Source organism: Kitasatospora sp. MAA19 (assembly GCF_029894125.1).
GTDB lineage: Bacteria > Actinomycetota > Actinomycetes > Streptomycetales > Streptomycetaceae > Kitasatospora.
The window spans coordinates 115343-226222 of sequence record NZ_JARXYZ010000007.1 but is presented as its reverse complement, the minus strand read 5'-3'; the positions used below and the strand labels follow the sequence as shown (position 1 = coordinate 226222).

General features: G+C 72.6%; 114 protein-coding genes, 1 pseudogene and 1 riboswitch (2 of these 116 only partly in view). Of the genes and pseudogenes, 60 read left to right on the top strand and 55 right to left on the bottom strand.

What is annotated here, in order from left to right; translation table 11 throughout:
* From P3T27_RS14395 to P3T27_RS14385, 3 genes are all read left to right on the top strand, one after another.
* Positions 1-51: the end of an acyl-CoA dehydrogenase family protein gene (locus P3T27_RS14395; protein ID WP_280678201.1), read on the top strand. Its footprint begins 1152 nt before the window's first position; the window shows 51 of its 1203 coding nt (coding positions 1153-1203); its start codon lies beyond the left edge, outside the window; it ends in the stop codon at positions 49-51.
* 533 nt (positions 52-584) lie between these two features.
* Entirely contained in the window at positions 585-1277 is a 693-nt protein-coding gene (locus tag P3T27_RS14390) for a phosphatidylserine decarboxylase (protein ID WP_280678199.1), read from the top strand.
* A gap of 40 nt (positions 1278-1317) precedes the next feature.
* Entirely contained in the window at positions 1318-2142 is an 825-nt protein-coding gene (locus P3T27_RS14385; protein WP_280678338.1) for a CDP-alcohol phosphatidyltransferase family protein, read from the top strand.
* A 96-nt stretch (positions 2143-2238) separates the two neighbouring features.
* Here P3T27_RS14385 and P3T27_RS14380 read toward each other — a convergent pair whose 3' ends face one another.
* Together P3T27_RS14380 and P3T27_RS14375 are read right to left on the bottom strand one after the other, a co-directional pair.
* A complete protein-coding gene (locus tag P3T27_RS14380) occupies positions 2239-3561 on the bottom strand; it encodes a hypothetical protein (protein ID WP_280678197.1) in 1323 nt (440 codons plus the stop codon).
* 443 nt (positions 3562-4004) lie between these two features.
* On the bottom strand, positions 4005-5117 hold the full coding sequence (locus tag P3T27_RS14375; protein ID WP_280678195.1) for an alpha/beta fold hydrolase: 1113 nt from the start codon (positions 5115-5117) through the stop codon (positions 4005-4007).
* A 391-nt stretch (positions 5118-5508) separates the two neighbouring features.
* Positions 5509-5641: riboswitch (cobalamin riboswitch) on the top strand.
* Positions 5642-5809: 168 nt separating this feature from the next.
* On the opposite strand from P3T27_RS14375, the gene P3T27_RS14370 reads away from it, so the two are divergent.
* From P3T27_RS14370 to P3T27_RS14350, 5 genes are read left to right on the top strand one after another with little or no spacing between them, the layout of a single operon-like run.
* Positions 5810-6766 (top strand): cobalamin biosynthesis protein, encoded by a 957-nt coding sequence (locus tag P3T27_RS14370; RefSeq protein WP_280678337.1) that lies wholly within the window; start codon positions 5810-5812, stop codon positions 6764-6766.
* Positions 6763-8277 carry a cobyric acid synthase gene (locus P3T27_RS14365; protein WP_280678193.1) on the top strand — a complete coding sequence of 505 codons (1515 nt, stop codon included), beginning with the start codon at positions 6763-6765 and terminating at the stop codon, positions 8275-8277. The genes P3T27_RS14370 and P3T27_RS14365 overlap by 4 nt, the downstream gene beginning before the upstream one ends.
* Positions 8274-10364 (top strand): putative cobaltochelatase, encoded by a 2091-nt coding sequence (locus P3T27_RS14360; RefSeq protein ID WP_280678191.1) that lies wholly within the window; start codon positions 8274-8276, stop codon positions 10362-10364. The genes P3T27_RS14365 and P3T27_RS14360 overlap by 4 nt, the downstream gene beginning before the upstream one ends.
* Positions 10365-10369: 5 nt before the next feature.
* Positions 10370-10966 (top strand): cob(I)yrinic acid a,c-diamide adenosyltransferase, encoded by a 597-nt coding sequence (gene cobO, locus P3T27_RS14355; RefSeq protein ID WP_280678189.1) that lies wholly within the window; start codon positions 10370-10372, stop codon positions 10964-10966.
* A gap of 4 nt (positions 10967-10970) precedes the next feature.
* Positions 10971-12383 (top strand): cobyrinate a,c-diamide synthase, encoded by a 1413-nt coding sequence (locus P3T27_RS14350; RefSeq protein WP_280678187.1) that lies wholly within the window; start codon positions 10971-10973, stop codon positions 12381-12383.
* Positions 12384-12482: 99 nt separating this feature from the next.
* Here P3T27_RS14350 and P3T27_RS14345 read toward each other — a convergent pair whose 3' ends face one another.
* The 5 genes from P3T27_RS14345 to P3T27_RS14325 form a co-directional block, all read right to left on the bottom strand.
* Entirely contained in the window at positions 12483-12839 is a 357-nt protein-coding gene (locus P3T27_RS14345; RefSeq protein WP_280678185.1) for a hypothetical protein, read from the bottom strand.
* Positions 12836-13297, bottom strand: coding sequence for a prevent-host-death family protein (locus P3T27_RS14340; RefSeq protein WP_280678182.1), 462 nt, complete (start codon positions 13295-13297; stop codon positions 12836-12838). The genes P3T27_RS14345 and P3T27_RS14340 overlap by 4 nt, the downstream gene beginning before the upstream one ends.
* A 69-nt stretch (positions 13298-13366) precedes the next feature.
* Positions 13367-13720 (bottom strand): hypothetical protein, encoded by a 354-nt coding sequence (locus P3T27_RS14335; RefSeq protein WP_280678180.1) that lies wholly within the window; start codon positions 13718-13720, stop codon positions 13367-13369.
* A 178-nt stretch (positions 13721-13898) separates the two neighbouring features.
* A complete protein-coding gene (locus tag P3T27_RS14330; protein WP_280678178.1) occupies positions 13899-14336 on the bottom strand; it encodes an NUDIX domain-containing protein in 438 nt (145 codons plus the stop codon).
* Positions 14337-14352: 16 nt separating this feature from the next.
* Positions 14353-14595, bottom strand: coding sequence for a hypothetical protein (locus P3T27_RS14325; protein ID WP_280678176.1), 243 nt, complete (start codon positions 14593-14595; stop codon positions 14353-14355).
* Positions 14596-14720: 125 nt separating this feature from the next.
* On the opposite strand from P3T27_RS14325, the gene P3T27_RS14320 reads away from it, so the two are divergent.
* The 3 genes from P3T27_RS14320 to P3T27_RS14310 are packed head-to-tail and all read left to right on the top strand — an operon-like array spanning position 14721 to position 16401.
* Entirely contained in the window at positions 14721-15548 is an 828-nt protein-coding gene (locus P3T27_RS14320) for a helix-turn-helix transcriptional regulator (protein ID WP_280678174.1), read from the top strand.
* Positions 15545-15754, top strand: coding sequence for a DUF397 domain-containing protein (locus P3T27_RS14315; protein ID WP_280678172.1), 210 nt, complete (start codon positions 15545-15547; stop codon positions 15752-15754). Before P3T27_RS14320 ends, P3T27_RS14315 begins: the two co-directional genes overlap by 4 nt.
* A 2-nt stretch (positions 15755-15756) precedes the next feature.
* Entirely contained in the window at positions 15757-16401 is a 645-nt protein-coding gene (locus P3T27_RS14310; protein ID WP_280678170.1) for a class I SAM-dependent methyltransferase, read from the top strand.
* A 17-nt stretch (positions 16402-16418) separates the two neighbouring features.
* Here the strand turns inward: P3T27_RS14310 and P3T27_RS14305 are convergent, their stop codons facing one another.
* The gene (locus P3T27_RS14305; protein WP_280678168.1) at positions 16419-16931 is read right to left on the bottom strand and encodes a MarR family transcriptional regulator; all 513 of its coding nucleotides are present in this window, start codon (positions 16929-16931) and stop codon (positions 16419-16421) included.
* Between the two features lie 138 nt (positions 16932-17069).
* Between P3T27_RS14305 and P3T27_RS14300 the strand changes: the two genes are divergently transcribed.
* Together P3T27_RS14300 and P3T27_RS14295 are read left to right on the top strand one after the other, a co-directional pair.
* Positions 17070-17987, top strand: coding sequence for an EamA family transporter (locus P3T27_RS14300; protein WP_280678166.1), 918 nt, complete (start codon positions 17070-17072; stop codon positions 17985-17987).
* A 20-nt stretch (positions 17988-18007) separates the two neighbouring features.
* The gene (locus tag P3T27_RS14295) at positions 18008-18304 is read left to right on the top strand and encodes a DUF1330 domain-containing protein (protein WP_280678164.1); all 297 of its coding nucleotides are present in this window, start codon (positions 18008-18010) and stop codon (positions 18302-18304) included.
* A 165-nt stretch (positions 18305-18469) separates the two neighbouring features.
* Here P3T27_RS14295 and P3T27_RS14290 read toward each other — a convergent pair whose 3' ends face one another.
* The 4 genes from P3T27_RS14290 to P3T27_RS14275 form a co-directional block, all read right to left on the bottom strand.
* A complete protein-coding gene (locus P3T27_RS14290) occupies positions 18470-19222 on the bottom strand; it encodes a hypothetical protein (RefSeq protein WP_280678162.1) in 753 nt (250 codons plus the stop codon).
* 66 nt (positions 19223-19288) lie between these two features.
* Complete coding sequence (locus P3T27_RS14285) at positions 19289-20323, bottom strand: TolB-like translocation protein (RefSeq protein WP_280678161.1); 1035 nt, start codon at positions 20321-20323, stop codon at positions 19289-19291.
* Positions 20320-21717: an MFS transporter gene (locus P3T27_RS14280; protein WP_280678159.1), complete on the bottom strand. Its 1398-nt coding sequence runs from the start codon at positions 21715-21717 to the stop codon at positions 20320-20322. Before P3T27_RS14280 ends, P3T27_RS14285 begins: the two co-directional genes overlap by 4 nt.
* Before the next feature lie 5 nt (positions 21718-21722).
* On the bottom strand, positions 21723-22643 hold the full coding sequence (locus tag P3T27_RS14275) for an alkaline phosphatase family protein (RefSeq protein WP_280678157.1): 921 nt from the start codon (positions 22641-22643) through the stop codon (positions 21723-21725).
* A gap of 225 nt (positions 22644-22868) precedes the next feature.
* On the opposite strand from P3T27_RS14275, the gene P3T27_RS14270 reads away from it, so the two are divergent.
* Together P3T27_RS14270 and cobC are read left to right on the top strand one after the other, a co-directional pair.
* The gene (locus P3T27_RS14270; RefSeq protein ID WP_280678155.1) at positions 22869-24239 is read left to right on the top strand and encodes a cobalamin biosynthesis protein; all 1371 of its coding nucleotides are present in this window, start codon (positions 22869-22871) and stop codon (positions 24237-24239) included.
* A complete protein-coding gene (gene cobC / locus P3T27_RS14265; RefSeq protein ID WP_280678153.1) occupies positions 24236-25282 on the top strand; it encodes an Rv2231c family pyridoxal phosphate-dependent protein CobC in 1047 nt (348 codons plus the stop codon). Before P3T27_RS14270 ends, cobC begins: the two co-directional genes overlap by 4 nt.
* Before the next feature lie 24 nt (positions 25283-25306).
* On the opposite strand, the gene P3T27_RS14260 is transcribed toward cobC, so the two are convergent.
* The 6 genes from P3T27_RS14260 to P3T27_RS14235 form a co-directional block, all read right to left on the bottom strand.
* Positions 25307-26113, bottom strand: a complete 807-nt coding sequence (locus P3T27_RS14260) for an MOSC N-terminal beta barrel domain-containing protein (RefSeq protein WP_280678151.1) — start codon at positions 26111-26113, stop codon at positions 25307-25309.
* Positions 26110-26640, bottom strand: coding sequence for a hypothetical protein (locus P3T27_RS14255; RefSeq protein WP_280678149.1), 531 nt, complete (start codon positions 26638-26640; stop codon positions 26110-26112). The genes P3T27_RS14260 and P3T27_RS14255 overlap by 4 nt, the downstream gene beginning before the upstream one ends.
* A gap of 225 nt (positions 26641-26865) precedes the next feature.
* Positions 26866-27888, bottom strand: coding sequence for a glutamine synthetase (glnII, locus tag P3T27_RS14250; RefSeq protein WP_280678147.1), 1023 nt, complete (start codon positions 27886-27888; stop codon positions 26866-26868).
* 169 nt (positions 27889-28057) lie between these two features.
* On the bottom strand, positions 28058-29119 hold the full coding sequence (locus tag P3T27_RS14245; protein WP_280678145.1) for an SCO1860 family LAETG-anchored protein: 1062 nt from the start codon (positions 29117-29119) through the stop codon (positions 28058-28060).
* Between the two features lie 205 nt (positions 29120-29324).
* Positions 29325-30002: a uracil-DNA glycosylase gene (locus tag P3T27_RS14240; RefSeq protein WP_280678143.1), complete on the bottom strand. Its 678-nt coding sequence runs from the start codon at positions 30000-30002 to the stop codon at positions 29325-29327.
* 219 nt (positions 30003-30221) lie between these two features.
* Complete coding sequence (locus P3T27_RS14235; protein WP_280678141.1) at positions 30222-31313, bottom strand: amidohydrolase family protein; 1092 nt, start codon at positions 31311-31313, stop codon at positions 30222-30224.
* Between the two features lie 99 nt (positions 31314-31412).
* On the opposite strand from P3T27_RS14235, the gene P3T27_RS14230 reads away from it, so the two are divergent.
* Complete coding sequence (locus P3T27_RS14230) at positions 31413-32507, top strand: aminotransferase class V-fold PLP-dependent enzyme (RefSeq protein ID WP_280678139.1); 1095 nt, start codon at positions 31413-31415, stop codon at positions 32505-32507.
* Between the two features lie 41 nt (positions 32508-32548).
* Here the strand turns inward: P3T27_RS14230 and P3T27_RS14225 are convergent, their stop codons facing one another.
* Positions 32549-32869 carry a DUF6087 family protein gene (locus P3T27_RS14225; RefSeq protein WP_280678137.1) on the bottom strand — a complete coding sequence of 107 codons (321 nt, stop codon included), beginning with the start codon at positions 32867-32869 and terminating at the stop codon, positions 32549-32551.
* A gap of 405 nt (positions 32870-33274) precedes the next feature.
* Here P3T27_RS14225 and P3T27_RS14220 point away from each other — a divergent pair, with 405 nt between their 5' ends.
* Complete coding sequence (locus P3T27_RS14220; RefSeq protein WP_280678135.1) at positions 33275-34855, top strand: phosphonate degradation HD-domain oxygenase; 1581 nt, start codon at positions 33275-33277, stop codon at positions 34853-34855.
* Positions 34856-34938: 83 nt separating this feature from the next.
* Here P3T27_RS14220 and P3T27_RS14215 read toward each other — a convergent pair whose 3' ends face one another.
* On the bottom strand, positions 34939-35799 hold the full coding sequence (locus P3T27_RS14215) for a GntR family transcriptional regulator (protein WP_348534099.1): 861 nt from the start codon (positions 35797-35799) through the stop codon (positions 34939-34941).
* Between the two features lie 367 nt (positions 35800-36166).
* On the opposite strand from P3T27_RS14215, the gene P3T27_RS14210 reads away from it, so the two are divergent.
* From P3T27_RS14210 to P3T27_RS14130, 17 genes are all read left to right on the top strand, one after another.
* Positions 36167-37333 carry an extracellular solute-binding protein gene (locus P3T27_RS14210; RefSeq protein WP_280678133.1) on the top strand — a complete coding sequence of 389 codons (1167 nt, stop codon included), beginning with the start codon at positions 36167-36169 and terminating at the stop codon, positions 37331-37333.
* A 7-nt stretch (positions 37334-37340) separates the two neighbouring features.
* Positions 37341-38393 carry an ABC transporter permease subunit gene (locus tag P3T27_RS14205; protein WP_280678131.1) on the top strand — a complete coding sequence of 351 codons (1053 nt, stop codon included), beginning with the start codon at positions 37341-37343 and terminating at the stop codon, positions 38391-38393.
* Entirely contained in the window at positions 38393-39202 is an 810-nt protein-coding gene (locus P3T27_RS14200) for an ABC transporter permease subunit (RefSeq protein ID WP_280678333.1), read from the top strand. The genes P3T27_RS14205 and P3T27_RS14200 overlap by 1 nt, the downstream gene beginning before the upstream one ends.
* Before the next feature lie 31 nt (positions 39203-39233).
* Complete coding sequence (locus P3T27_RS14195) at positions 39234-40316, top strand: ABC transporter ATP-binding protein (protein WP_280678129.1); 1083 nt, start codon at positions 39234-39236, stop codon at positions 40314-40316.
* 163 nt (positions 40317-40479) lie between these two features.
* On the top strand, positions 40480-41154 hold the full coding sequence (locus P3T27_RS14190; RefSeq protein ID WP_280678127.1) for an HAD family phosphatase: 675 nt from the start codon (positions 40480-40482) through the stop codon (positions 41152-41154).
* A 7-nt stretch (positions 41155-41161) separates the two neighbouring features.
* Complete coding sequence (locus P3T27_RS14185; protein ID WP_280678125.1) at positions 41162-41482, top strand: multidrug efflux SMR transporter; 321 nt, start codon at positions 41162-41164, stop codon at positions 41480-41482.
* Positions 41483-41588: 106 nt separating this feature from the next.
* Positions 41589-42077 (top strand): hypothetical protein, encoded by a 489-nt coding sequence (locus P3T27_RS14180; RefSeq protein ID WP_280678124.1) that lies wholly within the window; start codon positions 41589-41591, stop codon positions 42075-42077.
* A gap of 147 nt (positions 42078-42224) precedes the next feature.
* Positions 42225-42521 carry a hypothetical protein gene (locus P3T27_RS14175; RefSeq protein WP_280678122.1) on the top strand — a complete coding sequence of 99 codons (297 nt, stop codon included), beginning with the start codon at positions 42225-42227 and terminating at the stop codon, positions 42519-42521.
* A complete protein-coding gene (locus tag P3T27_RS14170) occupies positions 42518-43837 on the top strand; it encodes a putative T7SS-secreted protein (RefSeq protein WP_280678120.1) in 1320 nt (439 codons plus the stop codon). Before P3T27_RS14175 ends, P3T27_RS14170 begins: the two co-directional genes overlap by 4 nt.
* Positions 43827-44507 (top strand): hypothetical protein, encoded by a 681-nt coding sequence (locus P3T27_RS14165; RefSeq protein WP_280678119.1) that lies wholly within the window; start codon positions 43827-43829, stop codon positions 44505-44507. Before P3T27_RS14170 ends, P3T27_RS14165 begins: the two co-directional genes overlap by 11 nt.
* Positions 44504-45403 (top strand): hypothetical protein, encoded by a 900-nt coding sequence (locus P3T27_RS14160; RefSeq protein ID WP_280678117.1) that lies wholly within the window; start codon positions 44504-44506, stop codon positions 45401-45403. Before P3T27_RS14165 ends, P3T27_RS14160 begins: the two co-directional genes overlap by 4 nt.
* Positions 45404-45510: 107 nt before the next feature.
* Positions 45511-45843 (top strand): WXG100 family type VII secretion target, encoded by a 333-nt coding sequence (locus P3T27_RS14155; RefSeq protein WP_280678115.1) that lies wholly within the window; start codon positions 45511-45513, stop codon positions 45841-45843.
* 30 nt (positions 45844-45873) lie between these two features.
* Positions 45874-47325, top strand: a complete 1452-nt coding sequence (locus P3T27_RS14150; RefSeq protein ID WP_280678113.1) for a hypothetical protein — start codon at positions 45874-45876, stop codon at positions 47323-47325.
* Positions 47326-47332: 7 nt separating this feature from the next.
* On the top strand, positions 47333-47614 hold the full coding sequence (locus P3T27_RS14145; RefSeq protein ID WP_280678111.1) for a hypothetical protein: 282 nt from the start codon (positions 47333-47335) through the stop codon (positions 47612-47614).
* Complete coding sequence (locus P3T27_RS14140) at positions 47580-48200, top strand: hypothetical protein (protein ID WP_280678109.1); 621 nt, start codon at positions 47580-47582, stop codon at positions 48198-48200. Before P3T27_RS14145 ends, P3T27_RS14140 begins: the two co-directional genes overlap by 35 nt.
* Positions 48201-48207: 7 nt before the next feature.
* Entirely contained in the window at positions 48208-48495 is a 288-nt protein-coding gene (locus P3T27_RS14135; RefSeq protein ID WP_280678107.1) for a hypothetical protein, read from the top strand.
* 221 nt (positions 48496-48716) lie between these two features.
* Complete coding sequence (locus P3T27_RS14130; RefSeq protein WP_280678106.1) at positions 48717-49370, top strand: hypothetical protein; 654 nt, start codon at positions 48717-48719, stop codon at positions 49368-49370.
* Between the two features lie 19 nt (positions 49371-49389).
* Here P3T27_RS14130 and P3T27_RS14125 read toward each other — a convergent pair whose 3' ends face one another.
* The 5 genes from P3T27_RS14125 to P3T27_RS14105 all read right to left on the bottom strand — a co-directional run bounded on the left by P3T27_RS14125 (position 49390) and on the right by P3T27_RS14105 (position 53378).
* Positions 49390-50064, bottom strand: a complete 675-nt coding sequence (locus P3T27_RS14125; protein WP_280678104.1) for a phosphonatase-like hydrolase — start codon at positions 50062-50064, stop codon at positions 49390-49392.
* Between the two features lie 11 nt (positions 50065-50075).
* Positions 50076-51197, bottom strand: coding sequence for a TIGR03364 family FAD-dependent oxidoreductase (locus P3T27_RS14120; protein ID WP_280678102.1), 1122 nt, complete (start codon positions 51195-51197; stop codon positions 50076-50078).
* A 177-nt stretch (positions 51198-51374) separates the two neighbouring features.
* Complete coding sequence (locus P3T27_RS14115; protein WP_280678100.1) at positions 51375-51887, bottom strand: pyridoxamine 5'-phosphate oxidase family protein; 513 nt, start codon at positions 51885-51887, stop codon at positions 51375-51377.
* Between the two features lie 154 nt (positions 51888-52041).
* A complete protein-coding gene (locus tag P3T27_RS14110) occupies positions 52042-52710 on the bottom strand; it encodes a phosphatase PAP2 family protein (RefSeq protein ID WP_280678098.1) in 669 nt (222 codons plus the stop codon).
* A complete protein-coding gene (locus P3T27_RS14105) occupies positions 52710-53378 on the bottom strand; it encodes a DedA family protein (RefSeq protein ID WP_280678096.1) in 669 nt (222 codons plus the stop codon). Before P3T27_RS14105 ends, P3T27_RS14110 begins: the two co-directional genes overlap by 1 nt.
* 115 nt (positions 53379-53493) lie before the next feature.
* On the opposite strand from P3T27_RS14105, the pseudogene P3T27_RS14100 reads away from it, so the two are divergent.
* The 3 genes and pseudogenes from P3T27_RS14100 to P3T27_RS14090 form a co-directional block, all read left to right on the top strand.
* Positions 53494-53850 (top strand): annotated as a pseudogene (locus P3T27_RS14100) (BlaI/MecI/CopY family transcriptional regulator); the annotation flags it as partial.
* 185 nt (positions 53851-54035) lie between these two features.
* Positions 54036-55109, top strand: coding sequence for a M56 family metallopeptidase (locus P3T27_RS14095; RefSeq protein WP_280678331.1), 1074 nt, complete (start codon positions 54036-54038; stop codon positions 55107-55109).
* A gap of 230 nt (positions 55110-55339) precedes the next feature.
* Positions 55340-56854: a helix-turn-helix domain-containing protein gene (locus tag P3T27_RS14090; RefSeq protein ID WP_280678094.1), complete on the top strand. Its 1515-nt coding sequence runs from the start codon at positions 55340-55342 to the stop codon at positions 56852-56854.
* Here P3T27_RS14090 and P3T27_RS14085 read toward each other — a convergent pair.
* Positions 56773-57273, bottom strand: coding sequence for an SsgA family sporulation/cell division regulator (locus P3T27_RS14085; RefSeq protein ID WP_280678092.1), 501 nt, complete (start codon positions 57271-57273; stop codon positions 56773-56775). The two genes, P3T27_RS14090 and P3T27_RS14085, sit on opposite strands and share 82 nt — an antisense overlap.
* Before the next feature lie 337 nt (positions 57274-57610).
* Between P3T27_RS14085 and P3T27_RS14080 the strand changes: the two genes are divergently transcribed.
* The 4 genes from P3T27_RS14080 to P3T27_RS14065 all read left to right on the top strand — a co-directional run bounded on the left by P3T27_RS14080 (position 57611) and on the right by P3T27_RS14065 (position 62062).
* Positions 57611-58942: a hypothetical protein gene (locus P3T27_RS14080; protein ID WP_280678091.1), complete on the top strand. Its 1332-nt coding sequence runs from the start codon at positions 57611-57613 to the stop codon at positions 58940-58942.
* 158 nt (positions 58943-59100) lie between these two features.
* Positions 59101-60369, top strand: coding sequence for a TerD family protein (locus tag P3T27_RS14075; RefSeq protein WP_280678329.1), 1269 nt, complete (start codon positions 59101-59103; stop codon positions 60367-60369).
* A 141-nt stretch (positions 60370-60510) separates the two neighbouring features.
* Positions 60511-61473 carry an SGNH/GDSL hydrolase family protein gene (locus tag P3T27_RS14070; RefSeq protein WP_280678089.1) on the top strand — a complete coding sequence of 321 codons (963 nt, stop codon included), beginning with the start codon at positions 60511-60513 and terminating at the stop codon, positions 61471-61473.
* A 97-nt stretch (positions 61474-61570) separates the two neighbouring features.
* Positions 61571-62062, top strand: a complete 492-nt coding sequence (locus P3T27_RS14065) for an N-acetyltransferase (protein ID WP_280678087.1) — start codon at positions 61571-61573, stop codon at positions 62060-62062.
* Positions 62063-62071: 9 nt separating this feature from the next.
* On the opposite strand, the gene P3T27_RS14060 is transcribed toward P3T27_RS14065, so the two are convergent.
* Complete coding sequence (locus P3T27_RS14060; RefSeq protein ID WP_280678085.1) at positions 62072-62452, bottom strand: hypothetical protein; 381 nt, start codon at positions 62450-62452, stop codon at positions 62072-62074.
* Between the two features lie 148 nt (positions 62453-62600).
* On the opposite strand from P3T27_RS14060, the gene P3T27_RS14055 reads away from it, so the two are divergent.
* Positions 62601-63194: a Uma2 family endonuclease gene (locus P3T27_RS14055; RefSeq protein ID WP_280678083.1), complete on the top strand. Its 594-nt coding sequence runs from the start codon at positions 62601-62603 to the stop codon at positions 63192-63194.
* 60 nt (positions 63195-63254) lie between these two features.
* Here the strand turns inward: P3T27_RS14055 and P3T27_RS14050 are convergent, their stop codons facing one another.
* The 4 genes from P3T27_RS14050 to P3T27_RS14035 all read right to left on the bottom strand — a co-directional run bounded on the left by P3T27_RS14050 (position 63255) and on the right by P3T27_RS14035 (position 67959).
* A complete protein-coding gene (locus P3T27_RS14050) occupies positions 63255-64184 on the bottom strand; it encodes a proline dehydrogenase family protein (protein WP_280678081.1) in 930 nt (309 codons plus the stop codon).
* A gap of 140 nt (positions 64185-64324) precedes the next feature.
* Positions 64325-65953, bottom strand: coding sequence for an L-glutamate gamma-semialdehyde dehydrogenase (gene pruA / locus P3T27_RS14045; protein WP_280678079.1), 1629 nt, complete (start codon positions 65951-65953; stop codon positions 64325-64327).
* A 150-nt stretch (positions 65954-66103) separates the two neighbouring features.
* Positions 66104-67366 (bottom strand): FAD-dependent monooxygenase, encoded by a 1263-nt coding sequence (locus P3T27_RS14040; RefSeq protein WP_280678077.1) that lies wholly within the window; start codon positions 67364-67366, stop codon positions 66104-66106.
* The gene (locus P3T27_RS14035; RefSeq protein ID WP_280678075.1) at positions 67363-67959 is read right to left on the bottom strand and encodes a PadR family transcriptional regulator; all 597 of its coding nucleotides are present in this window, start codon (positions 67957-67959) and stop codon (positions 67363-67365) included. Before P3T27_RS14035 ends, P3T27_RS14040 begins: the two co-directional genes overlap by 4 nt.
* A gap of 142 nt (positions 67960-68101) precedes the next feature.
* Here P3T27_RS14035 and P3T27_RS14030 point away from each other — a divergent pair, with 142 nt between their 5' ends.
* The gene (locus P3T27_RS14030) at positions 68102-69703 is read left to right on the top strand and encodes a helix-turn-helix domain-containing protein (protein ID WP_280678073.1); all 1602 of its coding nucleotides are present in this window, start codon (positions 68102-68104) and stop codon (positions 69701-69703) included.
* 39 nt (positions 69704-69742) lie between these two features.
* Here the strand turns inward: P3T27_RS14030 and P3T27_RS14025 are convergent, their stop codons facing one another.
* Both P3T27_RS14025 and P3T27_RS14020 read right to left on the bottom strand, forming a co-directional pair.
* Positions 69743-71233 (bottom strand): alkaline phosphatase PhoX, encoded by a 1491-nt coding sequence (locus tag P3T27_RS14025; protein ID WP_280678071.1) that lies wholly within the window; start codon positions 71231-71233, stop codon positions 69743-69745.
* Positions 71234-71482: 249 nt separating this feature from the next.
* Positions 71483-72601 carry a hypothetical protein gene (locus P3T27_RS14020; RefSeq protein WP_280678069.1) on the bottom strand — a complete coding sequence of 373 codons (1119 nt, stop codon included), beginning with the start codon at positions 72599-72601 and terminating at the stop codon, positions 71483-71485.
* A 212-nt stretch (positions 72602-72813) separates the two neighbouring features.
* Here P3T27_RS14020 and P3T27_RS14015 point away from each other — a divergent pair, with 212 nt between their 5' ends.
* Positions 72814-73257, top strand: coding sequence for a VOC family protein (locus P3T27_RS14015; protein ID WP_280678067.1), 444 nt, complete (start codon positions 72814-72816; stop codon positions 73255-73257).
* 63 nt (positions 73258-73320) lie between these two features.
* Here P3T27_RS14015 and P3T27_RS14010 read toward each other — a convergent pair whose 3' ends face one another.
* Positions 73321-74985: a hypothetical protein gene (locus P3T27_RS14010; RefSeq protein ID WP_280678065.1), complete on the bottom strand. Its 1665-nt coding sequence runs from the start codon at positions 74983-74985 to the stop codon at positions 73321-73323.
* A 347-nt stretch (positions 74986-75332) separates the two neighbouring features.
* Between P3T27_RS14010 and P3T27_RS14005 the strand changes: the two genes are divergently transcribed.
* Positions 75333-76664: an MFS transporter gene (locus P3T27_RS14005; protein WP_280678063.1), complete on the top strand. Its 1332-nt coding sequence runs from the start codon at positions 75333-75335 to the stop codon at positions 76662-76664.
* A 66-nt stretch (positions 76665-76730) separates the two neighbouring features.
* Here the strand turns inward: P3T27_RS14005 and P3T27_RS14000 are convergent, their stop codons facing one another.
* Complete coding sequence (locus P3T27_RS14000; protein ID WP_280678061.1) at positions 76731-77390, bottom strand: Uma2 family endonuclease; 660 nt, start codon at positions 77388-77390, stop codon at positions 76731-76733.
* A gap of 197 nt (positions 77391-77587) precedes the next feature.
* On the opposite strand from P3T27_RS14000, the gene P3T27_RS13995 reads away from it, so the two are divergent.
* The 3 genes from P3T27_RS13995 to P3T27_RS13985 are packed head-to-tail and all read left to right on the top strand — an operon-like array spanning position 77588 to position 79585.
* Positions 77588-77986 (top strand): helix-turn-helix transcriptional regulator, encoded by a 399-nt coding sequence (locus P3T27_RS13995; protein WP_280678059.1) that lies wholly within the window; start codon positions 77588-77590, stop codon positions 77984-77986.
* A complete protein-coding gene (locus tag P3T27_RS13990) occupies positions 77983-78642 on the top strand; it encodes an NUDIX domain-containing protein (RefSeq protein WP_280678057.1) in 660 nt (219 codons plus the stop codon). Before P3T27_RS13995 ends, P3T27_RS13990 begins: the two co-directional genes overlap by 4 nt.
* Positions 78626-79585, top strand: a complete 960-nt coding sequence (locus P3T27_RS13985) for a hypothetical protein (RefSeq protein WP_280678055.1) — start codon at positions 78626-78628, stop codon at positions 79583-79585. Before P3T27_RS13990 ends, P3T27_RS13985 begins: the two co-directional genes overlap by 17 nt.
* 90 nt (positions 79586-79675) lie before the next feature.
* Here P3T27_RS13985 and P3T27_RS13980 read toward each other — a convergent pair whose 3' ends face one another.
* From P3T27_RS13980 to P3T27_RS13945, 8 genes are read right to left on the bottom strand one after another with little or no spacing between them, the layout of a single operon-like run.
* Positions 79676-80065, bottom strand: coding sequence for a metal-sulfur cluster assembly factor (locus P3T27_RS13980; RefSeq protein ID WP_280678054.1), 390 nt, complete (start codon positions 80063-80065; stop codon positions 79676-79678).
* 21 nt (positions 80066-80086) lie between these two features.
* A complete protein-coding gene (sufU, locus tag P3T27_RS13975) occupies positions 80087-80539 on the bottom strand; it encodes a Fe-S cluster assembly sulfur transfer protein SufU (protein WP_280678052.1) in 453 nt (150 codons plus the stop codon).
* A gap of 16 nt (positions 80540-80555) precedes the next feature.
* On the bottom strand, positions 80556-81830 hold the full coding sequence (locus P3T27_RS13970; protein ID WP_280678050.1) for a cysteine desulfurase: 1275 nt from the start codon (positions 81828-81830) through the stop codon (positions 80556-80558).
* On the bottom strand, positions 81827-82591 hold the full coding sequence (sufC, locus tag P3T27_RS13965) for a Fe-S cluster assembly ATPase SufC (protein ID WP_280678048.1): 765 nt from the start codon (positions 82589-82591) through the stop codon (positions 81827-81829). Before sufC ends, P3T27_RS13970 begins: the two co-directional genes overlap by 4 nt.
* Positions 82592-82597: 6 nt before the next feature.
* Positions 82598-82915, bottom strand: a complete 318-nt coding sequence (locus tag P3T27_RS13960; RefSeq protein ID WP_280678046.1) for a bifunctional 3-phenylpropionate/cinnamic acid dioxygenase ferredoxin subunit — start codon at positions 82913-82915, stop codon at positions 82598-82600.
* Positions 82916-82920: 5 nt separating this feature from the next.
* Positions 82921-84153: a Fe-S cluster assembly protein SufD gene (gene sufD, locus P3T27_RS13955; protein WP_280678044.1), complete on the bottom strand. Its 1233-nt coding sequence runs from the start codon at positions 84151-84153 to the stop codon at positions 82921-82923.
* 57 nt (positions 84154-84210) lie between these two features.
* The gene (gene sufB / locus P3T27_RS13950; RefSeq protein ID WP_280678042.1) at positions 84211-85626 is read right to left on the bottom strand and encodes a Fe-S cluster assembly protein SufB; all 1416 of its coding nucleotides are present in this window, start codon (positions 85624-85626) and stop codon (positions 84211-84213) included.
* Between the two features lie 9 nt (positions 85627-85635).
* Positions 85636-86478, bottom strand: coding sequence for a helix-turn-helix domain-containing protein (locus tag P3T27_RS13945; protein WP_280678327.1), 843 nt, complete (start codon positions 86476-86478; stop codon positions 85636-85638).
* 164 nt (positions 86479-86642) lie between these two features.
* On the opposite strand from P3T27_RS13945, the gene P3T27_RS13940 reads away from it, so the two are divergent.
* Both P3T27_RS13940 and P3T27_RS13935 read left to right on the top strand, forming a co-directional pair.
* Complete coding sequence (locus P3T27_RS13940) at positions 86643-87569, top strand: ABC transporter ATP-binding protein (RefSeq protein WP_280678040.1); 927 nt, start codon at positions 86643-86645, stop codon at positions 87567-87569.
* Between the two features lie 74 nt (positions 87570-87643).
* Positions 87644-88363, top strand: a complete 720-nt coding sequence (locus P3T27_RS13935; RefSeq protein ID WP_280678325.1) for an ABC transporter permease — start codon at positions 87644-87646, stop codon at positions 88361-88363.
* Positions 88364-88435: 72 nt separating this feature from the next.
* On the opposite strand, the gene P3T27_RS13930 is transcribed toward P3T27_RS13935, so the two are convergent.
* Both P3T27_RS13930 and P3T27_RS13925 read right to left on the bottom strand, forming a co-directional pair.
* Positions 88436-89143, bottom strand: a complete 708-nt coding sequence (locus tag P3T27_RS13930) for an LAETG motif-containing sortase-dependent surface protein (RefSeq protein WP_280678038.1) — start codon at positions 89141-89143, stop codon at positions 88436-88438.
* Positions 89144-89443: 300 nt separating this feature from the next.
* Positions 89444-90802, bottom strand: a complete 1359-nt coding sequence (locus tag P3T27_RS13925) for a choice-of-anchor A family protein (protein ID WP_280678036.1) — start codon at positions 90800-90802, stop codon at positions 89444-89446.
* A gap of 188 nt (positions 90803-90990) precedes the next feature.
* Between P3T27_RS13925 and P3T27_RS13920 the strand changes: the two genes are divergently transcribed.
* Positions 90991-91971: a COX15/CtaA family protein gene (locus P3T27_RS13920; RefSeq protein ID WP_280678034.1), complete on the top strand. Its 981-nt coding sequence runs from the start codon at positions 90991-90993 to the stop codon at positions 91969-91971.
* A gap of 223 nt (positions 91972-92194) precedes the next feature.
* Here P3T27_RS13920 and P3T27_RS13915 read toward each other — a convergent pair whose 3' ends face one another.
* Positions 92195-92656 (bottom strand): NUDIX domain-containing protein, encoded by a 462-nt coding sequence (locus P3T27_RS13915; protein ID WP_280678323.1) that lies wholly within the window; start codon positions 92654-92656, stop codon positions 92195-92197.
* Between the two features lie 17 nt (positions 92657-92673).
* On the opposite strand from P3T27_RS13915, the gene P3T27_RS13910 reads away from it, so the two are divergent.
* From P3T27_RS13910 to P3T27_RS13900, 3 genes are all read left to right on the top strand, one after another.
* Complete coding sequence (locus P3T27_RS13910; RefSeq protein WP_280678032.1) at positions 92674-93453, top strand: GntR family transcriptional regulator; 780 nt, start codon at positions 92674-92676, stop codon at positions 93451-93453.
* A gap of 135 nt (positions 93454-93588) precedes the next feature.
* Complete coding sequence (locus P3T27_RS13905) at positions 93589-94071, top strand: ATP-binding protein (protein ID WP_280678030.1); 483 nt, start codon at positions 93589-93591, stop codon at positions 94069-94071.
* 646 nt (positions 94072-94717) lie between these two features.
* A complete protein-coding gene (locus P3T27_RS13900) occupies positions 94718-95104 on the top strand; it encodes a hypothetical protein (protein ID WP_280678028.1) in 387 nt (128 codons plus the stop codon).
* Here the strand turns inward: P3T27_RS13900 and P3T27_RS13895 are convergent.
* Together P3T27_RS13895 and P3T27_RS13890 are read right to left on the bottom strand one after the other, a co-directional pair.
* Positions 95101-96291, bottom strand: coding sequence for a UDP-N-acetylglucosamine--N-acetylmuramyl-(pentapeptide) pyrophosphoryl-undecaprenol N-acetylglucosamine transferase (locus P3T27_RS13895; RefSeq protein ID WP_280678026.1), 1191 nt, complete (start codon positions 96289-96291; stop codon positions 95101-95103). The genes P3T27_RS13900 and P3T27_RS13895 overlap by 4 nt on opposite strands.
* A gap of 104 nt (positions 96292-96395) precedes the next feature.
* Positions 96396-96734 carry a hypothetical protein gene (locus P3T27_RS13890; protein WP_063349518.1) on the bottom strand — a complete coding sequence of 113 codons (339 nt, stop codon included), beginning with the start codon at positions 96732-96734 and terminating at the stop codon, positions 96396-96398.
* A gap of 72 nt (positions 96735-96806) precedes the next feature.
* Between P3T27_RS13890 and P3T27_RS13885 the strand changes: the two genes are divergently transcribed.
* On the top strand, positions 96807-97448 hold the full coding sequence (locus P3T27_RS13885) for a DUF2461 domain-containing protein (RefSeq protein ID WP_280678022.1): 642 nt from the start codon (positions 96807-96809) through the stop codon (positions 97446-97448).
* Between the two features lie 64 nt (positions 97449-97512).
* On the opposite strand, the gene P3T27_RS13880 is transcribed toward P3T27_RS13885, so the two are convergent.
* Positions 97513-98460 carry a heme o synthase gene (locus P3T27_RS13880; RefSeq protein ID WP_280678020.1) on the bottom strand — a complete coding sequence of 316 codons (948 nt, stop codon included), beginning with the start codon at positions 98458-98460 and terminating at the stop codon, positions 97513-97515.
* 464 nt (positions 98461-98924) lie between these two features.
* Here P3T27_RS13880 and tkt point away from each other — a divergent pair, with 464 nt between their 5' ends.
* The 5 genes from tkt (at position 98925) to pgl (ending at position 105766) form a co-directional block, all read left to right on the top strand.
* Positions 98925-101024, top strand: a complete 2100-nt coding sequence (gene tkt, locus P3T27_RS13875; RefSeq protein ID WP_280678018.1) for a transketolase — start codon at positions 98925-98927, stop codon at positions 101022-101024.
* A gap of 90 nt (positions 101025-101114) precedes the next feature.
* Complete coding sequence (gene tal, locus P3T27_RS13870) at positions 101115-102254, top strand: transaldolase (RefSeq protein WP_280678016.1); 1140 nt, start codon at positions 101115-101117, stop codon at positions 102252-102254.
* Positions 102255-102360: 106 nt separating this feature from the next.
* Positions 102361-103875, top strand: coding sequence for a glucose-6-phosphate dehydrogenase (gene zwf, locus P3T27_RS13865; protein WP_280678321.1), 1515 nt, complete (start codon positions 102361-102363; stop codon positions 103873-103875).
* Complete coding sequence (gene opcA / locus P3T27_RS13860; RefSeq protein ID WP_280678014.1) at positions 103872-104981, top strand: glucose-6-phosphate dehydrogenase assembly protein OpcA; 1110 nt, start codon at positions 103872-103874, stop codon at positions 104979-104981. Before zwf ends, opcA begins: the two co-directional genes overlap by 4 nt.
* Positions 104978-105766 (top strand): 6-phosphogluconolactonase, encoded by a 789-nt coding sequence (gene pgl, locus P3T27_RS13855; protein ID WP_280678011.1) that lies wholly within the window; start codon positions 104978-104980, stop codon positions 105764-105766. Before opcA ends, pgl begins: the two co-directional genes overlap by 4 nt.
* 61 nt (positions 105767-105827) lie before the next feature.
* Here the strand turns inward: pgl and P3T27_RS13850 are convergent, their stop codons facing one another.
* The 6 genes from P3T27_RS13850 to whiA all read right to left on the bottom strand — a co-directional run.
* Positions 105828-106163, bottom strand: coding sequence for an RNA polymerase-binding protein RbpA (locus P3T27_RS13850; RefSeq protein ID WP_035841977.1), 336 nt, complete (start codon positions 106161-106163; stop codon positions 105828-105830).
* A gap of 157 nt (positions 106164-106320) precedes the next feature.
* Positions 106321-106557 (bottom strand): preprotein translocase subunit SecG, encoded by a 237-nt coding sequence (gene secG / locus P3T27_RS13845; RefSeq protein WP_280678005.1) that lies wholly within the window; start codon positions 106555-106557, stop codon positions 106321-106323.
* Positions 106558-106647: 90 nt separating this feature from the next.
* Entirely contained in the window at positions 106648-107433 is a 786-nt protein-coding gene (gene tpiA / locus P3T27_RS13840; protein WP_280678002.1) for a triose-phosphate isomerase, read from the bottom strand.
* 5 nt (positions 107434-107438) lie between these two features.
* Positions 107439-108641, bottom strand: coding sequence for a phosphoglycerate kinase (locus P3T27_RS13835; protein ID WP_280678000.1), 1203 nt, complete (start codon positions 108639-108641; stop codon positions 107439-107441).
* Between the two features lie 150 nt (positions 108642-108791).
* Positions 108792-109796: a type I glyceraldehyde-3-phosphate dehydrogenase gene (gap, locus tag P3T27_RS13830; protein WP_280677998.1), complete on the bottom strand. Its 1005-nt coding sequence runs from the start codon at positions 109794-109796 to the stop codon at positions 108792-108794.
* Positions 109797-110096: 300 nt separating this feature from the next.
* Positions 110097-110880 carry the 3' portion of a DNA-binding protein WhiA gene (whiA, locus tag P3T27_RS13825; RefSeq protein WP_280677996.1) on the bottom strand. The gene runs 197 nt beyond the window's last position, so the window shows 784 of its 981 coding nt (coding positions 198-981); its start codon lies beyond the right edge, outside the window — the gene reads right to left on this strand; the stop codon is at positions 110097-110099.

Genomic DNA, 110880 nt, shown 5'->3' with positions numbered 1-110880 from the left:
AAGATGATCGTCGGACGCCGGCTCCTGGAGGAGTACCGGATCGCGGACTGAGCACCAGGTCACCCCGGCTCGACGAGCGGCCGCAGGACCGCTCCGGGCCGGCCGGACGACCTCTCCGAACCGCCGGTCGACGGGCGTGCGGGCCCGTCCCGGCAGCCTGCCGTGCCGACCCGACCCCGGCCTGGTCCGCCTGGGGTCCGGCACGGCCCTCCGGAAGCGGCCGCAGGGCGTACAGCTGCGACGACACGCCCTGCGGCCGCTTCCGCACACCCTCGGCAGGCCGTGTCCGCCGCCCTCCGCAGCGCGCGAACGGCCCTGCCCCCGCACCGGGTTCCGTCGGCACACCTGTTGAGACAAGTGTCACCAGCCCCGTCGGGTCCCTTGGGAACCGGACCGGGTCGAGCTACGGTCGTAGCGGTGGACGCGCATACGCGCTGCCACCGGACACCTGAACGAGCAGGCGGGTTGCCCACCCACCGTGTGCTCCCGATAGCATCCACCGGGACAGCAAGCCGTCCCTCTATTACCCGATCCCGCGGTGGCCCCCGTCCAGCGGCCATGATCCCCCGCGACAAAGGTCTTCGATGCCCATCAGCCCGTCCCCTCACACCTCCGTCACGGACCGCGATGCCCTCGCAGCCACGACGGCCGGTCGGCGACCCCGCGTGACCATCGCGCGCGGAGCCACCCCCTGGTTCGTCCCCACCCTCGCCACGGCCGCCGTGACCACCGCCCTCACCCGGCGCAGCGGCAAGTGGGCCCTGGCAGCGGTACCCGCCTGTGCGCTCGGCGCGGGCATGCTGTGGTTCTTCCGCGACCCCGAGCGTGAGATCGGCACGGGCAGAGTGATCTCCCCCGCCGACGGCGTGGTGCAGAGCATCGACGCCTGGCCGGACGGCCGCACCCGGGTCGCGATCTTCATGAGCCCGCTCAACGTCCACGTCAACCGCGCGCCACTGCCCGGCACGGTGACCTCGGTCGAGCACGTCGCGGGCGGCTTCGTCCCCGCGTTCAACAAGGACAGCGACCAGAACGAGCGGGTCGTCTGGCACTTCGACACCGAGCTCGGCGACATCGAGATGGTGCAGATCGCGGGAGCCGTCGCCCGCCGCATCGTGCCGTACGTCGACGCCGGTACCAAGGTCGAGCAGGGCGACCGGATCGGCCTGATCCGGTTCGGCTCCCGGGTCGACACCTACCTGCCGGCCGGCGTCGAGGTCGGCGTCGAGGTCGGCCAGAAGACCACAGCCGGGGTGACGCGCCTTGACCGTGACTGATCCTGAGACAATCGTCGGCCTGGACGACGAGGAGACGGCCCTGCGCCGCCGCCGCTGGGCACGTGACCGCGAGCTGCGCGCCCCGCGCTCTCCCCAGCACCTGTCCACCGCCGACTTCCTGACCCTGGGGAACGCCGTCTGCGGCTTCCTGGCGATCTACTCGATCACCACCGGGGTGCTCGTCCCGCACATCACCAACCCGGACGTCGCTCCGGACCGGCACAGCGCCGCGACCGCGGTCACGCTGCTGCTCATCGGCTCGATGTGCGACCTCTTCGACGGACTGGTGGCGCGCAAGCTCCGCTCCTCCGCCCTCGGAGCGGAACTCGACAACCTGGCCGACCTGATCAGCTTCGGCATCGCGCCGGCCTACTTCGTCGCGGTCTGGGGCATGGTCTCCCAGGGCTCCAACACCAAGCTCTCGGCGGTCATCGCGCTGACCGTGCTGCTCGCGGTCGTCCTGCGGCTGGCCCGCTTCTCGGCCGTCAAGATGCGGCCCGGGGTGTTCCAGGGCATGCCCTGCCCGATGGGCGCGATGACGGTCATCGCCATCGTGCTGCTCGACCCGCCGTTCCTGCCCGGTCTGGTCGCCATCTTCGGCGCCGCGTACCTCATGGTCAGCCGGATCGAGTACCCCAAGCCGCAGGGGCTGCTGGCCACCGCGACGCTCTGCTGGATCGTCGTCTCGATCGGCTGCCTGGCCGCCTGGGCCACCGGTCTGCCCGGCGGCGACGCCCTGATGCACGTCGGCGCCGTCGCCCAGATCACGCTCGCCGCGATGGCCCCGCTGCTGGTCATCCGGCGCAAGGTCGGGCAGAAGGTCGGCGACGTCCGCGCCCGGCGGGCGGAGTCCCGCCTCGGCTGAGCCGTTGCCAGCCGTACGGAATCGCACAGCGCATGAGGAAGGGCCCGGATCCGGTAGCGGATCCGGGCCCTTCCCGCGTTCCTGGGCGGCTAGGGCCTACGCGCCGCCGGTGTGGACGCTGAACGCCGAACGGCGGGCCGCCCGCGCCACGCCCGGATCCGGGTGCACGCCCGAGACCGCCGTCAGCACCGAGGCCGCCCGCGGGTGCCCCGACTGCCGGGCCCGGGCGAACAGCCGCACCGGATCACCGGCCGAGGCGCCCTCGACGTGGCCCACCAACAGCTCGGTCTCCCCGTGGTCCAGCACCGCGGCCGCGGTGTCCACCCACAGCCAGGCCGCGTCCTCCGCGCCCAGCACATCCGCCGGGGAGACGCCCTCGTCCGAGCGCTCCGCCAGCCACAGCAGCGCGTACGGGCGCAGCACCGGCTCGTCCACCGCCGCCCGCACCGCCTGCTCCGCCGGGCCGCCGGCCACCCGCAGCGCCTCGAAGGCCAGTCCGCGCACCAGCGCGTCGTCCCCCTGGGCCGCGTCCAGCAGCTCCGCGACCGCCCGGTCCGCCGGGCGGGCCGCCACCCAGGCGCGGAACTCGGCCCGGGCCGGGCCCGGCGAGTAGTCCGCGCAGGCGTTCAGCAGCTCGAAGGCGCTCTGCTCGATGTGGCCGGCCGCGGTCTGCGCGACCGTGCAGATCTCCTCAAGCTTCGCGCGGACCGCCCAGTGGCCCAGCGGCGACAGCTCGGCGGCGTCGTTCCTGCGCACCACCGCGCCGACGGCCGCCAGGCCGTCCAGCATCCAGTCCAGGACGGCGGCCACGTCCGAGGGCGAGGGCGGGGTGTCGATCTGCGGCTCGCGGCAGGTCCCGCGGACCGCCGACACCGCCGAGGCGGCGTGCGGCACGGGCGACAGGCCCGAACCGTCGGCGCCGCCCACCCGGCGCTCGTCCAGGCCTCGGCGCAGCAGCTCCAGCAGTTCGTTGTCCGAGACCGGGCCGGCCACCAGGTGCAGGAAGGACAGCAGCTGCGGCACCTGGTCCACCGCCTGCCCGGCCAGCACCGCGAACACGCCGCGCAGGGCGGCGGGCGGCACCGGGGCCAGCAGCGTCCAGGCGTCGAACAGCGCCGACCAGCCGCGGATCACGGCCTCGTCGTCGTGCTCCCAGGCGTGCAGGCGCCAACCCGGGCCGGCACCCCCGTCCCGGGCCTCGACCAGGCCGACCAGCAGTGCCTGCCCCCACGCCTTGGCGGCGGCGGCGACCGTCATGGCCAGCGCCCGGCCCGCCGCACGGGCGTCCTCCGGCAGCAGCTCGCCCCGCTTGTCGACCTCCTCCAGTTCCCCGGCCCAGCGGGCGATCCGGACGGCGTCCACCAGCATCCGGCGGGCCAGCGGTGCCAGCTCGGCAGGCGCCGGGAAGCCGTCCGGCATGGGAACCCGCCCTCGACCGGGCGCCGGAGCGGGCCCTCGTCGGCGGGGTACCCCGGCCCCGCCCGGCCTGCCTGCGGCGGGTCGATGGGCTGTACCAGGGAGACGGGTCACCGTCGCACCGGTACCGATCGTCGGCGGGAGCGGGGCATCACGGTCGCGCGGATTCCGAGACGTCACGTCGAGCAGTCTTCCCCTTGTACCGGCCTTCTGTCACATCCGCTTGGCCGTACGGACGGGCTGCCGTCGACGGCACCTCCCCAAGATCGGGCAACAGAGGCAAACCGCCTGGCCGGAAACAGGTGGCGGGGTCATGTCAGGACGGCCGGACGCCCGGAACGCCGGTCGCGCTACCCGTTCACGCGGTCACGTTGCGTGCGCATCGGGTGGGTGGAGAGGCCGTACCCGGCATCCCGAAACGGGTGCCGACTCGCGGGGGGGCGGAATCAGAGCAAGGGGGTGAGCCAGCGGCGGAGGAGTTCGGTGTAGCGGGTGGGGGCGGAGTTCCACAGGGTGGCGTGGCCGGCACCGGGGAAGGGCTGGAGGCTGACCACGCCGGGGCGGGCGGCGGCGAGGCGCTCCGCGGCGCCGTAGGGGGCGAGCTCGTCGTCCGGGCTGTGCAGGAGGAGGGTGGGCACGCGCAGGTCGGCGCCTGCGGCGATGCGGGAGAAGTCGGCGAGGTCGACGCCGGTGCGGCCCTCGGCGGCGAGGACGCCGAGTGCGGCGGCGGCGCCGGTGTAGCCGGCCCGGGCGGCGCCGCGGCGGGCGGTGGCGGGCAGGTCGAGGACCGGCGAGTCCAGCACCAGGCCGCTGACGGCGTGGGCCCAGGCGGAGCGGGCGGCGGTCTGGAGGGCCATGGTCGCGCCGAGGGACCAGCCGTACAGGATGACCCGGCCGGCGCCGCTGTCGAGCGCGAGCCGGACCGCCGACTCGACGTCGCGCCACTCGGTCTCGCCGAAGTGGCCGAGCCCGTCCGGAGAGGCGGGGGCGCCCTGGTCGCCGCGGTAGGTGACGGCGAGGACGGGAAGCCCGAGACGGTCCAGGACGGGGAGGACCGGGAGGGTCTGCCGGCGGTCGGCACCGGGGCCGTGGATCAGGATCACCCAGACACCGCGCTTGCCGTCCAGGCGCCAGGCGGGGAGGGCGCCGAGTTCGCCGTCGGCGGCGGTGTCGGTGAACGGGAGGCCGAGCGCCTCGGTGGGGTCGCCGAGATGGACGCGGGGGGTGAAGCGGACCTCGGTGCCGGGGACGAGGGCGCCCCGGTCGGCGCGGACCAGGCGGCGGGTGACACCGTGCTCGTCGCTGTGCAGGACGTCCTCGACGACGGCGTGGCCGTGCTCGTCCCATTCGACGGCCCAGCGGCCGGGGCGCAGGCTCTCGGGGCTGCGGGTGAAGGTGACCCGGCCGGCGGCGAGGCTCTGCACGCGGACCGGGCCGGACTCCTGGACGGCGCTCGCCGGGTGGACCATCCGTTCGGAGGCCCGGCGGCCTATCACCAGGACGGCGGCCCCGGCGCCGACGGCGGCGGCCGCCACGGCGGCCGCGGTTCCCCAACGCATATCGCTCCCCGCTCTGCTGGTCTCGGACCGGACGGTGTTCGTACACCAGTTCATCGAGGGGCCTCGCGGGCGGCCACCGGACTGGGCCGTCCGGGTTACGGCGGTGCGGGCGGGAACGGGACGGGGAAGCGGGTGCCGATCCGGCGGGGGGGCTGTCTGCGTCGCACGGGAACGAACGGTAGGGGCGGGGCGTGACGGACCCCAGCCGCCGAACGCCCGAAGCGGCCCCGGAGGCCCCTTCGGGCCGCTGGACGATCGCCCAGGGGGTCATGCCCCTGCGGGCGGCCTGATCGGAGGTAGCGACGGGGCGCGTGTGACCAACCCCTCCGTAACCTCGGTTGACGCCCGGTTCGGCCGCGTGATGGGATCCTGGGGCCAAACGGAGGCATGCAGAGGAAGCCGGTGCGAGTCCGGCGCGGTCCCGCCACTGTCACCGGGGAGCACGCTCGGATTTTTGCCACGGCGGGCCGTCAGAAGCCGCTGGAAGGCCCGGGGGTGCGTTCGACCCGGAAGCCAGGAGACTCTCGCCCCCCGCTACGTCGATCCAGGGCGCGGACCCTGAGTGAGGACACGCACGCGATGCAGGCTGCCCCGCCCCGCCGGACCCCACGCGGCCTTCCGCCGAACCTGTCGCGCCTGCCGATACTTTCGCACCCGTCGTGCGCCCGCTGACCCGCGCCGCCGCGTTCGCGTTGGGCGCCGTCGCGGGCTACGCCGCCGACACCCGCTTCGGCGATCCCCGGCGCGGCCACCCGGTGGCCGCCTTCGGCGCTGCGGCGACCCGGCTGGAGCGCCGGGTGTGGCGGGACGACCGGGTGACCGGCGCCGGGTACACGGCGGTGTGCGTGGGCGCGGTCACGGCCGGCGCGGTGGCCCTGGACCGTACGGTGGGCCGGCGTCCACTGGGCCGGGCCGCGTTGGCGGCCGCCGCGACCTGGACGGTGCTCGGCGGCACCTCGCTGACCAGGGAGGCGCGCACCATCGGCCGTTCGCTCGCCGCGGGCGACCTGGCGGCCGCGCGGGAGCGGCTGCCGCACCTGTGCGGGCGGGATCCGAGCGCGCTGGACGGGCCGCAGATCGCCCGGGCGGTGGTCGAGTCGGTGGCGGAGAACACGGCGGACGCCGTGGTGAACGCACTGGCCTGGGGCGCGCTGGCGGGCACGCCGGGGCTGCTGGCGTTCCGCGCGGTGAACACCCTGGACGCGATGGTGGGCCACCGCTCGCCCCGGTACGCCCGGTTCGGCTGGGCGTCGGCCCGGCTGGACGACCTGGCGGGCTGGCCGGGCGCCCGGCTGACGGCGCTGCTGACGGTGGCCGCCGCGCCGGAGCCGCGGACGGCCTGGCGGGTCTGGCGGCGGGACGGCTCGGCGCATCCGAGCCCGAACGCGGGCCAGGCGGAGGCGGCCTTCGCGGGAGCGGTGGGCGTCCGGCTGGGCGGGACCCTGCGGTACGGCGAGCGGGTGGAGCACCGGCCGGTGCTGGGCGCGGAGCTGCGGCCGGTGACGGTGGACGACATCGAGCGGGCCTGCGCGCTCTCCCGGCGGGTGGGCGTGCTGGCCCTGGGTACGACGGTCGCGGGGCATCTGGCGATCCGGTCGTTGGCGGCTTCGAGGCCACGGACGGCTTCGAGAAGGAGGGGCACGGCATGAGCAACGCGCTGCTGGTCGCCGGGACGACCTCGGACGCGGGCAAGAGCGTGGTGACCGCGGGCATCTGCCGCTGGTTGGCCCGTCAGGGGGTCTCGGTCGCGCCGTTCAAGGCGCAGAACATGTCGCTGAACTCCTTCGTCACCGCCGACGGCGCCGAGATCGGCCGGGCGCAGGCGATGCAGGCGCAGGCGGCCCGGGTGGAGCCGGAGGCGGCGATGAACCCGGTGCTGCTGAAGCCGGGCGCGGACGGCCGCAGCCAAGTGGTGCTGCTGGGTCGGCCGGTCGCCGAGGTGGGCGCGCTGGACTACCGCGAGCGCAAGCCCGTCCTGCTGGAGCGGGCGCTGGAGTGCCTGGCGGATCTGCGCAGCCGCTACGACGTGGTGGTGTGCGAGGGCGCCGGCTCACCCGCCGAGATCAACCTGCGGGACCGGGACATCGCCAACATGGGCCTGGCCACAGCCGCCGGGCTGCCGGTGGTGGTGGTCGGGGACATCGACCGCGGCGGCGTCTTCGCCGCGATGTACGGGACGCTGGCGCTGCTGTCGGCGGAGGACCAGCGGCATGTGGCGGGCTGGTTCGTCAACAAGTTCCGCGGCGACGCCCGGCTGCTGGCGCCCGGCCTGGAGATGCTGCACGGGCTGACCGGCCGCCCGGTGCTGGGCACGCTGCCGATGCTGCCGGGCCTGTGGCTGGACGCCGAGGACTCGCTCGATCTGACGACCGTGGTGGACCGCACCGAAGGGCGCGGGCCGCTGGGCGCGGACGTGCTGCGGGTGGCCGTGGTGCGCTTCCCCCGGCTGTCGAACTTCACCGACCTGGACGCGCTGGCGCAGGAGCCGGGCGTGCTGGTGCGCTGGGCGACCCGGCCGGAGGAGTTGGCCGACGCCGACCTGGTGGTGCTGCCCGGCACCCGGGCCACCGTGGCCGACCTGGCCTGGCTGCGCGAGCGCGGCCTGGAACCGGCGCTGAGGGCGCGGGCGGCGGCCGGGCTGCCGATCCTCGGGGTGTGCGGCGGCTACCAGATGCTGGCCCGCTCGATCGAGGACGAGGTGGAGTCCAAGGCCGGCTCCGTCGAGGGCCTGGGACTGCTGCCGACGAACGTGCGGTTCGGCGCCGAGAAGGTGCTGGCGCGGCCGGTCGGCGAGGCGTACGGGCAGCGGGTCGTGGGGTACGAGATCCACCACGGGGTGGTGGCGGTCGAGGGGGGCCAACCCTTCCTGGACGGCTGCCGGGTGGGCTCGGTGTGGGGCACGACCTGGCACGGCGCGCTGGAGAACGACGGGTTCCGCCGTGAACTCCTGCGCGAGGTCGCCGAGTTGGCGGGCCGGGCGTTCGTGCCGGCGCCGGACACCTCGTTCGCCGAGGCGCGCGAGGCCCGGCTGGACCGGCTGGGCGACCTGATCGAGGAGCACGCGGACACCGACGCGCTGTGGAAGCTGATCGAGGGCGGGGTGCCGGCGGCCGGATCGCTGCCGTTCCTGGCGCCCGGGGCACCTGGGGAGTATGCATGAGTGACGTCCGCTATCCGTTCACCGCGATCGTCGGCATGGCCGACCTACGACTCGGGCTGCTGCTCAACGCGGTCTCCCCGGCCGTGGGCGGCGTGCTGGTGCGCGGGGAGAAGGGCACCGCGAAGTCGACCATGGTGCGCGCGCTGGCCGGCCTGCTGCCGTCCCTCGCGGCCGTCGACGGCTGCCGCTTCGCCTGCGACCCGTCGGCTCCGGACCCGCAGTGCCCGGACGGCCCGCACCTCGACGCCGGCTCGCACCGACGACCGTCCGAGCTGGTCGAGTTGCCGGTCGGCGTGGCCGAGGACCGGATCGTCGGCTCGCTCGACCTGGAGCGGGCGCTGGCCGAGGGCGTCAAGGCGTACGAGCCGGGGCTGCTCGCCAAGGCGCACCGCGGCGTGCTCTACATCGACGAGGTGAACCTGCTCCAGGACCACGTGGTGGACCTGCTGCTGGACGCCGCCGCGATGGGCCGCTCCTACGTCGAGCGCGAGGGCGTGTCGGTGCGGCACGCGGCCCGCTTCCTGCTGGTCGGCACCATGAACCCGGAGGAGGGCGAGCTGCGGCCGCAGCTGCTCGACCGGTTCGGCCTGACCGTCGAGATCGCCGCCACCCGGGACCCGGTCGAGCGCGCCGAGGTGGTCCGCCGCCGGCTCGCCTACGACGCCGACCCGGCCGGCTTCGCCGCGCGGTTCGCCGAGGACGAGCGGGCGCTCGCCGAACGCATCACCGCCGCCCGGGAGTTGCTGCCCAAGGTGGAGCTGAATGATGTGGCGCTGCGTCAGATCACTGCGGTGTGCGCCGCGTTCGAGGTGGACGGACTGCGCGCCGACATCGTGATGGCCCGCACCGCCGTCGCGCTCGCCGCCTGGGACGGGCGGACCGAGGTGCTGGAGGAGGACGTCCGCAAGGCCGCCCGGCTGGCGCTGCCGCACCGGCGGCGCCGCAACCCCTTCGACGCGCCGGGGCTGGACGAGGAACAGCTGGACCGGACGCTGGAGGAGCACGCGCAGCCGGCGGACGACGCGGGCGAGCCCGAGGGCGAGGGCGGCGGCGAGGGTCAGACCGAGGGCGACGGCGACGGGCCCGAGGACGACGGTTCCGGCCCGGACGGCGGCCCCGGCGGCGGCCCGGACGGCGGCGGGGCCCCCGAGCCCTCGGACGCCGGGCCGGAGGCGTCCGCCGCCACCGACACCGAGCAGCCGGCCCAGCAGCCCGTACCGGCCCAACACCCCGCCCCTGCCCGGGAGTCGGCGCCGGTCGCGGCCGGCGATCCGTACCGGACCAGGTTGTTCACCGTGCAGGGCACCGGCCACGGCGCCCAGGGCCGCCGCTCCCCCGCCGAGACCTCCGGCGGGCACACCGTGCGCGCCCGGCGCCCGCAGGGCACGCTCAGCCGGCTGCACCTGACCGCCACCCTGCAGGCCGCCGCACCGCACCAGGCGGCGCGCGGGCGGACCGGCCGGGCGCTGGTGCTGCACAAGGACGACTTCCGCGAACAGGTCCGCCAGGGGCGGGAGTCCAACCTGGTGCTGTTCGTCGTCGACGCCTCCGGCTCGATGGCCGCCCGGCAGCGGATGACCGCCGTCAAGGGCGCCGTGCTGTCGCTGCTGATGGACGCCTACCAGCGGCGCGACAAGATCGGCATGATCACCTTCCGGGGCGCGGACGCCGAACTGGCGCTGCCGCCGACCTCGTCCGTGGAGGTCGGCGCGGCCCGGCTGGAGTCGCTGCCCACCGGTGGGCGGACCCCGCTGGCCGCCGGGCTGCTGCGCGCGCACGAGGTGCTGCGGGTCGAGCGGCTGCGCGACCCGAGCCGCCGCCCGCTGCTGGTCGTGGTGACCGACGGCCGGGCCACCGGCGGGCGTGACGCGCTCGCCCGATCCCAGCGCGCGGCCGGGCTGTTCGCGGCGCAGGGCACGGCGAGCGTGGTGCTGGACTGCGAGTCCGGCCCGGTCCGTCTCGGCCTGGCCCGTACCCTGGCCGGACTGCTCGGCGGCACCGCCGTCAGCCTGGACGAGCTGCGCCCCGAGGGCGTCGCCTCGCTCGTCCGCGAGAACCGACCCTCGACGATGCGAAAGGCGGCCTGAGCGCCATGCCCAAGGGAGTGCCCGAGAACGTCCCCGCCGACGGCCTGACGACCCGCCAGCGCCGTACGCTGCCGATCACCGCCGTGCACACCGGCCCCGGCAAGGGCAAGTCCACCGCCGCGTTCGGCATGGCGCTGCGGGCCTGGAACCAGGGCTGGCCGATCGGGGTGTTCCAGTTCGTGAAGTCCGCCAAGTGGAAGGTCGGCGAGGAGAACGCGCTGCGCGTACTCGGTGCCTCCGGCGAGGGCGGGACGGTCGCCTGGCACAAGATGGGCGAGGGCTGGTCCTGGGTGCAGCGCGACATCGAGAGCAGCGAGGAGGCGGCCAAGGAGGGCTGGGAGCAGGTCAAGCGCGACCTGGCCGCCGAGTCCTACCGCTTCTACGTGCTCGACGAGTTCACCTACCCGATGCACTGGGGCTGGATCGACGTCGAGGAGGTGCTGGCGGTGCTCAAGGACCGTCCGGGCAGCCAGCACGTCGTCATCACCGGCCGGTACGCCCCCGAGCCGCTGACCGAATTCGCCGACCTGGTCACCGAGATGACCAAGATCAGGCACCCCATGGACGCCGGCCGCAAGGGCCAGCGCGGTATCGAGTGGTAGGCCGTTGAGCACCGTCCCCGGTCCGAGCACCGCCCCCCGTCCGAACGCCGTCCCCCGCCTCGTCGTCGCCGCGCCCTCCTCCGGCGCCGGCAAGACCACCGTCGCCACCGGCCTGATCGCGGCGCTCGCCGCACGCGGGCTGGCGGTGTCGCCGCACAAGGTCGGCCCCGACTACATCGACCCGGGCTACCACGCGCTCGCCGCCGGGCGGCCGGGCCGCAACCTGGACGCCTTCCTGTGCGGGCCGGAGCGGATCGCCCCACTGTTCCTGCACGGCGCGGCGGGGGCGGACGTCGCGGTGGTCGAGGGCGTCATGGGCCTGTTCGACGGGGCGTCCGGGCGCGGCGAGCTGGCCTCCACCGCACACGTCGCCAAGCTGCTGAAGGCGCCCGTGGTGCTGGTCGTGGACGGCTCCTCGCAGTCCCGGTCGGTGGCCGCGCTGGTGCACGGCTTCGCCTCCTGGGACCCGGAGGTGCGGCTGGCCGGGGTGATCCTCAACCGGGTCGCCTCCGACCGGCACGAGCACCTCCTGCGCGAGGCCCTGGAGGAGGGCTCGGGCGTGCCCGTGCTGGGGGCGCTGCGCCGCTCGACGGCAGTCGCCACGCCGTCCCGCCACCTCGGGCTGATCCCGGCCGTGGAGCGCTCGGCGGCGGCCCTCAAGGCCGTCGCCGACATGGGGGAACTCGTCGCCGCCTCGGTCGACCTGGACGCCCTGCTCGAACTCGCCCGGACGGCACCGGAGCTGGACGCCGAACCGTGGGACGCCTCGGCCGAGGTCGACCCGGTGTCCGGCACCCCGCGGATCGCGGTGGCGGGCGGCGCCGCCTTCTCCTTCTCGTACGCCGAGAACGCCGAACTGCTCACCGCCGCGGGCGCGGAGGTGGTCCCGTTCGACCCGCTGCACGCCTCGGCCCTGCCGGCGGGCACGTCCGGCCTGGTGATCGGCGGCGGCTTCCCCGAGCTGTACGTCCGGGAGTTGAGCGGCAACGCCGCGCTGCGCGGGGCCATCGCGGCGTTCGCCGCCGGCGGCGGCCCGATCGCCGCCGAATGTGCCGGACTGCTCTACCTGGGGCGGGAGTTGGACGGCCTGCCGATGTGCGGCGTGCTGGACACCGGCGCCCGGATGACCGAGCGGCTCACCCTCGGCTACCGGGAGGCCGTCGCCCTGCACGACTCCCCGCTCGCCCGGGCCGGCACCCGGCTGCGCGGCCACGAGTTCCACCGGACGGTCTGCGAACCGGGCGAGGGCGAACTCCCCGCCTGGGGCTGGCGGCTGCCCACCGGGCCGCGCACCGAGGGCTTCACGGACGGCAACGTCCACGCCTCGTACCTGCACCTGCACTGGGCCGGAACGCCGTCGCTGGCCGCCTCGTTCGCCTCCGCCGCGGCCGCTCACCGGGCGGCTGCGGAGACGTAGCCGCCCTCAACGACGGCTCCGGCTCGGGCTGGTCGAGCATCGCCCGCCGCCTGCGGGAGCCGCCGCCCAGCCCTGCACGGCCTGAGGGCCGCCGACCCGCTACGCCTCGGTGTCCTGAGGATGCCGAGGCGAGGCGTGGACGAGGTGGACGACGCGGGCCACCTCGTCCACCACGTACCGCACTCGCCCGCCGGCGGTCACCTCGTACTCCCACTGCGGCAGCTCGACGCCCCCGAACACGCGGGTCGCCAGACGGCCCCGCAATCGATGCTGCCGATCCGGATCCCTCATGGACAGCGGGTTCACCCGGAGCGCCTCGAAACAGCGACGGGCGTTCCCGGCCGCCTCCGCGCACAGCTGCCCCCACCCCTTGGCAGCCTCCGTCGTGCCGAATCGCAGCCGCCACTCCTCACCGACGAGTGGGGGCGCGACATCATCACCGCGCTTCGGGCTCACGGCTCCACCACCTCGCCGTGATCATCGCCGGGAAGGGGCCTGGAGAGCTCTGCCGCCAACTCCGGATCCGCAAGCACTCTCGCGGTGGCACGCCATTCCACTATCACCCGGTGCAGGCTGGCGTGCACGTCCAGCTCCACGGCATCGCGAGTCGCGCCGACGAGGTCGACAACGAACTCACGCACCTCCTCAGCCGACAGGTGCCGGGCCCAGGGGAAGACGGCGGGGAGGGCGAGGAGTACCGCCCGCGTGCCCTCATCACTGCCGATCAGCGCAGCGAACAGGCGCGCGGTGACGTCCGCGGTCTCCTCGCGCTGGCGGTCGTGGCGCCCGGTGGTGAGGTACAGGTCCTCCCCGTCGCGGCGCGTGACACGCACGCGCTGGACTCGCTCCACGCTGTCCGCGACGCGCTTGGAGTTCTTCGACAGGTCGGAGAACGACACAGTGGGAGTCGACATGACTCGACACTAATTCGGAATACATTCCGAAGTCAATCGGAAAGGCCGCCCGCCCACACTCTGCGCCCCTCAGGACGCGCCGTTGCCGAAAGCGCCGGCCAGCGGGTCGGGGCGGTGGCAGGCGGCGCAGCGCAGGCGGGTGTAGATCGCCACCGGGCCCATGCACACGTCCTCGCGGCCGTCCGCCGGGGACTCGGAGCCGGCCGGCCCGCCGCAGTCCAGGCAGGTGCGCTGGGCGCGGGCGGCGATCGAGCAGACACGGCAGACCAGGTGGGTCGGGTGTTCGGCGTGGACGACGACGGGCCGGGGGCCGCCGTGGAGCAGGTGGACACACCACGTGCAGGACTTGTCCGCCTGCGACGCCAGCATCCGGGCCCGGGTCTCCTGTTGCCACTTGGCGGCCTTCCGCAAGGGGACCGTCACCGGCGGCCCCCACCCGGACGCGGCGAGCCACTGGGCCCCTCGGCACCGGCCGCCCGCAACTGGTCCCCGACGGCGATGTCCCTGGGCCTCCTGTCCTTCATCGGCCTTCTCCTCCGCTCCGGGTTCCCACCGTTACAACGCGCCCGGGGAAGTCATGGACACGCGGATCGCCGGCCCCCTACGGCCGCATGCCATGCACGAGGGCGGGGAGCATCGAACCCCACGCTTGAAACGCGAGGGCGTGGGAGATGCGGCGGTGCTCGTCAGGGGCGACGACGTCCGGAAGCCGCTCCTCGTCCACCCAGTGCAGCGCGCGGCGGCGGGCGACCGATTCGACCTGATCGGCGGCGACTTGGCCACCGCAATGCACGAAGTGGAAGGGGCGGGCCCCGACGTAGTCCACGACGAGGATGCAGTGCAGGGAGCGGACGAGGCCGCTCGCGGCCTCGAGGTGGCGACGGGCGGCCAGGTGCGGCGGCTCGCTCCGGTCGGCGCCGCCACCAGGGAGGGCGAGGGCGGTCCGACGCGCGGTCTCGACGAGCAGGATCTCCCCGGCCTCGTTGAGGACGAGAGCCTGATGGTGGGTCCGGGGGCGCACGCGCAGGGGGTTCAACATCCGTGGCTCCGTCTTGTCACGCCGCGTCGCGCGTGCGCGGCCGGCTCGGGTGCTGGACGGGGACGAGGCGGGGGCTGCCGGACGGCCGGACGTGCTCGGGCCGGGTGGTCCACTCGCAACCACCGCGCTCGAGGCGGAGGTAGACGAGAGCGCCGAGGGTGTCCATGTAGACGCCCTCGGCGGGGTTGCCGACGGCGTCCTTGTGGGCGAGGTCGTGGACGATCTCGCCGAGTTGGGGTTGGTAGAGGGATGCGGGCATGGGGGCTCCTTGATAGCTCTACGCACTTGATTCATCACGAGCTGTATCCATAGTGCCCACGGTGGAGTTACGATCGCCAGAGTCTGACCTTGACGGTTCCATCTGGTTAAGGGGGGTCACCTGTCATGGACTTCAACGAGCCTGACGCGACCGCATCGCCACTCGCCCGATTCGGCGCAGAACTCCGCAGGATGAGGCGGGCAATGGGGTGGTCGCAGACCGAACTCGGGCGGCGCATGGGCTACTCGAATGGGATGGTGTCGTACGTCGAACGGGCGAAGAAGCCCGTAACCCATAACTTCGCGGTTAGAGCCGACGAGGTGTTCGATACCGGGGGCACCTTCTACGAGCTGTGGCGCCGATACTCGCGCGCCAGCCTCCTGGAGGGATTCCCCGAGTTCGCCGAGGCCGAGGGTCGATGCCGGAAGCTCCGCACCTTTGAACTGAGCGTCATGCCAGGTCTTTTCCAGACCAAGGAGTACGCGAGCGCACTGGCCGCCGCCGCCGTCCTCCGAGGCAGCATCACCGAAGAGCAGGCGGCAGAGCGGGTGGAATTCCTCGCCAACCGTCAACGGATCTTCGAACAGAAGGCTGCTCCGGTCGTCCACGCGGTACTGGATCAAAGTTGCCTGGTTCGACCCGTCGGCGGCCATGACGTGATGCGCGCGCAGCTCGACCACTTGGAGAAGCTGGCCCGCCTCTCCAACGTGACGATCCAGGTAGCTCCGTTCAGTCTTGCGGAGCACGTCCCGTTCACGATGCCCATCGTCCTGCTGACGCTGCCGGACCGATCCGTGGTCGGCTATGCGGAGTCCCAGGCACGGGGCCATCTCGCACGGGGACGCGAAGCGGTCGCCGCTTGGGAAAGTGACTACGATCAGCTGCAGGTGGAGTCCCTGTCGAAGACGGCTTCACTCAGCATGATCCGCGCTGTTCGAAAGGAACACGAATGATGCACGTCGACCTGGCCAGCGCACAGTGGGTCAAGTCCAGCTACTCCAACAACGGCGGCAACTGTGTCGAGGTTTCACCCGGCTTGACCGGCCTGATGCCCGTGCGCGACTCCAAGGACCCCCAGGGCCCCGCACTCCTCTTCCCTGCCGACGCCTGGCAATCCTTCCTCTCCGCCATCCGCAGCGGCGAGTTCGGCGCGCTCTGACCATGGTCGAACCCGACGCCATCGGCGCCTACTGGGACGCCGCCGCCGCATCGTTCGACGATGAGCCCGATCACGGGTTGCAGGCCGGGCCGACGCGCGCCGCGTGGCGTCGGCGGCTCGCGGACTGGGTGCCGGCCGGCTCGGCCGATGTGTTGGATGTCGGGTGCGGCACCGGGTCGTTGTCGTTGCTGCTCGCGGAGGCGGGGCATCGGGTGACCGGGGTGGATCTGGCGCCCGGGATGGTGGCGCGGGCCCAGCGGAAGCTGGCGGAGGCCGGTCGGCCGGGGCGGTTCCTGGTCGGAGACGCGGCCTCGCCGCCGACCGGCGAGGCCGCGTTCGACGTCGTGCTGGCCCGGCACCTGCTGTGGACGCTGTCCGCCCCCCGTGCCGCGCTCGCCGATTGGGTGGGCCGGCTGCGGCCCGGCGGGCGGCTGGTGCTGGTCGAGGGCCGCTGGCGTACCACCGGCATTCCGTACGTCTCGGGCGCCGAGCGGCTGCCCTGGAACGGCGGGGTGGGGGCGGCGGAACTCGCCGCCGCCGTGCGGCCGTTGGCGCGTGGCCTGCGGGTCGAGGTGCTGAGCGGGGATCCGGAGCTCTGGGGCGGTCCGGTGGACGACGAACGGTACGCGCTGATCGCCGAGGTCTGAGTTCCGGCCACGCGTACTCAGCCCGACAGGGACTCCGTGTCGCCGTGGGCGATGAGGAGTTTCCTGAGCAGGACGTCGAGTTGGGCGCGCTCGTCGGCGTCGAGACCGGCCAGGATGCGCTCCTCGTTGCGGACGTGGCCGGCCAGGGCGGCGTCGATGAGGTCCTTGCCGGCCGGGGTGAGGCGGATGAGGACGGCGCGGCGGTCGTCGGGGCAGGGGTTGCGTTCGACCAGGCCCTTGGCGGACAGGCGGTCGACCCGGTTGGTGATGGCGCCGGAGGTGACCATGGCGGCCTTGAGGAGGGCGCGGGCGTTGAGCTCGTAGGGTTCGCCGGAGCGGCGCAGGGTGGCCAGGACGTCGAACTCGGAGGAGTCCAGGCCGCAGGAGTTGAAGTACTCGCGCAGGGCGCCGTCGACGCGGACGTTGAGGCGTCGCATCCGGCCGATCAGGCCGATGGCCTCGGTGTTGAGGTCGGGGCGGGTCCTGGTCCACTGCTCGACGATGTCGTCGACGGTGTCGCGCTGCTGCATGTCCTGTCGCCTCCCTGCTTCCCGCGGCCCGGGCCGGACCGCCGGCAACTAGCTTAACATTCACATACTTGACGTTCACTCACCTTTGGGCGTACTAATCATCTCAACGTTCAGATAGTCAACGTTGAGGGGGATGTCATGAGGGGAACACGCGCAGGAGTGGCCGTCACAGCGGCACTCGCCCCGGCGGCCTGGGGCACGACCTACCTGGTCACCACAGAGCTCCTGCCCGAAGGCCGTCCGCTGCTGCTCGCCGCCCTGCGCGCCCTCCCGGCCGGGCTGCTCCTGCTGCTGATCGGCCGCAAGCTGCCCAAGGGGCGCTGGTGGGGGCGCGCGGCCGTGCTCGGGATGCTCAACATCGGGCTGTTCTTCCCGCTCACCTTCGTCGGCGCCTACCGCCTGCCCGGCGGCGTCGCGGCCACCATCGGGGCGATCCAGCCCCTGCTCGTCGCCGGGCTCTCGATCGGCGTGCTCGGCGTACGGCCAGGACGACGGGCGCTGCTCGCGGGACTCGCCGGGGTCGGCGGCGTCGCCCTGCTGGTGCTGAAGAGCGGCGCCCGGCTGGACGGCGTCGGGATCGCCGCGATGGTCGGCGCGATCGCCCTGATGGCGACGGGGACCGTCCTCACCCGGCGCTGGGGGCGGCCGGAGGGTGCCACCCTGCTGGATCTGACGGCCTGGCAGCTCCTCGCCGGCTCCGCTCTCCTGGTCCCGCTCGCCGGCTTCGTCGAGGGCGCACCGCCGTCCCTGAGCGCCACCAACCTGGCCGGCTTCGCCTATCTCGGAGTCTTCAGCACCGCGCTCGGGTACGTCCTCTGGTTTCGCGGCATCGAACGCCTCGGCGCCGGCCCGGCCTCGTTCCTTGGACTGATCAACCCGGTCGTAGCGACCGCGGGCGGCCTCGTCGTCCTCGGCCAGACCCTCACCGGATGGCAACTCCTCGGCCTGCTGCTGGCCCTGAGCGCCATGTTCGCGGGCCAGGCCCCCGCCCGGCAGCCCAAACCCGCCGTACCCCCTCTCACCCCTGTCGCCCCCGCCACCCCTGTCACCCGCTGACCGGCACAAGGAGTCACGCCATGCACTACGTCGTCATCACCCGCACCGACCACACCCCCGACGCCGCCCTCGGCCACTACCTCGCCAACGTCGGCGCCACCATGGAGCCCTACCAGGGCCGCCTGCTCGCCTTCGACGCCCCGGCCCGTCTGGAAGGCGAGACCGCCTACACCAAGACCGCCATCCTCGAATTCCCCACCGAGGCCGACGCCCGCGGCTGGTACGACTCCCCCGCCTACCAGGCCCTCGCCGCATGGCGTACCGCCACCATGGGCCACCCCGTCACCATCGCCGCCGTCCCCGGCCTGCCGGCCTGACCCGCACCCCCAGCGCGCAGCCACCCCGCCACGCTCCCACCGGCGGGGTGGCTGCGCGTCGACATCCGGGCCGCCTTCACCGCTCTGACAGCGAGCCTGAGCCAACCGGGTGCCGTACACCTAGATCGTGATAGTCCCAGCCCGAGCGGGGACGCCGCGGTGTGGTCAGCCGGTCGCGCGGATGTAGATGTCGGCGGCGCCCGGGGCTCCGCCGGGGATGGTGGCGACGTAGATGCGGCGGGTGGCCTGGGGGTGGGTGGGGGTCGGGGTGAGAGTGAGGGAGGGGGCGGGGGTGGGGGCGGGGGTGTCGTCGGCGAGGTCCGGGCCCGGGTCGGCGTCGGGATCGGGGTCGGCGTCGGGATCGGGGTCGGTGTCGGCGGCCTGGAGGCCCGGGGGTGCCGCGGGTGCCGGGTCGGCGGTGGCGGCCGGTGATGGCGTGGGAGTAGGGGCGGGCGTGGGCTCGGGGTCTTCGGGGAGTTCGGGGGCCTCGGCCGGTTCGTCGCCGCCGAGGGCGGCGGTGAGGTCGGGCGGGAGAGGTGCGGTGGCGCCCGGGGCGGGGAGGTCGTAGGTGCGCAGGAAATCGCCGAGGCCGACATCCTTGCCCGCGATGCGGTAGTGCAGGTAGGCGATGGGGGTGCCGTCGGCGGTGCGGGTGTAGATGGCGCCGACGGGGACGTAGTAGCGGCCGGCGCCGGGGTGCTGGGAGGGGTGGAGGCCGGCGAGGCGTTCGGCGCGGTCGCGGTCGGTCTCGCGGCCGGTGCCACCGACGGTGAGCGAGTTGACCCCACGCACCACCAGGGCGGCCGCGACCGACACGCAGAGCACCAGCCCGACGGCGACGGTGCGCCGCAGGACGGGTCGGCCGTGCAGGGCGGGCCAGGAGTCGGTGACCGTACGCTCGGGTGGAATGCCGTCCACGGTTCTCGTTCCCCCGTTCGATCAGGACGTCACTGTGCTCGACGAGGGACCGTAGCCCAGAGTTCCTCAGCCCAGGTAGGCGGGGGCCACCGCAGCCTGGGTGACCCGCCGGGGAGCGCCGCCGCCGTCGGCCGGGACGGTCCACAGGTCGGCGCCGTAGTCGCCGGGCATGGCGTAGAGGAGCGTGCCGGTGTCCGACCAGACGGCCTGGTCGTCGATGTTGCGCTGCTCGGCGGTGGCGGTCTCGGTCATGGTGGCGAGGTCGAGGACGTACAGCCGCCAGGGCGCGTCCGGCGACGCACCGGGGACGCGCTTCTTGTACGCGATGCGGGTGCCGTCCGGGGAGAGCGAGGGGCACTCGACGTTCTCGTGCAGGGTGGTGAGGCTGTGGGCGGCGAGGTCGCCGTGGACGAGGTAGGTGTGGCCGCCGGTGGCGAGGGTGGCGTAGAAGGCGTTGTCGTCGGCGAAGGTGACGCCCCAGATGTTGATGTCGTGGGCCTGGTACGGGTGGCCGTCCTTGATCACGTCGAAGGTCTCCAGGTTGTCCCGGAGGTTCCAGTCGCGGACGTCGACGATCGAGGTGCGGGTGGAGAAGTCGGTGCCCGCGTAGGAGTCGCCGCTGACGAAGACCGTCCAGGCGGCGAGGTGCCCGGACGGGGAGACCCGGGAGCGGGTGGGGATGCCGGCGGCCGGGAAGGAGCGCCGCTCGCGCAGGTGGTCGTCGAGGACCACGGCGCGGTAGGTGTCCTCCAGGGCGCCGTGCTGGGACTGGAGGCAGATACCGGTGCCGGCGGCGGCGTAGAAGCGCAGGCACTGGACTCCGGAGGCGGTGCGCGGGCCGTCGGGCCGGTCGGCGGGGACGGCGGTGAGCTCGTCGCGGTGCGGGCCCCAGGCCATGTTGCGGAACACCAACTCCCGCCCACCGGAGGGTCCTTGCAGGGTGACGGCGCCTTCGGCGACGGCGGGGCCGCCGGGCTGGGCCTGGTCGCGCTGGGCGGTGCGGTCGGCCGCGTAGAGGACGGCCCCGGTGCCGACGGCGCCGAGCAGCAGCACGGCGACCAGCAGCACGATCACCCTGGTCCGGTTCTGGAGTCGGTTCACGAGGGCTCCTCGGAGGCGGTGGCGGCGGGATCGCGCGGGGTGTCAGGCTCGCGCGGGGCGGCAGGATCACCCGGGGCAGCGGGATCACCCGGGGCGGCGGGTTCGCGCAGGACGGCGGCCGCGCCGAGCACGCACACCGCGAGCGCCCCCGCCGACCAGCCCAGCGCGCCGGTGCCGCCGACCGCGCTCCACAGCGCACCGAACAGCAGCGAGCAGGCGAACCGGGCGAGCGCCTGCCCGGTGCCGACCAGGGCGAGCCCGGCGCCGCGCTGCCCGGCCGGGACGGCGTCGGCCGCGGCCGCGGCGAGCACTCCGTCGGTGGCCGCGTAGAACGCGCCGTGCAGCAGCAGGACGCAGACGACCGCGGGCACGCCGCTGACCGGCGAGAGCAGCAGCCCGTACGCGAGCAGCAGGACCGCGTGCCCGGCGAGGAAGAGCCGGCGACGGCCGATCCGGTCGGCGAGTGCGCCGAGCGGGACGGCGAGCAGCAGGAAGGCGGCGGCGGTGCCGAGCGGCAGCAGCGGGAAGAGGCTGGTGTCGAGACCGAGCCGGCGCTGGATGAGCAGGTAGAGGAAGGAGTCGCTGACGGTGGTGAGTCCGAGCAGGACGGCGCAGAGCGTGAGCCGGCGCAGCCCGGGAAGCCGCAGCAGGGCGAGACTGTCCCGCAGCGAGGGGGCAGCAGTTGACGGACCGTCAGCCACCTGCCGGTTCGGCACGAACAGCAGCAGGATCAGCACGCCGAGCGCGGCGACGCACGCGCTGACCGTGAACACCGCGTCGTAGCCGTGCCGTTCGCCGCCGTCGGCGAGCAGCGGCCCGCCGGCGAGACGCAGCACCAGGAAGGCGGTCAGCGGGCCGAGCAGGGCGCCGGCCGTGTCCATCGCCCGGTGCACGCCGAACGCCCGTCCGCGGTGCGCGGGTTCGGTGGAGAGCGAGATCATCGCGTCCCGGGGCGCGGTGCGCAGGCCCTTGCCGGTGCGGTCGACGGCGATGACGGCACCGATCAGCGGCACGGTGTGGACGAGCAGCAGCAGCGGCTTGCAGAGCGCGGACAGGCCGTAGCCGACGGCCGCGACGGCCTTGTGGCGGGCGGCGCCGTCACGGCCGCGGCGGTCGGCGAGGTGGCCGCCGGCGAGGCGGACGAGCGCGCTGAAGCCGTTCTGGATGCCGTCGAGCAGGCCGAAGCCGAGCGGGGAGAGGCCGAGCCCGGTGAGCAGGTAGAGCGGCAGCACGGCGCTGACCATCTCGGAGGAGACGTCGGTGACCAGGCTGACGGCACCGAGGGCGAGCACCGTCCCGGGTACGGCGCGCAGGGCCCCCCGCCGCCCCGGCCCGCCGGATGCGGGGGCCGGGGCGGCGGGGGCCTTGGAGCTGCGGGAATCCGCGACGTACACGGGCGTCAGTTCCAGATGCCGGCGATGTCGGTGGCGTTGGCGGCGTTGCCCGCGTGGGTGCTCAGCCCGGCGAGGTCCTCCAGGGTGCGCAGCACGTTGTAGTGGTTGTAGCTGGTGCCGGTGCTGCTGCCGGGGGTGACGTGGGCGCCGTAGACGAGGGTCGGGATGCGGTTGCCGGCGAGGCGGTTGTCCTCGTCGAAGGTGACCACGAGCAGGCTGTTGTGACTCTTGGCCCAGTCCGCGTAGGCGGCGAGGTTGGTCTGGAGCCAGGTGTCGCCGGTGCCGACGGAACAGTCGTGCATGTCGTTGCAGAGGTCCGGCACGACGAAGGAGACCTTGGGCAGGGTGGTGTAGTCGGTCGGGAAGGCGTCCATGCCGTAGGCGCTGGAGGCGGGTACGTTGCCGAAGCCGAACCACGGGTTGTGCTTCTGCGCGTAGTTGTCGACGCGACAGTCGGTGGCGCCCTGGGAGGGCAGGCCCTCGTTGTAGCTGGCCCAGGTCTGGCCGGCGGCGAGCAGCTCGGAGCCCAGGTTGGGCTGCTGGAGGGCGCCGACGTCGACGCAGCTGTCGTCGGTGACGCCCTGCGCGCTGCCCGAGAACAGCATGTAGTAGTTGGGCTGGCTGGGGTGGGTGAGCGCGAAGGACTGGGTCAGCGTCGCACCGCCGGCGACCAGCGTGTTGTTGATGTACGGCGCGCTGGAGCTGCCGATGACCTGCGAGTAGGCGTGGTTCTCCATGACCACGACGATCACGTGGTCGGGCGAGGGCAGCCCGGCGGCGGCGTCGGCGGCCGCGCTGCCGCCGGCGGCCCACAGGCCGAGCGAGCCGCCGACGAGACCGAGTCCGGCGGCGAGGGCGGTGAGGGGGCGGCGGAGCGGGCGGCGGGGGCTGGTGGTTCCGAGGGTGCGGAGTTGTGCGAAGGCCATCGGGTCCTCCGTGCGTCGGGGCTGCCTGGATGGAGCGCCCAGAACAGTAGGATCGCGCCGGTGTCGTGTACCGCACAAGAAGGATGAAGAACAGACGAACAGCTGCCGCCCGCCGGCGATGCGCGTCACAGCCGCCCCGATTGACCCGTTCCGGCCGGGCGTGGTGGGATCACGGGGGCTTGTGACCACGGGGGCCCGTGGGGGCTCGTGGCGAAGGAGCGGGACGTGATCGGACTGGTCGCCCTCAACGGGGCGGGCCGCCTGCTGGCCGGGGAGATCCACACCGCCTGGCCCGACACCACCCACGTCTACAAGGCCTCCGTCTCCTCCTGCTTCGGCCCGACCGAGGCCCTGAACCACGCCCTCGACCGACACGACCTGGTGGTCTGCCTCGCGTCCGTCGCGACCACCGTGCGGCTGTTCTCCGACGCTTCGCACCAGGGCTCGCGCCGGCCCGGGTTGGTCAGCCTGGACCTGGGCCTGCGCTACGCCGTGCCGCTGACCGACCGTGGCACCGGCGCCGAGGAGCTGGCCGAGGAACTGGCCGCCCTGCTCGGCGTCCGGGCCGTCCTGACCGGCGGCCCGCCGCCCGCCGAGGCCCCGGGCCGGGCTCTGGCGCCGACCCTGGCTCCAGCCCTGACGCCGACCCTGGCCGGGCACCTCGACGGGCTTGCCTCCACCGCCACCCGCGGCCCGCGCGGAGCGGCGGCCTCGCAAGCGGTCGCCGAGGGCCGGCCGGTCCGGCTGGAGAACGACCTGGCGTACCCGCTGCCCGCCCTTCCGCCCTCGGTCCGTCCCGACGCGCCCGCCGACGCCCCCGTGCTACGGGTCACCGACCGCAGCTACCCCGGCGAGGACGTGCTCCTGGTCCACCCCCGCACCCTGGTCGTCGGGGTCGGCGCGGGCGGCGGTGCCGAGCAGAGCGAGCTGATGCGGCTGCTCATGGACACGCTGGAGGAGGGCGGCCTGGCCCGGTCGTCGGTGGCCCGGTTGGCCACCGTGGCCGGCAAGGCGGACCACCCGGCGGTGCGCTGGGCCGCCTTCTGCCTCGGCGGGGTACCGGTGGACGAGCACCCGGCGGCGGCCCTGGCCGCGGTGCCGGTGCCGACCCCGTCGGAGCTGGTCGGCGCGGCCGTGGGCACGCCGAGCGTCGCCGAGGCGGCCGCCCTGGCGAGCGCGCCCGGCGGCGAACTCGTCGCCACCAAGCGGAAGTCGGCCGCGGCCACGGTCGCGATCGCCCGTACCGCGCCGCGCGGGCGGCTCGCCGTCGTCGGGCTCGGGCCCGGCGAGCAGGACTTGCTGGTGCCCCGCGCGCTGGCGGAACTGCGGCGCGCCTCGGCGGTCGTGGGCACGCCGGGCGCGGTCGAGGCGGTCGCCGGACTGCTCCGGCCCGGGACCCGGCGGATCGTGACGGACGACTGCACCGAGGCGGCCCTCACCCTGGCCGCGCACGGGCACGCCGTCGCGCTGGTCGCCCTCGGCGACGGCGCCGCACCGACCGTGCCGCCCGGCCCGTACGACGTCCACCGCGTCCCCGGCCTGCCCGCCCCACCGGTCCCCGGCCTGCCCGCCCATCCGCAAGGAGACCCCGCGTGACCGCCCCCGAACCCGACCTTCGCCACCACGGCGACGCCGAGGTGCGCGCCGACGGGTCCGGCCTGGTCGACCTCGCTGTCAACGTCCGCACCGGCACTCCCCCGACCTGGCTGCGCGAACGGCTCGCGGCCACCCTCGGCGACCTCGCCGCCTACCCCGACCAGGGCGCCGCCCGCGCCGCCGTGGCCGCCCGGCACCGGCGGCCCGCCGCCGAGGTGCTGCTCACCTCGGGGGCGGCGGAGGCCTTCGTGCTGCTCGCACGCGTTGTGACGGCTCGTCACATCGTTGTGGTGCACCCGCAGTTCACCGAGCCCGAGGCGGCGCTGCGGGACGCCGGGCACCAGGTGCACCGGGTGCTGCTCTCCCCCGACGACGGGTTCCGGCTGGGGTCCGTCCCGGCGGAGGCCGACCTGGTCGTCCTCGGGAACCCGACCAACCCGACCTCCGTCCTGCACCCCGCCGACGCCGTCGCCGCGCTCGCCCGCCCCGGGCGCACCCTGGTGGTCGACGAGGCGTTCATGGACACCGTGCCCGGCGAACGCGAGTCCCTCGCCCCGGTCCGGGACCTGCCCGGCCAGGTCGTCGTCCTGCGCAGCCTCACCAAGACCTGGGGCCTGGCCGGACTGCGGATCGGCTACGTGCTCGGGCCGGCGCCGCTGATCGCCGCGCTCGGCGCCGCGCAGCCGCTGTGGCCGGTCTCCACCCCCGCGCTGGCCGCCGCCGAGGCGTGCAGCGCACCGGCCGCGCTCGCCGAGGCCGAACAGGCGGCCGCCGACCTGGCGCTCTGGCGTGAGCACCTGCTGAAGGGGCTGGCCGGATTCCCGTCGGTGCGGGTGTACGGCGAGCCGGCCGCCTCCTTCGTCCTGGTACGGCTGCCGGGCGCGGCGGTCGTCCGGGAGCGGCTGCGCGGGCGCGGCTTCGCCGTGCGGCGCGGGGACACCTTCCCCGGGCTGGGCGAGGAGTGGCTGCGGATCGCCGTCCGGGACGAGGCGACCACGGACCGCTTCCTGGACGCCCTCGCGGCGGTCCTCGGCTCGGCCTGACCGCCCGCTGCCCCCGGTGGCTGCTCAGCCCAGCCCGACCTCGTCCCCCACCGCGATCCGGCCGGGCGCCAGCACCTGCGCGTACACGCCCGCGCAGGGCAGCGCGGGCATGCCCTCCAGCGGGACCAGCCGGTTGTGCTCGGCCGGTCCGCGCAGGGCGGACGTGCTCCGGGGCAGCGGGCCGTGCCGCAGGGTGGGCACGGCGCAGCGCGGGGTGGGCACCACGACGCGCAGCCGCAGCGCCGGCCCGATGGTCAACTCCCGCCCCACCCAGGCGTTCTCGACGTACCCCTCGCCCTCGGTGCGGATCACCAGGTTGGGGCGGTAGCGCTCCGCCTCGGCGCCGGTCGCGGCCAGCGTGGAGGTGGTGATCAGGTGCAGCGGGGCGAAGTCGAAGAACCCGCCGGCCGGCGCCGCCCGCCCCAACTCGTTGACGGTGACCTCGACTTCGACCTCGATACCGTGCGCCAGCACCTCGTCCGGGACGGCCCGCTCGATCGTCGCCCCGGGCGGGCGCTCCGCGACCAGGGCGACCTTGCGGCCGAGTGCCTCGGACAGTTCCGCCTCGTCCACGTGCCGTCCGTCCGGCCCGGTGATCGCCACGCCGTCGCCCGTCGTCGCGGTGGCGGTGACCGTCGCCGTGTAGCCCAGCAGGCCGGCCCACCGGCGCGGGTTCTTGGCGCTGGCGATCCTGCCGGTGCCGAGGTCGAGCAGGGCGCGGGCGCGGTCCCGGTCCACGCCGCGCGCATCCACCTCGGCCGCCGCCAGCTCCTCCCCCAGCAGCGACTTCACCGGGTAGCGCCGCAGCCGTTCGACCGTCCCGAGCCTCATGCCGCGGCCGCCCACTCGCGCAGGGTCGCGAAGTCGCCCTCGCGCAGGCCGAGTCGGGGGTTGATGTGCAGGGCGAGCGCCGGGCCGGGGTGGTGGGCGGCGATCCACTCGTCGTCCTGCGGGCCGAGTTCGTCGTCGACCCAGACGAACGGGCGGCCGTCCGCCCAGGCCACCACGTCCCGGGTCTTCCAGTGCAGGCCGTCCGGGTCCGCCCCGAAGAGGTCCGTCCAGCGGATGTACGGGAGCTCGGGCAGGCCGATGTGCGGGCCGATGTGGGTGTTCGCGTCGGCCATCCAGGTGGTCGCCCACACCAGTTCGTAGGGCAGGGCGAGCAGTTCCGGCCCGTGCGCCGGGTTCAGCCACACCCGCAGCGGCTTCGCCTGCGTGTCCGAGCGGTGCGCCTGCCGGTCCGCCCACCAGGCCGGGAGCATGCGGTAGGTGTCGTAGCCATCCGGCCGGCGCGCCTTCGGCGCGGCGTAGGGGTTGAGCGGTCCGTCCACGTCGAGGAGGAGCAGGGGCAGCGTCATCCCTGAATTCTCCGGCTGACCCGGCGGATTGACCACCGAATTGACCACGGGATCAATGACCGGATCGATGACGGAATCGATGACCGGATCGACGTTCAACGAGTGGATCGACCACCGGCGTGCGGACTCACGGCCGGGTCCACAGGTTACGGGCGGCCAGGAACGGCCGCCGGGCCTCCCCTCGCGTGGAGGGGAGGCCCGGCGGGGTGCTCAGGGGAGGGCGGCTCAGACGAGGCCGGCCTTCTCCAGGGCGGAGCAGCAGGTGTTGACCAGGAGGCGGGTCACCACGTAGGGGTCGACGTTGGCGTTCGGGCGGCGGTCCTCGATGTAGCCCTTCTGGTCCACCTCGACCTGCCACGGGATGCGCACCGAGGCGCCGCGGTTGGAGACGCCGTAGCTGTAGACGTTCCACGGGGCGGTCTCGTGCTTGCCGGTCAGGCGGGACTCGATGTCGGCGCCGTACTGGGTGACGTGCTCCAGGACCTTCTCCTGCGAGGCGCCGAGCGACTCGCAGGCGGTGATGATCGCGTCGTAGTTCTCGCGCATCGCCTTGGTGGAGAAGTTGGTGTGCGCGCCGGCACCGTTCCAGTCGCCGCGGGCGGGCTTGGCGTCGAGGGTGGCGTCGATGCCGAACTCCTCGGCGGTGCGGTAGAGCAGGTAGCGGGCGACCCACATGTGGTCGGAGACGGTCAGGGCGTCGACCGGGCCGATCTGGAACTCCCACTGGCCGGGCATGACCTCGGCGTTGATGCCGCAGATCGCCAGGCCGGCGTCGATGCAGCGGTCCAGGTGCAGCTCGACGATCTCGCGGCCGAAGACCTCCTCGGCGCCGACGCCGCAGTAGTAGCCGCCCTGCGGGGCCGGGAAGCCGCCCTCGGGGAAGCCGAGCGGGCGGGAGCCCTTGAAGAAGGTGTACTCCTGCTCGATGCCGAAGATCGACTCCTGAGCGGCGAACTGCTCGGCGATCGGGCGCAGCAGCGCACGGGTGTTGGACTCGTGCGGGGTGCCGTCGATCTCGTTGACCTCGCACAGGACGAGGATGTTGTCACCGCCGCGGATCGGGTCCGGGAAGGTGGCGACCGGCGCGAGCACACGGTCCGAGGCGTGGCCCTCGGCCTGGTTGGTGGAGGAACCGTCGAAGCCCCAGGTGGGGATCTTGTCCGCGTTGGCCAGGACACGAGTCTTGGAACGGAGCTTCGCAGTCGGCTTGGTGCCGTCGATCCAGATGTACTCGGCCTTGATTGCCACGGCGGTGTACCTCGCATAGCTGGGTGGTGGGTGCCCGCGTAGCGTCGCAAGCCGCCGTTTCCCGGTTGTTCCTCTCGTGTAACGCGCATGTGAACCAACCGTCCGCGTTGGCACGGTCACGGTGCGGGAGTGCCGGGGACGGCACTCCCGCACCGCTGGGCGCCGAGGCTCAGTGCCGGCGGGCGTGCGCGGCCCGGCGGCGCCGGGTGGCCCACAGCGCGCAGGCCCCGCCCGCGACGAGGGCGGCGGCCCCGGCGGCCAGCGGGCCGGTGGCGCTGCTGCCGCCGGTGGCGGCGAGGCCGGCGGCCGGGGCCGGCTTCTCGGCCTTCCCGGTGCTCCCGGTGCTCCCGGGCTTCCCGGTGGCGGGCGGCGGGGCGGCGGCGCCGGTGGTGGTGTCGGCCACCGGCTGGGCGGCGGGGGCGGTGGTGGGCGCGTCCGTGGCGGGGGCGGTGGCCGGGGTGGTGGGCGGCGCGGTGGGCTTCTCGCAGCTCACCGAGGCGACGGTGATCGTACCGGTGACCTTGGCGACGTTCAGGTTCAGCGGGTTCACCTCCACCTGCACCTCCAGCGCGGAGGCGGCGGCGGTGGTCGAGGTGGTGGTCTTCTTGGAGAGCTCCACGGAGACGCTGCCGATCAGCGGCACGTCCACCTTGGTCGGCCCGTACAGGCCGATGGTGACGGGCTTGCCGAGCACGGTCAGCCTGGCGGGCGCGACGACGTTGGCGGTCGGCTGCCCGTCGACCGGGCAGGTCGCCTCGGCGCTCATCGCCTCCAGGCCGAGCAGCGTGGTGGCGGGCAGGCCGGGGGCGTGCACGTCGGCGTTGACCAGTTGGACGGAGGCGGCGGCGCCCTTGGCGTCGGCGTGGGTCACGGACTTGCCGATGTCGGCCTTGACCAGGGTGACCGGGCCCTGCTGGTCGACGCCGTCCACCTTGGCCGTGAGGACCGAACCGTCGCGCTGCGCGGGCGTCTCCACCTTGTTGAGCGCGATGTTCACCGGAACGTCCACCGCCTTGTTCAACAGGCTGACGTCCAGGGCGAGTTCGGCGGTGACGGCACGCGCCTTGCCGGGCGACGCGGCGGGCGTCCCGGCGGGCGCCCCGGATCCGGTGGGCGCCGGGGCGGCCCCCGGAGCCGCCGGGGCGGCGTAGGCCGGTGGAACGGTGAGCAGGGTGCAGGCCGCGACGACGGCGGCGGCGGAAACGATTCGGCGAGAAGGCCGGGAAGACATGGCGGTACCCCCACAGGTGCTGTTGCTCCGGAGCGCGCCCAGGACGTCACCCGCGACAGGCGGGGAGGGGCCGGTGCTCCGAACGGTGAGCCGCCAGTCTTCTCGAACAATCCGTCACATGAGTCACACAGAACGTCATTTCACTCGTTGGAGTGAGATTGACGCCTACCACTGACTCCGGTCTGCTAGAGCGTGCCCGGCCCCGCTACGGCAGCCGCCAGTCCACCGGCTGGGCCCCCTGCCGCGCCAGCAGCTCGTTCGCCCGGCTGAACGGCCGCGAGCCGAAGAAGCCGCCGCTCGCCGAGTACGGGCTCGGGTGCGCCGACTCGATCGCCGGGATCTCCCCGAGCAACGGCCGCAGGTTACGGGCGTCGCGCCCCCACAGGATCGCCACCAGCGGACCGCCGCGCGCCGTCAGCGCCCGGATCGCCTGCTCGGTGACCTCCTCCCAGCCCTTGCCCCGGTGCGCGGCGGGCTTGCGCGGCGCGGTGGTCAGCGCGCGGTTGAGCAGCAGCACGCCCTGCTGCGTCCACGGCGTGAGGTCGCCGTTGGACGGCTGCGGCAGGCCGAGGTCGGTGCCGTACTCCTGGAAGATGTTGATCAGGCTGGCCGGGATCGGCCGCACCTCCGGCCCCACCGAGAAGCTGAGCCCGACGGCGTGGCCCGGGGTCGGGTACGGGTCCTGCCCGACGATCAGCACCCGCACGTCGGCGAACGGCTGCTGGAAGGCCCGCAGCACGTTCGGGCCGGACGGCAGGTAGGTACGGCCGGCGGCCAGTTCGGCGCGCAGGAAGTCGCCCATGGCGGCGACCCGCCCGGCGACGGGTTCCAGGGCGGCGGCCCAGCCGGGCTCGACGATCTCGTTCAGTGGACGCGGTGCCATGGTGGCCACCCTATCGGCCTACACCGACAGCGCGTTCAGCGGATGATCATGTGAACGAAGGCCCACGAGGCAAGTGAGCGACGGCCCACGAGGCAGGTGGGCGCCGGCCCTTGAGGCAGGTGGGCGAAGACCCCCGAGGCAGGCCCGCGAGGCAGGTGGACGCCGGCCCGCGCGACAGGTCGACGACGGCTCGCGACAGGTGACCGACGCCCCGCGCGATCACCCGACCGGGCGGCCGCGCAGCACCACCAGCCGGGGATCGGCGAGCACCCGGACGTCCGCCCGCGGATCCTCCCCGTAGACCACGAAGTCGGCCGACGCGCCCTCCTCCAGCCCCGGCCGCCCCAGCCACTCGCGCGCGCCCCACGTGGCCGCCGACAGCGCCTCCGCCGGGCTCAGCCCCGCCTTCACCAGCTCCGCCACCTCGTCCGCCACCAACCCGTGCGCGAGCGAGCCGCCCGCGTCCGTCCCGACGAACACCGGGATGCCCGCGTCGTGCGCGGCGCCCACGGTGGCGTAACGGCGCTCGTGCAGCCGGCGCATGTGGGCCGCCCAGGCCGGGAACCTGGCCTCGCCGCCCGCCGCCAGGCCCGGGAAGGTGGCGATGTTGACCAGCGTCGGGACGATCGCCACGCCGCGCTCGGCGAAGGCCGGGATCAGCTCCTCGGTCAGCCCGGTGGCGTGCTCGACGCAGTCGATGCCGGCCGCCAGCAGGTCCGGCAGCGACTCGGCGGCGAAGCAGTGCGCGGTGACCCGTGCGCCCTCCTCGTGCGCCGCCGCGATCGCCTCGGCCAGCGCGTCGCCGGGCCAGCAGGCGGCGAGGTCGCCGCGCTCGCGGTCGATCCAGTCGCCGACCAGCTTCACCCAGCCGTCGCCACGCCGGGCCTCCGCGCGGACGTACGCGGCGAGGTCACCGGGCTCGATCTCGTGCGCGTAGTTGCGGATGTAGCGGCGGGTGCGGGCGATGTGCCGCCCGGCGCGGATGATCCGGGGCAGGTCCTCGCGCTCGTCGATCCACCGGGTGTCGGCGGCCGAGCCGGCGTCGCGGATCAGCAGGGTGCCGGCGTCACGGTCGGTGACCGCCTGCTTCTCGCTGGTCTCCGCGTCGACAGCGCCGTGCGCGTCCAGGCCGACGTGGCAGTGCGCGTCCACCAGACCGGGCAGCACCCAGCCGGTGACCGTCCGGACGTCCTCGGCGCCGGGCGGGCAGGTGAAGCTCACCCGGCCGTCCACCACCCAGAGTTCGTCCCGGACGTCCTCCGGACCGACCAGCACCCGACCCCGAACGTGCAGCACCGCGCCATCGCTCATGGCCGCACTCTACCGAGGGGCGGGTTCCGGGTGAGCGGCGAGAATGCGGCAGACTCGTTCCCGTCCCCACCATCCCCCGCAGCGAAAGGCCATCTCGACGTGAGCCCCTTCCTGGATCTCCCCCCGCTCAGCGCCGCCGAGTTCGCGGCGATCGAGGACCAGGTGGCCGCACTGCTGCACACCGGCGCCGATGTCATCGTCACCCAGGGTGAGGCGCTGCTGCCGCTGGAGGCCGCGATCCGCGGCGCCGCGCACCCCGGTTCCACCGCGCTCAACATCGTCACCGGCCCGTACGGGCAGACCTTCGGCAACTGGCTGCGCTCCTGCGGGGTCGAGGTCGTGGACCTGGCCGTCCCCTTCGACAGCGCGGTCAGCGCGCAGCAGGTCGCCGACGCCCTCGCCGCCCACCCGGCCGTCGACTTCGTCTCCCTGGTCCACGCCGAGGCCGCCACCGGCAACACCAACCCCGTCGCCGACATCGCCGCCGCCGTCCGCGCGCACGGCGCCCTGCTGATGCTCGACGCGGTCGCCTCCGTCGCCGCCGAGCCGCTGCTCACCGACGCGTGGGGCGTCGACCTGTGCGTCATCGGCGGCCAGAAGGCCATGGGCGGCCCCGCCGGGGTCTCCGCCGTCTCCGTCTCCGAGCGCGCCTGGGAGCGGATCGCCGCCAACCCGGCCGCCCCGCGCCGCTCCTACCTCTCCCTGCTGGACTGGAAGGAGCGCTGGACGGACGCCGGACGCACCGTACTCCCGCACGCCCCGGCCCAGTTGGAGATGCTCGCCCTCGGCGCCTGCCTCGACCGCATCACCGCCGACGGCCTGCCCGCCGTCATCGCCCGCCACCGTGCCGCCTCCGCCGCCACCCGCGCCGGCGTCCGCGCCCTCGGCACCCTCACCCCGTTCGTCTCCGAGGACGCCCACGCCGCGCCCGTCGCCACCACCCTGCGCACCCCGGCCGGCGTGCACGCGGCCGAACTCGCCGCCGCCGTGCTCCGCCTCGACCCGGCCCTCCCCGTCCAGCCCGGCGGCGGCCCCCTCGCCGCCTCGATGCTCCGGGTCAACCACTACGGCCCCGCCGCCTCCCTGGCCACCGTCCACGCCTGCCTCACGGCCCTCGCCACGGCCACCGCCACCGACCCGGCCCCGGCCCTCGCCGCCGCCGAGGCCGCCTGGACGGCGACCGTCCAGGGCTGAGCACGCCGGAGCGGCCCCCGTTCGCACGGGGGCCGCTCCGTTCACGCGGGCGGAATCGGCCGCCGATGCCGACCAGCACCCTTCCGCAGCAGCGCCAGAGGCGTGTCCTCCTGCGGCTCGATGAGCTCCCCGTCCCGCCGCACAAGCAGCGGATACGCCTCCGCAAAGTCGTCCGCGACGGCAAGCGGCTGCCAGGCTCGGCCGTCCCACTCGACCACCAGGCGCGGGAGGTCCTCGAAGGGGTGCAGCTCCCGGCGGCCCTCGGGAACGAGCGCCAGCGCGTCACGGGTCCCTGGCGGCCGGTGACGGTCGGCGCGGGCGGCGTACCACTCCACGAGCGGTTCATCGTCGGGAAAGACCACGTTCTGATCCTCCTGCTCAGCGTCGGTCCGAGGGTAGCCCGTTCCGCCCCACCTCCACCGGCGGCTTGCCCTACTTCGGCTCCTGGTTGAGCACCGACAGCCGCTGTGCCGATCGGAGTCGCAGCGCGGCCGGTTCCGCAAGCCGTTTGGTCGCCCACCCCGCCAGCATTGCCCGCAGATCCGCCGCGAGGTCGAGGGAGTCCCGGCCGCCGAGGTCCGGCGGCAGAGCGGAGCGAAGCGGGGCCGAGCCTCCGCGCACGGCGGCTTTCGGCCATCGCCTCCCGACACAGTTCCCCCGGCGTTCATCTGTCCGGCACGCCGATCTCACCGGGGACCGGCAGGCTCCGGCCAGGGAGAAGTTGGCTATACAACTCCGCCCGGCAAGTCGCCGAGGAGGAGACCACCATGACCGAGCTGCCGCCGTACTGGCTGCGCGACAACTGCCCGTGCGCCGAGTGCCGGGACCCCCGGAACGGGCAGAAGCTGTTCCAGATCAACGATCTGGAGGAGGGGCTGACGATCTCCGCGAGCACGGAGATCGACGGCCACCTGGAGGTCCTCTGGTCGGACGGGCACCGGTCGCGGTACCCGCTGGCGTGGCTCGACGCGGAGCAGGACGGCGACGGGCGGACGGAGGCCGACAAGCGGCTCTGGGCGGCGGCGGACTTCGCCCGCGGCCTCCCCGAGGCGCAGTGGGCCGCCTACCTGGCGGACCCCGCCGAGCAGGCCGCCGTCCTCACCGCCGTGCGCCGCAGCGGCTTCGCGGTGCTGCGCGGGGTGCCGGCGGTGGAGCGGCAGGTCCTCCGGGTGGCCGGGACCTTCGGGTACGTGCGGGTCACCAACTACGGGGAGCTGTTCGACGTCCGGGTCGAGCCGGACCCGAACAACCTGGCCTTCACCAGCGTCGCGATCGCGCCGCACACCGACAACCCGTACCGGGACCCGGTGCCGACCCTCCAGCTGCTGCACTGCCTGGAGAACTCCGCGACGGGCGGCGACTCCGGCCTGGTGGACGGCTTCACGGCGGCCGCGATCCTCCGGGAGGAGGCGCCCGCGGACTTCGCGGCGCTCACCGGCACACCCGTCCCGTTCGTCTTCCGCGACCGCCGCACCGAGCTGCGCGCCGACCGCCCGCTGATCGAGCTGGACGCGCTCGGACGGATCCGCGAGGTGCGGTTCAACAACCGCTCGATCGGCACCCTGCGCGGCACCCCCGAGGAGCTGAACGCCTTCTACGCCGCCTACCGCCGCTTCGCCGCGATCACCCTGCGCCCGGAGCTGCAGCTCACCTTCCGCCTCGACCGCGGCGACTGCCTGATCTTCGACAACACCCGCCTGCTGCACGCCCGTACGGCCTTCCAGCAGGACGGCCACCGCCACCTCCAGGGCTGCTACGCCGACCTCGACTGCCTGGCGAGCACCCTCGCCGTGCTGCACCGCCGCACCGCCGCCCTGGACGCGATCGCCGAACTGTTCGCGGGCGAGGGCGCCGGGGAGTACCTGGGCGAGGAGGTCACCATGGCCGAGCACATGCTGCAGGCCGCCGCCGCTGCCGAGGCGGCCGGGGCGCCGCCGCACCTCGTCGCCGCCGCGCTGCTGCACGACGTCGGGCACTTCCGGGGCGCCCTGCACGGGCGGGACCTGATGGGAGGCCAGGACAACCGCCACAGCGACACCGGCGCCGACTGGCTGGCGCGCTGGTTCGGCCCCGAGGTGACCGAACCGGTCCGCCTGCACGTGGCCGCCAAGCGCTACCTGTGCGCGGTGGAGCCGGGCTACCGGCAGCAGCTGTCCGAGGCCTCGGAGTACACGCTGCAGGTGCAGGGCGGCCCGATGGACCAGCGACAGGCCGCCGCCTTCGCCGAACTCCCGGGTGCCGCCGACGCGCTGGCCGTGCGCCGCTGGGACGAGCAGGCGAAGGTGGCCGGTGCACCGACGCCGGGCTTCGAGCACTACCGCCCGCTGCTGACCGCACTGATGGGCTAGGGCCCCGAGTCGGGAGGCCCCGCCCGGGCAGGGCTGATGGGCTAGGGCCGAGTCGGGAGGCCCCGCCCAGGCGGGGCCTCCGCTCAGTCCTGTTCCCGCGCGTGCCGCGAAAGCGCCGACGTGGCCAGCGAGTTGTGGATGCTGAACGCCACCGTCCCGGGCAGGTAGCGGTCCTGGGACCACTCCACCGGGGTGCCGGTCGGGTCCGTCGTACGCCGCCGCTCGCGCAGCAGCGGGCCGCCGCGGCGGCAACCGAGCAGGCGGGCGTCCTCCGCGTTGGCGGCCACGATGTCGATGGTGTGGTCGGCGTCGGTGAACAGGATGCCGTGCTCGCGCAGGACCTCGGTGTGCGAGACGACGTCGGGCGGCAGCTCGGCGACGATCTCGCCGACCCGCGGCGGGTAGATGGTGCGCTCGACCATCACGGGCGCGCCGGAGAGGGTCCGCAGCCGGACGGTCACGTACACCTCGGCGCCGGGCTCCAGCCGCAGCTGCTCGCGTTCGGCGGCGTCGGCCGGGCGGCGGACCAGCGAGTCCAGGATGCCGCCGGGCTCCTCGCCCATCGAGTACGCCCAGTGCGTGAAGCTGAGCAGTTCGGAGAAGCTCTGCACCCGGGCGCCCCCGAGCACGACACGCCGGGTGCCGCGGCGGGAGGTGACCAGGCCGTCGGAGCGCAGGACGGCGAGCGCCTGGCGGACGGTGCCGCGGGAGACGCCGTACTGCTCGGCGAGCGCGCCCTCGGCGGGCAGCCGGCCGGCCTCGCCGTACGCACCGGTGGTGATCGCCTCACGCAGGTCGGCGGCCACCTTGCGGTAGAGCGCACCGGAGGCGCCTTCCACGACCGGCGCCGGGCGCTGCTCGGCGGCCGGACGCTGCTGGGCCGCAGAGCGCTGCTGAGCCGCCGGGCGCCGCTCGGCCGCCGGGCGCTCGGGCTCAAGTGCCACGTCAGTCAATGTCCCTCCTGGGGCGGTGTCCTACGCAGCCGTACCGGCACGGACAGCCCGACCTTATCCCGCTGCGCCTTTGAAGCATCGCACCGAACGGATCACGCTCCGATGGCCTGATTCCACCGTTCCCGCAGCCGACCCCGGTTCTGGGCCGTCCGTTCACCTTCCCGTCACCGGACTCCGGCGTACTTACCTCCGTCAGCGAAGTTGGCTAGTCAACTCGGACGGTCTCGAACGGCTCCGGATGATTCCGAACGGCACCGGGCACACCAGAACGGCTCCGAACGGCCACTCGCACGATCCCCCGATCAGACAACCCCCGCAGCTCACCCCCTTGCAGTACACCCGATCAGGAGACTGACCCGTGTCCGTGCACCGCGCCCGTTCCGCCGCCTTCGCAGCGGTCTTGACCGCCGCCGCGCTGTCCCTCACCGCCTGCGGCTCCGCCGGCTCCTCCTCCGCGAAGTCCGGCGACGCCGCGGGCGGCAAGAACGCCAAGACCGCCACCTCGGTCGCCGACTTCGGCGGGATGGACGGCCTGGTCGCCGCCGCCAAGAAGGAGGGCAAGCTGCACGTCATCACGCTGCCGCGCGACTGGGCGAACTACGGCAAGCTGATGGACGACTTCAAGGCGAAGTACGGCATCGAGATCGAGGACGAGAACCCGGACGGCGCCAGCCAGGACGAGATCAACGCGGTCACCTCCCGCAAGGGCCAGGACCGCGCCCCCGACGTCCTCGACCTCGGCTCCGCCTTCGCCATCAGCGCCGCCAAGCAGGGCCTGCTGGCCCCGTACAAGGTCGTCGACTTCGACAAGATCCCGGACACCATGAAGGACCCGGCCGGCCTGCGCTACAACGACTACGGCGGCTACATGTCGATCGCCTGCGACGCCAAGAAGGTGGCCGCCTGCCCGAAGACCTTCGCCGACCTGCTGAAGCCCGAGTACAAGGGCATGGTCGCCCTGAACGGCAACCCGACCAAGGCCGGCGCCGCGTTCGGCGCCGTCTACGCGGCCGCGCTCGCCAACGGCGGTTCGCTGGACAACATCCAGCCCGGCATCGACTTCTTCGCCAAGGTCAAGCAGGCCGGCAACTTCAACCCGGTCGAGGTCACCCCGGCGACCATCGAGAAGGGCGAGACCCCGATCAGCATCGACTGGTCGTACCTGAACGCCGGCTACGCCGACAAGTTCAAGGACAAGGGCATCGACTGGCAGGTGTCCATCCCCTCGGACGGCTCCTACGCGCAGTACTACAACCAGGCGATCAACAAGGACGCGCCGCACCCGGCCGCCGCCCGCCTGTGGGAGGAGTACCTGTACAGCGCCGAGGGCCAGAACGGCTTCCTGGGCGGCTACGCCACCCCGGCCCTGTTCGACGCCATGAAGACGGCCGGCACCCTGGACAACACGCTGGCCGCCAAGCTCCCGCCGGTCGAGAAGCCCTTCACCACCTTCCCGACCCAGGAGCAGACGGACGCGGCGAAGAAGACCGTGACCGAGAACTGGGCCAAGGCGATCGCGGGCTGACCTGACGATGACCACGGCTCCCACCCCGGTGCCGGCCCCCGCCTCCGCCGCCCAGAGCGGCGGGGGCGCCCCCGGCCCCGCAACCCCCGCCAGCACGGCCGACGCCGCGAAGGCCACCACGGCCACCGCCGCGAACGCCACCGCCCCCACGACCACCACCTCCGGCGCCAAGGCCTCCAAGGCCTCCAAGGCGCCCCGCCCCGGCCAGGCCCGAACCGGCCGCGGCCGCGCCTGGCTGGCCGCCCTCCCCCTGCTGCTGTTCTTCCTGGTCGGCTTCGGCCTGCCCGCCGTCGCAATCGCCATCGGCGCCTTCACCACCTCGTCCGACGCCCCCGACGGCGGCGGCACCTTCACCACCGACAACCTCACCAACTCGCTGCAGGGCGCCTACTGGACCGCCCTGTGGGGCAGCGTCAAGCTCTCGCTGCTGACCGCGCTGATCGCCACCGTGGTCGGTCTGCCGCTGGCCCAGGCCGTGGCGACGTCCCGGTTCCGGATGTTCCGCGAGGCGGTGATGTCCGCCTCCGGCGTGCTCGCCAACTTCGGCGGTGTGCCGCTCGCCTTCATGTTCGTCGCCACCCTCGGCAACGCCGGTGAGGTCACCAAGCGGTTCGGCCTGACCTCCCACGGCTGGAGCCTCTACACCTTCTCCGGCCTCTCGGTGGTCTACCTGTACTTCCTGGTCCCGCTGATGGTCATCACCGTCACCCCGGCCCTGGAGGGCCTGCGCACCCAGTGGCGCGAGGCCGCGTACAACAACGGCGCCACCGTCGTGCAGTACTGGCGGCACGTGGCACTGCCGGTGCTGGTGCCCTCGCTGCTCGGCGGCTTCGTGCTGCTGTTCGGCGCCTCCTTCGCCGCGTACGCCACCGCCGAGGCCATGGTGGGCAGTTCGGTGCCGCTGATCTCGATGCAGATCGGCGACGCACTGTCCGGCAACGTCCTGGTCGGCCAGGGCAACCTCGCCCTCGCCCTCGGCCTCGACATGATCGTGGTCGCCTGCCTGGTGATGGCCGTGTACCTGCCCCTTCAGCGCCGGAGTGCCAAGTGGCTCGCCTGATCAACCGCATCCGTCTCGGCCGCGGCCTCGTCCTGCTGCTCTGCGGCGTCTACTTCGCGGTGCCGCTGGCCTCGTCGGTGTACTTCAGCATCGACGACAACAAGGGCGGCACCACCTTCCGCGCCTACACCGACCTGCTGAACGCGCCCGGCTTCACGGACAGCCTGGTGCTGAGCCTGGAGCTGGCCGGCGTCACCGTGGCGGTGCTGCTGCTCCTGCTGGTCCCGGCGATGCTCGCCGCCCGGCTCGGTGCGCCCAGGCTACGCCCGGTGATCGAGGTGATGTGCTCGATGCCGCTGGTCGTCCCGGTGGTCGCGCTCACCACCGGCATCATCGGTGTGCTGCGCTGGGGCCCGGACTACCTGCAGGACACCCCGCTGTTCCAGACCATCGTGGCCATCCAGGACCCGACGTTCCCGATCGTCCTGGTCGTCGCCTACGTGCTGATGGCGCTGCCGTTCGCCTACCGCGCGCTGGACGCGGGGCTGCGCGGCGTGGACGTCGCCACCCTGGTCGAGGCCGCCCGCAACTGCGGCGCCGGCTGGCTGCGCGCGGTGTTCACCGTCGTCCTGCCGAACCTGCGCAGCGCGCTGCTGAACGCGGCGGTGCTCACCGTCGCCCTGGTGCTCGGCGAGTTCACCACCGCCTCCATCCTCGGTTTCGCCCCCTTCTCGGTGTGGATCAACTCCAACGGCAAGAGCGACGGCCAGATGTCCGTCGCCGTCTCGATGCTCAGCCTGCTGATCGTCTGGGTCGTCCTGCTGCTGATGTCCGCCGTCGGCCGGGGCCGCAAGGCCGCACGGTCCTGAACCACCCCACGCTTTCCAGGAGTTACCAGCCATGACCACGGTTACCGCCCCCGTCACCGGTGTCGCGCTCGCCCCCGGCAGCGCCACTGTCGAGTTCCGGTCCCTCCGCCGCTCGTTCGGCGCCACCACGGCCCTGGACGGCTTGGACCTGACCGTCCACCCCGGCGAACTCGTCGCCCTGCTCGGCCCGTCCGGCTGCGGCAAGACCACCGCGCTGCGGATCCTGGCCGGCTTCGAGCAGCACGACTCCGGCGAGGTCCTGGTCGACGGCCAGGACATCACCGCGATCCCCGCGCACAAGCGCGACGCGGGCATGGTGTTCCAGTCGTACAGCCTCTTCCCGCACCTGACCGCGCTGGACAACGTCGCCTTCGGGCTGCGGATGCGCGGCGCCGGCAAGGCCGAGCGCCGCAAGCGCGCCCAGGAACTGCTGGAACTGGTCGGCCTGCCGCACCGCGCCGAGCACTACCCGCACCAGATGTCCGGCGGCCAGCAGCAGCGCATCGCGCTCGCCCGCGCGCTCGCCCTGCAGCCGCGCGTGCTGCTGCTCGACGAGCCGCTGTCCGCGCTGGACGCCAAGGTCCGGCTCCAGCTGCGCGAGGAGATCCGCCGGCTCCAGCAGGAGCTGGGGATCACCACCCTGTTCGTCACCCACGACCAGGAGGAGGCGCTGTCGATGGCCGACCGGGTCGCGGTGCTGCGCGCGGGCCGGCTGGAGCAGTGCGCCGCGCCGTCCGAGCTGTACGGCCGGCCGGCCACCGCCTTCGTCGCCGAGTTCGTCGGCACCATGAGCCGCATCCCGTGCACCCGCACGTCGGAGGGCGTCGAGGTGCTCGGCCGCCGGCACGCGGTGGACGGCGAGCTGCCGGCCGACGGCGAGCTGCAGGTGCTGGTCCGCCCGGAGAACGTCACCCTGACGCCGGCCGAGAACGGCCCGGCCCTGGTGGTCGCCGCGTCCTTCCTGGGCGCCGTCACCCGGCTCACCGTCCGGCTCGACGACGGTACCGAGGTCAAGGCCGACCTGCCCACCGAGGCCACCGCCGCCCTGCCGGCCGGCGCGCGCGCCGAACTCGTGCTGCCGGAGCGCCCGGTGCTGGTGGACCGCCGCGCCTGACCGCCCGGTCCCGGCTCGGCGCCCGACCGCCGTGCCTGACCGCCCCGTCCCGGCTCGGCGCCCGACCGCCGTGCCTGACCATCCCGTCCAGGCGGCGGCGCCCGATCGGCGCGCCGTCTGAAACCCTCGTATCTCCACCTGATGAACCACCGAAGGTACCGCCATGCCTGAGACCCCCCTGCCCGCCGCCGTCCTGTTCGACATGGACGGCACCCTGGTCGACACCGAGCAGCTGTGGTGGCAGACCGCCGCCGAACTCGCCGACGAGCTCCACCACCCGCTCACCGACCGGGACGCCCCCGAGGTGCTCGGCCAGGCCGTCGAGCACACCGCCGCCCACCTGCACCGGGTCAGCGGCACCACCCTCTCCGAGGCCGAACTCGCCGACCGGCTCGGCGAGTCCTTCGCCGGCAAGGTCGCCGCCGAGACGGTGCCGCGCCCCGGCGCCCTCGCCCTGCTGGCCTCGCTGCGGGACGCCCGGGTGCCCACCGCGCTGGTCTCCGCCTCGCCGCGCCGGGTGGTCGACCTGGTCCTCTCCGCCATCGGCCGGGACTGGTTCGCCGTCACCCTCGCCGCCGAGGACACCGCGCGCACCAAGCCCGCGCCGGACCCGTACCTCGCCGCCGCCGAGCGCCTCGGGCTGGACCCGGTCACCTGCGTCGCCGTCGAGGACACCCCGACCGGGGTCGCCTCCGCCACCGCGGCCGGCTGCGCGGTGCTGGCCGTGCCGTCCACCGCGACGCCGATGCCGGACGGCGCCCGGATCACCCTGCTCGCCAGCCTGGAACAGGCCGACCTCGCCCTGCTGGGGAAGCTCGGCGCCGCTCCGACCGTTTGACGCTGACATGCCCTATCTCCTGCTCTCCCTCGCCATCCTGAGCGAGGTCTGCGCCACCAGTTGCCTCAAGCTCACCGAGGGCTTCACCCGCCTCTGGCCGAGCGTGGGGGTGGCCGTCGGCTACGTGCTGTCCTTCGCCCTGCTGGGGCGCGCGCTCAAGCACATACCGGTCTCGGTCGCCTACGCCGTCTGGTCGGGGGCCGGGACGGCCGCGGTGGCCGGGATCGGCGTGATCGCCTTCGGCGAGTCGCTGGGCCGCCTCCAGTGGCTGGGGATCGCCCTGGTGATCGTCGGGGTGGTCGTCCTCAACCTCAGGAGCAGCCACTGACGTCCTGACGGCCCGTCCGTCCCGAACATACTGGTCAACTCCCCTTTCGGAGCGGGACGTCGGGTGGGCCGACTGCCCGCTCCGACCGGTTCGCTACCGTGGCCCCATGACGGATCCCCGCCCCCACCACTACCGCTTCGTCCACCGCGAACTCCCCCGCCAGATCCTCGAATTCGGCCCGCGGCTGACCGTCCCGGACGGCGGCGGCAGCCTCCTGCCCGTCCTCACCGGCATCTGGGACGACCTCGGCCGGACCCTGCCGCCCGAGGACCGTCTGCCCAGCCACGGCCTCGACTGCCGCCACCTGGAGGCCGACGGCCACCCGCTGCTGCTGGTCGTCCTCCCCACCCCGGTCGGCGCCACCGAGGCCCACTTCGTCGCCGCCGTCCACCCCAAGGGCACCAAGGACGTCCGCTACGTGACCCTGGAGCACGCGCTCAGCCCGCTCGACGGCAGCCCCGGCACCGTCCTCGGCGAGTGGTCCGCCGAGGGCCACCTCAACCACGGCCAGGGGCCCTCCCCCGTCGCCGAGCTCTTCGTCGCCGCAGTGGCGAAGCTCGTCACCCCGAAGAAGCGCGGCTTCTGGCGCCGCTGACCCCCGGGGCGGCTGCCCGTCCGGCGGCCGCCGCCCGCCCCGTACAGAACCCGTCAGCATGGCGGAAAGCCGCCGTCAGAACGGATCGCCCGCGTACCGACTGCGGCTATGCTCGGCCGGTCACGCCATCGACACACCGGGGGAGCAGTGGCCGACTTCACGGTCAGCACCGAGTTCCTCGCCAAGCTGGCCAAGGATCTCAAAGGCTGCGGCGACGAGCTCGACCAAGGACTCAAGGCGCTCAAGGAGGCGAGCCGCAGCGGACTGGGCTACGACTTCCTCGACGAGGCCTGCGGGCACTTCCAGAGCAAGTGGGAGTACGGGCTCAAGAAGGTCCGGGAGTGCGTCAAGGTGCTCGACGAGGGGCTGGAGAAGGTGCAGCAGACCTACGACGGCACCGAACAGAGCATCACCAAGGCCCTCACCCCGGCGGGGCAGTCGTGACCGACCCCGCGCCCGACTGGTCCGGCCTCGGCTTCAACCCGGCCCCCGGCGACGCCGCCGCCGTCACCGGCCTCAGCGGGAGCCTGCGCCGGGTCGGCCAGCACCTGACCGACGTCCACACCACGCTCTCGCAGCTCTCCGCCAACCAGGGCCAGTGGACCGGCGAGGCCGCCAAGTCCTTCGCCGGCCAGTTCGGCAAGCTCCCCACCTACCTGCAGGACGCCGCCGACTCGATCACCGCCGCCTACCAGGCCCTCGACGTCTGGTACAAGGCGCTGACCGAACACCAGCCCAAGGCCGCCGAGTTGGCCCGCGCCGCAGTCGCCGCCAAGCAGCAGAAGGAGCAGGCCGACCAGGCGCACACCGCCGCGGCCGCCGCCCCCGACCTCAAACTCGCCGGCCAGACCTTCCCCGACGACGCCGGCCTCGCCGCCGCCGAACAGCGCTACACCAAGGCGAAGAACCATCTGGACGCGGCCGCCAAACTCGTCAGCAGCGCCGCCGCCGACCTCACCGGCCTTCAGAGCCAGGCCCACGAACTCGCCGAAGGCCACAAGGCGGACGCCCGCAAGACGGCCGACGCCATCCGCAAGGCCGCCGACAGCAAGGCCCCACCGGAGCCCGGCTGGCTCAGCAAGGTCGGCAACTGGCTGAAGAACCACGGCGCGGACATGCTGACGGTCGCGGCCGGCATCTGCGGCGTCGCGGCGATCTTCTTCCCCGCCTTCGCGCTGCCGGCCATCCTGCTGAGCGCCGCCGCGGCGGGTACGCACGCGACCAAGTACGCCCTTGAGGGCAAGCTGTTGCCGCCGCAGAAGAACATCAGCAACTGGCTGACCCTGGGCGGCGACGTGCTCGGCGCGATCCCCGGGGTGGGCGTCGCCAAGTCCGGCTTCACCGCCGCCCGGGAGGCGAGCGCCGCCGGTGCGGGCGTCCGTGGAGCCGTGAGCGCCGGAACGACCGAGGTCCGGACCGCCGCCCGCGCCGTCGACCCGGCCAACCCGATCTTCACCACCGCGATCGAGAAGCCCGCCATCACGCTCGGGGTCTCCAAGGCCACCGCGATGAACGTCTCCGATGGCGTCCAGGCCGTCACCACCGTCGGGCTCAACGCCCCGACGGCGTACGCCCTCACTCAGGACAACCCGAGCGACGGCCTCACCAGCGCCGTCAACTACACCACCGGCGGCAACAGCGTCATCGGGTCGGTCGGCGTCGGCACCGGCGGCGGCAAGGCCAACGCCGTCATCGGCACCGTGTCCACCGTCGGCAACCTGCTCGGCATGGGCGGATGGGCGGCCGGCTATGGCCGTTGAGACCACCGAGGTTCCGCCGCTCTGGCTCACCCTGCCCGCAGGCTTCACCACCCTCGACCTGGACGAGGACCTCGGCGACCGGATGGCCCGCACGGCGGAGAGCCTGGACGCGGCCTTCCCCGGCGCCCGGCCCGAGCAGAAGCTCAGCACCGTGATCGCCGCCGAGACCGCCTTGCAGGCCCAACTGCGCGAGGGCGCCGTCCACGTCTCCAGCTGCCTGGTCCGGGCCGAGGACGGCGAGCCCATCCACGGCATGCTCACCGTCTTCGTCCGCCCGCAGGACCTCGGCGCGCCCGGCAGCTACCCCGCCCGGGTCGCCGAACAGCTGGCCGAGGCCTGGCCGGACGCCGACGTCGGCGTGGTGGAACTGCCGATCGGCCGCGCCGCCCTCGCCGCCCGCGACCTGTCCGTCCCGGTGCCCGGCGCGGTGTTCGGCGTGCCCGAGTCCACCGTCAACACGGTGCGCCAGCTCGAACTGCTGATCCCGCACCCGTGGAGCCCGCACGTGGTCGCCGCCGTCTTCACCACCGAGGACCTCGAGTACTGGGACGAGTGGCTGCCGCTCCTGGCCACCGCGTTCCGCGGCATCGCCTTCCACCCGCCCCGGAACGAGAGCGCCGACGCGCTGCCGCCCCACCAGTGGGACAACATCCGAAAGGCCTTCGGATGACGGCCACCACCGACTCGGCTCCGCCGAAGGCCGAACCCCGCCGGGGCTCTATCCCGCTGACGATCGCCCTGGCGATCGCCGCGCCGCTGTCGATCGTCGGCCTCACCGCCGCCTACGGCGCCTACGGCTGGCCCGCCGGCCTCGCGGTCCTGGTGCTTGCCACCGCCGTCCTGTCGACAGGCCTCGGCCGACTGGCCGGCGGGACCCGCGGCTGCCTCGCGGCCCTGCTCGTCCCGATCGCGCTCCTCGTCGCGGCGTCCGCGACGAGCAACGTCCGCGACGACCTGGTCCTGAGCTCCGGGCCCACCGTGACCGCCCGCGTCGTCGGCAAGGAGCGCACCGCCGGGACGCGCGACCCTTCCTGGGACTACAGCCTGGCGTCCGTCGACGGCTCCCCCGTGCCCGGCGGCCGCCTCAACCAGCGCGACCAGTCCCTGCGGGTCGGCGACCAGGTCACCGTCCGCTTCGACCCCGACGGCACCGCCCGGCCCAAGCGCCCCGAGCAGCTCGACCTCGGCACCGACCTCTTCTGGGCCGTGGCCGTCCTGCTCGCCGCCGCCCTCGCCGTGGCCTGCCTCGGCCTCTCCAGCCGCCCGGCCGGCCCGCTGCGGGACCGCCTCGCCGCCCGCTCCCGCACCGGCCGCGAACGGGCCGGCCGCCTCGGCGCCGCCCGTACCGCACTCGCCTGGAGCGCGGTCACCGCGCCCTGGCTGCTGGCCTACCTGCTCGCCCGCCAGTACGTCGGCAGTCCGCTGACCACCGGACTGTTCGCGCTGTACGTGCTCGCCGTCACGGCCTGCTCCTGCTGGCTCGTCACCGACAAGAACACCGTCAAGCCCGGCGTCACCGTCCTCGCCACCGGCTCCGCCTGGTTCGTCCTCACCCTCTTCCTCTGATGCGTGACCCAGCTCACACCAGCTTGCTGAAACCTCGTCATCCCGCCCCACCGTCTCACCCCTCGCACTTTCCGACACACTGACGGTCACGCACGGGGGATGACGCCATGGCGGATGACGGACCGAAAGCCGGCGGCCCGGAGTTCAAGATCCGGCCGGGGGACCTGAAGGCGGCCGCGCCGACCTTCGAGACTCAGAGCAAGGCACTCAAGGACGCCCTCGACAAGCTCAAACACAGCCTCGCCGACGCCGGTAGCCCGTGGGGCGACGACAAGCAGGGCAAGGAGTTCGCCCAGGCCTACAACGGCCCGCACGACCACGTGCTCTCCGCACTCGACACCCTGGTCAAGGGGCTCACCAGCATCCACGACGGGCTGAACGCCCACGCCGACAACCACACCGACGCCGACAACCACGTCCGGAAGAACCTGACGCCGTGATCGGCCGCCCTGCACGGAGGGAGTCGGCGCATGGGTGAGTCCACGGCGGAGAAGATCGTCCGCAAGGTCACCGGCATGTGGTGGCCCGACGCCGACCCGGACAAGCTCCGCACGGTCGCCGCCGCCTGGGACACGATGGCCACCGCCATCGACAACGTCACCGCGCCCACCAACCAGGCCGCCGCCGCCATCGTCGCCAACAACCACGGCCCCGCCATCGACGCCTTCGGCAAGTTCTGGGGCAACTACTACGGCGGCAAGGACAGCGCGGGCCAGGGCAAGGGCTGGCTCCCCGACGCCGCCGCCGTCTGTCGCGCCCTCGCCAAAGCCCTGCGGGCCTTCGCCGACGAGGTCGACAAGGCGCTCAAGAAGCTGAAGGAGGAGGCCGCGATCGTCGGCGCCACCCTGGTCGCCGGCACCGCCCTCGCCTTCTTCACCGCCGGCATCTCCGAAGCCGCCGCCGGCACCGCCGCCGCGGGCATCATCGCCACCGCCGCAGGCCTCGGCGTCGCCGTCTCCGAAACCATCGCCACCATCGCCGCCACCGTGCTGGTCGGCGCCGCCTTCGGCGCCGTCGAGGCCATCACCGTGGACATCGCCGTCGCCCAGCCGGTCCGGATGTCCTTCGGCGACGGCGGGTTCAGCCTCACCGAGGCCGTCGACTCCGCCGAGACCGGCGGCATCATGGGCGGCGCCGGCTCCGCCCTCGGCGCCGGCGGCCGCGTCGTCGCCACCGCCGCGGAGGTCTCCGACAGCACCTCCGTCGCCCTCGCTTCCGCCATGAGCAAGGTAGCCACCGCCGCAGATACCCTCCCCGGCCGCATGGTCACCGGCGCCGGCCTCACCTACGGCTACGACGCCACCTTCCAGACCGGCCCGGTCATGCCCCTCGACCTCGTCCTCGGCGCCGTCGGCGGCGCAACCGGCCCGAGCGGCAAGGGCGTCGACACCGCGAAGCGGGTCACCGAACTCGGCGACCAGGGCCACGGTCCAGGCCGCCACGTCAAGGCCAGCGACACTGCCCTTCAGATCAGGCTGGGCACCACCATGACCAACCCCGACGGATCCCCCAAGATCTTCACCCCCGCATCGGCCAATGCCGGGCACGTGAAGTCGAGGGACCACATCGACCCACTGACCGGTACGACAGTGGACGCCGATAGCGGCGGCCCCCACAAATGCGGGCCGTACGCGACCCGCTACAACGACCCTGCAGATCTGGTCACGGTCGACAAATATGTCCGCAAACACCTGAAGCAAACCGGCGATCTTCCCGACATTTCAACTCCCATCGAAGATATTCTCGGACCGGATGGGCACAAGCGGTTCACCGGCTTCTACAAAGATCCCCAGGATCCGAGCAGGTACCTACCCGTTGATTTCGAGGGTGGAACCATTGTCGCCGTCTATGTACCGGACGGAAATGGCGGACACAAACTGGTAACATCATACGCCAACCCCGCCCCTGGGAAGCACCCGTAAGGACGTCATGGACCCCGATCTGGCAGGATTCTTCGAGCAATACCTCAACGTCGAAGTCGCATATTCCTATATGGACGGCATCAAGGAAGTCGTCAGAACATCCGGCTGGCGCGAGAAGCAGCGACGCCTGTTCGAGCAGATGCTCGCCGAGCGAAGCATGACCCGGGGCGAGTACTGCGAACGAACCTGGGTCGACTTCGAGACCGACGACGACATGTACGCCTACCTGACGAAGGTTTACGCATATTTCTTCCTTGACCGCGAGGAGCTCCCGATCCCGCCCGAATGAGAAATCCGGGCAGTGGGACGACCTGTCCAGCTTCCTGCAGGTATATCTGAACGTCGAAACAGCCGTCCCGTACCACCTGCTCGGAACCCGGCGCACGATCTCCAGCTTCCCTTCGCACGACGCCCTCCAGCGGATCTTCGAGCGGATGCTCGCCGAACGGACCATGCCGCGCAGCGAGTTCTGCCTGAACACCTGGATCGACTTCGAGACCGACGACGACATGTACGCCTACCTGACGAAGGTCCATGCCTACCTCGACAAGCGCGAGCGGGCGGCCTTCGATGACACAAGTCATCGTGTGCGCGACGTGGTGGACCAAGAACAGCCCTTGAGCAGGGTCACGAAGAGCGTCCCTGAGGACGGAGTCGATCTTTCCGGCCATCGCACCAGTGTGTCCGAAGATATCCTCGGCCCCGAGGGGCACAAGCGGTTCACCGGCTTCTACAAGGACCCACAAGATCCGAGCCGCTACCTGCCGGTCGACTTCGAAGGCGGAAATATCGCCACCTTCTACGAACCTGATGCACATGGAAAGTGGCATCTCGTCACTTCCTATGCGAATCCCGCACAGGGAAAGCACCCGTAAGGACATCATGGAACCAGAACTCGCCGGATTCATGCAGCAGTATCTGAACGTCGAGATGGCTCACTCCTACCTGGAGCGCATCAAGAGGACCATCAACATGTCGAACCCCGTATGGGGCGAGGACCTGCAGAAATGGTTCAAGCAACTCTTCGAGGAGCGGGACCTCACCCGGGGCGAGTACTGCGAACTCACCTGGGTCGAGTTCGAGACAGACGAGGAAATGTACGCGTATCTGGAGAAGGTTCACGCGTACCTCCTCCTCGGCTCCGAGGAAGTTCCGATCCCACCCGATTGAGGCTTCAGCCTTTGTGGGCGGCGGCGTCGAGTGGACCACCCGCCCCGAGTACACCGGCCCACCGACTTCGCCCTCCCCGGCGCCGCCGTCGCCGTCCTGACGAGCGTCGGCCTCGCTGAACTCGCCATCCGGCGTCGCCGCCGATGACCGGGACCCCGCCCGGAGGCCGTCAGGATCCGGGCGTAGCCTTCCACCTCGTCGTAGGGAGATCGGGGGCCGCCATGGCCAGGGAGAGAAGCCGCCGCAGAACCATCGCGTTGGCGGGCGCGCTGGTGGCGGCGGTGCCGGTGGGGACGTTCGGGCTGGTGCTGCTGAGCACGTACGTCAGCGGGGGCCTGGCGTGGCTGCTCGGGCTGGTTGTCGGGGTCGCCTGGATCGTGGGCGTCGTCCGGCTGGTCGGGGTGGTGGGCTGTTGGGTGGCGATCCTGTCCGTCGCGCTGTGGGGCGGCGCGCTGGGAGAGGTGATCGCGGCCCGGGACGCGGTGGTCCTGAACACCACCGGGGTCACCACCTCAGCCCGGATCACGGCGGCACACGACCACCCCGAGAGCAAGCACCCGGACTCGACGTACGACCTCGCCGACGAGTGGGGCGTGCCGATCCCGAACGGCACGGTGTACGGGGGCCTCCACTCGCACGCGGTCGGCGACCGGCTCACCGTCCGCTACGACCCCAGGGGCGTCGCGGCCGCGCGCACCCCTGACGACATCGACTTCTCGAAGGACCTGGCCATCGCCGGCGGCCTGGACGCCGTCCTGATGGCGGCCGTCGGCGGTCTGGGCGTGGCCGTGGTCCGCAACGGTCGCCCGCGGCGGGTCCCGTTCAGCCGGGTGGGCGGAGTCCGGGGCACCCCCCGCGACTCCGCCCACCCGTAGCGCGCTGGACCAACCGCCTCTAGCCGAGCAGCGACGGCAGTTCCGCCACCGAGCCGAGCACGTGGGTCGCCCCGTCGGCGCGCAGGCGGGCCTCGTCGTGGGCGCCGGTGAGGACGCCGGCGACGACCGACGCGCCCGCCCGCACACCGGTCAGCATGTCGTAGCCGGTGTCCCCGGCGACCGCGATCTGCCGCACCGAGTCAACCCCGGTGCGCAGCAGCGCGGTGAGCGCGAGGTCCGGGTACGGGCGGCCGCGGCCGGCCTCGGCGGGGCAGAGGGTGAGGTCGGCGATGGACTGCCAGCCGAGCGCGGTGAGGATGCGGTCCTGGGTGGCCCGGGAGAAGCCGGTGGTGAGGACGACCTTCCGGCCCCGGCCGCGGAGTTCGGCGATGGCCTCGGCGGCGCCGGGCAGGGCGGCGCAGTGGCCGGCGTCGACGAGGTCGTGGTAGGCGGCCTCGAAGGCGGTGTTGGCCTGCTGGGCCTTCTCCTCCTCGCCGAACAGGTGCCGGAAGACGGAGATCTTGGACTCGCCCATGGTGGCGCGCACGTGCGCCAGCATGGGCTCGTAGGCGGGGCTGCCGGCCTCGACGCCGAGCGTGGCGGCGGCGGCGCCGAAGGCCTGCTCGACGAGACCGTCGTCGGCCACGGTGGTGCCGGCCATGTCGAGGACGACCAGGCGGATATCAGGAGACATGTCAACTACCCTTACAGATTTGCGAGTTCAGCGGTGGTCTCGGCGATGGCCGGAGAGCAGGTCATACCGCGGCCGCCGGGGCCGGTGACCAGCCAGACTCCGTCGCGGACGCGTTCGCGGTGGACGACCCGGGTGGTGTCGACGCACTGGGCGTACACCCCGGCCCAGCGGCGGCGCACGCGCGGCAGCGGGCGGCCGAGCAGTTCCTCGGCGACGCCGACCAGGTGGTCGTACGGGTCCTCGACGACGTCGAAGCCGAACGGCTGGTCGTACTCGTGGGTGTCGCCGATGGTGAGGCCGCCGTCACGGCGCTGGACCATGAGCAGCTGCATCTTGTGCTCGGCGGCGACGTCCGGCTGCGGCTGGGTCTCGCGCAGGCGGTCCAGGGCGCTGCCCGCGAAGGCGGGGTAGTAGCGGAAGCTGTCGCCGTCGGCGACGGAGGTGGTGAGGGTCTCGCCGAGCGGGTCGGTCTGCATCATCTGCAGCCGGACCCGGCGGACGGGCAGGGCGGGGGCGAGTTCGCGGACGAGGCCGCCGAGCCAGGCGCCGGTGCAGAGGATGACCAGGTCGCCGGTGTGGACGTCGCCGTGGTCGTCGCGGACGGCGTTCTCGCCGATCACGTCGCGGACCTCGCGGCCGGGCAGGAAGGTGTAGCGGCCGGTGGCCTGCAGGGCGGCGCGCAGCGCGGGCTGGGCGGTGCGGGGTTCGACGGCGGCGTCGCGGTCGCACGACAGGGCGCCGAGCAGCTTGCCGCGCAGGGCCGGGTTGGCGGCCCTGGCCTGGTCGGCGTCGAGCAGCCGGTAGCCGCGGGCGGCGGCGTCCGGCAGCGTGAGCGCCTGTTCGGCGACGGCGAGTTCGGCCTCGGTACGGATCGCGGTGAGCGACCCGTTGGCGCGGAAGCCGAGGTCGGGGACGCGTGCGCCGATGCCCTCCCACAGTTCGCGGGCGCGCAGCGCGGTGTCCAGTTCCTCGCCCTGCGCGCGGCCGCTGACCCAGACCAGGCCGAAGTTGCGCACCGAGGCGCCGCGCGCCTCGGTCTCGCGCTCCAGGTGGAGGACCTCGTGGCCGCGTTCGACGGCCTGCCAGGCGTGCATGGTGCCGAGCACGCCTGCTCCTACGACGATGACTCTCATGCGGCCAGGCTGATGCGGCCAGGTGTCCGAGGGGCGTCCGGGTGACGTCCCGCAGATGAATCACCCGAAAAGTTGTACAGACAACCCGGCCGGATAACCCGGACAGACAGCCCGGCCAGACGACCCAGCCCGGTAACCCTGCCGGGCAACCCGATCAGAGACCCCGCCACCGGGCCGTCACCGCAGCACCCGCGCCCGCAGGTAGTTGCGCCGCCCGAAGTTCGGCTCGTCCACCGCCGTCAGCTCCTCCACCTGGAACCGGTACAGCGCCGCCGCCCCGCCCCCGGTGAGGAACTGCCGCCGGACCTCCTCGTCCTGCGCGAAGGACGGGTACCGCCCCTGGTAGGCAGCCAGCGCCGCCTCGGCCTGCCGCCCCCAGGCCTCGCTCGCGCCGCCGGTCAGCTGCAGGCCGCGCAGCTGCTCGCCGAAGACCGGCGGCGGCAGGAAGACGGTGGCGGCGGCCCGGGCCTCCTCGGCGAGATGGTGGCTGTGCCGGGTGGAGCGCTCGCTGACGAAGTAGAGAACGAGGTCGTCGTCGTACGCGAAGAAGGCCAGGTTGGCGTGCGGGCCGTGCTCGTGACCGGCGGTGGCGAGGGTGAGCACCATGGCCTCCGAGAGCAGGCCCTCGACGCCCTTGTGCGGCGACTCGCCCGGCCAGTCCCCCTGCGTGATGTCGAGTCGGTACGGCATTGGCACTCCCTCCGCTGGCACGCCCGGCGCTCCCGCGCCCCGGCACGACTGAGCCGGGCGGGTTCCCCGCGAAGGGGCCCCACGCCCGGCTCACATGCTCTACCCGCCACCCCGGCCAGACAAGGGTCGGACGGGCTACGGGCAGGCTACGGAATCAGTGCCGTCGGGTCTCGTACGAGGCGTGGCCGCGGGCGACGACCGGCAGCGTCCCCGGGCCGAGCAGCGGGCGCAGCGCGCCCGCCCGCATCCGGTCCACCAGAGGTCCGCAGCGCCCGACGAGCGGCGCCAGCACCAGCGCGACCAGGAGGCCGACCAGCGCGCCGACGGCCACGTCGTGCGGGTAGTGCACGCCGACCCAGACCCGGGAGGCGCCCATCAGCACCGCGAAGATCCCGGCGATCCAGCCCAGCCGCCGGTCGGCGAACCAGAGCGCGGTGGCGGCGGCGAAGGCGATCACGGTGTGGTTGCTGGGGAAGGACCAGTCGCCGACACCCGGGCAGGTCTCCAGCGAGACGCTGCCGGGGATCTGGGCGCACGGCCGGACCTCCTCGACCATGCCCTTGAGGACCGAGTTGACGCCGTACGCGACGACCACGATCACCGGCGAGGCGAGCACCCGGGCCATCACCACCGAGTCGGCGCCGCGCGCCCGCCACCAGGCGTAGAGCATGAAGACCGCGAACAGGCCGAGGCCGATCGCCGACCAGACCTTGATCAGCTCGTCCAGCCAGTGCGGGGCGTCCTGAGCCCACCCGTTCACCCGGGTGTAGAGGGAGCCGTCGATGCCGCTGCCGTCGTACACGGCCAGAGCCCGAGAGGACATCACGCGTCACCTCCGTGACGGCGCGCCTTACGGGCGCGGAACAGTTCGAGAACAATGGGGAGCACGGAGACAACTACTACCAGACCGATGATCGGGAGCAGATATTTGTCGATGCTCGGGATCGACGATCCGAGCCCGTACCCGGCGAGCACCACGCCGACGGTCCAGATCGCACCGCCGGTCACCTGCCAGAAGGTGAACGAGCGGGCCGGCACTTCGAGCACGCCGCAGAGCGGGTTCAGCACCGTTCGGACCACCGGGATGAACCGGGCGAGCACGATCGCCTTGCCGTGGCCGTACTTGCCGAGCAGCTCCTCGGCCCGCTCGACGCCCTCCAGCAGGCTCCTGCGCTTGGTGCGGCGCAGCAGCGCGCGGCCGCCGCGCTTGCCGATCAGGTAGCCGACCTGGGCACCGGCCAGCGCGCCGACCAGGGCGGCGGGCAGCACCTGGTAGAGCTCCAGCTGCGGGCCCTTGGTGGCGCCGGGCACGCAGAGCAGGCCGGCGGTGAACAGCAGCGAGTCGCCGGGCAGGAAGAAGCCCACCAGCAGGCCGGTCTCGGCGAAGAGCACGACGGCGATGCCGAGCGCGCCGAAGGCGGCGAGCAACGAGGACGCGTCCAGCGGGTTCACCGCGAGGTGAGCGGCCGGATCGGCGAGGAACTGAAGCAAGGCTGGCGGACCTCCCGTACGTTGGAGGGCGGATCGCAGCGAAACCCACCCTGACCGTCTACAGTGACGTAGACGGTCTACATGACTGTAGACGAAACCTGGAGGAAGCGCCGCCATGTCCGACGTACCGTCCGCCCGCCGGCCCGCCGGGGAGCTGGAGGCCGAGGTGCTGGCCGCGCTCTGGTCGGCCCGGCAGCCGATGACCCCGCAGGACGTCCAGACGGCGCTCGGCGGGGACCTCGCCCGCACCACCATCGCCACGATCCTCGCCCGGCTGCACGACAAGGGCACCGTGGAACGCACCCGGGCCGGCCGCGCCTACGCCTACACCCCGACCGTCCAGGACACCGCGGGCCTCGCCGCCCGCCGGATGCACACCGAGCTCGGCCGCGAGGCCGACCGCTCCACCGTGCTCGCCCGCTTCGTCTCCGACCTCTCCGCCGAGGACGAGCAGCTGCTGCGCGACCTGCTCGGCGACGGCGTCCCAGGGCTCGGCCACGGCACCCCAGGGCCCGGCGACGGCGCCGGCGCCCCAGGCCTCGGCGACGGCATTCCCGGCTTCGGCCACAGCGCCCCCAGCCTCGGCGACGGCATTCCCGGCTTCGGCCACAGCGCCCCCAGCCTCGGCGACGGAACCCCCGGGGCGGCCGGATCGTGATGATCGCCGTCTGGGCCCCGCTGCTGCTGCCGTTCCTGGCCGCCCCGCTGGCCCGCCGCCTCGCCGACGCCCTGCCGCCCCGGGCCGCCGCCTGGATGCTCGCCGGGACGGCCGCCGTCCTGGCCGTCGGCACCCTCTGCTCGCTCGGCCTGCTCGCCACCGCCGGGCTGCTCCAGCTGCCGCCGGTCGCCGCCATCGGCCACCTGTCGCTGCCCTGGCTCACCGCCGCCGCACCCAGCGCGCCGCCGGCGGCCGCCGCGGCCGGCCTGGTGCTCGCCGCGCTGACCGCCCAGGCCGTCCGCACCGCCCGCCGCCACCGGCTGGAGCTGCGCGCGGCCCGGGCCGCCCTCCCGGCCTGCCCGGCGGCGGCCGACGACCGGCATCCGGACACGCGCCCCCGGCACGCCACCATGCGCCGGGCGCGCACCCCGCAGGCCGTCCTGGCCTGCGCCCACGCCCTGCTCCAGCCGGGCGAGCACCCGCTCGCCGTCCTCGACGACGAGCGCGCCGACGCCTTCGCCCTGCCCGGGCGGCTGCGCCGACCCGGCCGACCCGGCGAACCCGGCCGGATCGTGGTCACCTCCGGCATGCTGCGCGCCCTCACCGGGCCCGAGCGGGCCGCCCTGATCGCCCACGAACGGGCCCACCTGACCGCCCGCCACCACGTCTTCCTCGCCCTCGCCGAGCACGCCGCCGACCTCCACCCGGCGCTGCGGCCGCTGCGCGCGCCCCTCGGGTACCACCTGGAGCGCTGGGCCGACGAGGTGGCGGCCGCCCGGGTCGGCGACCGCGCGGTGACCGCCCGCGCGGTCGGCCGGGCCGCCCTGGCCGCCAGCCACTCCCCCTGGCCGGCCCGGCCCCGGCTGGTCCCCGCCGCCCACTCCGGGCCGGTCCCGCGCCGGGTCGCCGCCCTGCTCCAGCCCCGCCCGGCCACCACCGGCGCCCGGCTGCGCCCGGCCGCGATCGCGCTGGCCGCCTGCCTGGCCCTGAGCACCGCCGCCACCCTGGAGGCCACCGCCGACCTGCACCACACCGTCGAGGCGGCCCAGCGCGGCACCGGCGCGGAACGCTGACCCCGGCACCCACGACTCCGGCGACGCCAGGGCCCTCGACCCGGCGGCCGAGGCCCGTCCGGCCGATCCCGCCGGCCCGCCCTTAGCCATCACACCTCGACCTGTCCACGGTCGTACCGTCCGGTATGCCGAGTTGGCAGACCCCATCCCCAGATACCCACCGCCCCCGTACTCTTTCGTCAGCGCGTCGACCCCGGCGCGTCCTCGAACGGCGGCGAGGAGCAACGCGAGTGCGGCAGACCGGACGGCAGTCCCGACGACCAGAACGCCGCACCCCGCCGACCGCGGCCGAGCTGGCCAGAGTCCACGAGCGCACCCTCGCCGAAGCCGCCGCCCGCGAACTCGCCCAGCCCCTGTCCCCCGACCCCGCCACCCCCGGCCGGCTCGAACCCCGCCCCGAGATCGGCGACTCCTGGGCCCGGCTGCGCCGCCTCGGGCTCGACCCCGACGCCGGCGCCGCCGCCGTCCACCTCGGCCCCGCCGAGATCGAGCAGCGCCGCCGCGCCAGCGGCCTGGACGCGGTCATGCCGGTGCTGCGCGACACCCTGCTGGAGCCGGCCGGCCAGACCCCGCTGATCCTCGCCATCGCCGACGCCGAGGGCCACGTGCTGTGGCAGGAGGGCGAGCGCGGCCTGCGCCGCAGCGCCGACCGGATCGGCTTCCTCACCGGCGCCCGCTGGATCGAGGAGAGCGTCGGCACCAACGGCATCGCCGTCGCGCTGCGCGCCCAGCGCCCGATGCACGTCCACTCCGCCGAGCACTACCTGCGCAGCCACCACTCCTGGACCTGTGTGGCCGCCCCCGTGCGCGACCCGGGCACCGGACGGCTGGTCGGCGCGATCAACCTCAGCGGCCCGGCCCGCAGCATCCGCCCGTACCTGCTCCAGCTGACCGCCACCGCCGCCCGGCTCGCCGAGACCGAGCTGCGCGCGCACCGGCTGGAGGCGTTGAACCAGCTGCGCACCCTGGCCGCCCCGATGCTCGCCCGGGTGGCCGGCCCGGCCCTGGTGGTGGACGCCGCCGGGTGGACCGCCGCCGCGGCCGGCCTGCCGCCGCTCGGCCGGCTGCGGGTGCCGGTCGACGGCTGGGGCACCGCCGCCGTGCACTGGGTGCCCGGCCTCGGCGAGTGCGCCCTGGAACCGCTCGCGGACGGCTGGCTGGTCCGGCCGGTCCGGCCGCCCGAGACGGACGGCTCCGGCACGGTGACCGCCGAGCAGGCCGAGGGCGCCCGGCTCCGGCTCGACCTGCGCCGCCACGACCGCCCGGAGCTGACCGTGCAGGGCGCTGCCGACGGCTGGTCGCACCCGCTCAGCCCGCGCCACGCCGAACTGCTGCTCCTGCTCGCCACCGGCCGCGAGGGCAGCACCGCCGCGCAGCTCGCGGAGGCGCTGTTCGGCGACCCGGGCCGGACGGTGACGGTGCGCGCCGAGCTGTCCCGGCTGCGCCGCTACCTGGGCAGCCTGCTGGCCCACCGGCCGTACCGCTTCGCCGAGTCGGTGCTGGTCACGGTGGACGGGCCGGAGGACCCGTACGACCTGCTGCCCGCCTCCTCGGCCCCGGCCGTCCGGCGGCTGCGGGCCGGGCTGGCCGCGGGGACGGTCCGGCTGCCCGGCACGGCGTCCGTCCCGCAGCCGCGCGCGCCCGGGGACGCCCCGACCGCGCCTCAGCCGCCCGCGAGCAGCGCGGCCAGCTGGTCGTCGGTCGGGCCGCAGGCGCGCTCCGCCTCGACGGAGACCAGCGCGTAGGTACGGTCCAGCCAGGCCCGCACCCGGGGCTTGGAGGCCTCCAGCAGGGCGCTGCCGTGCGGCGATTCGAGCGCCAGGTGCAACGTCGAGCCGTGGCACGGGCAGTACGCCGGCCACAGCTTGACGTCGCCCTGACCGCTCAGCGTGTGCAGGCCGTCGCGCAGCAGCTCGCGCGAGAACACCCAGTCGGCCTCGTCCGAGCGCCCCAGGTGGAAGGTCAGCACCACCTCGTACGGGCGGGCGGCGTCGAACCGGAACCGGGTGCGCACCTCGCCGACCACCTCCTCGCCCAGCGAGATCCGTAGGGTCAGCACCTCCTCCACCGCCGCCGGAGCGGCGGTGGAGCCGTCCCCATCGCCGCCCGTGGGGGTGGCGGCGAGGGGTGGACTGGAGGCTGCGGACAGCGGGTCGGGCGGCATGACGGTCTCTCCGGGACGGCGTGGGATGACCTCAGCCTGGTCCACCGCGGGCCGGGCGGGCAAGGGTTGCAAGGAGGTTGCAATATCCTCCGTTCGAGCGAGCAGACCCCTGACCGACCTTGTCAGACGGATCGTCAACTTCCGCATGTCGAACGGCTGTCCACGCAATGGATGGAAACCGTCCGGGATGCGATCACCCGCTGGTACGCTCTCCCCTCCCGGCGCGGGCCCCACCCGGCCCCCGGCCGACCGACCCCGGGCGGCCGATGCCGACCCGGCCTCGGCGCGTGGGAGAATACCGCGACCGCAACGGCGACTTCGGGGAGGGAGGGGTCCGGTGGCTGTGCGCGAGGACGCCGCACGGGACGTGCAGCACGAGCCCGTACGGCACGGCCGGCACGGGCGGCCGCGCCCGTTCGGCGGCCGGTTCCGGCTGCCCACCCTGCGCTTCTCCGGTGCCGCGATGGCGATGTCCACCGTCGTCGGCATCAGCATCGCCACCACGCTCCTGCTCAACGAGCAGCAGGGCGTGGGCCGGCGGGCCGGGGTCGCCCGGGTCGGCACCACTCCGCCGCCCACGCCCACTCCGGGCGAGCAGGCCCAGGCGGCCGCCGACCAGGTCCCGGCCGGGCAGAACCCCACCGATCCCCCGGCCACCGGCCGGCCCTCGGCGCCCCGGCCCGTCGAGTCCCGGTCCCCGTCGCAACACTCGGGGGCGGCGTCGAGCACGGCCTCCGGATCGGCCTCGCCCAGCGAGTCCGGCACCCGGTCGGCGGTCCCGGAGGAGACCGGCGGACAGGCCGCCGCCGATCGCGGCTCCGGCCGCGGGCCCGGCTCCTGGCCGGCCGGCACCGGCACGCCCGCCACGCAGGCCGACGCCGCCGCCGGGCCCTCGCCGTCGGCCCAGCCCGGCGTGCCCGCCACCGACCAACCCGCCGCGACGCCTTCGACCTCCCCCTCGCCGACCGTGCCGCACGCGCCCGGGCCCCGCCCGGTGTCCGGCCCGGCGCCCGCCCCGGGCGGGTCCACCGCCCCGTCCGGCCCCTCCGACGGCACCGGCACCGGCACCCCCGCCCCGGGCGCCGACCCGGACACCGCGCCGGACGTCGACCAGGCCCTGGTCGGCGTCGCGACCGTCACGCCGCTCGGCCGCGACGGCCTCCGGCACCAGCTCGACCTCGCCGTCGCCGAGCCGCTGACCGCGCTTCAGGCCGAATTCCGGCTCTCCCCGGGCGAGTTGGCCCCCGGCAGCGGCACCGCCTGGACCGATCTGCCCGGCGCGGTCGTCACCGCCCAGCAGGACCGCGGCACCCTGGTCTACCGCTTCACCACCCCGGCCGGCACCGACGTCCCGCCCGGCCGGTACGCCTTCGGCGTGCGCGGCACCCGCCCGACCGCCGGTCCGTCCGGCCCGTCCGGCCTGGTCCGCAAGCCCGTCGCGCTGGAGAGCTGGAGCGCCGCCGCCTTCGGCATCGACCACCCCCGGGCGGTCGCCGCCCTCGGCTCCTTCGGCCCGGTCGCGCCCCAGCCGGCCGAACCGCAGGCGCCCGGGCTCCCGCCGACCACCGCACCGCGCACCACCGCACCGCGCACCACCGCATCGCAAGACACCGCATCGCAAGACACTGCGCCGCAGAACACCGCGCCGCCGGCCATCGCACCCCGCTGAGGCCCAGCCGTACCGTCCGACGATCCGACAGGTCACCGCCCCGGACGGGCTCATCCCGGCACCCCCGTTCGTTACTGTGGGCAGCACCCGGCCCGGCGGCCCCGACGGCCCCGGCCGGTCGCCGTTCCGCACCCGAGGAGGAGTCCGTGTCCACCGTCCTGACCCAAGGCGGCAACGCCCCGCTGACCGCCGCGCGGGTGACTGTCGAGGTCACCGCACCCAAGGCGCTGGACGTCTCCGGTCTGTTGCTGACCGACGCCGGAAAGGTGCGCTCGGACGACGACTTCGTCTTCTTCAACGCCCCGCACGGCCCCGGCGTCAGCCACCGCCCGGCCACCGCCGGAACGCCGGACGCGATCACCGTCGACACGCTGGCCGTCCCGGCCGACATCACCAAGATCGTGGTGACCGCCAGCCCCGCCGACGACTCCGCCACCTTCGCCGGAATGGAGCCGACCGCCACCGTCCGCGACGCCGACACCGGGCAGGTCCTGGTCACCTTCACCCCGCCGCAGCTGGGCCGGGAGACCGCGCTCATCGTGGTCGAGGTCTACCTGCGCGGCGGCGCCTGGAAGGTGCGCGCGGTCGGCCAGGGCTACGCCAACGGCCTGGCGGGCATCGCCACCGACTTCGGCGTCACCGTCGACGACGCCCCGGCCCCGGCCACCCCGGCCCAGACCGCGCCCATCCCGCCCGCGCCGCCCGCCGCACCCGTCGCTCCCCCGGCGGCCCCGCCGGCCCCCGCCCCGGTCCCGGTCCCGGCCCCCGTCGACCCGCGGATCGCCCTCGCCTCCACCGCGCCCGTACCTCCGGCGCCCCCGGCCGCACCGCCGGCGCCGCCCGCCCCCGCCAAGGTCACCCTGGACAAGGGCCGGGTCAGCCTGGTCAAGGGCAGCTCGGTCTCCCTGGTGAAGAACGGCCGCCCCTTCCTCTCCTCAGTCCGGATGGCACTCGGCTGGGAGCCCGCCGGCCGCGGCCGCAGCGTCGACCTGGACGCCTCCTGCCTCGCCTTCGACGCCCGGCGCAAGAAGCTGGAGACGGCCTGGTTCATGAAGCTGACCGTCTTCAACGGCGCGATCGCCCACTCCGGCGACAACCTCACCGGCGGCGGCGCCGGCGACGACGAGTCGATCACCGTGCACCTGGACGGCCTGCCGGCCGAGGTCACCGGCCTGGTCTTCGTCGTCAACTCCTTCTCCGGCCAGCGGTTCACCGAGGTGAAGAACGCCTACTGCCGCCTGCTGGACGCCCGGACTGAGGAGGAACTGGTCCGCTTCGACCTCACCCACTCCGAGCCGAGCACCGGCGTGGTGATGTGCAAGCTGGTCCGCCAGACGTCCGGCGAGTGGGTGATGACCGCGCTCGGCGAGTACGTCGACGCCAAGACCGCCCGGGCGATGGCCGATCCGTCCGCCGCCCTGCTCTGACCCACTCCGGCCGAACGGCCCGACGTCACGGTCACGCCGACGAATTCACCCTCCTGAGGCATCAAGTCGTCCACACGGCGACTCGATCTACCTCTAGGGGGGTGAATCGCGCTCTCCCGCGCACTCGTTGAGGGAGAGACCGTGCCACGCTTCCTGTCCCGCCTGGTCATCGCCGGCAGCGCCGTCGCACTCACCGCCGGCCTCATCACCCCGTCCACCGCCGAGGCCGCCGCCAAGCCGTCCGGCCGTGCCGGGGCCCTCACCTGGGCCGCGCTCGGCGACTCCTACACCGCCGGCGTCATCGAGGCCACCGGCGGCGAGACCGAGCCCCACGACGGCTGCGCCCGCACCACCCTCTCCTACCCCGAGGTGATCCGCCGCCGCCTCGGCCCACTGCTCGACCTGCGCAACGCCAGCTGCAGCGGCGCCACCGCCAAGGACGTCTACCAGACCAAGCTGACCCCGCTCGGCCGCCCGCTCCCGCCCTTCGGCACCGACCCCGACGCCCCCTTCCCACCGGTCCCGCCGCAGATCGACACCGTCTCCCCCGACACCGACCTGATCACCGTCGGGGTCGGCGGCAACACCCTCGGCTTCGCCGAGATCCTCAAGGCCTGCATCGAACTCGGCGCGGGCAACCTCGGCAAGGGCACGCCCTGCAAGGACAAGTACGACGCGAGCCTGCCCGGGCGCCTCAACCAACTGCGCGGCGACTACGACCAGATGCTCGGCGCGCTGCACGCCAAGGCCCCGTTCGCGCGGCTGCTGACCGTCGGCTACCCGCACCTCATCCCCGAGGACGCCACCCGCTGCCGGTACGGCGACCTGCATCAGTTCGCCACCTTCACCACCGGCGACCTCGCCTGGGCCCGCACCGCCATCCTGGAGCCGCTCAACGCGGTCATCACCCAGGAGACCGCCGCCCACGGCGACACCTTCGTCGACCTCTACCCCTCCACCGCCGGCCACAGCGTCTGCGACGACGACCACTGGCTGGACGGCGTGCTGACCAGCATCATCCCGCTGCACTACGCCCTGGTGCACCCCAACGCCAAGGGCCAGGCCCACGCGGCCGCCCTGGTCGAGGACGCCATCCTCGGCTGACCGCGCCCGGACGATCCACACCGGACGATCCACACCCGGCGGGCGGAGTCCCGAAAAGCAGTTGCCCCGCCCGCCGGGTGCGGATCATGCTGAGCGGATGCTCATCCGCGAAGCCACCCCCGAGGACTGGCCGGCCATCTGGCCCTTCTTCCACGCCATCGTCGCCGCCGGCGAGACCTTCACGTTCCCGCTCGACCTGGACTTCGAGCAGGGCCGGGGCTGGTGGCTGCTCACGGCCCCGAACCGCACGGTGGTCGCCGTCGACGAGGCCACCGGCGCGGTGCTCGGCACCGCCAAGATGAACCGCAACCACCAGGGCAACGGCTCGCACATCGCCAGCGCCAGCTACATGGTCGACCCGGCCCACTCCGGCCGGGGCATCGGCCGGGCCCTCGCCGAGTACACCATCGCGTGGGCCCGTGAAGCCGGTTACCGGGCGATGCAGTTCAACGCCGTGGTCGCCTCCAACGCGCACGCGGTGAAGCTCTACGAGTCGCTCGGCTTCACCGTCATCGGCACCCTCCCGGAGGGCTTCCACCACCCCACCGAGGGCTACGTCGGCCTGCACGTCATGCACCGGCCCCTGTAGGGAACTTCGCTACTCCTCGATCGCCCCGCCGACCCGCCGCAGGTGCTGCCGGAAGCTGTACGACGGGTCGGCGGCCCGGCGCTCGAGGTACGCGTCGAAGGCGGTCTGCCGGCGCAGCGTGTCGCCGGCGGCGATCCGCTCGGCCTGCGCCCGCTCGGTGCGGGCGATCGCGGCGGCCGTCTCCAATACCTCCCCGTCCCGGGCCGCACCGTACGCCTCCAGGAACACGTCCACGCTCCCGTAGTGCCGCACCGGCAGCACCCGCCCGGCGACCCGGCCCCCGGCCGTCACCGCCACCACCCCCACCGGCGCCGCCCGCAGCTCCACCCCCAACCGCACACACGCATCCGCCACCACCGGCGTCGACAGCCCCGCGAACTCCTTCAGCATCCCCAACTCCTCCCGCCAAACGCCCAGTTCACCAAGCTCCGATCCTAGTCCGAAACTCAAACCCACACCATCGAGTGAAATCAAACCGTGCACGGCATAACCCGGTTCGGCACTCGCTAGCGTGACGTCCATCTGAAGGAGGGGCATCATGAGTGCTGTGGCGCATGAGCAACCGATCACGGACTCCCCGTCGCAGGCCGACATCCTGCTGGAGAGCTTCCTGAGCCTGCACTCCCCCGAAGGCTTCCGAGCCGAGCTCATCGAGGGAGAGATCGTCGTGGCACCACCGCCGGACGGCGATCACGAGGACCACATCAGTCACCTGATCAAGCAGGTGATCCGGCATTCCACGACCGACATGAGCGTTTCCGGCGGCAAGGGCCTTCGACTCGTGAGTGGCGGTCTCTGCCCGAAGAACCACGTCATCCCCGATGCCACCTTCGCCCCCGAGGATCTCCGCCTCTTCCGGGGCGCCCCGTCCTGGATGGAGCCGGACGGTGTCGCCATGGTGGCGGAGGTGACGTCCGGCAAGCCCGACCAGGACCGCATCGCCAAACGCCACTGCTACGCCCGCGCCGCGATCCCGCTCTACCTCCTCATCGACCGCGAGAGGTCGCAGATCAGCCTGTTCGGCAAGCCCCACCGCGACGAGTACACCGAGGTCCATCTGGCCGCCTTCGGCGAGCCTCTCGCGCTGCCCGAACCCTTCGGCTTCGAGCTGGACACCAAACCGTTCCTCTGACGCGAAAACGGCCCGCCCCCCTTCCACCGGGGGTGCGGGCCGTTCGACGTGGCGTCAGGGTCAGCCGCGGGTGGCCATGGCGCGCAGGAAGAAGGTGAGGTTCGCCGGGCGCTCGGCGAGGCGGCGCATGAAGTAGCCGTACCACTCCTGGCCGTACGGGAGGTACACGCGCATGGTGTTGCCCTCGCCGGCGAGGCGCAGCTGCTCCTCGGGGCGGATGCCGAACAGCATCTGGTACTCGAAGGAGTCCCGCTTGCGGCCGTTCCACTGGGCGAGCTGGCCGGCGATCTTGATCATGTTGGGGTCGTGCGAGGCGATCATCGGGTAGCCCTCGCCGGCCATCAGGATCTTCAGCGCGCGGACGTACGCGAGGTCGACCTCGTGCTTGCCCTGGTACGCGACCGACTCGGGCTCCTTGTAGGCGCCCTTGCACAGGCGCACGCGCGAGCCGGGGCCGGAGAACTCGCGGCAGTCGGCCTCGGTGCGGCGCAGGTAGGCCTGGAGCACGACGCCCAGCCAGGGGAAGTCGGCCCGCAGCTCGCGCGCGATGGCGAGGGTGGAGTCGGTGGTGGTGTGGTCCTCCATGTCGAGGGTCACCGTGGTGCCCGCGTCGGCGGCGGCCTCGCAGATGCGGCGGGCGTTCTCCAGCGCGATCTTCTCGCCGTCCACCGGGAGGAACTGGCCGACGGCCGACAGCTTGACCGACACCTCGGCACCGGCCGCGAGGCCGGTCTCCTTGAGCGCCTTGAGCAGGTGCTCGTAGGCCTCGGCGGTGCCGGCGGCCTGGGCGGCGTCCTGGGTGTCCTCGCCGAGGTGGTCCAGGGTGACCTTGCGGCCGGTGGCAACCAGGTCGTCGCAGGCGGTGACGGCGTCGTCGAGGGCCTCACCGGCGACGAAGCGCTCGACTATCGCGTGGGTCGGCGGGAACTTCTCGACCACGGTGCGGACCTGCGGCGACCGGGAGGCCGCGAGAAGGGCGGAACGGAGCATCGTGACTCCTGGAGCTGGTGCTTCTAAGGGTGGCAGAAAGGGGCCGGGGCGGCGGTACGGGAGTGGGGCCCGCCGCCCCGGCGGGCGACGCCCGGCTGCGGGGCCGGGCGTCAGGTGACCGATGTGGTCGGGAGGGGCACTCAGCCCATGTGCGGGTAGCGGTAGTCCGTCGGCGGGACGAAGGTCTCCTTGACCGAGCGGGTCGAGGTCCAGCGCGCCAGGTTCTGCTTGGCGCCGGCCTTGTCGTTGGTCCCCGAGGCCCGGCCGCCACCGAAGGGCTGCTGGCCGACGACGGCGCCGGTCGGCTTGTCGTTGATGTAGAAGTTGCCGGCCGCGAAGCGCAGCTTGTGCATGGCGTCCTGGGCGGCCGCGCGGTCCTGGGAGATGATCGCGCCGGTCAGGCCGTACGGGGACACCGACTCCATCTGGGCCAGCATCTCCTCGTAGTTCTCGTCCTGGTAGACGTGCACGGCGAGGATCGGGCCGAAGTACTCGTCACGGAAGTACTCGGACGCCGGGTCCTCGCAGACCAGGACGGTCGGGCGGACGAAGTAGCCGACCGAGTCGTCGTACGTCCCGCCGGCCAGGACCTCGACCTCGGGGTCGGCCTGGGCGCGGTCGATGGCGGCCTTGTTCTTGGCGAAGGCGCGGTCGTCGATGACGGCGGACATGAAGTTCGCCAGGTCGGTCACGTCGCCCATGGTCAGGCCCTCGACCTCGGCCGCGAACTCGTCCTTGAGGCCGGCCCAGATCGAGGCCGGGACGTAGGCGCGGGAGAGCGCCGAGCACTTCTGGCCCTGGAACTCGAAGGCGCCGCGGGTCATCGCGGTCCTCAGCACGGCCGGGTCGGCGGACGGGTGGGCGACCAGGAAGTCCTTGCCGCCGGTCTCGCCGACGATCCGCGGGTAGGTGCGGTACGAGGCGATGTTGGTGCCGACCTCGCGCCACAGGTGCTGGAAGGTGGCGGTGGAGCCGGTGAAGTGGATGCCGGCCAGCGCCGGGTGCTTGAGCGCCACGGCGGAGACGTCCAGGCCGTCGCCGGTCACCATGTTGATGACGCCCTTGGGCAGGCCGGCCTCCTGCAGCAGCTGCATCAGCAGGTGCGCGGAGTACTGCTGGGTCGGGGACGGCTTCCACAGCACCACGTTGCCCATCAGCGCGGGCGCGGTCGGCAGGTTGCCGGCGATCGCGGTGAAGTTGAACGGGGTGATGGCGTAGACGAAGCCCTCCAGCGGGCGGTGGTCGCTGCGGTTCCACACGCCGTCCGAGGAGATCGGCTGCTCGGCCATGATCTGGCGGGCGAAGTGGACGTTGAACCGCAGGAAGTCGACCAGCTCGCAGGGGGTGTCGATCTCGGCCTGCTGGGCGGTCTTGGACTGGCCGAGCATGGTGGCGGCGGCCAGGGTCTCGCGCCAGGGGCCGGCCAGCAGGTCGGCGGCCTTGAGGAAGATCGCGGCGCGGGAGTCGAAGGAGAGCGCCTGCCAGGCCGGGGCCGCGGCCAGGGCAGTGTCGATGGCCTCCTGCGCGTCCGCCTGGGTGGCGTTGCGCAGGGTGCCGAGCCTCGCCGCGTGGTTGTGCGGCTGGACGACGTGGATCTCGGCGCCGCCGCCCATGCGGCGCTCACCGTTGATCGTCATGGTCAGCTGGACCGGCTCCTGGCCGCCCAGCTCCTTCAGCTTGGCCTCCAGGCGGGCCCGTTCCGGGCTGCCCGGGGCGTAGCTGTGGACCGGCTCGTTCACCGGCGCGGGGACCTGGGTCACAGCGTCCATAGAGCGCACGCTCTCCTTCGTTGTTGCGGGGGGATGCCGGCGCGGGTCGCACGCCGGCCACAGCACGAACGCTATTCCTGCCCCCGGGGCCACTTGATTGGCCGGAAGGCTAAATTCCCCCGTACGGCGTTGTCCGGCCCGACGAAGGGGTCACGGCGCGGTCACGGCGCGCCGTTGACGGCCCGTCGCGGTGGGAGCCGCCGTCGCCGGGCGGTCCCAGTCGATCCGGTGGCCGTGCACCGGGCGGAGCATCTTCTCCGGGCTCATGAAGGTCCGCATCGCGATCGGCGCGAGCAGCCGGAACAGCGCCCGGCCGACCGGACCGGAGGCCTTCTGGTCGTTGGTGCGCGCCGCGTTGGCGGCGATCTTCTCGACCCGGGGCCGGCGCAGCGCCTCGTACGCGGCGAAGGCGGCGGTGTGGTCGGGCAGGTCCCGCAGGCAGCGGGCGAGTTCGACGGCGCTCTCGACGGCCAGCGAGACGCCCTGGCCGGAGCTGTTGGAGGGCGCGTGCACGGAGTCGCCGACCAGCACCATCCGGCCGCGGTACCAGTGCGGGACGGACGGCATGATCTCCAGCCGCGGGAAGACCTCGACGGTGTCGGCGTCGGCCTCGCGCAGCACGTCCCGGGCGGGCAGGTCGTCGGCGTGCAGGTCGCGGACCCGGCGCAGCCACTCCTCCCGGCTGACGGCGCGGACCTGCTCGGCGCTCTGCTGCCCGGGCTGCGGGATGTTGCTGAACCAGGCCGTCCCGGCGCCGTCCGGCAGCCCCCAGTAGCCGAAGAAGGCGCGGGCGCCGTTGGCGAAGTGCATGGTCTCGCCGCGTCCGGCCCGGCCGGGCAGCCGGTGGGGGCTGTAGCCGCCGACGCCGAGCAGGCCGGTGTACTGCGCGCCGGGCGCGGCCGGGTCGATCAGCGTGCGGACGGTGGAGCGGGTGCCGTCGGTGCCGATCAGCAGGTCGCCGGTGGCGGTGCCGCCGTCGGCGAAGCGGGCGGTGACGCCGTCGGCGCCCTCCTCCGCGCCGACCAGCCGTTTGCCGTACCGGACCTCGATGCCGGTCTCCCGCAGCCGCCGCTGGAGCACCTCGTACAGTTCGGCGCGGCGCATGACCCGGCCGGGCGGCAGGTCGGCGAGGCCGGCGAACTCGGCCAGCACGCCGCCCTTGCCGTCCTCGATCAGCATCGGGCCGATCGGCTGCCCGATCGCCCCGACCTCCGCCGCCAGGCCGACGACCGCCAGGGCGTCGAGCCCGTTGGGCGCGATCATGAAGGTGCCGCCGATGCCCTCGGCCGAGGCGTCGTAGGCCTCGAAGACGACCGCTTCGATGCCGGCCTTGCGCAGGGCCAGCGCCATCACCGGTCCGGCGATCCCGCCGCCGATGACCAGCGCCTTCTTCGCGGTGCGGATTGCGTTCACTGCAGACTCCCGAAGATCTCGTGCCAGGTCCGGAGGAACTCCGGCTCCTGGAGCTGTCGGACGAGGTGCTCGACGAAGCGGCTCTCGGCCTCCAGCCCGCCGGCCCGGTACTCCTCCTCGATCAGGAACATCCAGGCCACGCCGTCGTCCAGGGCCGTCCGCAGGCTCGCCCGGATGCCCGCCACCTCGGCGGCCAGCGCGGCCAGGCGCTGCTCCAGCAGCTCCACGGCCTCGGCCGGCGGGAGCACCATGAGCAGCGACAGCGAGACCCCGAACGCGGGGTACTCGTGCTGCGGTTCGGCGACGAGTTCGCGCATCCAGTCACGGAGCTCCGCCCTGCCCTCGGGGGTGACGGCGTAGACGGTGCGCTCCGGTCGCTGGGTGTCGCGGACGGTCTCCTGCTCGGCGACGAACCCGGCCTTCCGCAGCTGCTCCACGACCATGTAGAGCGAGCTGCGGTTGTACTTGATGTTGCGGTCCTTGCCGTGCTCCTTGAGCCGGCGCCCCATCTCGTACGGGTGCATCGGCTCGGCCACGAGCTCGGCCAGGACCGCGAGGGCCAGCGGGTTCGACACCTTGCGTCGCTTCGCCACGAGACGTCCTCATCTCTTGGTCAGTACCGACTATCCATTCCTGAATAGTCAGAGTCAACTATCTACGAAAGCCGGACCGAAAAGCTGTCCGCCCGGCTAAAATCAACCACACGGCCTTGTCCGAGCGGATGAAGGAGGCCCGATGACGACCCCCGGCCTCCCGCTCCGGCAGCTCCTGATGTCCCTCGGCGAACCCCTGGTCGAACTGCAGGCCGCCCCGCACGGCCTGGACGTCCCGGTCCGCGACGTGGCGATCCTCGACCCGGAGGACCCGCCGACCGCCGCCCCCGGCGAACTCGTTCTCGCGATCGGCGCCCGCGGCCGCGCCGCCCTCCCCGCCCTGCGCGCCGCCGGACGGGCCGGCGCCGCGGCGGTGGCCGTCAAGCTGGACGGCCCCGGCCAGGCGGACGCGCTGCGCGAGGCCGCCACCGACGCGGGCGTCGCCCTGCTCTCGGTCCGCCGCGAGACCCGCTGGGAACACCTCGACTCGCTCGCCCGCGCGATCATCGCCGGCCCGGACGCCCCCGACACCCCCGGCGCCCCCGAGCCCAACGCGGGTGACCTCTTCTCCCTCGCCCAGACCGTCGCCGTGCTCACCAACGGCATCGTCTCGATCGAGGACACCTCCAGCCGGGTGCTGGCGTACTCCCGCTCCTCCGACTCGGACGAGGTCGACGACCTGCGCCGGCTCTCCATCCTCGGCTGGCAGGGCCCCGAGCCGTACCTGTCCAAGCTCCGCGAGTGGGGCATCTTCCAGCACCTGCGCAGCTCGGACGCCCCGATCGCGGTCGAGCCGCACCCCGAGCTGGGCCTGCGCCGCCGCCTGGCGATCGGCATCCGGGCCGGGGCGCAGCCGCTCGGCACCATCTGGGTGCAGGAGGGGGCGCAGCCGCTGGCGCCGCTCGCCGAGCAGGCCCTGGTCGGCGCCGCCCGGGTGGCCGCCGCCCAACTGGTGCGCCGCCGACGCGAGTTGTCCGCCGACGTGCGGCTCACCCGGACCCTGCTCACCGGCCTGCTGGAGGGCTCCACCGGCCCGCAGTCGCTCGCCACCCACCTGGGCCTGGACCTGCGCCGCCCGGCCACCGTGCTCGCGTACAGCGCGCACACCACCGAGGCGCTGCACCGCTCCGACGTCACCGGCCTGATCTCGGTGCACACCGCCGCCCGGCACCGCACCGCGCTGCTCGCCCCGATCGAGTCCCGGGTGTACGTGCTGCTGCCCGAGCTCCCGTCCGCCCTGCCGATGGCCACCGTGCGCGGCTGGGCGGACGAGGTGGTGACGGCCGCCCGGGAGCACCTCGGGGTCCCGCTGCGCGCCGCGATCGGCTCGACCGTGGACGGCCTGGCCCAGGTGCCGGACTCCCGCGCGCAGGCGGACCGCATCCTGGACGCGATGGGCCGCGGCGGGGTGGACCTCGACGTGGCGGCGCTGATCGACGTCCAGGCCGAGGTGCTGGTCAGCGAGATGCTCGCGCTGCTGCAGGAGCGCGCCGGCCTGCGCGACCCCCGGCTGACCGCGCTCGCCGCGTACGACCGCCGGCACGGCACCCGGCTCGCCGAGTCGGTGCTGGCCTGGCTGGACGCGCTCGGCGAGGTCCGGGTCGCCGCCGACGCCCTGCACATCCACCCCAACACCCTGCGCTACCGGGTGCGCCGGGCCGAGCAGTTGACCGGCATCGACCTCGCCCAGCCGCAGCAGCGCCTGCTGGCGATGCTGCAACTGCGGCTGCCCGCGGACGAGTGACCGCGGGCAGCCGATTCACCTCACACTACGAACCCCGGGTCACTCGCCGTAGCCCTGGCCGCGCTTGTGCTCGTTCAGCCGGTGCCACGGGCCGGTGACGGCCAGCTGGATGCCCGGGGTCTGGATGTTGGCGAAGAGGGTCTTGCCGTCGTCCGAGAAGGTCACCCCGGTGAACTCGCTGAACTCCGGCTTCTCGGCGGTGCCGATGTTCAGCTCGTTGCGGGCGATCGAGTAGGTCAGCCCGTCCTCGGTGGCGCCGAACAGGTGCGACACGCCCTCGCCGTCCTCGGCGATCACGATGCCGCCGTACGGCGAGACGGTGATGTTGTCCGGACCGTCGAAGTTGTCGTGGTCGCCCCAGACGTCGGTGTTGACGCCGAGCAGCACCTTCAGGGTGATGGTGCGGCGGGTCGGGTTGTAGAACCAGACCTGGCCGTCGTGCTGCACCGGGCTCTCCGAGCGGGCGAAGCTGGAGACGAAGTAGAAGCCGCCGTCACCCCACCACATGCCCTCCAGCTTGCGGGCGCGGGTGACCTCGCCGTCCTTGAACTGCTTGCGGACCGAGACGGTCCTGGCGTCGCGGTCCTGGACCTTGACCCAGTCCGCGCCGTAGGTGGTGCCGACCTTGGTGGCGCGGGAGAGGTCGTCGACGAACTTGCCCTGGGCGTCGAAGACCTTGAAGGCTTCCAGCACGCCGGCGTCGGCGGCCAGCTTGCGCAGCTGGTAGCGGCCGTGCTTGAAGCCGGCCGGCGGGGTCCAGCGGAACAGCAGGCCGTTCGGGTTCGAGGCGTCCTCGGTCAGGTAGACGTGGCCGCGCTTCGGGTCCACCACGACGGCCTCGTGCGCGTATCGGCCGAAGGCCTTCACCGGCTGCGGGTCGCGGTTGTAGTCGTCGTCGAACGGGTCGACCTCGAAGATGTACCCGTGGTCCTTGGTGAAGCCGTTCTTGCCGGCCCTGTCCTCGGTCTCCTCGCCGGACAGCCAGGTGCCCCACGGGGTCACGCCGCCCGCGCAGTTGGTGGAGGTGCCGGCGATGCCGACCCACTGCTCGACCGAGCCGTTCCGCTTGGCGTGCACGATGGTGCAGCCGCCGGCCGCGCCCGGGTCGTAGACGTGGCCCTCGGTCAGCGGCACCGGGTACGGCCAGTTGGCGCGGGCACCGGACAGCTCGTGGTTGACGACGAGCAGGTTGCCGCCGCGCTCGTCCTCGAAGGCGGAGGTGCCGTCGTGGTTGCTCGGGGTGAACTCGCCGGTGCGCAGCTTGGTGACGCCGGCGCGGTTCACCACCTTGTACGAGAAGCCCTTCGGCAGCGACAGCAGCCCGGCCGGGTCCTGCACCAGCGGGCCGTAGCCGACGGCGGCGCGCGCGCCGTCGGCGACAGCGGCGGCGGCCGCGTCCGGCAGCTCGCCACCGGCCGGGGCGGCGATCGCGCCCGGGGCGCTGGCCAGCGCCTCCGCGCTGCCGGCGATCAGCACGCCGGCCCCGACGAGGGTGGAACGGTTGACGAAGTCCCGGCGGGACAGCGACATGGCAGCAACTCCTGAGGAATCGGCCGCCGGACCGGGGTGGGCCCGGTGGCCGGCGAGCGGGGCGTCGAGGCAGGTCGTCGACGCCCAGCAGACTCCGCCGCAGGGATGAACCGGGTATGACGCCCACCTCACGCCGAGGCGGCCATTTGCCAACCGATGACCGACACATGACCTCCGCTTTGCCTCGGTCCGTCCTCGAACCCGCCCCGGCGCACCCGGCAGGTGGTCATCCGCGTGCCCGGCCGGTGGTCATCCGGCCCGCGTCGTCCGCCACTGCTCCCAGGCCGACAGCCACAGCTGCTCGGCGAGCCGCTGCTCCTCCCAGATCTCCGGCCCGCCGCCGCCCGGCCGCTCCCGCCACAGCTGCTCCCAGGCCCGCTGCGCCGGCAGGCTCGCCACCTCGCTGGCGAACACCGTGTACCGGACGACCTCCTCGACGGCCGCCGCGCCCTCCGGCGTCCCGATCAGCCAATGCGTCTGCCGGGACAGCCGGTTGAGGTGGTTGACCATCCCGGTCACCGCCACCGTGGCCTCCTCCCGGGTCTCGGTGGCCAGCCGCATCTGCTGACGCACCGCCACCTCCCAGCGCACCGCGTAGCCGTCCCCGCGCAGCCCGCGCGGACGCCGCGGGGTCCGCCCGGCCCGGACCTGCGCCTCGATCGCGGCGGACTCGGCGATGCTCTGCACGATCAGCTCCCGGTGCGCCTCCAGCCCGACAGCGGGCGGCAGTTCGCGCTCCTCGACCGGGACCTGCCGGGCCCGCCGGGCGGCCAGGTCGTCCAGCACCTCGGTGCGGCCGCGCAGGTACGGCTCGAAGTCCGCGATCCCACCGAGATCCACGCCGCCGGGCGACACCCCGCGCCCGCACACCGTCACAGTCAGCCCGCCGATCCGCAGCCGCCCGGCCCAGACCGGGCCCGCCCCGCCGCCGGCCGGCGCACCCGGCCAGAGCACCGGCCGGTCCTCGTGCACCTCCACCGGGTACGGCTCGCCGTCCACGGTGATCCACTCGCGCAACGCCCGTACCCGGCCGGGCCCGTCGCCCTCGTCGACCCCCAGGTGGTCGTAGACGCGGTCGCGTTCGTCCTCGACCACGTCCTCCAACTCGGGCAGGTCCTCGCCGAGCTCGGCGCTCGGCCGGTAGGTGCGCACGGTCACGTACGGGCCGGCCGCCGAGCCCCGGTCGCCGGACTGCACCTCGACCCAGGAGAGCTCGCCGCCGGAGGTCTCGAAGGCGGCCAGCGCGTCGCCCCCGCGGTCCAGCCCGGCGACCACGCCGTACACCGGGAAGTCGGCCGCCGCCAGGGTCCGGCGGGAGAACTCCTCCATGGCGGCGAAACGATCCTCCTGGCTCCTCGGGTCGGGCACGCGCGCACGACCCGTCCGCTCGGCGTTTCGCTCCGGGGGCCTGCCGCCGCTCTCCCGCATCATCCTGTGCCGCACCCCCGAGTCCTCGCGCCCGCATCGCCGACGCCACCTTACGTGCCGGGGACCTGCCGGGTCATCAGCTCGGGGGCGGGGCAGGGACGCAGACCGTGTCAGGACGCGCGGTTGTCAGCCGTGCTCCCTACCCTGGCGGCATGACAGCAGACAGCAGCTTCCCCGCCCGGATCAGCATCGTCACCCTCGGGGTCGCCGACCTCGACCGCAGCACCCGCTTCTACGAAGACCTGGGCTGGCGGCGGTCCTCCGCCTCCAGCCCGGAGATCGTCTGGTTCCGCACCGCCGACTCGGTGCTCGGCCTCTTCCCCACCGAGGAACTGGCCGCCGACGCGGGCGTGCCCGCCACCGGCGAGCCCGCCTTCCGCGGCGTCACCCTCGCGGTGAACCTGGAGTCCCCCGCGCTGGTGGACGCCGCGCTGAAGACGGCGGTCGAGGCCGGCGCCGTGGTGGTCAAGCCGCCGGTCCCGACCAGCTGGGGCGGCTACTCGGGCTACTTCGAGGACCCGGACGGCCACCTCTGGGAGCTGGCCCACAACCCGTTCTTCCCCTTCGCCGAGGACGGCTCCCTCGACCTTCCCTAGGGCCGCCGCAGGAAGCCACGGAAAGCCGCAGGAAACCGCAGGAAGCCGCCCCCGCGCAGCCCGTCAGCTCTTGGACCGCGCCTTGAAGGCCGCCTTGCGGGCCTCCTTGGCCACCGCCCGGTCCAGGTGCAGCTCCCCGACGGCCTCCAGGACGTCCGCCGTGTACGGGTGGTCGACCCGCCAGAGCTCGCCGAAGTAGGACGCCGGGTTGCCGGTCACCGGAAGGTCCGCGATCAGCTCGCGCAGCAGCCCGGCATCGCCGCCGCTGTCCAGCAGCTGGGCGGCGAAGGTGTCGACCACCGTCCACAGCGCCATCGCCCGCTCCGGCACCGGCACGTCCGTGGCGCCCAGCGAGGTCAGCCAGGCCCGGGCGGCACCGCCCAGCTCGGGGTCGTCCAGCACGTCCCGCACGGCCGGCTCGGCGGGCGCGCCCAGCAGGTCCAGCGCCGAGACGGCGAGCATCCGCCGCATCGGGGCGTACGCGTCCTCGCCGCGCGCCGCCGCCAGCAGCTCGCGCGCCGCCGCCACCGGCTCCCGGGCGGTGATCCAGACCCGCAGCTCCTCCTCCGGCAGCACGTTGGCGGACTCGCACACCGCGCGCAGCAGCTCGGCCGCGTCCCCCTGGGCCAGCTCGCCGACCAGCGGCGCGTCGTAGCCGTCCTCCAGCAGCCACTGCCGGATGCCGTACTGGCCGAGCGGGGTGAGCCGGACCAGCCCGAAGCGCGCCGACTCCTCCTCGTCCAGCGGTGCCTCGCCGACGAGGGCGGGCTCCTCGCCCTCGGCGCCCTCCTCCTCGTCGAACAGCTCCGGGTCGATCGGCCGGTACTCCAGCAGGCCCAGCTCGGCCAGGTCGCCCAGCATCGGGTCCAGTGCGACCATCACATCGGTGATGTCGCCCAGCAGCTCCTCGCTCGGCTCCTCGCCCTCCGGCACCACCAGCAGCGCGGCCAGCACGCCCAGCGGCACGGTCTCGTTACCGGGCTCGGCGAAGGCGGTGGTCTCGTACAGCACCTGCAACGCCTCGTCCAGCAGCTCGGCGGCGGCGTCCCGGGCCTCCTCGACCTCGTTCAGGCCGCCCTCGTCCTCCTCCGTGCCCGCTGCGGCCGCCGTGGCCTCGGCACCAGCACCGGCCTCGGCACCGGCAGCGGCCTCGGCCTCCTCCTCCGGCAGCGAGTCCGCCTCCACGGCCAGCTCCCGGACGATCCCGGCGGCGGTGAGCCACAGCTCCAGGACGGTGTCCGGGTCCCCCTGCTCGGCGGGCTCCAGGTCCGGACCGGGCACGGCGACGTGTTCGCCGGCCGCGGTCGTCCCGATCTCCACCAGGTCCAGGTCGCAGGCCAGCGACCAGGCCCGCATCGCCTCGATCTCCGCGTCCTCCGGCACCTCCCCCTCCGCCGGGGCCAGGCCCAGCAGCCGCGCCGCGGGGGTCCGGTCCTCGTCCACGAGGTCGCCGAACTCGTCCACCGCCCGGTGCGGGGCGGCCCAGCGGGCCAGCGCCAGCGCGTACCCGAACATCGGTACGGCCTTCGCCTGGGCGGCCAGTTCCTCCTCGGTGGGCAGCTTCACCGGCGGCACCAGGACCGCCGCGTCGTCGAGGTCCTCGTCGTCCAGCCCGTGCGCGGCGAACGCCCCGTAGAGGTCCTGAAGCTCCAGGTCGGCGGGCAGGACCGCCTCGGCCGCACTCTCTTCCGCCGAAGCCCCGGCGTTCTTCCGACGTCGTCCGGCCATCGTTGTGCGTTCTCCCTCAGCCAGTGGTCCGCCCATCAGCTCAGCGTCCCGATCCACAACCTCAGCGTATAGGCCGGGCACCCCCGATGCCCGGCCTCACGGGGCGCGCGCCGCAACCGTGCGCCCACCCCTTATCCTTCGACTCGGTACCGTGCACACCCCGTACGGGCCATCGGGCAACGAAGCCCTTCGCCCTCCCCGCCCGACCCCGGGCAGGAGGGGCCCACTTCAGCTCACCCGCTCCACCAGGGAGCCCCGCACCGCGGCCACCACCACAGCGCCTCAGGACGGGCGCGCCGGCACACCCAGCCGACCCCGGTGGTGCCCGGCTACAGGAGACCCCTGCCATGGCGGACCTCTCCCCCGCCGGCTCCGGCCTGCGCACCGCGCAGCTCGACGGACGCCGACTGTCGGAGGCCCTGCTTCCCCTGGAGCTCGCGCCGCGTGCCCAGCTCCAGCTCGCCGCGATCAGCCGCTGGAACGCCCTGCGGGGCGTCCGCGTCGGCCTGGTCGCCGCCGCCCTGCTGTTCATGCTCATCGGCGCCAATCTGGCGACGCCGATCTACCCGCTCCTCCAACAGCGCCTCGGCCTCGGCCCGCTCGACACCACGATCCTCTTCACGATCTACGTGTTCGCGCTGGTCCCCGTGCTCGCCGTGGTCGGCCACTGGTCCGACCACCTGGGCCGACGCGCCCTGATCCTGCCCGCCGTCGCGCTGGCGGCCATCGGCGACGTCGTGTTCGCCACCTCCGGCAGCTTCTGGCAGCTCGCCGCCGGCCGGGCCGTCCAGGGCATCGCCGTCGGCCTGTCCACCGGCGCCGCCGGGGCCGCCCTCGGCGACCTGCTGCCCGACCACCCGACGCTCGCCGCCAAGCTCACCCTGGCCTGCTCCGCCGGCGGCGTCGCGCTCGGCCCGGTGGTCGGCGCCCTGCTCGCCAACGGCGCGGACCCGCTGCTGACGCCCTTCCTGCTGCACGCCATCGCCCTGCTGGCGCTCTGCGTTCCGCTGGCCCTCGTCCACCCGCGGATGCCCGGCCGCAACCGCCCGCCGACCACCCCGCCCCGCATCACCACCCCGGCCCACCTGCGCCCGCGCCGACTCGCCCTGCCGCGCACCGGCCGCCGCGAGTTCCTGCTCGCCGCCTCGGCCGGCTTCATCTCGTACGCGGTGTTCGGTGTCTACCTGGCGCTCGCCCCGGCCTTCTCCGCCAAGCTGCTGCACACCTCCTCGCACCTGACCGGCGCGATCGTGGCCGCCCTGCTGCTCGGCTCGTCCGCGCTGGCCCAGCTGCTCGTCCCGCCCACCTCCGACCGCCTGGTCATCGCCCTCGGCATGACCGGCCTGGCCGCCGGCCTGGCCCTGGTCGTCGCCGCCCAGTACACCGAGACCCCGGCACTGCTGTTCATCGGCAGCGTCCTCGGCGGCATCTGCCAGGGTGTGGCCTTCCGCTCCCTCTTCACCACCGCCGTCGCCGCGATGGACCCGGAACGCCGCGGCTCCGAGCTGAGCTCCCTGTGGATCATCGTCTACCTCGGCAGCTCCCTCCCCATCGTCGCCGTCGGCGCCCTGGTCCAGCACTACGGCCTCCTCCCCGCCGTCAGCGGCTTCGCCGCCCTAGCCGCCACCCTCTGCGCGGCCCTGGCGATAGCCGTCGCCCGCAAGCCCAAGCAGGCCTGACCACCCCAGAAACACCGCCGCCCGGGACGAGGATTCGTCCCGGGCGGCGGCGCATTCACCTCGGGCCTATGCGCTCCAGGGCTTCCAGGCATCCGTGCTGATTTCGACGTCGAACGGCTCCGGCAGCCGGACGGACTCGCCGAACTTCCACTCGCCCAGCACCTCGCACATCCCCTCACCCCGATTCGGCTCGCCGAACAAGGTGACACCGGGCTGTCGCGGATCACGGTCCACCAACAGGTAGTACGGCACACCGGTCCGCGCGTACCCACTCCACTTGGTGGGTTTGATCTGCCGGCCGAACATCGGGCGGCGATCATGGCGAGCATTGGACGAGGAGGTCACTTCGACCACCAGCTCAAGCTCGTGCGGGCGGAGGTGCAAGACGTCCTCCGCCCGCTTGTCCGCATCGGTGTCCTTGCTCACCACCACCATGTCCGGGATGTAGCCATCCCCGATCTCGATGAGGTCCAGGTTGACGGCCTGAACGCCTCGCCACGGGAAGGCCGGATCCACGAACCAAGCACGCTCGAAGCCCCGCTGGATGTCCGAGAGGATCCCTCCGTGGGCGTATACCGGCGCCGGCGACACGACGATCTCCCCTCCGATCACCTCAACCCGCGTGCCGTCATCCGGGAGCCGGAGGTACTCACCGAGTTCTCCCCGGACCCACATGGCGTACGGCGAGTCAGGCAAGAGCAACTGCGCGAACGCAACTACCGACATGACTTCGCTCCCTCCGAGGTCGCGGCTCCAGCCTGGCCGCCCGCTGGCAGATATACCACTGCCGCACAAACCTTCCCCCGAAGGAGAGGTTTGCGCGGCAGCAGGTTGACGAAGGCCCGGCCGAACCGAAGCATGTCCGCCCGCCCATGGGAGCGAGTACCTTCCGAGTACGGCCGTGTACCCGGAAGGGGACCAGGATGACGCAGTGGACCGACTACACCACGGGCGAGCGCATCAAGCTTCTACGCGGACCAGACATGACACAGGAACAGCTTGCCGAAGCATCGGGCCTGTCGGTGGCGACGATCCGCAAGGCGGAACGCAACCTCGGCGGGAGTCTCCAAACGCTACTGCGAATCTCGGCCGCGCTGCACGCCGACGTGTCGGTGGTCCTCGGCCAACGGGCCCCCCACCGCGCGATGCACGGCGCCGACCGGGCGATGATGCGCGAGCTGTCCCGTGCCGTTCACGACACTGCCGCCGGGGTCGGCGTCGATGTGCAGCCCCCACCCCCGGCCGAACTCGCGGCCGGGCTCACCGCCGCATGGAAGACCTACCGCTCCGGCGACTTCGTGGGAGCCGGAGTGCCGCTATGACGACCTCAACCCACCTGCCGAACCCCCTCCAGGTGCTGAAGGTCAGCGCGCTGCGTCTTGTTGAAGCGGCCGTCCCACAGCTCGCCCAGGAGCATCAGGTCGCCATGGACAGGGTGTGGAGAGCCGCCACTCAGGCCAACCTTGACCTCTTCGACGGTCCGGCGGTGGCGTGCACGGGCGTCAAGAACGACGACCAAGCCATCGTGCTGTCCTGGGCCCCCGTCACCTACCGATGGTTCGCGCTGCGCCGCGTGCCGGAGGCGCCCGCCGTGTCGTCTGTGTTCGTGACCGTCGCTCAGCCTACCGACGACGGCGCCCTGATCGTGGGGCGCATGTCCGGCTCGACCGCGGCCCCGGGCCGGTGGCAGTTCCCCGGCGGCAACGTGGAACCGCCGACCGTAGGCCGGACGCTGGACGAGAACGAGCTGCGCCGCCAGGCCTGCAAGGAACTGGCCGAGGAGATCGGCGTGCACGTGGCACCCGAGGTTCTGTGTCATATGCACTGCTCTGGCGCTGGATGCCACAAAAGGTCTCACGCTGCGTCAAGTACCGTGGTACGTTCCGTACTCGAACAGAAAATAGGCGACCCCGGCGGTGCTCGAACACCCCGGGGTCAGGCAACAGGAGCAGAAACTCCCGATGCGCGTCCATCGTAGCGCCCACGTGCGCAACTTCACCGTGCTGCCCAACGCCGCACTCCAGTGCCGGCGACTGTCCTACACCGCCCGCGGCCTGCTCGCGGATCTCCTCTCCCGTCCCGACGGCTGGCGCGAGGACGGTCGGCACATGGCCGACACCAGTCCGCAGGGGCGCGGCGCGATCCGCAAAGCCCTCAAGGAGCTCACCGCCGCCGGTTTCTACCGCGTCGAGAAGATCCGCATGCCCGACGGCACGATCCGCAGCGAGGCCCACGTCTACGACACCCCGCAGCGTTCCGCTCCGAGTGCCGCCCCTCCGGCGCCCGGTGAAGCGGCAACCGGCGCTGCTGGCGGCCCTGTTGTAAAGAACCGGCAGGAAGGAACCTCCCTCCCCGCGAATCCCGCCGGCGGGAAAGACCCGGGCGGAGGGGAGGGAACTCCCGGGAACGCCCGAACGTCAACTGCCGTGCCGGATGAAGAGGTCCGCGAAGCAGTGGCCACCCTGTTCCGTGTGATCCGGCCCGAACCCCGCCTGCGCCTGGGCCAGGCTGAAGCACAGGAGCTGGCGCCCCTGGTCGCGCAGTGGCTGGAACGCGGCAGCACCCAGGCCGACTTGGCCCAGGCCCTGCTGCCGGGCTTGCCCGTCCCGGTGCACTCGGCGGCGGCCGTGCTCCGCTACCGCCTGGAGCACAAGATGCCTCCCTCACGCCCGCAGGAGCGGCCCCCGGAAGCCCGCTACTCCGAGTGCGCCAAGTGCCACGACCCGGTACCCCGGCCGGGCATCTGCCGCGCCTGCGCGGGCCTCGGAAGACGAACTGTCGCGGTCGGGGGCGGGGCTTCCGTGGCGGCCAGAGGTGCCGCACGCGCACGCGCAGCCCTCCTGTCGGCCGGGGCGCCGTTCCCCGGCTCTCGCCCCGGCTCCCACCCCGGCTCTCGCCCCGGCGAGGCCATCGCCCACTGAGGCGCAGATACCGCAGATACACCGCTGCCGCGCGAACCCTTCCCCCGAAGGAAGAATCGCGCGGCAGCGGGTTGACCGAAAGGCCGTCCGTCAGACGTTGAAGCCGAGTGCGCGGAGCTGCTCGCGGCCGTCGTCGGTGATCTTGTCGGGGCCCCACGGCGGCATCCAGACCCAGTTGATGCGCAGGTCCTGGACCAGGCCGTCGGTGGCGGTCTTGGCCTGGTCCTCGATGACGTCGGTCAGCGGGCAGGCCGCCGAGGTGAGCGTCATGTCGATGGTGGCCACGTCGGACTCGTCGATGTGGATGCCGTAGATCAGGCCCAGGTTGACGACGTCGATGCCCAGTTCGGGGTCGACGACGTCCATCAGGGCCTCGGTCAGGTCCTCGACGGACACGGTGCCGGCGGTGGTGCCGACGATGTTGAGCTGGCCGGTGTCCTCCGCGACGGGGGACGCGGCGTCGGTGGTGTTGTCACTCATGGTCTGTCCTCCTTCGCGGATTCAGTCGTTCACGGCGGGGTTCTGGGCGAGCGCCTTGGCGGTGGCGTCCTTCCAGGCCATCCAGCTGAGCAGCGCGCACTTGACCCGGGCCGGGTACTTGGAGACGCCGGCGAACGCGACCGCGTCCTCCAGCACCTCCTCGTCGCCCTCGCCCTGGCCCTTGCTCTGCATCAGCTCCAGGAAGGCTTCCTGGACGGCCTGCGCCTCGCCGACGGTCTTGCCCACGACCAGGTCGTTCAGCACCGAGGCGCTGGCCTGGCTGATCGAGCAGCCCTGGGACTCGTACGAGACGTCGGCGACCGTCGAGCCGTCGAGCCGCACCCGCAGGGTGATCTCGTCACCGCAGGTCGGGTTGACGTGGTGCACCTCGGCGTCGCCGTCCCGCAGCCCCTTGCCGTGGGGGTTGCGGTAGTGGTCCAGGATGATGTCCTGGTACATCGAGTCGAGCTTCATGTCCTGCCCTGTCCCGTCAGCCGAAGAAGTTCCGGACGTGGTGCAGGCCGTCGATCAGCGCGTCGACCTCGCCCGGCGTCGAGTACAGGTAGAACGACGCCCGCGTGGTCGCCGGAATTCCGTACCGCAGGCAGACCGGCCGCGCGCAGTGGTGGCCGACGCGCACCGCGATGCCCTGCTCGTCCAGCACCTGGCCCACGTCGTGCGGGTGGATGTCGCCGAGGGTGAAGGAGATCGCGGCGCCGCGGTCGACGGCCGTGCGCGGGCCGATGATCCGCAGGTCCGGGATCTCCAGCAGGCGCTCGACCGCGTACGCGGTGATCGCGTGCTCGTGCGCGGCGATCTTCTCCATGCCGATGCCCGACAGGTAGTCGATGGCCGCGCCGAGCCCGACCGCCTGGGCGATCGGCGGGGTACCGGCCTCGAACTTGTGCGGCGCCGGGGCGTAGGTGGACGAGCCCATGGTGACGGTCTCGATCATCTCGCCGCCGCCGAGGAACGGCGGGAGGTCCTCCAGCAGCTCCTGGCGGCCCCAGAGCACGCCGATGCCGGTCGGGGCGAGCATCTTGTGGCCGGTGAAGGCGACGAAGTCGGCCTCCAGCGCCTGGACGTCCAGCACCATGTGCGGGGCGGCCTGCGAGGCGTCGATGACGACCAGCGCGCCGACCGACTGGGCCTTGCGGACGATGGTCTCGACCGGGTTGATGGTGCCGAGCAGGTTGGAGACCAGGGTGAAGGACACCACCTTGGTCTTCTCGGTGATCAGCTCGTCGATGTTGGAGAGGTCGAGCCGGCCCTCGTCGGTGAGCCCGAACCACTTCAGCTTCGCGCCGGTGCGCTGCGACAGCAGCTGCCACGGGACGATGTTGGAGTGGTGCTCCATCTCCGTGATGACGATCTCGGAGTCCGCGTCCACCCGGTACGGCTCGTCGGCCCAACCGAGCATGTTGGCCACGAGGTTGAGCGACTCGGAGGCGTTCTTGGTGAAGATCACCTCGTTGCGGCTGGGCGCGTTGACGAAGTCCGCGACCTTGTCCCGGGCGCCCTCGTAGAGCGCCGTGGCCTCTTCGGCGAGCACGTGCACGCCGCGGTGGACGTTGGCGTTGTGCCGCTCGTAGTAGGCGGTCAGCGCCTCCAGTACCTGGCGCGGCTTCTGCGAGGTGGCCGCGTTGTCCAGGTAGACGAGCGGCTTGTCGTCGTGCAGCAGGCGCTGCAGAACGGGAAAGTCCTTGCGAATCGCATCGGTGTCGAGCAGACCCGTCAGGGACGCCGACTCATGGGCATGGGTCACTCGGAAGCGCCACCCTTCACGTACGCCTCGTAGCCCTCGTTCTCCAGCTTGTCGGCCAGCTCCGCGCCGCCGGACTCGACGATGCGGCCGCCCGCGAAGACGTGGACGTAGTCGGGCTTGATGTACCGCAGGATGCGGGTGTAGTGGGTCACCAGCAGGGTGCCGACCTCGCCGGTCGAGCGGACCCGGTTGATGCCCTCTGAGACGATCCGCAGCGCGTCGACGTCCAGGCCGGAGTCGGTCTCGTCGAGGATCGCGATCTTCGGCTTGAGGAGCTCCAGCTGGAGGATCTCGTGGCGCTTCTTCTCACCGCCGGAGAAGCCCTCGTTCACGTTGCGCTCGGCGAAGGCCGGGTCCATCTGGAGGGCGGCCATCGCCTCCTTGACCTCCTTCACCCACAGGCGCAGCTTGGGGGCCTCGCCGCGGACGGCGGTGGCGGCGGTGCGCAGGAAGTTGCTCACCGAGACGCCCGGGACCTCGACCGGGTACTGCATGGCCAGGAAGACGCCGGCCTTGGCCCGCTCGTCGACGGACATCTCCAGGACGTTCTCGCCGTCCAGCAGCACCGAGCCGCTGGTGACGGTGTACTTGGGGTGGCCGGCCAGCGAGTAGGCCAGGGTGGACTTGCCGGAGCCGTTCGGACCCATGATGGCGTGGGTCTCGCCCTGCTTCACGGTCAGGTCGACGCCCTTCAGGATCTCGCGCGGGCCGGTCTCGGCGTCGACGGAGACGTGCAGGTCGCGGATTTCAAGGGTTGCCATGTGTACTCAGGACTCCTGGTTGACGGAGACGAGCACATCGTCCCCTTCGATCTTTACGGGGTAGACAGCGACCGGCTTGGTGGCGGGCAGGCCGGAGGGCTTGCCGGTGCGCAGGTCGAAGCTGGAGCCGTGCAGCCAGCACTCGATCATGCAGTCCTCGACCTCGCCCTCGGAGAGCGAGACGTTCGCGTGCGAGCAGATGTCGTTGATCGCGAACACCCCCTCGTCGGTGCGGACGATCGAGACCGGCACGCCGTTGAGGTCCACGCGCTTGGGGACGTCCTCCTGGAGGTCGCTCAGCGCGCAGGCACGGAGGAAGGTCATCGGGATCAGACCGCCGCTTCCAGCTCGGCCTCGATCTTCTCCATCAGGTGGTCCTGGATCTCGGCGACGCCGATCTGCTGGACCAGCTCGGCGAAGAAGCCGCGCACCACCAGGCGGCGGGCCTCGTCGGCCGGGATGCCGCGGGCCTGCAGGTAGAAGAGCTGCTCGTCGTCGAAACGGCCGGTCGCGGAGGCGTGACCGGCGCCGACGATCTCGCCGGTCTCGATCTCCAGGTTGGGGATCGAGTCGACCCGGGCGCCGTCGGTGAGCACCAGGTTGCGGTTGTGCTCGTAGGTGTCGGTGCCCTCGGCGGCGGCGCGGATCAGCACGTCGCCGACCCAGACGGCGTGCGCGTCCTGGCCCTGCAGCGCGCCCTTGTAGACCACGTTGGAGCGGCAGTGCGGGGTGTCGTGGTCGATGACCAGACGGTGCTCCAGGTGCTGGCCGGCGTCGGCGAAGTAGAGGCCGAACAGCTCGGCCTCGCCGCCGGGCGCGGCGTAGTTGACCCGTGGGTGGATCCGGACCAGGTCGCCGCCGAAGGTGACGACCACGGACTTGAACGAGGCGTCCCGGCCGACCAGCGCGGTCTGCTGGGCGGCGTGCACCGCGTCGCGCTCCCAGTCCTGGACCGAGACGAAGGTGAGCTTCGCGCCGTCACCGATCAGCAGCTCGACGTTGGCGGCCCGGGTGCCGGTGCCGGTGTGGTTGATCACCACGACGGCCTCGGCGAACGGCTTGACGTCGATCACCACGTGGGCGAAGCGGGTGCCGCCCTCGCCGTGCACGTCGATCTTCACCGGCTCGGTGAGCACCGTCTCCTTGGGGACGGTGACCACGAGCGCCTGCTCGAAGGCGCTGAACGCCTGCGCGGCGACCCGGTCGACCGGCGTGCCGGCCTTGCCCAGGCGGGCGTCGTCGCGGCCGACCGTCTCGGCGGTGACGCCGTCCGGCAGGCTCAGCTCGACCTTGTCCTCGCCCTTCGCGGCGCTGACGGCCGAGCCGTCGTGCAGGCCGCCGAGGCGGTGCAGCGGGGTGAAGCGCCAGTCCTCCTCGCGGCCGGTGGGCACCGGGAAGTCGTTCACGTCGAACGAGGGCTTGACCGCGACGCGGGCATCGATCGGCTGCTGGACGGTGGCGCGGCCGGTGCCGGGGCCGGCGAGCTGCGCGCCGGCGCCGGCGGTGCCGACCTCGATCGAACCGGCGGTCGTGGAGCCGGTGGGGGTGTTGACGTCAGCCATGGCTGTCGTGGTGCTCTCTTCCTCAAAAGTGCGGACTGGACTGCGTGCGGCCGTTGGTCAGCCGACGGAGCCCTCCATCTGCAGCTCGATCAGCCGGTTCAGCTCCAGCGCGTACTCCATCGGCAGCTCGCGCGCGATCGGCTCGACGAAGCCGCGGACGATCATCGCCATCGCCTCGAACTCGGTCATGCCCCGGCTCATCAGGTAGAAGAGCTGGTCCTCGCTGACCTTGGAGACCGTCGCCTCGTGACCCATCGACACGTCGTCCTCGCGGACGTCCACGTACGGGTACGTGTCCGAGCGGGAGATGGTGTCGACCAGCAGGGCGTCGCAGAGCACGTTGGACTTGGCGCCCTTGGAGCCCTCGCCGATCTCGATCAGACCGCGGTAGGAGGTGCGGCCGCCGCCTCGCGCCACCGACTTGGAGACGATGTTGGAGGAGGTGTTCGGCGCCATGTGCACCATCTTGGCGCCGGCGTCCTGGTGCTGGCCCTCGCCGGCGAAGGCGATCGACAGGGTCTCGCCCTTGGCGTGCTCGCCCATCAGGTAGACGGCCGGGTACTTCATGGTCACCTTGGAGCCGATGTTGCCGTCGACCCACTCCATGGTCGCGCCCTCGTACGCCACGGCGCGCTTGGTGACCAGGTTGTAGACGTTGTTCGACCAGTTCTGGATGGTCGTGTAGCGGCAGCGGCCGCCCTTCTTCACGATGATCTCCACGACCGCGGAGTGCAGCGAGTCGGAGGAGTAGATCGGCGCGGTGCAGCCCTCGACGTAGTGGACGTAGGCGTCCTCGTCGACGATGATCAGCGTCCGCTCGAACTGGCCCATGTTCTCGGTGTTGATCCGGAAGTAGGCCTGGAGCGGGATGTCGACGTGGACACCCTTCGGCACGTAGATGAACGAGCCGCCGGACCACACGGCGGTGTTCAGCGCGGCGAACTTGTTGTCGCCGGCCGGGATGACGGTGCCGAAGTACTCCTTGAAGATCTCCGGGTGCTCACGCAGCGCGGTGTCGGTGTCCAGGAAGATGACACCCTGCTGCTCTAGGTCCTCGCGGATCTGGTGGTAGACCACCTCGGACTCGTACTGCGCCGCGACACCGGCGACCAGGCGCTGCTTCTCCGCCTCCGGGATGCCGAGCTTGTCGTACGTCGCCTTGATGTCGGCGGGCAGGTCCTCCCAGGACTCGGCCTGCTTCTCGGTCGAACGGACGAAGTACTTGATGTTGTCGAAGTCGATGCCCGAGAGGTCCGAGCCCCAGGTCGGCATGGGCTTCTTGCCGAACAGCTTCAGGCCCTTGAGACGCAGGTTGAGCATCCACTCGGACTCGCTCTTCTTCGCGGAGATGTCGCGGACGACGTCTTCGCTGAGCCCGCGCTTGGCGGTGGCACCGGCGGTGTCCGGGTCCGCCCAGCCGTACTCGTAGGTGCCCAGGCCTTCGAGCTCCGGGTGCGAAACGGTGTCAGTCATGCGAGCTTCCTAACGCGCGGACGCTGAATCTTCGGTGGACGTACCGGCAGTCGGCACTGCATCGGAGTCCTGACCGGCGGGGCGCCGGGCAGGCGACGATGCGGCACCGGGTGCCGGCACATAGGTCGTGCAGACCCCGTCGCCGTGGGCGATGGTGGCCAGCCGTTGCACATGGGTGCCCAGGAGTTGCGAGAAGACCTCGGTCTCCGCCTCGCAGAGCTGGGGGAACTGCTCGGCGATGTGCGCGACCGGGCAGTGGTGCTGGCAGAGCTGGGCGCCCGCCGGGGCCTTCGCCACGGCCGGCGGGACCCGCCGCACCGTGGCAGCGTACCCGTCGGCGCTCAGCGCCTGGGCGAGCGCCTCCGTGCGCTCCCCCGCCTCGGCCAGCCGCAGGATTTCCAGGTACTTCTCGCCCTGCTTGCCGAACCGGGCCCGGGCGAAGGCGGCGACCGCCTCCTCGCCCGCCTTGCCGCCGCCGACCGAGTCGGAGATCCAGCGCAGCGCGTCGGCGGCGAGCTGGTCGTACGCCTGGTAGAAGGCGTCCCGGCCGCCGTCGGTGAGGGCGAAGACCTTGGCCGGACGGCCCCGGCCGCGGCTGCCGTAGACCCGCTGTTCGCGGGACTCGACCAGGCCTGCGGCGGCCAGCCCGTCGAGGTGGCGGCGGACGGCGGCGGCGGTGAGGCCGAGCCGGCTCGCCAGGTCGGCGGCGGAGGAGGGGCCGTGGTCGAGGATCGACCGGGCGACCCGGTCCCGGGTGGCCCGGTGGCCCTCCAGCAGCACCTCGGCCGCCGTCACGGGCACGTCCCAACCGGGGGCCGACTCGGCCTCCTGGTGCGTGGCGTGCTCGCGCATGTTTTTCACAACACCAGTGTTGCGTAATTACTTCCGACAGGACAAGCCGTGACGCAGGCCTCACTCGTGTCATCTGTCACGCAGGCAAGCCTTACCTGGCCTGCGGAAACGATCATCGAGGCCGCCGTCCGGGCCGGACGTTCGCCCCTCTTAGACTCGCCGGTATGCACTCCGAACCCGCGGTGAAGATCGCCGGGCTGGTCAAGCGCTACGGCGACAAGCCCGCGGTGGACGGCCTCGACCTCACCATCGCACGCGGCGCGATCACCGCCGTCCTCGGCCCCAACGGCGCCGGCAAGACCACCACCATCGAGACCTGCGAGGGCTACCGCCGCCCCGACGCCGGCACCGTCCGCGTCCTCGGCCTCGACCCGGTCGCCCAGAACGCCGCGCTGCGCCCCCGGATCGGCGTCATGCTGCAGTCCGGCGGCGTGTACGCGGGCGCGCGCGCCGTCGAGATGCTGCGCCACACCGCCCGGCTGCACGCCCACCCGCTGGACGTCGACGCGCTGGTCGAACGACTCGGCCTCGGCTCCTGCGGCCGCACCACCTACCGGCGGCTGTCCGGCGGCCAGCAGCAGCGGCTCGCCCTGGCCATGGCCGTGGTCGGCCGCCCCGAGCTGGTCTTCCTGGACGAGCCCACCGCCGGCCTCGACCCGCAGGCCCGGCGGGCGACCTGGGAGCTGGTCCGCGACCTGCGCCGGGACGGCGTCACGGTGGTCGTCACCACCCACCACATGGACGAGGCCGAGCAGCTCGCCGACCAGGTCGCCATCGTCGACCGCGGCCGGGTGATCGCGACCGGCAGCCCCGAGGAGCTGTGCCGCGGCGGCGCCGAGAACGCCCTGCGCTTCGACGGCCCGCCCGGGCTCGACCTCGGCCCGCTGCTCAAGGAGCTGCCCGAGGGCGCCACCGCCGCCGAGACCTCCCCCGGCGGCTACCGCATCGAGGCGCCCGTCGACCCGCAGCTGGTGGCCACCGTCACCGGCTGGTGCGCGGCCTCCGGCATCCTGCCCGAACGGCTGTCCGTGCGGCGCCGCAGCCTCGAAGACGTCTTCCTCGACCTGACCGGACGGGACCTGCGCTCGTGAGTACCACTGACTACGCGCCCACGCCGGACGCCACTGACTACGCCCCCAAGCCGGGCGCCGCCCCGGTCGGCCGGATGCTGCTCGCCCAGACCGCCTTCGAGACCAGGATGCTGCTGCGCAACGGTGAGCAGCTGCTGCTCACCGTGGTCATCCCGACCGTGCTGCTGGTGCTGTTCTCGGCCGTGGACATCGTCGCGGTCGAGGGCCCGGGCAAGCGGGTCGACTTCCTGGCCCCCGGCCTGCTCGCACTGGCCGTGCTGTCCACCGCCTTCACCGGGCAGGCCATCGCCACCGGCTTCGAGCGCCGCTACGGCGTGCTGAAGCGGCTCGGCGCCAGCCCGCTCCCGCGCTGGACGCTGCTCACCGCCAAGACCGGCTGCGTGCTGGTCACCGAGGCGCTGCAGGTCGCGCTGCTGTCGGTGATCGCGCTGGCGCTCGGCTGGTCTCCGCAGGGCAACCCGCTGACGGTCGCCGCGCTGCTGGTCCTCGGCACCGCCGCCTTCTCCGGGCTCGGCCTGCTGATGGCCGGCACGCTCAAGGCGGAGGCCACCCTGGCCGCCGCGAACCTGGTGTTCATCCTGCTGCTGCTGGCCGGCGGCGTGATCGTGCCGCTGAGCAGGTTCCCCTCGGCGGTGCAGTCGGCGCTGGAGCTGCTGCCGATCTCCGCCCTCTCGGACGGCCTGCGGTCGGTCCTGCAGCACGGGGCCTCGGTGCCCTGGTCGGACCTCGGCATCCTGGCCGGCTGGGCCGTCCTCGGCCTGGCCGCCGCGGCCCGCTTCTTCCGCTGGGAGTAGCCCTCCCGACCCCGTACGCGAACCGCCCCCCGGCCACTTCGGCCGGGGGGCGGTCACGTGTGCCACGGAACGTCAGCTCTGGTTGCCCCGGCGCTTGCGGGCCAGCAGGACGAGCGCGCCGCCGACCAGCAGCACGCCGCCGCCGGCCGCCGCGATCATCGGGGTGGCGTCGCTGCTACCGGTCTGGGCGAGCGCCGGGCCGCTGCTGGTGGGCGACGGGACCGGGGTCGGGGTCGCGGTCTTGCTCGCGGTGGGCGAGGCCGACGGGGTCGGGGTGACCGGCGGGGTGCTCGGGGTCGGCGTCACGGTCCGCGACGGGGTCGGGGTCGGGGTGGGCGTCGGAGTCGGAGTCGGAGTCGGGGTCGGGGTGGGCGTCGGGGTGGGAGTGGGCGTCGGAGTCGGCGTGTGGCACGGCTCGATCGTCTTGGTCTCGTTGATGTTCCAGCCCTTTTCGTTGGGGTTCTCCGTGGTGTTCACCACGAGGTTCGCCTTGATCGGGGCCGTGTGGTCCTTCACCGGGAAGGTGCCGTGGAACTCCGCGGGGAAGGCCTTGGCGTCCAGGACCTTCTCGCCGTCGATGGTGAGGCTGACGGTGTTCTTCACGTCAGGCTTGGGGCTGTAGTTGATCAGATCGATCACGATCTTGTCGCAGGTCACCGACCAACTCGGCACGTGCGCCGAGGCGTTGGTTGCCAGCGCCAGAGGCAGGAGAATTCCGGCCGCCGCCGTCCCGGCGAGTGCCGCCGCGCCGATCCGCATGTGCCGCTGCTGTCGCGCCATTTACGCTGTTCCCCTCCGAATGGTCTTGCGCAGCAGGCGTGTTGAAGGTTTCGCGGTGGCCCGCTACGACTGTCCGGGGGACTCTACCGGCACTCCCGCACCTCTCCACACCCCGCCGCACGACCGGATTTCGTCTGTTGGTCCGTCGCCTGATGTGTATGACCAGCCCATCACAGCCGCCACCTCGCAGAACGCGGATTCGGCAAACTTGAATGAACTTCGTCACCTGACTGAAAAACGTGCGCCCCCGGCGATCAGGTTCAATCACCGAGGGCGCAGCACCGGTCGACCGGCGAACAGTCAGGCCTTCCGGGCCGCCCGACGCCGGGTGGCGACCACGATCGCGCCGCCGGCCGCGAGCACCACCGCGCCGCCGATCGCCAGCGGCACCACGGGCCCGGACCCGGTGTGCGCGAGGTTGCCGCCCGCGTTCGCCTGGGCGGACGGACTCGCCGAGGGCGCGGCGGAGGCGGCCGGCACACCCGCCGAGCCGGTGGCCGACGGACTGGCGGAGGCACCCGTGCCCGGCTTGCCGCTCCCCGAGGCGGACGGCGTGGCCGAGGGGCTCGCCGAGGTCCCGGGGGTGGCCGAGGCGCCGGGCGTCCCGGGCGTGGTGGGCGTGGTGGGCGTGATGGAGGCCGACGGCGTGCCGCTCGGCACCACCGGCGGCACGGTGGGCGTGGCGGACGGCGTCGGGACGACGACGCCGGGCAGGCACCCGGCGAACGGGTAGTGGTGCGTCTCCGCCCCGCCCTTGCCGGTCAGCGAGGCGGCGATCACCGAGCCGTTGACCGGGCCGCCGCTGCCGAGGTCGAAGGCGGCGTTCGGCGCCAGCACGGTGCCGGCCCAGGCGGCGGCGCCGTTCTTGACCACCTTGGTCGCGGTCGGGAAGTTCCAGAGCAGCTTGGCCCGGACCGCCCCGCCCGCCGCGCTCTGGTTCTTGTCGTCCAGGACGAAGGACGCCTTGCCCTCGCCCCACAGGTGGAAGCCGGTGGTCCCGGCCGCCGCCATGTCGTAGGAGCCGCCGGTCACGTTGACCACGGTGACCGAGCCGGCCGGCACCTTGAGGTAGACGTCCTTGGCGCCCTGCAGCTTCGCGGCGTCGACGGTGAAGCTGTTGTACTTCGCGTCCCCGCCGGTGAACGTCAGCTTGGCGCCCTCGGCCTGGGCGCCGGCACCGGCGGTCTGCGGTGCGGCGGCCAGCGCGGTGGAGGCGGCGCGCAGCTTGGCGAACTCGGCCTTGAAGTCGATCGGGGAGGCGCCCTGGGCGACGGTGCCCCGGTGGGCCTGGACGACGGCGCCGTCGGCCTTGGAGCCGTAGACGCCGTTGCCCTTCATCACCTGGGTGTTGCCGCCGTTGAGCTTGCCCGCCACGACCAGGGCGTTCTTGCCGGGCAGCGCGTCGACCTCGGCGGCGGTGAGCTCCTGACCGACCGAGAAACCGCCGCCGAAGTAGGCGTTCCCGCCCACCGCGACAGCGCCCTCGGCGTCGGGGGTGTGGGTGTCGTCGCCCTCGATGAACTCGCCGTAGAGGTTGGCGACCCCGAGACTGCGGCACTCCTGGCCGGGGTCGGCGGCGTGGGCGGCGGGGGCGATCAGGCCGGCCAGTGCGAGCGAGCCGCCGACTGCGAGCGCGGCGGCGGACGTGGATATGCGCATGTGCAGGATCTCCGCTTACGTGCGGGAGGAGTGGGAGAGGCCCGAGAAAGGTATGGACCAATCCGCACTCTTTCGGCCGAACGGGTGATTGGTCAAGACCATTGACCACCTTGCCCGAACAGTCCGGTTTGCTCCCCGAGCGCCGCACCCCGCGCCCCGCCCCAAGATCGCCCGTAAGGCCGCCTACGATGGAGCGCGTGCTGAACCCCTTCTCCCTGCTCGCCGAGCGCTGGCAGCCCACCGCCGCGATGGTCCGGCGCGCCACGTTCGCCGCGCTGGTGATGAGCGTGGTGATCGTCGTCACCGGCGGCGCCGTCCGACTCACCGCCTCCGGCCTCGGCTGTACGACGTGGCCCCGCTGCACCGCCGAGAGCCTGACGCCGACCGCCGAGATGGGCTTCCACGGCATCGTCGAGTTCACCAACCGGATGCTCACCTATGTACTGAGCGCGGCAGTCGGCTGGGCGATCCTCGCCGCCCGCTGCCACCGCCCGTGGCGGCGGAGCATGACCAAGCTCGGCTGGGCGCAGTTCTGGCTGGTGATGAGCAATGCGGTGCTCGGCGGCATCACCGTGCTGACCGGCCTGAACCCGTACACGGTGGCGCTGCACATGATCGCCGCGATGGCCCTCGTCTGGGTCGCACTCCTCATGTGGGAGCGCTCCAAGGAAGGCGACGGCGCCCCCAAGCTCGCGGTCGCCCGCCCGATCCACCAGCTCTCCTACGTGCTGGTCACAGTGGTCGGCCTCCTGGTCGCCGCCGGCACCCTGGTCACCGGCGCAGGCCACCACCCGGGCACGCCGCAGGACAACAAGATCGTCCCCCGCATCCCGATCGACTACGACAGGCTCGCGCAGTTCCACGCCGACTTCGCCTTCGTGTCGGTGGGCCTGACCATCGCGATGATCTTCGTCTTCGCCGCCGTGAAGGCCCCGCCGGCCGCCAAGGCCCGCACCAAGGAGTTGCTCGCGGTCCTGCTCCTCCAAGGCGTCCTCGGCTTCATCCAGTACTTCACCGATGCCCCCGAGCTCATGGTCGGCCTCCACATGCTCGGCGCCACCCTGACCTGGATCGCCGCCCTGCGCATCCCCCTCGCCCTGCGCACCCGCGAGGCCGAAGCGGCCCCCGAGCAGCTGCCCGCGCAGACCCCACAAGCTGCCACCGTCTGAACACAAGCCCGACGTACGGCGAAGGCCCCCATCCCACGATGGGGCCTTCGCCGTACGCCAAGGAGTCACATCGACCGAAGGGCTATCGCAACGTGAAACGGCGGCTCCGGGTCGCGTCCATCGATGATCAGCTCCAACATGGTCGTTTACTTCGACTAACCGAGCGGCACCTGGGCAAACGACTACCGCTTGTTCACCCACCCCCAAGGGGGGACCTTCCTTGTCACAGTACGTGTCGGCCGTCGTGGGTTCGGATACTCGGTGTTGTATCGCCCCGAAGCGCGTCCAGGACGCGTACGGCGTAGACCTCGGCCATGCGGTCGGAGACCTCGGCCGGTGTGAGCCAGTCGACCTCGACCGACTCATCCGAAGGCCGCTCGGCACCGCCCTCCGGTGTGCAGCGGAAGACGAGGGCGACGATCCCTCGACTTACGTTCTTGTACACGCCGGTCAGCCGTTCCATGCCGACCTTGATCCCGGTCTCCTCGCAGACCTCGCGTCGGACGCCGTCCTCAATGGCTTCACCCAGCTCCAGCACGCCACCCGGGGGTTCCCAAGTTCCGTTGTCGGCCCGGCGAATCGCCAGTACCCGACCGTCCTCCCGCACCACCACCCCGGCGACGGACACCGAGTGGAGCGGCGTTGACTGGAACTTCCCGGCACTGTTACTCATGTGCAGGAGAATAGGAGCCCTGAAGGACTATGGCGAGTAGTGAGGTGGCCTCGTCGGCCACGGCGAAGTACCTGCAGATCGCGGCTGATCTTGCCGCACAGATCAAGTCGGGCGCTCTCGCTCCCGGCGCGACCGTGCCCAGCGAGGCCGAGCTCATGCAGCGGTACGGAGTCGCATCCGGGACGGTTCGCAAGGCCATCGCCGAACTCCGAACGACTCAGCTCATCGAGACGCACCATGGTCGAGGCTCATTCGTCCGCTCCCGCCCGCCGGTTCAGCGCAAGTCTGCGGACCGATTCCGCCGCGCCCATCGCAAAGCCGGCAAGGCCGCGTACCTCGCAGAGGCGGAGACCTCCGGCGGCATCCCGTCCGTGACCGTGCTGTTCGTGGGCCCCACAGCAGCACCTCCCGAGATTGCCGATCGCTTGGGTCTTCCCGCCGGCACCCAGGTACTGGCCCGCAAACGCCGGTACTTCCGAGATGGGGTGCCCACCGAGGAGGCCACGTCATACCTGCCGTGGGACGTGGTCAAGGACATCCCTGAAGTCTTCGCCGAGAACCCCGGTGGCGGCGGCATCTACGCCCGCCTCGAAGAACACGGCTACTCCCTCGCCGAGTTCACCGAGTCCGTGCAGGCCCGACTCGCGACCAAGCCTGAGACCAAAGCGCTCACCCTGAGCCCCGGTGCGCCAGTGATCCATCTCGTTCGTGATGCCATCACTGCGGATGGCCGCGTGGTGGAGGTGTGCGACACCGTCATGGCCGCCGATCAGTTCGTTCTCGACTATCGCTTCCCCGCACATGACTGACTAGTGATCAACTCCCTCAACCCGTCGCGAGATTCCTCCCGCGACGGGTTGACTCATGTACAGGAGTCGGGCACTCTTCTACCCGTCACTCATGTACATGAGTGCATGGAAACATCTCATTTAGAGGAGATGGTCGTGTCCGAGGCCGACATCCTGGAAGTTCCCATGCAGCACGCTTCGACGGAGAGTCGTGCGACTCCCGACACCAACTCGATGTCGGCGTCAACGGCAGCGGAGCTGCTGCTGCCCTACCTGCCGGAGTCGGTGGCTGTGGCCCGCCGGTTCGTCGTGGCGAAGCTGCGGGAATGGGGCCTGGACGACTTGGTGAACGACGCCGTCGTGATCGTCAGCGAGTTGGTCACCAACTCGGTCGAGACCTGCTGCCAGACCCACATGCTCGTCGGCGTCCGCTGTCCGACCGACCGGATCGTCCGCATCCTCGTCGGTGACGGTTCCCGCTCGATGCCCGTGATGGTCCAGGCCGGGCCCGACGCCACGTCCGGCCGGGGTCTGGCGATGGTCCACCGGCTCACCCACGGCCGCTGGGGCGCCACGCCCCTCCCGTTCGGAAAGGTCGTCCACGCCGACCTCGCGACACCCGCGCCGATCCCCCGGTGAACTCGCGGCCTCCGGAGGAGAGTTACGACTCCGACGATGCGCCGCCTCCACCCTCCGCCCCTGATCCCACGTGGGTCTGGCCGCCTACGGGGTGTCCGCCGCTGCCGGGCTGCACGTCATCACCGCGGCCCTGGTGCTGATCAACCGCTCCCGCTGAACTCCCGGCCGCGCCGCCGGCCCGGCGGCGCGGCCGAGATCACCAGCGCTCATCCCGAAAGGAGCACAGCCATGTCCTGACCCGAGCCGAAACCGCCCCCGCCATCCTGCTCGGCTTCGCTGTCCATGCACAGCAGGAACTCCACTCCCACGCCGAGCGGTCCCTTCCGCGCGCCGTACCGGACCAGCCCATCCATCACGGAAAGCCGCCGATGAACGGTCGCCCACTCGCCATCCCTGGCGCGTTCGCCTTCGCCCCGACCGCCAACCACGACGTCCGCGGTGAGCTCCAGGAGTTCTTCCGAGAGGACTGCCGTTCCACCCCGCCATGACCCACGACAGCGTCCGCTACACGGTCGCCGCGCTCGCCGACGCGATCAAGTCCACCGCGTGACCGACACCAAGGAGCCGAAGATGAGCGAGACGTTCCGCCACCCGAAGCGCCACCGCATCCTGGTGGTCTGCCTGGGCAACCACAACCGCTCGCCGCTTGCCGCCGCGGTGCTCGCCCACCTCGGCGGGGAGAAGGTCGAGGTACGTTCGGCCGGGGCTGCGCGAGCGCCACGTCGGCGCCCCGGCGCACAGCAACGCCATCCGGGCCGCCGAGGACGCCGGCCACGACATCCGCGACCACCGCGCGGTCAAGGTCAACCACCGCATGCTCGACTGGGCCGACGCCGTGCTGGCCATGGACCACGCCGTCCTCGCCGAACTCCAGACCATGACGGACGGCACCCCGGCCGCCGGAAAGCTCGACCTGTACATCAGCGGCGAGGACGTGCCCGACCCCTGGGAGAGCGACTACCCGGCTTACCTGCTGTGCGTGGACACCATCCAGGCCGGCGCCGTCCGGCACCTACTGGACCTGGAGAACTAACGGTCCACGACCGACAGCAGCACGTCCACGAGACGGTCAGCAGCATCCGGCCGACCGTGCTCGGCGGCCCGCCGCGCGATGTCCGCGCGGCGGGCCGGGTCGGTGAGGAGCGGCCCGATCGCGTCCTGAAGGGTGTCCGGAGCGGCCCGGCCGATCAGGGCTACCGCCGCTCCGGCATCCGACAGGTGACGGGCGTTGTGCTCCTGCTCGTTCCCGGCCGACGTCCCCAGTGGGATGAACACCGCGGCCCGCCCCAGCGCGGTCAGCTCGGCCAGCGTCCCCGCACCGCTGCGGGAGACGACCACGTCCGCGAGGGCCAGCACGTCCGGCAGCTCCGGGCCGACGAAGCCGGTCACCAGGTACCGGGCACGTAGGTGCTCGGGAAGCGACGCCGCCCGCTCCCGCAACCGCGCTTCGTGGCTGGGCCCGCACTGGTGGACCACGTTGGCGTGGCCGAGCAGCCACGGCAGGATCTCGCTGACCAGCTCGTTGATCTGCTGGGAGCCCTGCGCTCCGCCGGTCACGTACACGGTCGGCAGGGAACGGTCGAAGCCCCACAGCCCGAGCGCCTGGATCGCCTTGTCGCCCTGGCCAGTCAGTACCTCCGGGCGTACCGGGTTGCCGGTCACCACGGCGGTGGCACGGGCTGACTCGGGCAGGAACTGGAGCGTCGACTCGGAGGAGACCGCGACACGCGTCGCCATCCGGGCCAGGGCCCGGTTGCCCAGGCCGAGCCGGACGGTCTGCTCGTGGACGACCAGCGGCCGGTGGCACATCCGGGCGGCCATCCCGACCGGCACCGCGACGTAGCCGCCCGTGCCGAGCACCACGTCCGGAGCGAACTCGGCGACCGCTGAGCGGGCCTGCGCGACGCCCAGGGGGACACGGCCCATGTCCTTGACGTTGGCGGGCGACACCAGCTTGAGCGGGTTGGCGGAGCGCCGGATCTTCCCGGTGGCGACGGTCCTGAACGGAATGTTCTCGGCGGCGGTCACCTTGGTCTCAAGGCCGGTGGCAGTGCCGATCCACAGCACGTCCAGCGCGCCGTCAGCCTCGGCGAGACGCGAGCGCAGGGCACGGATCGCGGTGAGGGCCGGATAGGTATGGCCGCCGGTCCCGCCGCCCGTGACGATCAGCCGCAGAGGCCGGCCAAGACGAGAGACGAGAGCGCTGACGTCACGGTTCACGCCTGGAACATAGCAGCCTCCGGGCCACGTGCTGCCGGGCACACCACGACGGCACGGCTCCCCACCTGGGGAGCCGGGCCGTCGCCGTATTCAGAACCAGGGCCTCAGCCGCCGAGCTGGATCCCGGCCATCCGCTTCCACTCGTACGGGCCGGTCTTCACCTTGAGGGCCAGCTCGCCCTCGAAGTCGTCGTGCAGGGTCAGCCCGGCGAGCTCGGCGGCCCGGCGGCCGACGGCGTAGCTCGGGGCCACCTGGTCGCCCCAGGCGCCGTCCGCGCCGACCACGACGATCCGGGTGGCCACGGCGCCGACGTACTCGACGACCGCATCGGCGCCGCCCCCGTGCTGGCGGGCGAAGCTGCTGAGGTGCTTGGCGATGCGCTTGGCGCGACGCTCGGTACGGGCGTCCGGCGCGGCGGCGGTGGCGGTCTCTGCGCTGCTCATGCCCGCATGCTACCCACCGGTAAGCGACCTGGCGACGGGAGCACCTTGTGCACCGGGACACATACTGAAGGCGTGACGTTCAAAGGCTGGCCGACCGAGGCTCTCGACTTCTACGAGCACCTGGAGGCCGACAACTCGAAGACCTTCTGGCAGGGCCACAAGGACCAGTACGACGACACCGTACGGGCCCCGATGGAGCTGCTGCTCGCCGACCTGGAGCCGGAGTTCGGGCCGGGGAAGATCTTCCGCCCCAACCGCGACGTCCGCTTCAGCGCCGACAAGTCCCCGTACAAGACGCACATCGGCGCGCACCTGGAGGCCGGCGGCTACATCCAGCTCTCCGCCGACGGCCTGGCCTGCGGCAACGGCATGTACCAGCTCGCCCCCGACCAGCTGGAGCGCTACCGCGCCGCCGTCGCCGAGGACGTCAGCGGCGCCGAGCTGGAGCGGGTGATCGCCGCGGTGGCGGCGGACGGCCCGCAGGTGTTCGGCCGGGACTCCCTCAAGTCCGCCCCGCGTGGCTTCCCCAAGGACCACCCGAGGATCGAGCTGCTGCGCCACAAGGGCCTGGTGGCCTGGCAGGAGTGGGCGCCCGCGAAGTGGCTGGGCACGCGTACGGCCCACACCCGGATCACCGCCTTCCTGCGTGCCTCCCAGCCGCTCAAGGACTGGCTGGACGACCACGTCGGCCCCTCCGAACTCTCGAGCCGCTGAAGCCGCCGAACGCGGAGGAGCCCCGGTCCGCGGACCGGGGCTCCTCGCTTGCCTACGTCAGGTGTTACTTCACGAACGGGTCGATCGCGCACACCACGAACAGCAGCGACAGGTAGGTGATCGACCAGTGGAACAGCCGCATCTCCTTCAGCTTCGCGCCCACGACCCCGGCCTTGGCCCGCGCGTACAACGCGTGCGCCTCGCGCAGCCAGAACGCGCCGAGCAGCACCGCGGTGACGGGGTACAGCCAGCTCATGTGCCCCAGCGGCCACACCGCCAGCGAGGTCGCCACCATCACCCAGGAGTAGACGACGACCTGCTTGCCGACCGCGACGTTGCCCTTGACCACCGGCAGCATCGGCACACCGGCCCGCTCGTAGTCCTCGCGCACCTTCATCGAGAGCACCCAGGTGTGCGGCGGCGTCCAGAAGAACACCACCAGGAACAGCGCCACGGCCGCCCAGGACAGCGAGTTGGTGACCGAGGACCAGCCGATCAGCACCGGCATGCAGCCGGCGATGCCGCCCCAGACGATGTTCTGCGAGGTGCGCCGCTTGAGCCCCAGCGTGTAGACGAACACGTAGAACAGCAGCGCGCCGAGGGCCAGTCCGGAGGAGAGCCAGTTGACGCCGAAGCCCAGCAGCAGGGTCGAGACGATCGCGAGGACGACGCCGAACACCAGCGCCTCGCGCGGCGACACCATCCCGGTGACGATCGGGCGCCGCTCGGTCCGCGACATCACCGCGTCGATGTCGCGGTCGATGTACATGTTGAGGGCGTTGGCGCCGCCCGCCGAGAGGTAGCCGCCGACCACGACCTTCAGCACCAGCAGCATGTTCGGGACACCCTGCTGGGCCAGGAACATCACCGGCACCGTGCTCATCAGCAGCAGTTCGATGATCCGCGGCTTGGTCAGTGCGACGAAGGCGCCGACACGGGCCCCGATGGGCCGGTGCGCAGGAGTCGCCCCGGTGACCCCGGCGGGACGGGTTTCGACGGCGGTCACTAACACCCCAACTGAAGATGAATCCTCGCAGGCGTCCACAGGAACGAAGGTCCCGAAATCGTCCGCTCTGCGCGTACCACGCCACCTTAGACGCTCCATATATCCCATCCGGCTCCGGGGTCCCTCGGCGAGGCCGATGGCACACCCCCGAGTGAACCGACTGGGTGAAGCGACGAAACCGCCCCGGCGCGCGTGCGCTCCCCCGTCCTGACCACCGGAGCGGCAGGGTGCCGTAAAACAGGAGAGGCTGGGGCAAAAGCATGCAGACCGCCCTCGTGGGAATCACCATACGGATTTCCTGGTTGTCCCAGCACGGAGGGTGAGCCCCGGCCCGGGCGGTAGGCTCGCACGCAGAAGCGGGATCTACCCTCCGTGACCGGCACCACCCAGCGTCGAGACCACAGCGCCGTGGCCGACCCGGTCCCCATTCACGGGGTCACTCTTCACAACGGAAGGAGCCCTGAGACAGGGTGAGCACGACGCCGACGAACGCATTCGAGTGGTCCGAACTGGATGAGCGCACGGTTGACACAGCGCGGGTTCTGGCCATGGACGCCGTCCAGAAGGTCGGCAACGGACACCCCGGGACGGCCATGTCGCTGGCCCCGGCCGCGTACCTGATCTTCCAGCGGTTCCTGCGCCACGACCCGACCGACCCCTCCTGGGTCGGCCGCGACCGGTTCGTGCTGTCCCCGGGGCACACCAGCCTGACCCTCTACACCCAGCTGTACCTCTCGGGCTACGGCCTGGAGCTCGACGACCTGAAGGCCTTCCGCGTCGCGGGCAGCCGCACCCCGGGCCACCCGGAGCACGGCCACACCGCGGGCGTGGAGACCACCACCGGCCCGCTCGGCCAGGGCATCGCCAACGCGGTCGGCATGGCGATGGCCGCCCGCTACGAGCGCGGCCTGTTCGACCCGGACGCCCCGGCCGGCGAGTCCCCCTTCGACCACACCGTCTGGGCCATCGTCTCCGACGGCGACCTGGAGGAGGGCATCTCCGCCGAGGCCTCCTCGCTGGCCGGCCACCAGAAGCTGGGCAACCTGGTCGCCCTGTACGACGACAACCACATCTCGATCGAGGGCGACACCGAGACCGCCTTCTCCGAAGACGTCCTCAAGCGCTACGAGGCGTACGGCTGGCACGTCCAGCGGGTCACCCCGAAGTCCAACGGCGACATCGACGTGGCCGCCCTGGCCGACGCGCTGGCCGCGGCCAAGGCCGAGACCGGTCGCCCGTCGATCATCGCGATGCGCACGATCATCGCCTGGCCGGCCCCGGACGCCCAGAACACCGCCAAGGCGCACGGCTCCGCGCTCGGCGCCGCCGAGATCGCCGCCACCAAGAAGGTCCTGGGCTTCGACCCGGAGAAGACCTTCGAGGTCGACGACCGGGTGATCGAGCACGCCCGCGAGGTGATCAAGCGCGGCAAGGCCTTCCGCACCGGGTGGGAGCAGTCCCTGGAGGCCTGGCGCGCCGCCAACCCGCACCGCGCCGCCGAGTTCGACCGCATCCAGGCCGGCGAGCTGCCCGAGGGCTGGAAGAAGGCCGTCCCGTCCTTCCCGGCCGGCAAGGACGTCGCCACCCGCAAGGCCTCCGGCGAGACCCTCAAGGCGATCGGCGCGGTGATCCCGGAGCTGTGGGGCGGCTCGGCCGACCTCGCGGAGTCCAACCTCACCACCATCGACGAGGACAGCTCGTTCCTGCCCGAGGGCAACCCGCTGAAGAGCGCCAGCCCGTACGGCCGGACGATCCACTTCGGCATCCGCGAGCACGCCATGGGCTCGACCATGAACGGCATCGCGCTGCACGGCAAGACCCGCGTGTACGGCGGCACCTTCCTGGTCTTCGCCGACTACATGCGCCCGGCCGTCCGCCTGGCCGCGCTGATGAAGCTGCCGGTCACCTACGTCTGGACGCACGACTCGATCGGCCTCGGCGAGGACGGCCCGACCCACCAGCCGGTCGAGCACCTGGCCTCGCTGCGCGCCATCCCGGGCCTGTCCATGGTCCGCCCGGCCGACGCCAACGAGACGGCCGTCGCCTGGCGCACCGTCATCGAGCGCCAGACCAGCCACCCCGGCCCGGTCGGCCTCGCGCTCACCCGTCAGAACGTCCCGACCTTCGACCGCGAGGTCTTCGGCTCCGCCGAGGGCACCGCCAAGGGCGCCTACATCCTGGCCGAGGCCTCCACCGGCGACCCACAGGTGATCCTGCTGGGCACCGGCTCCGAGGTCCAGCTGGCCGTCAAGGCCCGCGAGGTGCTGGAGGCCGAGGGCATCGCCGCCCGGGTGGTCTCGGTGCCGTCCTTCGAGTGGTTCCAGGAGCAGGACCAGGCCTACCGCGACAGCGTGCTGCCGCCGTCGGTCAAGGCCCGGGTGTCGGTCGAGGCCGGCATCGGGCAGGGCTGGCGCGAGCTGGTCGGCGACCACGGCCGGATCGTGTCGCTGGAGCACTTCGGCGCCTCCGCCGACTACAAGGTGCTGTTCGAGGAGTTCGGCCTGACCGCCGAGCGCGTGGTGGCCGAGGCGCACAACGCCCTCCGCTCCCTTGAGGCCGTCAACCGCTGACGCCTCCTCGGGCCGTGTGCCCGCCCGCACGCGGGCACACGGCCCCTCCGACTACCCCACGAAGACAGCGGAAAAAAGGACTGAAGCACCATGACTGACGCATTGAAGCGCCTCAGCGACGAAGGCGTGGCGATCTGGCTGGACGACCTCAGCCGCAAGCGGCTGAACACCGGCAACCTCGCCGAGCTGGTGCAGAACAAGCACGTGGTGGGTGTCACCACCAACCCGACCATCTTCCAGAAGGCCATCGGCGGCGGCGACAGCTCCTACGACGGCCAGCTGCGCGACCTCGCCGTCCGCAAGGTCACCACCGACGAGGCCGTCCGCATGATCACCACCTCGGACGTGCGCGACGCGGCCGACGTGCTGCGCCCGGTCTACGACGCCTCCAACGGCCGCGACGGCCGGGTCTCCATCGAGGTCGACCCGCGCCTGGCCCACGAGACCGCGGCCACCGCGGCCGAGGCCAAGCAGCTGTGGTGGCTGGTCGACCGCCCGAACGTCTTCATCAAGATCCCCGCCACCAGGGCCGGCCTGCCGGCGATCAGCGAGGTGATCGGCCGGGGCATCAGCGTCAACGTCACGCTGATCTTCTCGCTGGAGCGCTACAAGGCCGTCATCGACGCCTACCTGACCGGCCTGGAGACCGCCAAGGCCAAGGGCCTGGACCTCTCCCAGATCGAGTCGGTCGCCTCGTTCTTCGTCTCCCGCGTGGACACCGAGATCGACAAGCGCCTGGACAAGATCGGCGGCGAGGCGAAGAACCTGCGCTCCAAGGCCGCCCTGGCCAACGCCCGCCTCGCCTACCAGGCGTACGAGGAGGTCTTCGGCTCGGTCGACGGCAAGACCGCCGGCAGCGCCCGCTGGCGTTCCCTGGAGGCCGCCGGCGCCAAGCCGCAGCGCCCGCTGTGGGCCTCCACCGGCGTCAAGGACCCGGCCCTGCCGGACACCCTGTACGTCACCGAGTTGGTCGCCCCCGGCACCGTGAACACCATGCCCGAGGCCACCCTGGAGGCCACCGCCGACCACGGCGTGGTCACCGGCGGCACCATCGTCCCCAACTACGCCGACGCCAAGGCCGTGATGGACGCCATCACCGCCGCCGGCGTGGACTACGACGACGTGGTCCAGGTGCTGGAGGACGAGGGCGTGGAGAAGTTCGAGCAGTCCTGGAACGAGCTGCTCGACACCGTCACCGCCTCGCTCGCCTCCTTCGCCGACGAGAAGTGACCGTTCGCTCACACAGCCAGCGCACGAAAGCGGAGCCCATCAAGTGAGCACTGATTTCCCCGAGTTGACATCGGAGTCGGACGCGGACGACCTCCCGCCGGCGCCGATCAACCCGCTTCGTGACCCGGCCGACCGACGGCTCCCGCGCATCGCGGGGCCGTCGGGGCTGGTCATCTTCGGAGTCACCGGCGACCTCTCCCGCAAGAAGCTCATGCCGGCCATCTACGACCTGGCCAACCGCGGCCTGCTGCCGCCGGGCTTCTCGCTCGTCGGCTTCGCCCGCCGCGAGTGGGACGACGAGGACTTCGCCAAGGAGGTCCACGACGCGGTCAAGGACCACGCCCGGACCCCGTTCCGGGAGGAGGTCTGGCAGCAGCTCGCCAAGGGCATGCGCTTCGTCCACGGCACCTTCGACGACGACGACGCCTTCGACAAGCTGCGCGAGACCATCCAGGAGCTCGACAAGGCGCAGGGCACCGGCGGAAACTTCGCCTTCTACCTGTCCGTCCCGCCGAAGTTCTTCCCGACCGTCGTCCAGCAGCTCAAGAAGCACGGCCTGGCCGACCCGCCGCAGGGCTCCTGGCGCCGCGCCGTCATCGAGAAGCCCTTCGGCCACGACCTGGAGAGCGCCCAGGAGCTGAACCGGATCGTCCACGAGGTCTTCCCCCGGGACGAGGTCTTCCGGATCGACCACTACCTGGGCAAGGAGACGGTCCAGAACATCCTGGCGCTGCGCTTCGCCAACCAGATGTTCGAGCCGATCTGGAACCGGTCGTACGTCGACCACGTGCAGATCACCATGGCCGAGGACATCGGCATCGGCGGCCGGGCCGGCTACTACGACGGCATCGGCTCCGCCCGCGACGTCATCCAGAACCACCTGCTCCAGCTGATGGCGCTCACCGCCATCGAGGAGCCGGCGTCCTTCCACCCGAAGGCGCTGGTGGCCGAGAAGCTCAAGGTGCTCAGCGCCGTCAAGCTCCCGACCGACCTCGGCCGGCACACCGTGCGCGGCCAGTACGCGGCCGGCTGGCAGGGCGGCGAGGAGGTGGTCGGCTACCTGGACGAGGACGGCATCAACCCGGACTCCAAGACCGACACCTACGCGGCGATCAAGCTGGAGATCAACAACCGCCGCTGGGCGGGCGTTCCGTTCTACCTGCGCACCGGCAAGCGGCTGGGCCGCCGGGTCACCGAGATCGCGGTGGTCTTCCAGCGCGCCCCGTACCTGCCGTTCGACTCCTACGCGACCGAGGAGCTGGGGCAGAACGCCCTGGTCATCCGGGTCCAGCCGGACGAGGGCGTGACGGTGCGGTTCGGCTCCAAGGTGCCGGGCACCTCCTTCGAGGTCCGGGACGTCACGATGGACTTCGCGTACGGCGAGTCCTTCACCGAGTCCAGCCCGGAGGCGTACGAGCGGCTCATCCTCGACGTGCTGCTCGGCGACGCCAACCTGTTCCCGCGCCACCAGGAGGTCGAGCTCTCCTGGCAGATCCTCGACCCGATCGAGAGGTACTGGGACACCCACGGCAAGCCCGCCCAGTACGCGGCGGGGACCTGGGGCCCCGTCGAGGCGGACGAGATGCTCGCACGAGACGGCAGGAGCTGGCGCCGGCCATGAAGATCGACCTCACCAACACGACGTCCAGCAAGATCAACGCCGCGCTGATGGAGGCGCGTCGGGCCAGCGGCTCCACCGCCGCCGGCATGGTGCTCACCCTGGTGATCGTGACCGACGAGGGCAGCGCGTACGACGCCCTCAAGGCCGCCAACGACGCCTCCCGCGAGCACCCCTCGCGCACCCTCGCGGTGATCAAGCGCGCCGGGCGCTCGCCCCGGGCCCGCGCCGAGACCAGGCTGGACGCCGAGATCCTGGTCGGCACCGACGCCGGATCCGGCGAAACGGTCATCCTGCGCATGCACGGCGAACTCGCCGCGCACGCCCAGTCGGTGGTCCTGCCGCTGCTGCTGCCGGACGCCCCGGTCGTCGTCTGGTGGCCCGACAACGCGCCGCTGCACCCGGCGCAGGACCCGCTGGGCGCGCTCGCCCAGCGCCGGATCACCGACGCGGTCACCGCCGAGTCCCCGGTCGGCCAGCTCGCCCAGCGGGCCCAGAGCTACACCCCGGGCGACACCGACCTGGCCTGGACCCGGATCACCGGCTGGCGCTCGATGCTGGCCGCCGCGCTGGACCAGCGCCCGGCCACGATCACCTCCGCGGCGGTCGAGGGCGAGTCCTACAACCCCAGCGTCGAACTGCTCGGCCTCTGGCTGCACAACCGGCTGCACGTGCCGGTCGAGCGGGTCGTCACCGGCGGCCCCGGCATCACCGCGGTGCACCTGCGCACCAAGGACGGCGACATCACCCTGGACCGCCCGGACGGCCTGATGGGCACGCTCTGCATGCCCGGCTCCCCGGACCGCCAGGTCGCGCTCAAGCGGCGCGAGACCGCGGAGCTGATCGCCGAGGAGCTGCGCCGGCTCGACCCGGACGACATCTACGCGACGGCCGTGCGCACGCCCGTCGAGCAGCTGCGCGAGCCGGTCAACGCCGAGACGACGGCGGCCGAGCGGGTCGCCCGCGCGGCGGCCGCCGAGGCCGCGGTGGCCAACCCCGCCCGGGTGACCGCCAAGGTCACCGCCGAGGGCGCGGCGTCGGCCGACGAGGCGGCGGAGCAGGCCCCGGTCAAGAAGCCCGCCAAGCGTGCCGCAAAGGGGAGCGCATGACCGCCGCCACCCCGCAGCTGGTCGTCCACCGGGACAAGGAGCTGATGGCCCAGGCGGCCGCGGCCCGGCTGATCACCCGGATCGTGGACGCCCAGGCCGCCCGCGGCGCCGCCTCGGTGGTGCTCACCGGCGGACGCAACGGCAACGCCCTGCTGGCCGCGATCGCCGCCTCCCCGGCGCGCGACGCGGTCGACTGGGCGCGGCTGGACCTCTGGTGGGGCGACGAGCGCTTCGTCCCCGCCGGGGACCCCGAGCGCAACGCCGTCCAGGCCCGCGCCGAACTGCTGGACTCCGTCCCGCTCGACCCGGCGCGGGTGCACGAGATGCCCGCCTCGGACGGTGTGGACGGCTCGGACGTGGAGGCCGCCGCCGCCCGCTACGCGGAGGAGCTGGCGAAGGCGGCCGGTCCGGGCGACCGGCTCGGCGTCCCGGCCTTCGACGTGCTGCTGCTCGGCGTCGGCCCGGACACCCACGTCGCCTCGCTCTTCCCCGAGCACCCGGGCGTGCGGGAGATCGAGCTGACCGTGATCGGCGTGCGCGGGGCCCCCAAGCCCCCGCCGACCCGGATCTCGCTCACCCTCCCGGCGATCCGGACGGCCCGCGAGGTCTGGCTGCTGGCGGCCGGCGAGGACAAGGCGGGCGCGGTCGCGATGGCCCTGTCCGGTCCCGGCGAGCTCCAGGCGCCCGCCTCCGGCGCGTACGGCCGCAGCCGCACCCTGTGGCTGCTGGACCGGGCCGCGGCGGAGCGGATCCCGCCCCAGCTGTACCCGCCGGCCTCGGCCTAGCGGCCGGCACACGCCGAAGGGCGCCACCGTCGTCGACGGTGGCGCCCTTCGGTCGTCAGGGTCAGATCTCGCCGCGCAGCTTGGCCAGCGCCTCGGCGAGGATCGCCTCGCCGTCGGCGTCGGTGCGCCGCTCGCGGACGTAGGCGAGGTGGGTCTTGTACGGCTCGTTGCGCGAGGGCGCGGGCGGGTTGTGCTCGTCCTGGCCGGCGGGGAAGCCGCACCGCGGGCAGTCCCAGGTGTCCGGGATGACGGCCTCGGCGGCAAAGCTCGGCCGGGTCTCGTGCTTGTTGGCACACCAGAAGGAGATCCGGTTGCGCGGGGCGGACTCGCCGCGCTCCGCCTCACCCATCGGGCCCGCTCCGACCCTGCTGCCACGGATGGCGTTGCCACTTGCCACGGTCTGACTCCCTGCGTGCTGGTGCGCCGACCCGCCGCGGTGCGCGTCGGTGGCGAAAGTCGTCCTAGTGTAAGCAGGAGTTAAGCGTCCACCGCCATCGCCTCCGCCCCCGACCGTCCCAGGATAGGCGCTCGGGCGACGGGGCGTCAGGGTAACGTCAGCTCTTGTACTTCAGCACCAGGCCCAGCACCATGATGCAGGCGAACCAGCCGAGGCCGACCACGATCGTGATGCGGTCCAGGTTGCGCTCGGCCACCGCCGAACCGCCGCCGGTGGACATCGCGCCGCCACCGAACATGTCCGACAGGCCGCCGCCCTTCCCCTTGTGCAGCAGCACCAGCAGGATCATCAGCAGACTGAAGATGATCAGGGCAATCGAGAACCCGAGAACCACGACGGGACCAACTCTCTCGTATCTTCTTCGGCGACGGGGCCGGGCCGCTTACGGCGGTCCGGCCCCAAAGCCTACGTTGCTGCGGAGGCGTTAGCCTACTGCCTGCTCACGGTAGCGCACGATCTTGACGAACTCGTCGGCGTCCAGCGAGGCACCGCCGATCAGGCCGCCGTCGATGTCGGGCTTGGCCATCAGACCGGCCGCGCTCGACGACTTCACCGAACCGCCGTACAGGACACGGACCTTGCCGGCCAGCTCGGCGCCGTACAGCTCGGCGATCCGCCGGCGGATGGCGGCGCAGACCTCCTGCGCGTCCTCCGGGGTGGCCACCTCGCCGGTGCCGATCGCCCAGACCGGCTCGTAGGCGACCACGATGGACTCGGCCTGGTGGGCCGGGATGTCCGCCAGGGCGCCGTCCAGCTGGGCCAGGGTGTACTCGACGTGGGTACCGGCCTTGCGGATGTCCAGCGGCTCGCCGATGCACAGGATCGGGGTGATCCCGGCCCGGTAGGCGGCCTTCACCTTGGCGTTGACGATCTCCTCGCCCTCGCCGTGGTACTGGCGGCGCTCCGAGTGGCCGATCACCGCGAAGGTGCACTTCAGCTTGGCCAGCATCGGGCCGGAGACCTCGCCGGTGTAGGCACCGGAGTCGTGCTGCGAGATGTCCTGCGAGCCGTACTTGATCTTCAGCTTGTCGCCGTCGACCAGGGTCTGCACCGAGCGCAGGTCGGTGAACGGGACCAGGACGGCGACCTCGACGGCCTCGTAGTCCTTGTCGGCCAGCGCGAAGGCCAGCTTCTGGGTGTGCTGGATGGCCTCAAGGTGGTTGAGGTTCATCTTCCAGTTGCCCGCCATCAGCGGGAGACGCTCAGTCATTGCTTTCAGCCTTCCAGGGCGGCGAGACCGGGGAGGGTCTTGCCCTCCAGGTACTCGAGGCTGGCGCCACCGCCGGTCGAGATGTGTCCGAATGCGTTCTCGTCGAAGCCCAGGATGCGGACGGCCGCGGCGGAGTCGCCACCGCCGACCACGGTGAAGCCGGGGCTGTCGAGCAGGGCCTGCGCGACGGCCTTGGTGCCGTTGGCGTAGTCCGGGTGCTCGAAGACGCCCATCGGGCCGTTCCAGAAGACCGTCCCGGCGTCCACCAGCTTCGCGGCGAACAGCTCACGGGTCTTCGGGCCGATGTCCAGGCCCTCCTGGTCGGCCGGGATGGCGTCCGCGGCGACGGTCCCGAAGTCCGCCGGCGCCTTCGTCTTGAGGTCGGGGAAGTCCTTGGAGACCAGGACGTCCACCGGCAGCACGAACTCGACGCCGCGCTTCTCCGCCTCCGCCAGGTACTCCAGGCACCTGCCCTTCTGGTCTTCCTGAAGCAGCGAGATGCCGACCTCGTGGCCCTTGGCCGCGAGGAAGGTGTACGCCATGCCGCCGCCGATCAGGATCCGGTCGGCCTTCTTCAGCAGGTTGTCGATCACGCCGAGCTTGTCGGAGACCTTGGCACCGCCGAGCACGACCACGTACGGGCGCGCGACCTCGTCGGTGAGCTTCTTCAGCACGCCGACCTCGGTGGCGATCAGGTCGCCGGCGGCGTGCGGCAGGCGCTGCGGCAGGTCGAACACCGAGGCGTGCTTGCGGTGCACCGCACCGAAGCCGTCGCCGACGTACAGGTCGGCGAGGGTGGCCAGCTGATCGGCGAAGGCGCCGCGCTCGGCGTCGTCCTTGCTGGTCTCGCCGGCGTTGAAGCGCAGGTTCTCCAGCAGCGCGACCTCGCCGTCGCCCAGCGCGGCGACGGTCGCCGTGGCGCTGTCGCCGACGGTGTCGGTGGCGAAGGCGACCGGCTTGCCGAGGATCTCGCCGAGGCGGCCGGCCACCGGCGCGAGGGAGAACTGCGGGTCCGGCGCGCCCTTGGGACGGCCGAGGTGGGAGGCGACGACGACCCGGGCGCCGCGCTCGACGAGCTTGGCGATGGTCGGGGCGACGGCGCGGATCCGGCCGTCGTCGGTGATCCGGCCGTCCGACAGCGGGACGTTCAGGTCCGCGCGGACGAACACGCGCTTGCCGGCGACGTCGAGGTCTTCGATGGTCTTCACGGGGATTGGCTCTCCTGGGGAGATGGTTGATGCGCAGAGGCGGCACGGCGCAGGGGCCGCCTGAGAAGTCCTTGTGCGCAGGACGAGGGCCCGGTCGGCACAGTGCGCCAGCCGGGCCCTCGCCCCTACATCACGTCAGCTCCCGCTGCGTCAGAGCTGGCCGCCGACGAGGGAGGTCAGGTTGACGAGGCGGTTCGAGTAGCCCCACTCGTTGTCGTACCAACCGAGCACCTTGACCTGGTTGCCCTGGACCATGGTGAGCTGGGAGTCGAAGATGCAGGAGGCCGGGTCGTTGACGATGTCCGAGGAGACGATCGGGTCCTCGGTGTAGGCCAGGATGCCCTTGAGCGGGCCCTCCGCGGCCTTCTGGAACGCGGCGTTGACCTCGTCCTTGGTGACCTCGCGCTCCAGGGTGACGACCAGGTCCGTGATGGAACCGGTCGGGACCGGGACGCGCAGCGAGGTGCCGTCCAGCTTGCCCTTGAGCTCCGGCAGGACCAGGGCGGTCGCCTTGGCGGCACCGGTCGAGGTCGGGATGATGTTCTGCGACGCGGCACGGGCGCGGCGCAGGTCCTTGTGCGGGAAGTCCAGGGTCACCTGGTCGTTGGTGAACGCGTGGACGGTGGTCATCAGACCCTTGACGATGCCGAAGCTCTCGTTCAGCACCTTGGCCATCGGCGCCACACAGTTGGTGGTGCAGGAGGCGTTGGAGATGATCGTGTGGTTCGCGGCGTCGTACTTGTCGTCGTTGACGCCCATCACGATGGTGACGTCCTCGTCGGTGGCGGGCGCCGAGATGATGACCTTCTTGGCGCCGGCGGCGAGGTGCTTCTTGGCCGCCTCGGCCTTGGTGAAGATGCCGGTGGACTCGACGACGATGTCGGCGCCCAGGGCGGCCCACGGCAGGTTGGCGGGGTCACGCTCGGCGGTGACCTGGAAGGTCTTGCCGTCGACGGTGATGCTGTCCTCGGTGTGCGAGACCGTGCCCGGGAAGGTGCCCAGGGTGGTGTCGTACTTGAGCAGGTGAGCCAGGGTCTTCGTGTCAGTCAGGTCGTTGACACCGACGATCTCGATGTCCGCGCCCTGCGCCTTGACCGCGCGGAAGAAGTTGCGGCCGATGCGGCCGAATCCGTTGATGCCTACCCGGATCGTCACGAACCGATCTCCTCGTTAGGTACGCCGGAGCTAAGCCGACGGGGGTGAGATTTGGGAAGTCCCCGACCGCCTATGACCCTACCCCTCCTACGCCTGGGAGGGCACATCGCGCCACGTGCGACGACCTGGCGTGGCGCGAAATCAGGCCGACCGTCCTTGGCCGTCAGGGCAGTTGGTCCCGGCCCAGTGGTCTCTACCAATTTCGATGCCCGGGCGCGTCCGGGCACCCCGTCCGGAGACAACGGCGGCCGGTGCCCGGAATCCGGACACCGGCCGCGAATCAGTCACGCAGCGTGGCGGTCAGTTCATCGCCATCTCGTCGGTCAGGTTGGCCTCGGTGCTCGGCAGGCCGAGCTCGGAGGCGCGCTTGTCCGCCATCGCCAGCAGGCGGCGGATCCGGCCGGCCACCGCGTCCTTGGTCAGCGGCGGGTCGGCGAGCGCGCCCAGCTCCTCCAGCGAGGCCTGCTTGTGCTGCATCCGCAGCTGGCCGGCCGCGGCCAGGTGGTCGGGCACCTCGTCACCGAGGATCTCCAGCGCCCGGGCCACCCGGGCGCCGGCCGCCACCGCGGCGCGGGCCGAGCGGCGCAGGTTGGCGTCGTCGAAGTTGGCCAGGCGGTTGGCGGTGGCCCGGACCTCGCGCCGCATCCGGCGCTCCTCCCAGGCGAGCACCGACTCGTGCGCGCCGAGCCGGGTCAGCAGCGCGCCGATCGCGTCGCCGTCGCGGATCACCACCCGGTCCACGCCGCGCACCTCGCGGGCCTTGGCCGGGATGCCGAGCCGGCGGGCCGCACCGACCAGGGCGAGCGCGGCCTCGGAGCCGGGGCAGGTGATCTCCAGCGAGGAGGAGCGACCCGGCTCGGTGAGCGAGCCGTGGGCCAGGAAGGCCCCGCGCCAGGCCGCCTCGGCGTCGCAGGTGGCCCCGGAGACGACCGCCGGGGGCAGCCCCCGGATCGGTCGGCCGCGGCCGTCCACGAGGCCGGTCTGGCGCGCGAGCAGTTCGCCGTCCTTGACCACCCGGACGACGAAGCGGCTGCCGCGCCGCAGTCCGCCGGGGGCCATCACCACGAGGTCGGAGGAGTGTCCG

Excerpts from the sequence above, each read along its gene's own strand:
- P3T27_RS14150 (WP_280678113.1), top strand. The coding sequence starts at position 45,874 with ATGGGTGAGTCCACGGCGGAGAAGATCGTCCGCAAGGTCACCGGCATG.
- P3T27_RS14115 (WP_280678100.1), bottom strand. The coding sequence starts at position 51,887 with ATGCCGTACCGACTCGACATCACGCAGGGGGACTGGCCGGGCGAGTCG.
- P3T27_RS14110 (WP_280678098.1), bottom strand. The coding sequence starts at position 52,710 with ATGTCCTCTCGGGCTCTGGCCGTGTACGACGGCAGCGGCATCGACGGC.
- P3T27_RS13945 (WP_280678327.1), bottom strand. The coding sequence starts at position 86,478 with ATGCGCGAGCACGCCACGCACCAGGAGGCCGAGTCGGCCCCCGGTTGG.
- P3T27_RS14365 (WP_280678193.1), top strand. The coding sequence starts at position 6,763 with ATGAGCAACGCGCTGCTGGTCGCCGGGACGACCTCGGACGCGGGCAAG.
- P3T27_RS14025 (WP_280678071.1), bottom strand. The coding sequence starts at position 71,233 with ATGTCGCTGTCCCGCCGGGACTTCGTCAACCGTTCCACCCTCGTCGGG.
- P3T27_RS14340 (WP_280678182.1), bottom strand. The coding sequence starts at position 13,297 with ATGTCGACTCCCACTGTGTCGTTCTCCGACCTGTCGAAGAACTCCAAG.
- P3T27_RS14300 (WP_280678166.1), top strand. The coding sequence starts at position 17,070 with ATGAGGGGAACACGCGCAGGAGTGGCCGTCACAGCGGCACTCGCCCCG.
- P3T27_RS13960 (WP_280678046.1), bottom strand. The coding sequence starts at position 82,915 with ATGACCTTCCTCCGTGCCTGCGCGCTGAGCGACCTCCAGGAGGACGTC.
- P3T27_RS14180 (WP_280678124.1), top strand. The coding sequence starts at position 41,589 with ATGACGGATCCCCGCCCCCACCACTACCGCTTCGTCCACCGCGAACTC.
- P3T27_RS14245 (WP_280678145.1), bottom strand. The coding sequence starts at position 29,119 with ATGTCTTCCCGGCCTTCTCGCCGAATCGTTTCCGCCGCCGCCGTCGTC.
- P3T27_RS14005 (WP_280678063.1), top strand. The coding sequence starts at position 75,333 with ATGGCGGACCTCTCCCCCGCCGGCTCCGGCCTGCGCACCGCGCAGCTC.
- P3T27_RS13930 (WP_280678038.1), bottom strand. The coding sequence starts at position 89,143 with ATGGCGCGACAGCAGCGGCACATGCGGATCGGCGCGGCGGCACTCGCC.
- P3T27_RS13940 (WP_280678040.1), top strand. The coding sequence starts at position 86,643 with ATGCACTCCGAACCCGCGGTGAAGATCGCCGGGCTGGTCAAGCGCTAC.
- P3T27_RS13910 (WP_280678032.1), top strand. The coding sequence starts at position 92,674 with ATGGCGAGTAGTGAGGTGGCCTCGTCGGCCACGGCGAAGTACCTGCAG.
- sufU (WP_280678052.1), bottom strand. The coding sequence starts at position 80,539 with ATGAAGCTCGACTCGATGTACCAGGACATCATCCTGGACCACTACCGC.
- P3T27_RS14085 (WP_280678092.1), bottom strand. The coding sequence starts at position 57,273 with ATGCCGCCCGACCCGCTGTCCGCAGCCTCCAGTCCACCCCTCGCCGCC.
- cobO (WP_280678189.1), top strand. The coding sequence starts at position 10,370 with ATGCCCAAGGGAGTGCCCGAGAACGTCCCCGCCGACGGCCTGACGACC.
- P3T27_RS14295 (WP_280678164.1), top strand. The coding sequence starts at position 18,008 with ATGCACTACGTCGTCATCACCCGCACCGACCACACCCCCGACGCCGCC.
- P3T27_RS14165 (WP_280678119.1), top strand. The coding sequence starts at position 43,827 with ATGGCCGTTGAGACCACCGAGGTTCCGCCGCTCTGGCTCACCCTGCCC.
- tal (WP_280678016.1), top strand. The coding sequence starts at position 101,115 with ATGACTGACGCATTGAAGCGCCTCAGCGACGAAGGCGTGGCGATCTGG.
- P3T27_RS14360 (WP_280678191.1), top strand. The coding sequence starts at position 8,274 with ATGAGTGACGTCCGCTATCCGTTCACCGCGATCGTCGGCATGGCCGAC.
- P3T27_RS14185 (WP_280678125.1), top strand. The coding sequence starts at position 41,162 with ATGCCCTATCTCCTGCTCTCCCTCGCCATCCTGAGCGAGGTCTGCGCC.
- P3T27_RS13995 (WP_280678059.1), top strand. The coding sequence starts at position 77,588 with ATGACGCAGTGGACCGACTACACCACGGGCGAGCGCATCAAGCTTCTA.
- P3T27_RS14055 (WP_280678083.1), top strand. The coding sequence starts at position 62,601 with ATGAGTGCTGTGGCGCATGAGCAACCGATCACGGACTCCCCGTCGCAG.
- P3T27_RS14135 (WP_280678107.1), top strand. The coding sequence starts at position 48,208 with ATGGAACCAGAACTCGCCGGATTCATGCAGCAGTATCTGAACGTCGAG.
- P3T27_RS14095 (WP_280678331.1), top strand. The coding sequence starts at position 54,036 with ATGATCGCCGTCTGGGCCCCGCTGCTGCTGCCGTTCCTGGCCGCCCCG.
- P3T27_RS14390 (WP_280678199.1), top strand. The coding sequence starts at position 585 with ATGCCCATCAGCCCGTCCCCTCACACCTCCGTCACGGACCGCGATGCC.
- P3T27_RS14330 (WP_280678178.1), bottom strand. The coding sequence starts at position 14,336 with ATGTTGAACCCCCTGCGCGTGCGCCCCCGGACCCACCATCAGGCTCTC.
- P3T27_RS14155 (WP_280678115.1), top strand. The coding sequence starts at position 45,511 with ATGGCGGATGACGGACCGAAAGCCGGCGGCCCGGAGTTCAAGATCCGG.
- P3T27_RS14015 (WP_280678067.1), top strand. The coding sequence starts at position 72,814 with ATGACAGCAGACAGCAGCTTCCCCGCCCGGATCAGCATCGTCACCCTC.
- P3T27_RS14315 (WP_280678172.1), top strand. The coding sequence starts at position 15,545 with ATGATGCACGTCGACCTGGCCAGCGCACAGTGGGTCAAGTCCAGCTAC.
- P3T27_RS14305 (WP_280678168.1), bottom strand. The coding sequence starts at position 16,931 with ATGCAGCAGCGCGACACCGTCGACGACATCGTCGAGCAGTGGACCAGG.
- P3T27_RS13925 (WP_280678036.1), bottom strand. The coding sequence starts at position 90,802 with ATGCGCATATCCACGTCCGCCGCCGCGCTCGCAGTCGGCGGCTCGCTC.
- opcA (WP_280678014.1), top strand. The coding sequence starts at position 103,872 with ATGAAGATCGACCTCACCAACACGACGTCCAGCAAGATCAACGCCGCG.
- P3T27_RS13890 (WP_063349518.1), bottom strand. The coding sequence starts at position 96,734 with ATGAGCAGCGCAGAGACCGCCACCGCCGCCGCGCCGGACGCCCGTACC.
- pruA (WP_280678079.1), bottom strand. The coding sequence starts at position 65,953 with ATGGACGCTGTGACCCAGGTCCCCGCGCCGGTGAACGAGCCGGTCCAC.
- P3T27_RS14310 (WP_280678170.1), top strand. The coding sequence starts at position 15,757 with ATGGTCGAACCCGACGCCATCGGCGCCTACTGGGACGCCGCCGCCGCA.
- P3T27_RS14260 (WP_280678151.1), bottom strand. The coding sequence starts at position 26,113 with ATGAGGCTCGGGACGGTCGAACGGCTGCGGCGCTACCCGGTGAAGTCG.
- P3T27_RS14375 (WP_280678195.1), bottom strand. The coding sequence starts at position 5,117 with ATGCGTTGGGGAACCGCGGCCGCCGTGGCGGCCGCCGCCGTCGGCGCC.
- P3T27_RS14255 (WP_280678149.1), bottom strand. The coding sequence starts at position 26,640 with ATGACGCTGCCCCTGCTCCTCCTCGACGTGGACGGACCGCTCAACCCC.
- P3T27_RS14030 (WP_280678073.1), top strand. The coding sequence starts at position 68,102 with ATGACGACCCCCGGCCTCCCGCTCCGGCAGCTCCTGATGTCCCTCGGC.
- P3T27_RS14190 (WP_280678127.1), top strand. The coding sequence starts at position 40,480 with ATGCCTGAGACCCCCCTGCCCGCCGCCGTCCTGTTCGACATGGACGGC.
- P3T27_RS13985 (WP_280678055.1), top strand. The coding sequence starts at position 78,626 with ATGCGCGTCCATCGTAGCGCCCACGTGCGCAACTTCACCGTGCTGCCC.
- P3T27_RS14145 (WP_280678111.1), top strand. The coding sequence starts at position 47,333 with ATGGACCCCGATCTGGCAGGATTCTTCGAGCAATACCTCAACGTCGAA.
- P3T27_RS13935 (WP_280678325.1), top strand. The coding sequence starts at position 87,644 with ATGCTGCTCGCCCAGACCGCCTTCGAGACCAGGATGCTGCTGCGCAAC.
- P3T27_RS13990 (WP_280678057.1), top strand. The coding sequence starts at position 77,983 with ATGACGACCTCAACCCACCTGCCGAACCCCCTCCAGGTGCTGAAGGTC.
- P3T27_RS14235 (WP_280678141.1), bottom strand. The coding sequence starts at position 31,313 with ATGAGCGATGGCGCGGTGCTGCACGTTCGGGGTCGGGTGCTGGTCGGT.
- P3T27_RS14120 (WP_280678102.1), bottom strand. The coding sequence starts at position 51,197 with ATGAGAGTCATCGTCGTAGGAGCAGGCGTGCTCGGCACCATGCACGCC.
- P3T27_RS14050 (WP_280678081.1), bottom strand. The coding sequence starts at position 64,184 with ATGCTCCGTTCCGCCCTTCTCGCGGCCTCCCGGTCGCCGCAGGTCCGC.
- tpiA (WP_280678002.1), bottom strand. The coding sequence starts at position 107,433 with ATGACTGAGCGTCTCCCGCTGATGGCGGGCAACTGGAAGATGAACCTC.
- P3T27_RS14125 (WP_280678104.1), bottom strand. The coding sequence starts at position 50,064 with ATGTCTCCTGATATCCGCCTGGTCGTCCTCGACATGGCCGGCACCACC.
- P3T27_RS14065 (WP_280678087.1), top strand. The coding sequence starts at position 61,571 with ATGCTCATCCGCGAAGCCACCCCCGAGGACTGGCCGGCCATCTGGCCC.
- sufC (WP_280678048.1), bottom strand. The coding sequence starts at position 82,591 with ATGGCAACCCTTGAAATCCGCGACCTGCACGTCTCCGTCGACGCCGAG.
- P3T27_RS14325 (WP_280678176.1), bottom strand. The coding sequence starts at position 14,595 with ATGCCCGCATCCCTCTACCAACCCCAACTCGGCGAGATCGTCCACGAC.
- P3T27_RS14240 (WP_280678143.1), bottom strand. The coding sequence starts at position 30,002 with ATGGCACCGCGTCCACTGAACGAGATCGTCGAGCCCGGCTGGGCCGCC.
- P3T27_RS14130 (WP_280678106.1), top strand. The coding sequence starts at position 48,717 with ATGGCCAGGGAGAGAAGCCGCCGCAGAACCATCGCGTTGGCGGGCGCG.
- P3T27_RS14195 (WP_280678129.1), top strand. The coding sequence starts at position 39,234 with ATGACCACGGTTACCGCCCCCGTCACCGGTGTCGCGCTCGCCCCCGGC.
- pgl (WP_280678011.1), top strand. The coding sequence starts at position 104,978 with ATGACCGCCGCCACCCCGCAGCTGGTCGTCCACCGGGACAAGGAGCTG.
- sufD (WP_280678044.1), bottom strand. The coding sequence starts at position 84,153 with ATGGCTGACGTCAACACCCCCACCGGCTCCACGACCGCCGGTTCGATC.
- P3T27_RS14060 (WP_280678085.1), bottom strand. The coding sequence starts at position 62,452 with ATGCTGAAGGAGTTCGCGGGGCTGTCGACGCCGGTGGTGGCGGATGCG.
- P3T27_RS14000 (WP_280678061.1), bottom strand. The coding sequence starts at position 77,390 with ATGTCGGTAGTTGCGTTCGCGCAGTTGCTCTTGCCTGACTCGCCGTAC.
- P3T27_RS14160 (WP_280678117.1), top strand. The coding sequence starts at position 44,504 with ATGACGGCCACCACCGACTCGGCTCCGCCGAAGGCCGAACCCCGCCGG.
- P3T27_RS14205 (WP_280678131.1), top strand. The coding sequence starts at position 37,341 with ATGACCACGGCTCCCACCCCGGTGCCGGCCCCCGCCTCCGCCGCCCAG.
- P3T27_RS14380 (WP_280678197.1), bottom strand. The coding sequence starts at position 3,561 with ATGCCGGACGGCTTCCCGGCGCCTGCCGAGCTGGCACCGCTGGCCCGC.
- P3T27_RS14010 (WP_280678065.1), bottom strand. The coding sequence starts at position 74,985 with ATGGCCGGACGACGTCGGAAGAACGCCGGGGCTTCGGCGGAAGAGAGT.
- P3T27_RS13920 (WP_280678034.1), top strand. The coding sequence starts at position 90,991 with ATGGAGCGCGTGCTGAACCCCTTCTCCCTGCTCGCCGAGCGCTGGCAG.
- P3T27_RS14275 (WP_280678157.1), bottom strand. The coding sequence starts at position 22,643 with ATGGCCTTCGCACAACTCCGCACCCTCGGAACCACCAGCCCCCGCCGC.
- sufB (WP_280678042.1), bottom strand. The coding sequence starts at position 85,626 with ATGACTGACACCGTTTCGCACCCGGAGCTCGAAGGCCTGGGCACCTAC.
- P3T27_RS14220 (WP_280678135.1), top strand. The coding sequence starts at position 33,275 with ATGACCGAGCTGCCGCCGTACTGGCTGCGCGACAACTGCCCGTGCGCC.
- P3T27_RS13980 (WP_280678054.1), bottom strand. The coding sequence starts at position 80,065 with ATGAGTGACAACACCACCGACGCCGCGTCCCCCGTCGCGGAGGACACC.
- P3T27_RS14320 (WP_280678174.1), top strand. The coding sequence starts at position 14,721 with ATGGACTTCAACGAGCCTGACGCGACCGCATCGCCACTCGCCCGATTC.